Consider the following 115,343-nt stretch of genomic DNA (forward strand, 5'->3'; position numbering starts at 1 on the left):
TAATCTCTACTGCTAAAGTTGTATATCCTCCAACTCCTGTTGATCCAACTGGATTTGCAGCGGTTGCTAATCCAATTCTCATTTGCAATCTGTCAGCATAAACTGTTGTTCCAGGCGTTGTTGTTCTAGAATAAAAAGAAATAACATCACCATCCATCAAGCTTACAGCAGGAGTAAAAATCCAATTACTAATTGTATTGTTACCCGTTGTCGAATTAAAATTTGCACCCAAGTAAGAATTTGTTGGTCCAGCTTGAGCACTAAATGGTCCAGGTGTAGGAATAGCATCTGCAGGGTTTCCTTGAAACCACCCAACCGATCCAACTGTTGTACTCAAATTTAGGGTAGTCCAACTAGCAGGTGGTGCGACTGCAAAATTTTCTGTCAATAAATTTTGACTAAATGAAAAGCCAAAAGTTAAAATTAAAGAAATAGAAAGTAGAGTTTTTTTCATAATATTCAGTTTAATTAGTTATTAGTAATTCAAAATTAAATAGAATATTATTTTTATTAAGTTAAAATTACAATTTTAACAGTAAACAAAAGAATTCACTATTTTTTAAATGCAAAAGAATCGTTAATTGTTATCGCAATTTAAATTGGTTTTTATATATTTGCACTCGAAATACAGAGGAAAAATTTGAACTGATTGCAACCTCGTTAAAAAATGCTAAAGCAGAACTCCTTCTTTAGTCCATTTTCCTGCAATACTGTTTTTTTTCTTATTTCAAAATTTAATTTTAAATAAAAAATAAATTATATCATGGCTTATTTATTTACGTCAGAGTCTGTTAGTGAAGGACATCCAGACAAAATAGCAGATCAAATTTCTGATGCATTAATTGATAATTTTTTAGCATTTGATGCTGAATCGAAAGTAGCTTGCGAAACCTTGGTAACGACTGGCCAAGTTATTCTTGCAGGTGAGGTAAAATCAAACACTTATCTTGATGTTCAACACATTGCTAGAGAAGTAATTAGAAAAATTGGCTACACAAAAAGCGAATACATGTTTGAGGCCAATTCTTGCGGAATTCTATCTGCAATTCACGAGCAATCTGCAGATATTAACCAAGGTGTAGATAGAGCAAGTAAGGAAGAACAAGGTGCAGGAGATCAAGGAATGATGTTCGGTTATGCCACAAACGAGACCGAAAATTACATGCCATTGGCGTTGGATTTATCACATGCTTTATTGAGAGAATTAGCTACTTTAAGAAGAGAAAATAAGGAAATTACTTATTTACGTCCAGATGCTAAATCGCAAGTTACTTTAGAATATTCTGACGACAATAAACCACAACGAATCGATGCTATTGTAATTTCAACGCAACACGATGACTTTGATGAAGAAGCAGCGATGTTGGCTAAAATTAAATCGGATTTAGTTTCGATTTTGATTCCTAGAGTTAAGGCAAAATATCCTCAATATGCTCATTTGTTTAATGATAACATTACGTACCACATCAATCCAACTGGAAAATTTGTAATTGGTGGACCACACGGAGATACTGGATTAACAGGAAGAAAAATTATTGTTGATACTTACGGAGGAAAAGGTGCTCATGGTGGTGGAGCTTTCTCAGGAAAAGATCCAAGTAAAGTAGATCGTTCAGCGGCTTATGCTACTCGCCATATTGCTAAAAACTTAGTTGCTGCTGGAGTTGCTGACGAGATTTTAGTTCAAGTTTCTTACGCTATTGGAGTTGCAAAACCAACTTCTATCAACGTTGTTACTTATGGAACTTCGAAAGTAAATTTAACTGACGGCGAAATCAGTAAAAAAGTAGAAGCTATTTTTGATATGCGTCCGTATTTTATTGAGCAACGTTTGAAATTGAGAAATCCTATATACAGCGAAACTGCTGCTTATGGACACATGGGAAGAACTCCTGAAACAGTTACCAAAACTTTTTCTGCTCCAGGTGGATTGACAAAAACAATTGCAGTTGAATTGTTTACTTGGGAAAAATTAGACTTTGTTGATCAAGTTAAAGCTGCTTTTGGGATTTAATTTTTAGACAAAACAAACATAAAAAAACCTGACTATATTTCTAGTCAGGTTTTTTATTTTTACACATTAGATAATTATAAATTGTATTTTAAACTAAGAATAATATATCTTGGTTGCACTGTATATTGTGATGTTCTTGTTGAGAATTGCGAGAAACTATCGTCGTTTAAAGAAGTAGTATTTAGCAAATTGGTTGCTGCAACTTTGTATTCCCACTTACTGTCTTTTTTCTGATAAATCAAACTAGCTGAAAGGAAATCGTACTCATTATTAGTGGTTTTATCTTTACTGTAATAATGATAAAATTCATATTCAGAAACGAACGAAAAACTTTTCAAGAAATAGTAATCTAGTCTTGCAAAAGGTCTTTCTGTAAAGAACTTGGAAGTATTATTGGCATTATCATACTCGTTTACAACAAAATTGTAACCTACTTCTAAATTAGGCAAATTTTTATAGTTAGTTGAAGCTTTTACAGTATAATTTTGCGTAAAGCTTTCAGAAGAATTTAAAACTGAATTTTGAATATTATTGAATTTATTCCAACTTAGTCCGGCGCTCAAATTGGCTTTATAGTTTTTCAAAAATGAACGTCCGTAGTTACCATTTCCAGACAATGTTTCGTCTGCAAAATTAGAATTGTATGGAGATGATGACTGATTGATTCCGTCGAAATTAGCATTTGTTTTTATAGCATCAATACGTCTAGAATAACTTAAATTGGCAAATATATTTTCGAAATTAAACATGTTGTATTTAAAATATCGCAACGAATGAACTTCAGAAATAGAGTTTTCTAAGTTTCTGTTTCCTCTAAACAAATTGTTGTAGCTAGACAATACATATCCTTCGGCAAGCTGGTTGATGTCTGTAAAACTATTGGTGTACGAAAAATTATAAGTTAATGTTTCTGCTTTTTTCATCTGAAACAAGGCATAAAAATCTGGCAATACTCGGAAGAAATTTTGTTTGTTTTCTAAACCTACTTGTTGATTATTCATAGCATAATTATGGAAAGAAACCCCTGGTGTAAAGGTAAATTTCTTATATAAAAACTTGTAATGAAAGCCTAGAAAAACATCATTAAAGTCATAATTCACATCGTTTGCATTTTCAGGATTGTTTAAATTATTTTCGACTCCGTTATCTAGTATTTGAAATATTGAGGAGTTAAAATTTTGATGAGAATAGGTATTTCCTAATGTAATGTTGATGTTGCTTTTAGGCGTTACCATGTAATAATAATCAATTTTAGCATCTAATTTATTGGTTTTAACAAATCGGTTTTGTGATAAAATATTTCTGTCTTCACCAGACTGATATCCAATTAAGTTAAACGGTTGCGTTTGCAAATTAGCATTATAAAAAGGGTCTTCATCTTGATACAAATGTTGCATTTCTGCAGCAAATACATTTTTTTCGCTTTGAGTAAAATACAAACTTAAATTTTGATTAATCGATAACGGATTCTGCTTTTTATTTGTAAAAATAGTTTCAGAATTCGGAACAGAATTTACAATTGATTGACGGAGCAAATCGGTATTTTCATCTTGTTTTGAGATTTTTGTTAACACATCATAGTCAAATTGTACTTTGGCATTAGGTTTATAAGTTGAACTCAATTTAAACAATCCTAAATTACTTTTTTGCTTTGCAACTTCATCACTATTTTGTTGATCGCCTGTTGCTAAAATTGTTGATTTTGATTTTGTTTCCAAATCTGTTTGCGAAGCAGATAAAATTGCAAATCCGCTTAAAGACCAAGTTTTAGTTGGATTATAAGAGAAATTGGTTGCTCCAAACTGTGTTTCGATGTCTTTTGCACGGTTGTTTCTTAATAATGAAATTCCTAAATCATTAGAAGATACATTAAAACTAGAACCGCCTTTGCCCATCATGTTTCTAAATCCACCAGTGAATTTAAAATAATCTTGAACGGTAAGTGGTAATTCTCCAATATTATTGAAGTTAGTAATAATGTTAACACTGTATTTTGGACTGTAATAAAATAATTTTGGATTAACCAAATAGCGCTCTTCTTCATGAGCAACACCAATACCTGCAGTCATGTCACCAAACCAGAAGTTTTTCTTTCCTGATTTAAGTTTGATGTTCATAGCAATATTGTCTTGGTTATTTTCTACACCTTTTAAAATGGAGTTTTCGTTATAATTTCGAAGCACTTGTATTTTATCAATAGCATCGGCAGGAATATTTTTTACCCCTAATTTGGTATCGCCATCAAAAAAATCTTTTCCTTCAACCAACAGTTTGGAAACTTTTTTTCCTTCAACTTCTATTTCTCCATCTGCGTTAACCTCTACACCAGGAAGTTTTTTCAAAACATCTTCCAATTTGCGTTCAGTACCAGTTTTAAACGAGTCGGCGTTATAAACTATGGTGTCGCCTTTAATTGATACCGGCATTTCACGCACAATTTCTACTCCATCAAGTTCAATTCCACCAGCTTCCATGGTGATGTTTTGGGTAATATTTTCAGATTTTGTTACAACTGTAATTTCTTTGTTTTGCATTCCAATGTAACTTAATTTAATTGTGTAAGTGCTATTGGATTTTAAGTTTAAAACAAATTTCCCTTTGTCGTTAGTAATTGCATAAGCATCCATTCCTTTGGTAGCTTGATTTACAGCCATTACATTAGCCATTTCTAAAGGAGCTTTCCCAGATTCGAGAATTACGCCTTCAAAGCGGATATTTTGAGAAAATGAAATTGCTGATAACAATAAGGTAAATAGAAAAGTAATTTTTTTCATGATTTGAATTTTGGGAATCTAAAGTATAATTGTAATTTTTGTTTGAATATTAATTTCCACTAGTGTTAATATGTATAACTCCATTTTCATCTCTTAATGAATTTAATTTTTCTTCTTGCATTTTTTCAAAATCTTCTCGACTGATTTTTTTACCTTTCGATGGTTTTTTAATGACAATTTTATCTTTTGGATTTATGATTATTTTAGAACATAATACACTCGTAATCCCGTTGTTAGCCTCTAAAATAAGACCTGGCAATCCCCAATAACTTGATGGACCGTTTGCAACAGGAATTTCTGTAGTGTACCAAACGATTATTGTTTTTGACTTTGGTTCAGATAAAGTCAAAAATGTAGTTTGATTATTGGCTTGCGCTTTTTTAGCAGTTTCATAATCGGCTAACTCTTCTTCTGAAACCGGAATTACAACTGTTGCTTTTAGACAATTGTATTCTCCAATTTTTTTTCTTTCATTAGACAACTGCCAATCCATTTTTTTTAATGGTTCTGAAATTAGAAAATTTTTATTAAAAGCTTCCGTTTCACTAAGAAGAATTTGCTCTTTGGTATTTTTGTATATAATTCCATCATAACCTGATTGAATAATTTCACTTGATTGCATTGTAAGTTTTTGTTCCTCATCATATGTGCTTTCAAACGTATTAAACTTTAGTATGTATGTCTTTTCAAAAGCTGCGGACATTTTTGAAATAAGTTTAGCTTTGGTTTCTTGATCCATATCTGGAATATCAATCCCAATAGATTTCATGTCCGTTTTACTTTGATATATTGCTATACCTTGAAAAGTATTTTGAGAAAATGAAATTGCTGATAACAATAAGGTAATTAGAAAAGTAATTTTTTTCATTTTAATTGGGTATTGTAAATGATATTGTTGTTTATAAAAAAGAAGAATCTCATAATAAGGTTTGAGATTCTTCTTTTACTTGATGTTGCTTTGTTTTATCCTCCAAAACGCATTGATCGTCCACCACCTTGACCTTGATTCATTTCTTGCATCTCTTTCATTTTCTTCACAACAGTTTCGTCGTAATCTTTCTGAGATATTGATTTACCATTACTTGGCGCTTTAATTTCAACTTTATCTTTTGCATTCAAAACTACTTTTGAACACAAGATTATAGTTTTCCCGTCGTTAACTTCTAATATTAATCCAGGCAAACCCCAATAGCTTTCTGGACCTTGATTTACAGGTATTTCTGGAGTATACCATGCTGTAATTGTAATTTCTTTTGGAACTTCAATACCGTCCATAAAGTTGGTTTTTTTGTCTTCTTCTTTTACACCTTCTTTCTTCTTGTCGCCTTCATTTCTGGTTCTAAAATTTCTAAAATCCGATTTACTAGCTTCTTTAACAGCAGTCGCTTTGTAACAAGTATAACCACCTATTACACGAGTTTCCGATTCCATTTTCCATTTTAAATTGGGCAACGAATCTTTTACAAGAAACTCTTTTCCCATAAATTCTTTATCTACCGTGTATGATTTTTCTTTTACATTTTTATAGTATGTACCGCCACCACCAGACATAGAATTCATCATCATTCGCATTCCACCACCACTTTGTGGCGATGCATCTAATTTCTCTTCCTCTTTATAAATTGATGCCGATTTATCGAAATTTAAAATAAATGTCTTCTCAAACATTTTTTTCATTCGTTCCTCGATCATGGCTTTCATTTCGGGAGTTACGTCTTTGTTGCCTTCAAATCTTTTGGAAAATTCAGCAGTACTAGTTTTGGATTCGTAAACAGCCATACCTTGAAAATCTTTTTGGGCGTGTGCGGCAAAATATGCCAAGAAAAGTGAAAGGGTAAAAAGTATTTTGTTCATCAGAAATAAATTTAAATTTGAAACAAATATGACGATTGAAATCTGTTTTTGTTACCAAAGATTTGTTAAAATAATTAGTTTGACTAACATATATGTAAATGGTTTAATGTAATTTAGCATTGTCATGAGAAATATATTTTTTGCCCTAATACTTTTAAGCTCATTAATTTCAAATAGTCAAATCTTTAAAATTGATGCAGTACTTCAAAACACTTACACAATCGATGCCGATTTCTTTGTCGGCTTTGATGGCTTTGGAACCGCTTATTATTTAAAAAACAATGTTCTCATTAAGAAAATTGAATCTTCAGAACTTCAATATCAAAATGTTGCTTTGGGAAAATTAACCAAAGTTGACATTACCAATCCTTTAAAAATTATTTTATTTTATGAAGAATTCAATACAGTAATTGTATTGGATAATCAACTGAATGAAATTCAAAAAATTGAATTCTCAAAATTGGAAACACCTGTTGTTGCCGCTGCAATAGGAATTTCTATTCAAAATAAATTGTGGGTATTTAATACTTTAAACCAGCAAATTGGACTTTATGATTTGAACGCTGCTACTTATGCTAATCTTGGAGTGCCAATTGAAACACCTTTTCAATATTATCAAACCGATTTTAATTATTTCCATTGGATTGACAAGCAAAATCAATGGATGACTTCTACAATTTTTGGTCGCGTTTTTAGCCCCGGAAAAGTAGAAAAATTCTCGAAAATCACACTTTTGGATAACAACAAAATAATATTTTCCGACAACAATCAACTGTTATTGAAAGACTGCAAAGAAAATAAAATTTACAAAATTGAAATTGTTGAGAAAACCTTTGACAATTTTTATTACAAAGACCAAATTTTATCTATTTTTACCAACAAACAAATTACAAATTATAAAATCGTAACACCATAATGCACATAGCAGTAGCAGGAAATATAGGCGCAGGAAAAACAACTTTAACTCAATTTTTAGCGAAACACTTCAAATGGGAACCTCATTTTGAAGATGTTGTAGACAATCCGTACTTGGATGATTTTTACCATCAAATGGAACGTTGGTCGTTCAACTTACAAATATATTTTTTAAATAGTAGATTTCGTCAAGTATTGCAAATTCGCGAAAGTGGTAAAAAAATAATTCAAGATCGAACTATTTATGAAGATGCACATATTTTTGCACCCAACCTTCATGCCATGGGATTGATGACCAATCGCGATTTTGAAAACTATTCTTCTCTTTTTCAATTGATGGAAAGTTTGGTTGAAGCTCCTGATTTATTAATTTATTTACGAAGTTCTATTCCAAATTTGGTAGGACAAATTCACAAACGTGGTCGCGATTATGAAAATTCGATTTCCATTGACTACTTAAGTCGATTGAACGAGCGTTATGAAGCATGGATCACTACGTATACTAAAGGCAAACTTTTAATAATTGATGTTGATAATATCGATTTTGTTAATAATCCAGAGGATTTAGGTATGATCATCAACCGAATTGATGCTGAAATAAACGGATTATTTTAATTGCTATCAATTTTAATTCTATAAAAAAAACACAAAGTTTTCCTTTGTGTTTTTTTGTGCTTTAATTGATTGTTTATACTATTACATTCCGCTACGAATAGCTTCAACAGGATCTAGTTTCGCAGCAGAAATTGCTGGTAAGATTCCAGAAACCAAACCAATTACGATTGCTAATCCTGTTCCTAAGCAAATATTGAAAAAGCTTAGCACAAAATCAAATTCGAGTAATTTGGTTAATCCCATAGCAATGAGCCAGACTAAAATTATCCCTATAAATCCACCGATTACACAAAGTATAACGGCTTCGAAAAGAAACTGAAAAAGTATGAAACGATTTTTGGCGCCAAGTGATTTTTGAATTCCAATTAAATTAGTTCTTTCTTTTACTGATACAAACATGATATTGGCAACTCCAAAACCTCCAACTAAAAGTGAAAATCCTGCAATAATCCAACCACCAACATTCATACTACTAATGATTCCATCTAACAAATCGGTGAAACCAGAAAAAACATTGATGAAAAAATTATCTATTTCGCCAGTTTTTACACCGCGCATGCTTCGTAATTTCTGAGATAAATCGGCTTTGAACGCTTCCATATCGACACCTTTTTGAGGCTTTATAACAATAACTGGCGTCATGGAATCGTTATTATCGCCATACATTCTTCTAAGAAAATTAACCGGAATAAATGCCGAAGTATCATTACTATCACCAAATAATCCTGCGCCTTGTTTCTTTAAAACTCCTATTACAGTAAATCGTTGTCCGTACAATCGTACTTGTTTTCCAATTGGATCCACGTTTTCGAAAAGACTGGTTGCAATTTCGTCACCAATTACTACAACTGGCGCACCCGAATTGGATTCGGACTCGTTATAAAATCGTCCTTCTGAAAATTCTAATCCTTGAATGTCTATAAACTCTTGTGAAACCGGTACAATATTTACTGAACTAACCGATTTTGCATCGTATTTTATAATTTCAGACCTTACAAAAAGTTGGTATGCCAATTCTTGAGCTTCTGGTAAATTATTTTTTAAATATTGGTATTCTTCATAATTTACATCTGGAAATTGGTCGCGCTTCCATCTTGGAATTTCTGATGGTCCAAAAGAAAACTTGGCTAGATAAATGGTATTTTTATCTAAACTGCTTAAATCTTTTTTGATTTTTTGATCTAACGAATCTACTGCGGCAAGCACCGCAATGATTGAAAATATACCAATGGTAACTCCTAATAACGATAATAATGTACGCAGTTTATTGTTTCGCAACGCGTTCATGGCAAAACTGAAACTTTCTTTTAATAAACGAATATATACTAACATATTTGGATTTTCTTTCTTGTGTAAATTTAAGGTATTAGTAAATATAATTATGAAATTGTTACAAGTATTCAATACATAAATCTAATAACCCTGACTGAAGCGGAAATCCTTGCCTTGTTTTCTTGAAAAAAACAAGGTAAGATTGTATCGAAAGGCAGGAAAATGGTTGGTGAAAATGCCAAAACATTTGTTTCTAAAAAAAATACTGTTTTACATTAATTTTTTGATAAAATTGGAAATAGTTGACAAGAAAAAAAACTACTTTTGCACGCTTAACAACACTACAAAATGAGCACAACTAAAACAATTAAATCGGCATTGATTTCTGTCTTTTCTAAAGACGGTTTAGAACCTATTGTTCGCCAACTACACGAACAAAATGTAACTTTTTACTCAACTGGTGGCACAGAAGAATTTATAAAAAACCTTGGAATTCCTGTAGTTCCTGTTGAAGATATTACCTCGTTTCCCGAAATTCTTGGCGGACGAGTGAAGACGTTGCACCCAAAGATTTTTGGCGGAATTTTAAACCGTCAAGATAATGAAAGTGATGTGGCACAAATGAAAGAATTTGACATTCCGCAAATTGATGTTGTGATTGTTGATTTATATCCGTTTGAAAAAACGGTAGCTTCTGGTGCAAGCGAAACCGATATTATTGAAAAAATTGATATTGGTGGAATTTCACTAATTCGTGCTGCTGCTAAGAATTTTAAAGACACTGCAATTGTGGCTTCGGTAGATGAGTACAGTACTTTTCTTGATATGATTGTAGATGGAAATGGCGCTACGACCTTGGAACAAAGACGACTTTTGGCAACGAAAGCTTTTCATGTTTCGTCACATTACGATTCGGCTATTTTTAATTATTTCAATACCGATGAAACGATTTTGAAAACTAGTATTGCCAACGGACAGATTTTGAGATATGGTGAAAATCCACATCAGAAAGGATTTTTCTTTGGCGATTTTGATGCGATGTTTACCAAATTGCACGGAAAAGAATTATCCTATAACAATTTACTTGATGTTGATGCGGCTGTAAATTTGATTTTTGAATTTAAAAATGACGCGCCAACATTTGCAATCTTAAAACATAATAATGCTTGCGGATTGGCAACAAGAGCTACAATGCACGATGCTTATGTAACGGCTTTGGCTTGCGACCCTACATCAGCTTTTGGCGGCGTTTTAATTGCAAATGGCAAAATTGACACCGCAACTGCAACCGAAATAAATTCACTTTTTTGTGAAGTAGTAATTGCGCCAAGTTACGACGAAGAAGCAATTTCAATTTTATCAGAAAAGAAAAACAGAATTATTTTAGTAATAAATGATGTTGAATTGCCTCAACAACAACTTCGTACTTGTCTTAACGGAATATTAGTTCAAGATAAAAACAATATTACAGACAATAAACAGTCGTTAAAAACCGTTACTACTACATCTCCAACAAATCAAGAAGTTGACGATTTAATCTTCGCTTCTAAGATTTGTAAAAATACAAAATCCAACACCGTCGTATTTGCTAAAAACAATACTTTAATTTCTTCTGGAACAGGTCAGACTTCACGTGTTGATGCTTTAAAACAAGCAATTGAAAAAGCACATACATTTGGATTTGATTTAAATGGCGCAGTTATGGCAAGTGATGCATTTTTTCCGTTTCCGGATTGTGTAGAAATTGCTAAACATGCTGGAATAACAGCTGTAATTCAGCCAGGTGGATCAATTAAAGACGAATTGAGTATTAATTATTGTAACGAAAATAATGTTGCAATGGTATTTACAGGAACGCGTCATTTTAAACATTAATTTGTTTAACTTTGCGCTATTAAATTATTAACTTTTAACCCCTAAACAACTTATGGGATTTTTTGATTTCATGACCGAGGATATTGCGATAGATCTTGGTACCGCTAATACACTAATAATTCACAACGATAAAGTTGTAATTGATAGTCCGTCAATCGTTGCTAGAGACCGAGTTTCTGGTAGGATAATTGCCGTTGGAAAAGAGGCCAACATGATGCAAGGAAAGACACATGAAAACATAAAGACCATTCGTCCGTTAAAGGATGGAGTTATTGCAGATTTTGATGCATCAGAGCAAATGATAAAAATGTTTATCAAAAGTATTCCTGCATTGAAGAAAAAAATGTTTCAACCAGCATTGCGAATGGTAGTTTGTATTCCATCTGGAATTACCGAAGTAGAAATGCGTGCGGTAAAAGAAAGTTGCGAACGTGTAAACGGTAAAGAAGTGTACTTAATTCACGAACCAATGGCAGCAGCAATTGGAATTGGAATTGATATTATGCAACCAAAAGGAAACATGATTGTTGATATTGGTGGTGGAACTACCGAAATTGCAGTTATTGCTCTTGGTGGAATTGTATGCGACAAATCGGTGAAAATTGCAGGTGACGTTTTTACAAACGACATCATTTACTACATGAGAACGCAACACAACTTATTCGTTGGAGAAACAACAGCTGAAAAAATAAAAATTACAATTGGTGCCGCAACCGATCAGTTGGAAACTCCTCCAGACGACATGTCGGTTCAAGGTAGAGATTTACTTACTGGTAAACCAAAACAAGTAGAAGTTTCTTTTAGAGAAATTGCAAAAGCTTTGGACAAATCTATTCAAAGAATTGAAGATGCAGTTATGGAAACGTTATCTCAAACGCCACCTGAATTAGCCGCAGATATTTATAATACCGGAATATACTTAGCTGGTGGAGGTTCTATGCTTCGCGGATTGGACAAACGTATTTCATTAAAAACTGATTTACCTGTTTATATTGCCGAAGATCCTTTGAAAGCCGTAGTTCGTGGAACTGGAATGGCCTTGAAAAACATACCAAAATTTAGAAGTATTCTTATAAAATAAATTCCAAATTTACTAAATTCCAAATTCCAAAAATCGTTATTGCAATTACTTTTGGGATTTGGAATTTTAAGGTTAATAACTTTTAAAATTATGCAGCAAATATTTAATTTTATATTTAAAAACAGCCATCGCATGCTGTTTTTGCTGCTTATGGCAATCTCTATCGGATTGACAATTCAATCCCATTCTTATCACAAAAGTAAAATTATAAGTTCGGCAAATTTCTTGTCTGGCGGTGTTTATGCTGAAGTAAATTCGATCAATGAATACTTTGATTTAAAAACCAAAAACGAAGAGCTTGCAAAAGAAAATAGCCGATTGAAAGGATTATTGTTCAACTTAAAAGACACTACAAAGGTTCCGAATTTTGATTCCATTAAAGGTGTTAATAAGTACGACATTATAAATTCTAAAGTAATTAAAAACTCCTACAGTTCGCAGGAAAACTTCTTAACATTAGACACAGGAACAAATCAAGGTGTTGAACCAGACATGGGCGTCATAAATAGTTTAGGTATAGTCGGAATTATTGAAAACACATCTCCAAAGTATGCTACGGTTCTAAGTATTTTGAATGTGAAATCTCAGATCAATGCAAAAATTAAAAAATCCAATCATTTCGGATCATTAATTTGGAATGGAAAAAGCACTGGTTTCGTTCAGTTAATAGATGTACCAAGATTGGCATCTGTTAAAAAAGGTGATACCATCGTAACTGGCGGACAATCGACTATATTTCCTGAAAACGTAGGAATTGGAACTATTGATAAAATCTACACCGATGATGAAACCAATTTTTTCACAATCAATGTAAAACTCTTTAATGATATGACAAGTTTAGAACATGTTTACATCATCAAAAATAAAGACAAAAAAGAATTTGACGAAATACAAAAAAAGACGGTAAAGAATGAATAGCACATTGTTATATAACATCGTACGATTTGTATTGTTGCTTGCAGCACAAATTCTTATTTTCAATAACATCAACTTTTCTGAATATATTAATCCTTATCCTTACATTTTATTCATTATTTTATATCCTGTAAACGGAAATAAATACGGAATTTTATTAGCTAGTTTCTTGCTGGGTATTACAATGGACCTGTTTTGTGATTCGGGTGGTGTTCATGCTGCGTCTTGCGTTTTACTTGCCTTCATGCGTCCTTCAATTTTCAGATTTTCGTTCGGATTAAGCTATGAATATCAAACGGTTCGTTTAAATGATGTTTTAACACCTGAACGATTTTCGTTTATTTTTCTTGCAGTAGTAATTCATCATTTTTCGCTATTTTTACTTGAAGTTTTTTCCTACTTATCCATTTGGGATATATTGCTTCGTACTTTAGTAAGCACACTTTTTACGATAATAATTTGTATATTAATAATTTACTTAATTAAGCCAAGTAAGCGATGAGAAAAATTTTGCTCCCAACTTTGGTTATTATCTCAGCAGTATTGCTGTTGATACGCATTTTCTTTTTACAAATTATAGACGATTCTTTCAAATTAAAATCGGAAAACAACGCCATTAAAATCAAATACGATTATCCTGAAAGAGGTTATATTTATGACAGAAATGGTGTGCTTTTAGTTGCCAATCAGCCTTCTTATGACATCATGGTAATTCCAAGAGATATTAAAAACTTGGACACCATACAATTTTGCAATTTACTTGATGTAACGAAAGAAGAGTTTATTAAAAGAGTCAACAAAGCTAAGGTTTATAGTCCGATGCTTCCGTCTGTTTTTTTACCCCAATTAAACAAGTTGGAATATGCTGCGTTTCAAGAAAAAATACGAAAATTTGAAGGATTTTACATTCAAAAACGTTCTTTGCGTGATTACCAAGAAGATTTTGGTAGTAATATATTCGGATTCATTACGCAAGTAAACGAAAAAATTATTGAGAAAAATCCGTATTATATTGGTGGAGATTTAATAGGAAAGCAAGGAGTTGAAGAAAGCTACGAAACTCATTTACGCGGTCAAAAAGGTGTTAAATACATTTTAAAAGATAAATTTAATAGAGAGATTGGATCTTATAAAGATGGAAAATACGATACTATTTCTAAACAAGGAGAAGATTTAACGCTAACTATTGATGCCGAACTTCAGAAATATGGAGAAGAATTAATGGTTAACAAATGGGGTGGTATTGTTGCAATCGAACCTAAAACTGGTGAGATTTTGGCATTAGTAACTGCGCCTTCATACAATCCAGGAATTCTTGTAGGAAGACAACGATCTAAAAATTATACTTTTTTATACCGAGATTCTATTGCAAAACCACTTTACGACCGTGGACTTTTGGCAGAATATCCGCCGGGTTCTCCATTTAAAATCTTGACGGCTTTAGTTGGTTTGCAAGAAGGAGTTATTGATACAGAAACTTCGTTTGTATGCCACCACGGATTTAGTTATGCGCGTGGTAGATTTATGAAATGTCACGACTCGGGAATTTCCAAACTACACAACGGAATTTATAATTCGTGCAATACGTATTTTGCAAACGTATTTATGAAAACCATTAATAAATATAAAAAACCTGGAGATGGAGTTGATGTTTGGGCAAAACATATTAAAAGTTTTGGTCTTGGAGAATTCATGGGAACCGATTTGCCAACTGGAAAAGCTGGTGCAATTCCAACGTCAAAAACTTATAAAAAGTTATATCCAAATGGTGGTTGGCGAAGTACGGCAATAGTTTCTAACGCCATTGGTCAAGGTGAAATTTTAATGACTCCAATTCAACTTGCAAATATGATGGCTACGGTTGCCAATCGGGGTTATTATTATACTCCTCATATCATTAAGAAAATCGAAGGTGAAGTTATTGATAAAAAATTCACAACCAGACACATGACTACTATCGATCGTAAGCATTTTGAACCAGTTATAAATGGTTTATATGATGTTTATAATCTCGGAACTGCAAGAGGTTTGGGTGCTGTGGGTATTGATATTTGTGGAAAAACTGGTACTGCCGAAAATTATTTGAAAGTAAATGGGAAGCGAGTAAAACTTCAAGATCACTCAATATTTGTGGCATTTGCTCCAAAAGACAATCCCAAAATTGCAATTGCTGTATTCGTTGAAAATGGATATTGGGGTGCAAGATGGGCTGGACCAATTACTACTTTGATGATTGAAAAATACCTTAACAAGAAAATTTCCAGAATGGATTTGGAAAAAAGAATGTTAACAGGAAGTTTAAAAAATCAGTACGACAAATTATTACCTAGAAATAAGCAAGATAGTATTGCAAAAATTAACATGCGCTTGCAAGATAGTGTTGCAAAAATCAAGAGACAACGCGATTCGATCAATAATAAGAAAGAAGTAAAAATTGATACTTTAAAGTCAATTCAATAAAATGAAAAATCAAAGTGTAACTAGCAATATCGATTGGATTAGTATACTCATTTACATCGTTTTGGTGATAATGGGTTGGCTAAATATCTACTCATCATCGTTATCTAATGTTACCGAATCCAATACAATTTTCGATTTCTCACAAATTTATGGTAAGCAATTCCTTTTCATATTATTTACTATACCGCTTATCTTTATCGTGCTCACGGTCGAAGCCAAATTTTATGAAAAATTTTCTATTGTAATTTTTGCTGTTGCACTTGTATCGCTTCTGGGTTTGTTTGTTTTTGGAAAAACTATTGCTGGGCAACGTTGCTGGTATGCAATTGGTAGTTTTACTTTGCAGCCTTCTGAATTTGCTAAAGCAGCAACCGCGTTAGCGTTAGCAAAATACCTCAGCGATGTACAAGTAAATTTGAAAGAAGTAAACCGACAAATACAAGCATTAGTAATAATTTTTCTGCCTGTAATGCTAATTTTACCTCAACCCGATCCTGGAAGTGCGTTGATTTATAGTGTTTTCTTTATTGTTTTGTTTCGAGAAGGTTTGCCAGGTTGGTACCTACTTACTGGTTTTATTGCTATAGTTGTTTTTATCTTAACCTTAGCAATTGGAAACCCATTAATTGTTATCGGAATAGCAGCTGTTGGATTACTCATTAATCATTTCAGAAGCCGTTTTGTAGATCGCAATATCATTATGAGCGCTATACTTCTAGTTGCAATGTCAGGATTAAGTTATTCTGTTGATTACGTATTCACCAATGTTTTTAAGCAGCACCACCGTGATCGATTTAATATTTTACTAGGAAAAGAAGTCGACATGAAAGGTGTAGGCTACAATACCAATCAGTCGGAAATTGCAATAGGATCTGGAGGATTGTTTGGAAAAGGCTATCTAGAAGGTACGCAAACCAAAGGTGGATTTGTACCCGAACAACATACCGATTATATATTTACAACTGTAGGAGAAGAATGGGGATTTCTAGGTTCCATATTTGTAATTGGAATGTTTGCAACACTAATCCTTAGGATAATTTATCTCGCAGAACGACAAAAAACCAAGTTCAGCCGTGTTTATGGTTACTGCGTTGCCGGAATTTTATTCATTCACTTTTTTGTAAATATTGCCATGGTAATTGGCGTATTCCCTACAATCGGAGTTCCTCTACCGTTCTTTTCTTATGGTGGTTCGGGACTTTGGGGTTTCACAATTTTGTTGTTTATTTTCCTAAAAATGGATGCCAATAAAGTAAATGAATGGTAATTTTAGTTAGTCGAAAGTTATAAAGTTATAAAGTCAAAGGACTAATCGAAGTAATAGCTTTTTTTAAAATCAATAGTCAGCGTAATTTTTTCAGTTAAAAACTCCAATCTTTATAATCACTACTTTTTTCCAATTTACTTTCAATTTCATCCTCTAATTTTGGATAAAAATCAATACCTGTAACTTTTTCAATTTCATCAACCGAAACTACAAATTCGTATAAAGGCTTCTTGCTATCATTAGCTGGAACTAGAAAAGCAATCATTTTGTATTTGCCATTAGAATCGTCAAGTAAAACCTTGTAAAAATATTTTGGAACTGCGACATTTTCATTTCCAATAGTTTCTAAATCATCCGACAATATTCCACCAGTAACCACGAATATTCCATCATATTTAGTCGACCAATACCTGACTTTCTGCTCCAATGTATTCCAAATACCTTCATTAAAATCGTGCTTTTGTGGCGAAATATTACTAGTCAAAAAAGTTTCTTCGAATGCATCCTTAGAAAATTTCATGTCTCCGGCCGGACAAAGATGACCTTTATCATAACCCGAATTTTTATAATTTCTCCAACTTGCCGAACCACTCTTCACTTTACTATCTTCTATAAAAAAAGGTCTTTTAAAATTTTGACTGTTGCGAACTTGTGCTTTTAGTTCATAGGCAACCCATTCTGCTTGTTCGTATTTTTCATGATAAGAAAGAACATAATTGTCGTGCTTTACAACCACATTGGTTGTTGAAGTAGGAAGCATATTTTCAAAATTCAATGTTATAAAATTTTTATTTTGAGAATTTGGGACTTTAGTATTTTCCTCTATCACTTCCTTCTTGCAAGAATTTAAAACAAAAATCATGACTAAAAAAAACATAGTATTTTTCCGTATAATTTTATAAAAGATAAATTTTATTGTGTAAATCATTGCTGTATTTTTTTTGTTTCTTTGTATGATAATTTATAATACACTTTTGATATGAAAATTAAAATAGTAATTACCGCATTAGTCTTGGCAAGTTTTCAAAACTTTGTAGCACAAGAAAATTCCACTACAACAATAGTAGATTCTGTAAAAGTAAGTACAATAGACTTACAAAAACAACAAGCTGAAGAAAAAGCTAGAGTCGAAAATCAATTAAAAGAGGATAAAAAAGCTTTAAAACAACAAGAACGTCTTGAAAAAGATCGTAAAGATGCAGAAGACAAAATTAAAAAAGAACAACGACGAGTTGAAAAAGAGCAAGACAAGTTAAAGAAAGAACAAAAGAAGTTTGAAAAAGAACAAAAAAGATTAGCATCGGCAGAAAAAGCAGTTTCGAAAAACAAAGAAAAACTAGCTAAAGCCAACAGAGATTTAGAGAAAATGCAATCGAAGTTCGAAAAATCTAAATCACGTGGTAAATTATCGGCGGTAGATATCGAAAAAGGAAATGTAAAAATTTCTAAGCAACAATTAAAAATTACCGAAATTCAAGAGGATATTACTAAATCTGAAGAAAAATTAAGTAAGCTTAGATAAGTATAAAAACAAAAAGGTTTGAATGTAAAAATTCAAACCTTTTATTTTTGTAAAAAAATTACATATAAGTTAAAATTTCTTTTTTATAATTATCATACTCACCTTGCATGATCAATCCATTGTCTAATAATTTTTTATAATTCTGAAGTTTATCAAATAACTCATCTTGTGATAATTCGCTTAACTTCTTTTCGGATGAAGACGCTGGTGTTTCTGTTTTAACTTCTTCAAAATTAGAATACGATACAGCTGGAATAATTTCGGCAAAATTGGTCACTTCTTCAGCAACAATTTCTTCAATAACTTCCTCAGGCACAACTTCAGATTCAATGGATTTTACCTCTTCCGTAGTAACTGTTGGTGCTATAATAGGATTTTTTAACAAATCCAATTGTTCTTTAGCAAAGGTATATAATTTTCTTGCCTGATTTTTAGGCAAATAATCAACTGTTTGAGTAAGTTCGGACTTGGTAGTAAATGTAAACTCTGCTCCAAGAATACCTTCTTTTACAAAACTTGCTGCAATATCATCCCAATCATAATCTACAAACTCCATTGACAACCCAAGATTTTTAGGTTTGCAAAGGATAATTCTTTTATTTGTAACTACAATGCTATCTGGAAGAATTGTTACAGCTGGCTTTTTTTGTACTGCGATGTATCCAACTTCTTCATTTGACATTAGAAGATTTTCTAATTTGGCTGTAATTTTCTCGATAGCCTTTGGATCTTGATCTTCGTTTAATATTTTTTTTAGATTATCAATCATAATTTATTTCTTAGAAATTTATATTTATAATTCACACAAAAGTAATGCCTAATTTTCTAATTGATGAATTTCATTTTGTATCTTTTTGGTTAAACTGTTAAAAACCAAATCGTAAGAATCATTAATCAACGAACAAATCATTTTATCAGGAACATCGCTATTTAAATCGACTGTATTCCAATGTATTTTACTCATATGAAACCCTGGATTTATAGCATCATATTCGGCTCTTAGCTCTTCTGCTTTTTCTGGATCACATTTTAAGTTTAATGATGGATTGCCAAGCTCCCATTGCTTTAAAGAACTTAGCACAAACATTTTTCCTCCAACCTTAAATACAAGCGTGTCTTCATCAAAAGGAAAATGCTCGGTCACTCCTTTCTTGCTTAGGCAAAAATCATAAATCTGTTGAATATTCATTATTTATGGTAGTATTTTATATAAAATAGGTTTTGACGGTGAAGCATCATTTTCAAAAGATGCTATTTGCAAATTTAAAACATAGGAACCATCAACAACAGTGTCATCAACAAATATTAGCTCGGTGATTGTTGCATTACGTCGTGCGGAATCATTCAAATTATCAATATTAGTTACGTTCCAAAAGGCTTTATGAGCCACAAGTTTTCCTTCATCAACTTCTCTATCAACACTTGGTAAATCTATTAATAAATGTGAAATTCCCAACTCCCTAATAAATGCAGCCGCTTCTTCACATAAATAAGGTGGATTGCTGTTGGAGTAGTTTTTTGATTTTTTTGAATCTAAATTGGGTAAAGTTCTAATTATTATTGCTTCAGGAACTTTTCCATTCAAAGCATTCTCAATCTGATTTTTAGTAATTACCAAATCATTATTCAGCAATTTAGGTTCAACTGAAATCAATTCGGCTGTAAAGAAAAACTGCTTTAAACACTGATTAATCGAATAAAATTCTCTAGTAATATGACCCAAACATTCGGTATGCGTACCGTGACCGTGAGGATTGAAAATAATAGTATTAAAATTGGTTGAGCTACCTTCTGAAACCTTTCCTATCCAATTGTCGAACGCAACGGGCTCGATAACCGGTTTTTCAAGATACCATGCTATTGGATTTAAATCGGTATTTGATAATGAAATAGAAATATCTAATGGTTGGGATAAATCTATCTCAAAAGTAGTAGTTTCAGTTTTGATTGAGGCAATCATGGATTATTTTGTTTTAACAAACATAAAAAAATCCCATCAATTATTTACTGATGGGATTGTTTTTTTATCTAACTTCTTGATTCAAAATTAAATCTAAGTATAAGTTAATCTTGTCTTTTAGTTCTTTTCGAGGTGTTATAAAATCTAGAAAACCATGTTCTAGAACAAATTCTGCAGTTTGAAAACCTTCTGGTAAATCTTTACCAGTTGTATCTTTTACAACTCTTGGTCCAGCAAAGCCAATTAATGCACCTGGTTCAGAAATATTTACATCACCTAGCATTGCATAAGAAGCCGTTGTACCACCAGTAGTTGGATCGGTACACAATGAAATGTACGGAATTTTAGCATCTGCAAGTTGTGCTAACTTCGCCGATGTTTTGGCCAATTGCATCAATGAATAGGCAGCTTCCATCATTCTCGCGCCTCCAGATTTTGAAATCATCAAGAACGGAACGTTGTTTTTTATTGAATAGTCTATTCCTCGAGCTATTTTTTCACCAACAACAGCGCCCATAGAACCGCCGATAAAGGCAAAATCCATGCAACACACAACTAATTCTTTTCCTTTAGACTTTCCTACTCCTGTTCTAACAGCATCCTTTAAATGTGTTTTTTCTTGAGCATCTTTTAATCTATCTGAATATTTTTTAGTGTCAACAAAGTGCAAAGGATCTTTTGCAGTCATTTTAGCATCAAGTTCTTTAAACTCGTTGTTATCAAACAATATTTCAAAGTATTCTTTACTTCCTATTCTTACATGAAAATCATCTTCTGGACTTACCCAAAGATTTCGTGCAAGCTCGTCTTGGTCAATTATTTTTCCTGTTGGAGATTTATACCAAAGTCCTTTTGGAACATCTTTTTTATCTTCAGTCGCGGTTGTAATTCCTTTTGCTGTTCTTTTAAACCAGGCCATGTCCTTATTATTTTAAATTATAAATTTTGAATTATAAATTATTCCCTATTAGAATTTAAAATTTATAATTCAAAATTTAAAATAGTTTAAAGTGTATTTACGTTATTTAAGTCGGCAAATGCTTGTTCTAGTCTTGTATTGAAAGTTACTTCGCCTTCACGTGTCCATTTTCTTGGATCGTAGTATTTTTTGTTTGGCGATTCGGCTCCATCTGGATTACCGATTTGGGTTTTTAAATATTCGATATTGTTAACCATGTAATCACGAATTCCTTCGGTAAAAGCAAATTGTAAATCGGTATCAATATTCATTTTGATTACACCATAAGAAATACCTTCTCTAATTTCTTCTAACGTCGATCCTGAACCTCCGTGGAAAACGAAATCTACAGGATTGTGACCTGTATTGAATTTATTTTGAACGTAATCTTGAGAATTTTTTAAAATTTTAGGAGTTAATTTTACATTTCCTGGCTTGTAAACACCGTGAACGTTTCCGAAAGCAGCAGCTATTGTAAATCTTGGAGAAACTTTAGAAAGTTCTTCGTAAGCATAAGCTACTTCTTCTGGTTGTGTATATAATTTAGAACTATCTACATCTGAATTATCTACACCGTCTTCTTCACCACCTGTAATTCCTAATTCTATTTCTAATGTCATTCCCATTTTGCTCATTCTAGCCAAATAGGTTTTACAAATTTCGATATTTTCTTCAATTGGTTCTTCAGACAAATCAATCATGTGTGAAGAAAACAATGGTTTTCCTGTTTCTGCAAAATGTTTTTCTGATGCATCTAAAAGACCGTCAATCCAAGGCAATAACTTTTTAGCACAATGGTCTGTATGAAGTATAACAGTTGCGCCATAAGCTTCTGCTAAAGTATGTACGTGTTTTGCTCCAGCAATTCCACCAGCAATTGCCGCTTTTTCGCCAGCATTTGAAAGTCCTTTACCGGCATTAAATTGTGCTCCACCATTAGAGAATTGAATAATTACTGGTGCATTTAATTTTGCTGCAGTTTCTAAAACTCCGTTAATAGTGCTTGATCCTGTTACGTTTACCGCTGGAAGAGCAAAGCCTTTTTCTTTAGCATATTGAAATATTGCTTGCACGTCATCTCCAGTTGCAACTCCAGGTTTAATGTTATGAGCCATTGTTGTTATTTTTAAGTTAAGTTTACAAAAGTAATAATTTCTTAATTTAGAACGGATAATTTATACCAATATTTACAACCGACTTTGAAAAATTGAACTCTTTAAACCACTTTTCGTTCACTTCTTTAGCCGGATTGTAGGTTTTAAATCCTAAGTCGCCTCGAACTACAAATAGTCCAAAATCATACCGCAATCCAAATCCTGTTCCGACAGCAATATCATTTAATGACTGAAGAGAATCAAATGTTGAAGCATCGTTTTGAACGTTATCAAATATATTCCAAATATTACCAATATCACTAAACAAACCGCCATTAAGCTTGCCGAAAATATTAAATCGAAATTCTGCATTAAAACTTATTTTCATGTTGGCTTCATTGAAATCGTTAACGCCGCCACTACTTCCTGGACCTAAACTATATGGTTGCCATGCTCGATTATCGTTCGAACCTCCAGAAAAATAACTTCTAGAAAATGGTACACTATTCGAATTTCCATACGGAATAGCAATACCAAAAAAACTTCTAATTGCTACTACTTTTTTTCTGCTTAAATCCCAATGTTTAATGTATTCGAACTCTGTTTTAATGTATTGAGAAAACTCTACATCAAATATGGTATTGGCACCGTTTTGATTCTGCAACTGTTTTGACGCACGAGCTAAAATAGATAATAAATTTCCAGCAGATTCTATTTTGGTTCTAAACGTATTAAAATTATTATCGTTAACTCCTGTACTCGTTGTTCTAGAATAACTGAAACTTGTTGCAAAAATCAAATTGTTTTCTGTAAGTCGTTTACGTCGTTCTTCTATACTTCTCACCGTTCTTAAATCTTGAGACGAAACTTCAATACCAGCTGGATCAGACAACACATCTGATATAAAGCCGTTAGTACCGCTTTCAATGATTAAATTATTATTATTATCGAAATATTCTGTACTCGCATTATAATTATTTGCTAAAACATTTAGTGTATTGTAAGAGGATTTATAGATGTTAAAATAATTTCTGACATTCAAATTCTTAACAAACTGAATGTTTAATATGTCAAATCGTGCAGTTCTACCTCTTTTAGGAGTCCAATTGTAGGTCAATGCGCTGGTGAAATTTTGCTTATCAAGTCCAATATTACGTTGTTTGGCATATCCTACACTAAAAGTAGTAAAAGGAATCATGGTTTTTGGAATAATCTTATCGGTATTGAACGGAAGAAATATTCTCGGAAAATTCAACTTGGCATCGACACCAAATTCTGATATATTAAAGAAATTATTATTGGGATTATCCAACTGTCTTGATGAACCAATGTTGCCTCGAAAACCAATTTCAAAAGTTTCTGCACCATTGAATACATTATTTATTCCAACTGAAGTAGTTCCTGAAATACCAAAATCTTGAATGTTAGAATGTGTAAAATCGACCGAGGCATTGAACGTATATTTTTTTCTTGGTGTTAAAAAAATATTGGCAATTAATGAGTTTTCATCTTTTGGATCTACAACATATTGAATTGTGGGATAGTTAAAAACTTTTAGATTACTAAGAAATCGTGAAGTCAGCGTAGTACGAATATCAGAATATTTACTTCCAGGTGTTATGAATACAGCATCTGTAATGGCCCTTGGACGGTATTTCAGTTTATTTTCGCTATACAAGTTAAAACCATTATAAGTCACACTATCGCGCACATTAATCTGATTTTGAGTAGACGAATAATCGGTGAAAATATTAATTTTATTTACTTTATAAATTTTGAAAGGGACAGTAGTAGAAGTATCGTTAACACGAATATTTTGATCTTTGATTATTAGCTTTACATTGGGAGTTTTTCCTTTATCAATAGTATCCAAATTGAAGGTTATATAATTTGGCTGAAAAAAATAAACACCGTTATTTCTAAAATCGGTAGTAAGTCGCGCTCGTTCACTTTCAAAATCTTGCGTACTGTAACGTTGCTTTGGCTTTATAAACGAAAGCTCTTTTTTATTTTCGTATAACGAATCTAAAACTGGCGATTGAATGTCTCGAAACAGACTATCAATAATATACGGTTTACCTAGATTTATGGCATATTTTAAATCCAATTTCTTGGTCTTTGAAGTATCTACACTGTATGATGTTTTTACATCGAAATATCCTCGATTAAAATAATAGGCACGGAGTCGTTTAAGTGTTTTTTTAGTACTAATCGAATCAAATAGAACTGGCGGTTCACCAGTTTTCATCAGGAAATTATTAAATCCTGACACTGCAAATGATTTTCCTAATCGATCAACTTGCTTTTCTGATAAAACTGAGGTCAAAAACTTATGTCTATTGGGCTTTCTTTCTAACCAAGCTTGGTACGATGAATCTGATTTTTGCTTCGCTAAATTAAAAATATTCAAACGCAAACGATAGCCCAAAAAAGTAGTGTTGGGTTTTTGATACAATTGGTTTACTAAATCTTCTTCATTTTTTTTCTTCTCATCTACCTCAATAGCAACTTTTGTCAATAATCTTTTGGTAGAAGGAACTTTTTTAGTCGAATTACAAGCAACAATTATAAGTCCGATTAAAATAAATAATGATATTTTTGTAAAGCGTTTTTTCAATGGATGCAAAATTTAATTCAAAAGTACATTTTTTATGGTTAGTAAAAACCAAATTAAACTAATTACTAGTTTACAGCAAAAAAAATACCGTCAAAAAAACCAGTTATTTATTGCTGAAGGAGCAAAAGTAATTCAAGAATTATTAGAATCAAACTTCGTGCTAAACCATTTGTACGAAACCGAAAATTTGTTTTTTAACGTTTCTGAATCTAAAAAAACACGCATCACCGAAAACGAACTTAAAAAAATAACCTGTCTTGCAACTCCTAACAATTGTTTGGCACTTTTTGAAATTCCAAAATCTAAAGAACTACAAAACTCGGGCTTGATTGTTGCGTTAGACGATATTCGCGATCCTGGAAATTTTGGCACTATTATTCGCCTTTGCGATTGGTACGGCATCCAACAAATTGTGTGTTCTGAACAAACTGTCGATCTTTATAATCCCAAAGTAATTCAAGCTACGATGGGTTCTATATCCAGAGTATCTATTGCCTATGTATCATTAGAAGATTATTTTTCTAAAAACCAACTTCCGTTATTCGGAACCTTTATGGATGGCGAAAACGTATACAATAAGTTACTACCTCAATACGGAATTTTACTTTTAGGAAATGAAGCCAATGGAATTTCTGAAAAATTTGAAAAATATGTAAATCACAGAATAGCGATTCCGAGATTTGGCAATTTACAAAAAACCGAAAGTTTAAATGTAGCTACCGCAACTGCCATTTTTTTAAGCGAATTTAAAAGAAACTCTAATGAAATGTGAAGTTAATGAAGATTGCTCTAGTTTTCATTGCATCAACATTACCTGTCCAAGGACTATTAGGATCGTTATCGCGAATTAACTCGTCGCTGAGTCCAAAAACGCCTCTTATGGATGGAGAAAATTTGAAATATTCTGTGTACAAATCAATTCCGAATCCTATTTCATAATTGCTTGTCCATTGTTTTACTCTAAAACGTTGTTGCAAATTATCATCTTTAGATTTGGAATTACTTGACAAGTTTAATGCCGATGAAACTCCTCCAAGTAAATACGGACGAATGTTTCCAACTCGTTTAGACGAAAATTTCAATAGCAACGGAAAATGAATGTAAGTTGATTTTACTTCACGCAAAGCATCTAATTCGTTGGTAAAATTAGCATATGATAAATCTCTTTGAGTATAATACAATCCCGGCTCAAATCGTAGATTGATATTTTCATGCAAACGCAAATCACCAACCAAACCTACATTAAAACCGGTAACATTTTTTACTAAAATGTCTTGTCCTGGAACTTTGTAATCAAATTTAAAATCATATCTATTGAATCCTAAAAAATAACCCCAATAAACTCTTTGCTTATCCCAGTTTTCTAAATTAATGATTGGATCTTTACTGAAAATACCTTTGGTTTGTGCATGTAGCTGAAGACAAGAAACCAAAATAATAAGATAAACTATTTTTTTCATAGTGTAGTTCAAGGAGTGCAAAATTATTTTTTAGATGCTGTGTATATCGTGGCAACTCCAAAAGTTTGGGGCATTGCTACGACATCTATAAACCCAATTTTTCGTAAAATATTGTTTAAAACTTCTCCAAAAGGAAAAACCGAGGCTGATTCTGACAAATATCCATATGCTACATCGTCTTTAGAAAACAATTTACCAATTACGGGTAAAATGTTTTTAGTATAAAACTTGTACCCTTGTTTGTAAGGAGTTTTGGTTGGATTGGATGTTTCTAGAATTACAAATATTCCGTTAGGTTTTAAAACACGTAGAATTTCAGCCAAGCCTTTTTCTAAAGTTTCAAAATTTCGTATTCCAAATGATACGGTTATGGCATCGAAATGATTGTCTGGAAATGGCATACTTTCGCTATCGCCAATTACCATTTCAATCACGTTTTGCAGATTTTTTTCTAAAATTTTCTTTTTCCCTACCTCTAGCATTCCGGCAGAAATGTCTAATCCGATAATTTTTTTGGCATTAGTTTTGGTCATTAATATTGCCAAATCTCCAGTTCCTGTAGCAATGTCGAGTATATTTTCTGGATTTTTATCTGCTACTAACTTCAGTACTTTTTTTCTCCATTTGATATCGATTCCAAACGATATTACACGATTTAAACCGTCGTAATTTCCTGAAATAGTGTCGAACATTTGGGCAACTTGTTCTTTTTTACCTAAAGTAGAATCTTTATAGGGTGTAATATTTTTTGACATTGGGTTTTAGCTAATTTTTTTGAGTACAAAAGTACAAATTTTGTATCAATTTCAATTCTAATAGTTTGGTTGCTTTAAGACTATTTTTTCAAAGCTATAAATGATTTTTTGCACTAATTACATTCCCTACTTTTTATTTACACAAAAGTTCAGTAAACTTGGTTTGAAATTGGAATCTCCGATTTTTTAAAAGCAAATTGTATAAAAAAAAGGAATTACTATTGTTGAAAGACTCAAAAACTGACTTCAAATAATTACTTTATTTATTTTTTTATGAAGGTTTGAAATGTAAAATCGAATTGGTGTTTTTCGTCTTTTGGATGAAATTCTTCAGATTCCAACAGCCATTCTTGCGGATTTATTTCTGGGAAAAAAGCATCGGCATCGCAAGTTGTATGCACGCGTGTTAGCTCAATTTTATCAGATAAATGTATAGATTGTTTGTAAATTTCGGCGCCACCAATGATGAAAACATCTTGGTCTTGAGGCACAACTTTTAATGCTTCTTCAATAGAATTTACGATTATGCAACCTTCAGCTTTATAATTTTTATTTCTAGTTATAATTACATGTGTTCGATTAGGCAATGGTTTTGGGAAACTTTCAAAAGTTTTTCTACCTAAAATAATGTAATGTCCTGTGGTGAGTTGTTTGAATCTTTTAAAGTCGTCGGGCAAATGCCACACTAGTTGGTTGTCTTTTCCTAGTGCATTGTTTTCTGCAGCTGCAGCAATTTGGATTATCATCTTAAAGTTTGTTCTGGTTTTCGACTTCGTTTTTTAGTTTTTCAATTTTATTTTCTTGCATAGCAACCAGTCGGTTAATTTGTTCTCGCTCCCATTTTTTATTCATAAAACTGTCTGTAATAAAGACTTTTATAAAATGTAAAATGAATATAAAAACCCAAACTGTTATTGCCCAAATGTACCAATTGGTCGGTTCGCCAATATTCAACCATTTGTTGGTGACAAACATAAAAATGCTTCCTAGAAATAGTACTACAAAATGAAAATAGAGCTTCTTTTTTTGTTTAATTCTCTTTCTTGCATATTCGTACATTTCGTGTTGTTCGGTATTCATAGGTCAGGAATTTGATTTAAAGATACCAAAAAAAATTAAATTTCAAAATTTAACATTGGATATAATTTAGCGTGCAAACGTTTTCTGATTTTAATATTTTAAATTAAGTAGTTATATATTAAGAATATATGTTTTTTTTATGCTGGATTTTACTAAAACAATAATTCTGCATTACATTGCTAGTTCTTTTTGAAATATTACTTTACTTTGCGTCATTAATCTATAAATTAATTAGTTATGGCAGTTAAAAAACAATTTATAAAATCAAAGCCTGTTTGTAAAGTAACTTTCTCACTTGAAGCTAAAGAAGCAACATCAGTAGCAGTTATTGGAGATTTCAATAATTGGACACCAAGCGAAGGCGCATTATCTAAACAGAAAAATGGTACTTTTAAAGGCGCTTTTGATTTGGAAAAAGATAATTCTTATGAATTTAAATATATCGTAGACGGTGAATTTGTAAACGAAACAGAAGCCGATGGTTTCCGTTGGAATGACTTTGCTGGTGCTGAAAACAGTGTTTTGGAGGTTTAATAAAACATAAATTAAAAACCGATTTACAAAGTAGTAAATCGGTTTTCTTTTATAGTGTAAAGTCGAGTTGTATTGGAATTGAAAAGGAACAACGTACTCTACGTCCTTTTTGTAAAGCAGGTTTCCAAGGCTCATAGGTTGTTAAAACTCTTATGGCTTCTTTATCTAAATCATATCCTAAACCCGAAACTACTTTAGGTTCGGTTATTTGTCCGTCCTTATCTACAACAAACGTTAGTATAATTTTACCTTTCACTTTATTTTTATAAGCACTATTAGGCGCTTTAAAATTTTTGGAAATGTGTTTGTAAAAATGTTGCAATCCTTTAATTGGCTCTGGTCGAATCTCGAGTGTTGTATAGTGATTTTGCTCTCCATTTTCTTCAGTACTTACACCCGAAACTAAATCGCCGTTGGCATATATTTCTTCGTAACGATATTTATTTTTTTTAGATGCGCCATACCATTTACCCTCTTTGTAACCTTCTTTATAAGAACCACTTTCGGTGTAGTACTCATCTTCTGATGTAAATTGGCCAGTTCCGTTTACTACCAGTTTCTCTCCTTTTTCATTCCAGAAACTAATCATTTTATAATATCGTTGTGATTCGAAATCAGCATCAACATACTCTGATTCTTCTTGTTGTTTACCGTTTTCATACCACTTATAACTTTTACCAACAACTTTACCATTTAGGTAGTTAAAACTACTTTTTTTGTTTCCGTTTGGATAATAATTTAAAGTTTCTCCATGCAGTGTTTTCCCACTCGCATCCGAATAAGAACGTGCATACATCAATTTTTGTTGTTTGTCGAAGGCTTTTAAAATATATACATCAGGATTTGAATTGTCTTTTTCAAAAACTTCGTATTTATAATACGTTTCTTTTGAAGCTGGTTTACCCAACGAATCCAGATATTTTACATCAGAATTATTTTCTTGCGCAAAAACTGAAAATGATAAAAATAAAACTACAAAAAATAGATTTTTCATATGTGTAAATTTAAACTGCTACTGCACCTTTAATATGCGGATGCGGATCATACCCTTCTAAAGTAAAATCGTCAAAAGTAAAATCAAAAATATTTTTTATTTCTGGATTTAAAATCATTTTAGGAAGTGGTCTTGGTTCGCGAGATAATTGCAACTCAAGTTGTTCAAAATGGTTGTTGTAGATGTGTGCGTCGCCAAATGTGTGTATGAATTCGCCGACTTGCAAATTGCAAACTTGTGCAATCATCATTGTTAACAAGGCGTAAGATGCAATATTGAAGGGAACGCCAAGAAAAATATCTGCGCTTCGTTGGTACAGTTGACATGATAGTTTTCCATCGGCTACATAAAACTGAAAAAAGGCATGACATGGTGGTAAAGCTACTTTTCCGTTCTCTATATTTTCTGCAAATGATTTAGAAGTATCTGGTAAAACCGATGGATTCCAAGCAGAAACCAACATGCGTCTACTGTTTGGATTTTTCTTTAAAGTATCAATTAACTCGGTAATTTGATCAATTTCTTCGCTGTTCCAATTGCGCCATTGATGACCATAAACCGGACCTAAATCGCCGTTTTCATTAGCCCATTCATCCCAAATTTTTACGCCATTTTCTTTTAAATAGCCAATATTGGTATCGCCTTTTAAAAACCACAACAATTCGTAAATTATCGATTTTAGGTGTAACTTTTTGGTTGTAACCATTGGAAAACCTTCGGCTAAATCAAAACGCATTTGGTAACCAAAAACACTTTTAGTTCCGGTACCAGTTCGGTCTCCTTTTTGTGTTCCGTGTTCTAAAACATGTTTTACTAAATCGTGGTATTGTTTCACTTTGAAAAAGGTTTAAAAGATTATGAGTTTATAAGTTTAATTGGTTAGTAAATTACTGAATACTAAAAACTGACCACTAATTACTATTTTTAAGATTCTCTTTTAGAAATTTCGTCGCGAATTCGAGCTGCTTTCTCGTAATCTTCTTCTTGAACAGCCATTTCTAGAAATTCATGAAGTTCAGAGAGGCTGAATTTTTTATAATTGTTTTCTGAATTAGCCTCATCGTTTTCTGCCCCAAAAGTATCTGGTGTTGACAAAACTCCATCGTCATCTGCATTTTGATTTTCAGAATCTGTTTGGCTAGCATTAAGGTAAATTCCTGCTTTGTCAAGAATATTTTTGTAGGTAAAAATTGGTGCCGCAAATCGAAGTGCCAATGCTATTGCATCAGAAGTTCTTGCGTCTATAATTTCTTCTATTTTATCTCTTTCGCAGATTATACTTGAATAAAATACGCCATCGACAAGCTTATGAATGATTACTTGTTTTACCACGATATCAAAACGATCGGCAAAGCTCTTGAACAAATCGTGTGTCAAAGGACGCGGTGGCTTGATTTCTTTTTCTAAAGCAATTGCAATAGATTGCGCTTCGAAAGCTCCAATTACAATTGGTAATTTTCTTTCACCATCTACTTCGTTCAAAATTAATGCGTAAGCGCCATTTTGGGTTTGACTATAGGATATGCCTTTTATTGTTAGTTTTACTAAACTCATAGAGATTTTAGGTTGCTTATATTAGATTTTATGTGGGAGAATTAAAAAAGTTCTTACTAAAAAACTGATAGAAATTCAATACAAATTTTCGTTTAGCCCTGATTGCAACGGTAGCTCGCATTTTTTTCGCGACTACAAGTGGAAAGCAGGAATTGCCATTGCAAAGTAACAAAAAACTTTTGCTTCTTAAAATTGATTTACAAAAAAAAGCTACCTAAAATTTCTTTAGATAGCTTTCGAATTTGAGTTAGTTATATTTTTAGTTGTTGCTTGCCTTAAATTCTTCTAATTTTTGAGTTAATCTTGGCAAGATATCAAATGCATCACCAACAATTCCGTAATCGGCTACTTTAAAAAATGGCGCTTCAGGATCAGAATTGATGACCACTTTTACTTTAGATGAGTTGACACCAGCAATGTGTTGAATCGCTCCAGATATTCCTACAGCAACATATAAATTGGTTGCAACTGGCTTTCCTGTTTGTCCAACGTGCTCACTGTGAGGACGCCATCCTAAATCAGAAACTGGTTTAGAACAAGCGGTTGCAGCTCCAAGAACTGATGCCAAGTCTTCTATTAATCCCCAATTTTCTGGTCCTTTTAATCCGCGACCTCCAGAAACTACTACATCTGCATCGGCAATTGTAACTTTTCCTGTTGCTTTCTCTACCGATTCTACTTTTACTGAAAAATCTCCGTCATTTAATGTTGGCGCAAAATCTTCTTCAGATAATGATGAAGCGCTTTCTACCAATCCGTAAGAATTTTTAGCTAACGAAAGTACTTTTACATCAGTAGAAATTTCGGTAATATTGAATGCTTTGTTTGAAAAAGCCGTTCTTTTTACTTGAAATGGTGTTGTAGCAACTGGCAATCCAACAACATTAGAAGCAAATCCAGCTTCAAGCCCAACAGCTACAAGAGGTGCAAGGTATAAACTGTCGGTTGTTGATGAAAGCACAATTACTTTTGCTCCTTCTTTTTGTGCCGCTTGTTTTACTACATCGGCATAAGCCTTGGCAGTGAAATTGGCTAATTTATCGTTAGTAACTTTCAAAACCTTGTCTACTCCGTATTTTGACAATTCTGAAACATCCGAAGCGTTAACAGTTACTGCCGTTACAGTTGTGCCAAGAGATTCGGCTACTTTTTTTGCATATGAAGCTAATTCAAAAGCTACTTTTTTGAATTTACCTTCTGCTGATTCTGCATATATTAATAATGACATAATTTTTTTATTTTAAATTTTGAATTATAAATTTTGAATTAATTTAAAATTCAGAATTTATAATGTATAATAATTTTTAGATAACTTTCGCTTCGTTATGTAAAGCACTTACTAATCCGTCTAAATCATCGGCAGAAAATAATTTTACCGCTGATTTTGGAGCTGGTTTTTCAAATTTTACTGCTTTGGTCTCAATTGATGCTTCAACTGGCTCAAGAACCGTTAAAACTTTGGTTCTAGCAGTCATGATTCCTCTCATGTTTGGAATTCTAAGATCTTTTTCTTCAACTAATCCTTTTTGTCCACCAACAATTAATGGTAATGATGTTGAAACCAATTCTTTACCACCGTCGATTTCTCTTGCTGCTTTTGCAGAAGTTCCGTCAATTGTAAGTTCGGTGCAAGAGTTTACAAAGTTGTAACCCAATAATGCAGCTAACATTCCCGGTACCATTCCTCCATTGTAATCTAATGATTCTTTTCCACAGATAATTAAGTCATAATTTCCTGTTTTAATAACTTCTGCCAACTGTTTTGCCACATAAAATCCGTCAGTAGCTGGTGCATTAACACGAATTGCTTCGTTAGCTCCAATTGCTAGTGCTTTTCTTAAAGTTGGTTCAGTATCAGGTGTTCCAACATTTACAACGGTTACATTTGCTCCTTGTTGCTCCTGAAACCAAATTGCTCTTGTTAATCCAAACTCATCATTCGGATTGATAACATATTGAACACCATTTGTATCAAATTCAGAATCACCGTTTACAAAGTTAATTTTGGAAGTAGTATCTGGCACGTGGCTGATGCAAACTAATATTTTCATTTTATATATATTAAAAGATTTTTCAGATTGTAAAAGTATAAAATATATTTCTAATATTTGTATGCACGCATACTATTTTTTTAAAAAATTGCAGTATTATATCGATTTCGTAGCTATACTTAAAATCATCGCGTCATATTTAACTTTTGTTGAAATAAAAAAACAAGGCAGCAACATCGATTATTTACAGTTTAATATGTTTTTTTATCATTTTTAATTTTTATTTTTGCATTTCAAAAATCTGAAGTAATACATAGTTTATATGAGAACGATACAATTTAGAGAAGCAATCTGCGAGGCAATGAGTGAAGAAATGCGCCGCGATGAGTCAGTATATTTAATGGGTGAAGAAGTTGCCGAATATAATGGTGCTTACAAAGCTTCAAAAGGAATGCTTGACGAATTTGGTCCAAAAAGAGTTATTGATACTCCAATTGCTGAATTAGGTTTTGCTGGAATTGCCGTTGGATCTGCCATGAATGGTTGTCGTCCAATTGTTGAATACATGACATTCAATTTCTCGTTGGTTGGAATTGACCAAATTATAAATAATGCTGCCAAAATGCGTCAGATGAGTGCTGGACAATTTCCTATGCCTATGGTTTTTCGTGGACCAACAGCTTCTGCAGGACAATTAGGAGCTACACACTCGCAAGCATTTGAAAACTGGTTTGCCAATACTCCAGGTTTAAAAGTTGTAGTACCATCAACTGTTTATGATGCTAAAGGATTATTGAAAGCCGCAATTAGAGATAACGATCCAGTTATTTTCATGGAAAGCGAGCAAATGTATGGCGATAAAGGAGAAGTTCCTGAAGAAGAATACATCATACCATTAGGAGTTGCTGATATTAAAAGAGAAGGTACTGATGTTACCATAGTTTCTTTCGGTAAAATTATTAAAGAAGCTCATATTGCTGCAGAGGAATTGGCTAAAGAAGGTATTTCTTGCGAAATTATCGACTTAAGAACAGTCCGTCCGATGGATTATGATGCAATTATCAAATCCGTTAAAAAAACCAACCGTTTGGTAGTTTTAGAAGAAGCTTGGCCTTTTGCAAGTGTGGCTTCTGAAATTGCATTTATGGTTCAAGACAAAGCTTTTGATTTTCTTGATGCACCAGTACAAAGAATTACAACTGCCGATACACCAGCGCCCTATTCACCTACCTTGTTAAAAGAGTGGTTACCAAATGCTAACGATGTTGTTAAAGCTGTCAAAAAAGTAATGTACAAGTAATATAATCTATTATATTTGAAGCTTCATCAGAGAAATTTTGATGAAGCTTTTTTTTTCTAAAATTTCACGGACTTTACAACTATGACTAAAAATAATTTTTTTCTAATTTTTGTAGCATTACTGTTTTCAAATTTATTTTTTGCACAAACAAAAGTAAGTGGTATTGTTATTGACAAAACCAAACTTCCTGTTCCTTATGCTAACGTAATTTTTAAAGGAACTAATGTTGCTGTAAATACCGACGAAAATGGAAGATTTTATCTTGAATCAGATAGTACTTATACTGTTTTGGAAGTATCTTTTGTTGGCTATAATACCAAAGAAATACAACTAACAAAATCTGTAACTTACGACATGAAAATCATCTTGTCGGAAGGTGAAGTGCTTAATGAAGTATTGGTTTACAGCGGAAAAACTTCTAAAAAAAACAATCCAGCTCTAGATATTCTTAGAAAAATTTGGGAACGTAAACGTAAAAACGGTCTCAAAATGTTCAATCAGTACCAATATGAAAAATACGAAAAAGTAGAATTCGATTTAAATACAATCGACAGTGCTTTCATGAAACGAAAAGTTTTTAAAGGAATGGAATTTGTTTTTAATAAAGTTGATACCTCAAAAATTACTGGAAAAACCTACCTACCAATCTTCATAAACGAGTCCATATATGATGTATACGGTGATAATCAATTAAAGAAAGTCAAAGAAATCATTAAAGCCAATAAAAATTCTGGTCTTACAAATGGCGATGGTGTTAACACTTTCATTAAAGATTTATACAACGACTACAACATTTACGACAATTACCTCAACTTTTTTGACAAGAGCTTTACAAGTCCACTTTCTACAACAGGTATCGACGTGTACAATTATGTTTTGCGCGACACCGCGTTTATTGATAACAAATGGTGCTACAACATTGTATTTTATCCACGCAGAAAAAATGAACTTACCTTTAAAGGAAATTTTTGGGTAAATGATACCACATTTGCTATAAAAAACATTAACCTTACTGCTTCTAAAAGTGCCAATATTAACTGGGTAAAAGAAATCTATTTAGAGCAAGAATTTGAAGTTCAAAATGATTCTGTTTTTCTTTTAACTCGAGATTATATGATGTCTGATTTTGCTTTAAATAAAAAAGAAGCATCCAAAGGTGTTTACGGAAAACGAACCACATTAACCCGAAACCATAAATTCGACCAGAAGAAAGACGAGAAATTTTACAAACAAGAAGTAAATTATATCAACAACGAAGCCTATAAGAAAGACGATGAATATTGGGCTACCAACCGATTCGAGAAACTCAATAAAGACGAAGCAGGTGTTTACAAAATGCTTGATACGCTAAAAACAGTAAAAAAATTCAAGCAACTGTATAACTACGTTTCTATTTTAGGAAGCGGATATGTTGAAATCGGAAATTTTGACTATGGACCCATATTTTCAACCATAGGAAACAATGATGTTGAAGGTTTGAGACTTCGAGTTGGAGGTCGAACCTATTTTGGAACCAACGATTTATGGCGCATTCAAGGGTACACCGCATACGGCTTTAAAGACGACAAATTCAAATACGGAATATCAGGAAAATGGATGGTCGACAAAAAAAACCGAATCATTGTATCTGGAGGAAACCGTCGCGATGTTGAACAAATTGGAGCAAGTTTAACCACCACCAACGACGTTTTAGGTCGTAGTTTTGCCTCATCAGCATTATTTACATCAGGTAGTAACGGCAAGCTTACCAACATCAATTTAAGCACAATTGCAGTCGAAATTGAACCCATAAAAAATCTAATATTCCAAGTTGGCTTTTCCTATAGAACACTAGAATCAGCATCATCTGTATTTAGCTTAGATTATTACACCGATTCATCATTAACAACAACTAAAAGCGAGGTTAAACAAGCGGAATCCAACATTCAAATAGACTATACTCCAGGTAAAAAAAATATTGGTTACGGAGTTGAGCGTCGCGATGTAGACAGTCCGTACAGCCGCTTTTTCATCAATTACAGTTCAGGTTCTAAAGGACTTTTCAATAGCGATTTCGACTATCAAAAATTGCAATTATATTATAAGCAACCCATTATTATTGGTCCTTTAGGTCGAACCAATATCACCATGGAAGCAGGAAAAACATTCGGAACAGTACCTTTAGGACTATTAAGTGTTGTTCCTGGAAACCAAACTTATTTTGTAATAGGAAATACCTTTAGCAATTTAAATTTTTACGAATTCGTAGCCGATCAATACGCAACATTCGTTTGGGATCATAATTTTAACGGACGCATTTTCAGCAGAATCCCTTTCTTGAAAAAATTAAACCTACGCGAAATCATTGGTGTTCGTGGAGTTTACGGTACGGTTTCAGATCAAAACAAATTAATAAATGCATCAGGACTAGTTTACAAAGCTCCAGAAAAACCATACTGGGAATACAGTGCCGGAATCGGAAATATCTTCAAAGTATTTCGCATCGATTTTGGATGGCGAGGCAACTATCGTGATCTTCCTGGCGCCAACAATTTTACAATCAAAGGCGAATTTGGTTTCTACTTCTAGAAGCAACTTCCAGCTGTACATTGCAAGAATTTATGAAAAAATGGCAATTTTGTAAAAAAGTAAAAAGAGCTTCCAAGGTCGCTTTTTTACTTTAACAAAATTTGCCATTTTTTCATAAATTGCTTTCCATTTCCATCTGGGCTAAACCCTATACTATGAAAGACGCTATCGAATATTTATCACAATCCGATTCAATATTACACAACCTACTCATAAATTTTGGACATCCAATAATACAAAAAAGAGAAGAAGGATTTGCCTCCATGTGTCATATCATTTTAGAACAACAAGTATCAATTGCATCGGCACAAGCCTGTTACTCTAAATTACAAAATTATTTCGGCATAATTAATCCACAAGCACTACTTAATGCTACCGATTTAGAACTAAGAAACTGCGGTCTTTCACGCCAGAAAATTACGTATCTCAAAGACCTAGCTCATAAAACAAGTACCAAACAAATAGATTTTTCAAGCTTCACGACCAAAACCGAAGAGCAAATTCGCGCCGAGCTCATTACCATAAAAGGAGTTGGCAATTGGAGTATCGAAGTATACTTAATGTTTTGCCTTCAACTTCCCGATATTATTCCACTTGGCGACATAGCCATTAAGAATACCTTAAAAGAACTATATCAATGCCAAACTAATGACGAAATGACAACTATTTCCAACAACTGGAAACCTTTCAGAACCTTCGCATCCTTTACTATTTGGCATTATTACCTAAAAAAGAGAGGCAAAATTTAAGAATACATTAAAAGTTGCAATTAAATTACAATTTTATAACTTCAATACATTGTAAAACCTTACTATTTACGTACTTTTGCAGTCCGAAAATAAAGATTAAAAAAAGAAAAATGACAGCAGATAAAGTAAAAACATTTGATGTTTTAGTTGAAATTCCAAGAGGAAGCAGAAACAAATACGAATACGATTTTGAATTAAAAAGAATGCGCTTCGACAGAATGTTATTTTCTTCGATGATGTATCCAGCAGATTATGGATTTATTCCAGAAACTTTAGCCTTAGACGGCGATCCATTAGACGTTTTAATTCTTGTAACCAAACCTACATTTCCAGGTTGCGTAATAGAAGTTAAACCAATTGGAGTTTTTCACATGGCAGATGATAAAGGTCCAGACGAAAAAATTATCTGTGTACCCGTTTCTGATCCAAATTGGAATTCATTAGAAGATTTATCCGATATCAATGCACACCTTTTAAAAGAAATCGAACATTTTTTTGAAGTATACAAAGATTTAGAAAAGAAAAAAGTAGATGTACAAGGTTGGGGCGATGTAAAAGAAGCACAACGAATTATTAAAGAATGTGTCGACCGATTTGATGCAATTGAAAATAAACCACAAGGATTGTTTAGCATTAAATAATAAAAAGTATAATAAATTAGCAAAAAAGCAATATTCTAACAAGAGTATTGCTTTTTTATTTATATTCGTTTTGTTACATTTACAAAATATTAACAAAAACCAAATTTTATATTTATGGATTCATTTATGATTTATGTGCCAATAGTTATGGCAGTATTAGGTTTGCTTTTTATGGCTGCCAAAAGATCTTGGGTATTAAAACAAGACGCAGGCGATGGAAAAATGAAAGAAATTTCAGATTACATCTATGAAGGCGCCTTAGCTTTCCTAAAAGCCGAATACAGATTATTAGCAATATTTGTAGTTTTAGCAAGTATTGTTTTAGCTGGAATTTCATTTATAGTTCCAACAACACATATATTAATAGTGGTAGCTTTCGTTTTCGGCGCATTTTTCTCAGCATTAGCTGGAAATATGGGAATGAAAATCGCAACTAAAACCAATGTTAGAACAACACAAGCTGCGCGTACAAGCTTGCCACAAGCATTAAAAGTTTCTTTTGGTGGTGGAACTGTTATGGGATTAGGAGTTGCGGGACTTGCAGTTCTTGGTTTAACAGGTTTCTTCATCCTATTATTTCAATATTTCATGAAAGGTGTTTGGACTTCTACTGAAGACATGACTATCGTTCTTGAAACACTTGCAGGTTTTTCTCTTGGAGCAGAATCTATTGCGCTTTTCGCAAGAGTTGGTGGTGGAATTTATACCAAAGCAGCCGACGTTGGTGCTGACTTAGTGGGTAAAGTTGAAGCGGGTATTCCAGAAGACGATCCGAGAAATCCTGCTACAATTGCAGATAACGTTGGAGATAACGTAGGTGACGTTGCCGGTATGGGCGCCGACTTATTTGGTTCTTACGTAGCAACAGTTCTAGCAGCAATGGTACTTGGTAATTACGTTATAAAAGATATGGGCGGAAGTATTCAAGATGCTTTTGGCGGAATCGGACCAATTTTATTACCAATGTCAATAGCTGGTTTCGGAATTTTATTCTCTATTATCGGAACAATGTTAGTGAAAATTTCAAGTGATGATGCTAAAGAAGCTCAAGTTCAAAAAGCATTAAATATTGGAAACTGGGTTTCTATCGTTTTAACAGCAGTTGCTTGTTATTTCTTAATCGATATGATGTTACCAGAAACTATGAAAATGTCATTCTTTGGTGAAGGATTACAAGAAATTTCTTCAATGAGAGTTTTCTATGCTTCTTTAATCGGATTATTTGTTGGTGGTGCCATTTCATCAGTAACTGAATATTATACAGGTTTAGGTACAAAACCAGTTTTGGCAATTGTACAAAAATCATCAACTGGCGCAGGAACAAACGTAATCGCTGGTTTAGCAACGGGTATGATTTCTACTTTTCCAACAGTCATTTTATTTGCAGCTGCAATTTGGTCAACTTATGCATTGGCTGGTTTCTATGGAGTTGCTCTTGCTGCTTCAGCAATGATGGCTACAACAGCAATGCAATTAGCAATCGACGCGTTCGGACCAATTTCTGATAATGCAGGTGGTATTGCTGAAATGAGCGAATTACCTAAAGAAGTTCGTACAAGAACCGATATTTTGGATTCTGTTGGTAACACAACGGCTGCAACTGGAAAAGGTTTCGCAATCGCTTCTGCTGCCTTAACATCGTTAGCATTATTTGCTGCTTACGTAACATTTACAGGAATTGATGGTATTAATATTTTTAAAGCTCCAGTACTAGCAATGCTATTTGTTGGAGGTATGATTCCTGTAGTTTTCTCAGCATTAGCGATGAACTCGGTAGGAAAAGCTGCAATGGATATGGTATATGAAGTTCGTCGTCAATTCAAAGAAATTCCAGGAATTATGGAAGGAACTGGAAAACCTGAATACGGAAAATGCGTAGAAATTTCTACAAAAGCGGCATTACGCGAAATGATGCTACCTGGTATTTTAACCATTGGTTTCCCAATCGCAATTGTACTTTTAGGAAAATTAGTTTATGGTGATAACAACCAATTGATTGCTGAAATGTTAGGTGGTTATATGGCTGGAGTTACTGTTTCTGGTGTACTTTGGGCTGTGTTCCAAAACAATGCTGGTGGCGCTTGGGATAATGCTAAAAAATCGTTTGAAGCTGGAGTTATGATTAATGGTGAAATGACTTATAAAGGTTCAGATGCACACAAAGCTGCTGTAACCGGTGATACAGTTGGTGATCCATTCAAAGATACTTCCGGTCCATCTATGAATATTTTAATTAAACTTACGTGTCTAATTGGTTTAGTAATTGCACCAATTTTAGGAAATGGAGTTCATTCTGATACAGCAAAACCAATGGCATCTTGTTGTTCAGAAATGTCTGCAGAATGCAAATCAATGTCTAAAGAAGAATGTATTGCGAAAGGTTGCACTAGCAAAACTTGCGAGCACATGAACGAAACAACAACTGAAGTTAAAAAAGAAATTACGAGCGAAGTTGCTATAGAAAAAGTAAATGTTGATGGTAAAGTTACTGCAACAATCAAAACAACCGGAGCAAACGGTACTTCAAATACACAAACATTTGAAGGAACTGAAGCTGAAGTTTCGGCAAAAATTGAAGAATTCAAAAAGAAATAAGTTTTACTTTTTATAATTATAAATGCCTTACGAAAGTGAGGCATTTTTTTATGGTTTTTTATGTACATTTATCCAATCCTTTTTACTTTTATATATGTCTAAGAAACTTTTTTATTTATTGCTTTTTTGGGTCAGCCTCTCGTTTTCGCAGGATCAATTACCTATTATTCCCAAGCCTTCATCGGTTGATTTACTATCAACAACTTTCAAATTAAGTACGGAAACTGTGATTCAAACAAAAGACACCACATTATTTGAAGTTATCTTTTTAAAAGAGGCAATTAAAAAACAAACCGGTCTAGACTTAAAATTAACAACAAAAAGCCAAGATAAAAGCAAAATTGCGATATTCATAGAAAAAGATGAACTAGCGTATATCCAAAATAACGAATATCATTTAAATATAGGAGAAGACTTTATTTCAATGTCTTCTCAAGAAAGAGAAGGTATATTTTATGCAATTCAATCCTTAATCCAGCTTATTCCTGCAAGCTTTTCAAATGAAATAGAAATACAAGGTGCGATGATATATGACCAACCAAAATACGCTTGGCGCGGAATGCATCTCGATTGTGCTCGACATTTTTTTCCAAAAGAGTTCATCAAAAAATACATCAATTATCTCGCCATGTACAAAATGAATACCTTTCATTGGCATTTAACCGACGATCAAGGTTGGAGAATCGAAATTAAAAAATATCCAAAACTTACCGAAGTTGGTGCTTACCGAAATGGCTCTATGATTGGACATTACTCCGACCAAAAATTTGATAACAAACGCTACGGCGGATTTTACACTCAAGAAGATATTAAAGAAATTGTTGCTTACGCAAACCAACGGCACATCACCATAGTTCCAGAAATAGAAATGCCTGGTCATGCAGTTGCGGCATTGGCAGCTTATCCAGAATATTCGTGTACTGGCGGACCATTTCAAGTTGGAAAAATATGGGGAGTTTTAGACGATGTATTTTGTCCAAAAGACGAAACTTTTACTTTTTTAGAAAATATTTTATCTGAAGTTATCGCTTTATTTCCATCGAATTACATTCACATTGGCGGCGATGAATCTCCAAAAGTGCGTTGGAAAATGTGTCCGAATTGCCAAAAAAGAATCAAAGACGAAAACTTAAAAGACGAGCACGAATTACAAAGTTATTTCATTCAACGAATTGAGAAATTTGTAAACTCTAAAGGTCGAAAAATTATTGGTTGGGACGAAATTCTCGAAGGCGGATTGGCTCCAAACGCCGCGGTAATGAGTTGGCGCGGAACGGAAGGTGGCATTGCAGCTGCGAAGCAAAATCACTTTGTTGTAATGTCGCCAGGTTCGCATTGCTATTTCGATCATTATCAAGGCGAACCAAAAAATGAACCAATAGCTTTTGGCGGATATACAACAGTGGAAAAAGTCTATTCTTTTAATCCAACTCCAAAAGAGCTTTCAACTGAAGAAGCCAAATATATTTTAGGCGCTCAAGCCAATCTTTGGACGGAATATATAGAAACACCAAGTCATGTAGAATATATGATTTTTCCAAGAATGTTAGCTTTGTCTGAAGTGGTTTGGGGAACTTCAAATTCAGAGAAATTTGCAGATTTTCAAAATAGAATGCTACAGCATTTTGATATTTTTGACAAAAAAGGAATCAATTACAGTAAATCGATTTTTGAAATTACTACAAAAGTAAAACCTTCTACTACTGGAGACGGAGTTCTATTCGAATTAAAGTCGGCTACTAATTCGAACGGAATTCGATACACAACCGATGGTTCAACTCCAAATTCAAGTTCAATTCCATATTCCAATCCAATAGAAATCACGAAAGGTCAAACCATAAAAGCAGCTTTGTTTGAAAACGAAAAACAGAAAAGTGCAGCAATAGAGCAACGATTTTATTGGAGCGACGCTGTAGGAAAAACAATTACTTTGCTCAATCAACCACATGAAAATTATAGTATCGGTGGCGCATTAACTCTAGTTGACGGAATTATTGGAAACCGAAGTAAATTTGGTCGCGATTGGTTGGGTTTTTCAGGTAAAGATTTGAATGCAACTATTGATTTAGGCAAACCACAAACTATAAATAAAGTCCTGCTTTGCGTTTTAGAAAGTCAAGGAAGTTGGATATATTTTCCAAAAAAGATAGAAGTTTTAATTTCAAATGATGGGCAAAATTTTGAAAGTGTTTCCCAACTAAATTCATCAGAAATTAACGATGTAAAAGGTGAAGTTGTGTTGGAAATTAAAGGCAAGAAAGCTCAATTCGTAAAAGTAATTGCAACTAATTTAGGTAAGATATCAGATGGAAATCCTGGCGCAGGTTCGGATGCTTGGTTGTTTGTAGACGAAATTGGTGTCGAATAAAAAAATAAAAAGTATGTCAAATCGTAGAAAATTTATAAAAACTGCAGCTATAGGCTCGGTTGCAATTGCTTTAAATTCATTCAAATCTAAAGAAGATGCACTACCCTTTTCTGATGGGAGAATCAATAAACCAATTGTACTTTCAACATGGAATTTCGGAGTAAAAGCCAATGAAGCTGCTTGGGAAATTTTAAAACATAACGGTCGCGCTCTTGATGCTGTCGAAGCTGGTGTCAAAATTCCAGAAGGCGATCCAACCGAACGAAGCGTTGGATATGGCGGAAGACCAGACCGGGACGGGCGAGTAACGCTCGATGCTTGTATAATGGATGAGCATTCAAATATTGGCTCAGTAGCATGCTTAGAACATATTAAACATCCAATATCTGTGGCACGCGCTGTAATGGAAAAAACGCCGCACGTAATGTTGGTCGGTGATGGCGCTTTACAATTTGCATTATCACAAGGGTTTCAAAAAGAAAATCTACTAGTCGAAGAATCAGAAAAAGAATGGAAAGAATGGCTTAAAACCAGTCAATACAAGCCAATTGCCAACATTGAAAATCACGATACAATTGGAATGATTGCTCTCGATAGTGCAGGAAATTTATCCGGTGCGTGTACCACAAGCGGTATGGCTTTTAAAATGCACGGTCGCGTTGGTGATTCACCAATTATTGGCGCCGGATTGTATGTTGATAACGAAATCGGAGCAGCAACAGCCACAGGTCATGGCGAAGAAGTGGTCAGAATAACAGGTTGCCATTTGGTTGTAGAATTGATGCGTCAAGGAAAATCGCCTCAAAAAGCCTGCGAAGAAGCGGTTTCTAGAATTGTGAAACTGACAAAAAACAGAGGTAAAAATCTTAAGGATATTCAAGTTGGTTTCATCGCTTTAAATAAAAAAGGTGAATATGGTTCGTATTGCATTCAAGGCGGATTTAATTATGCAGTAAATCAAACTTCTGGAAATAAATTGGTTGATGCGGATTACTTTTTGAAATAATGAAAAAATTAGAAATCGCTTGTTTCAATGTCAATTCTGCTGTAATCGCTCAAGAAAATGGAGCCGATAGAATAGAACTTTGCGCCGGAATTGAAGTTGGCGGTACAACACCTAATTTTGAAATCACCAATAAAGTCAGAGAATTAATCGAAATCGATTTGAATGTAATGATTCGTCCAAGAGGTGGAAATTTTGTGTATTCTGAAGTCGAATTTGAACAAATGAAACGTGATATCAGCGAATTCAAAAAGTTAATGGTAAACGGATTCGTTTTTGGAATTTTAAATGATGATAATTCGATAAATACATTTCAAAATACGGAATTAGTGAATTTAGCCCAACCATTTCCGTGTACTTTTCATCGCGCTTTCGATGAAGTTTCCAATATTTTTGAAGCGCTAGAAGAAATTATTGCATGTGGTTTTCAAACGATTTTAACTTCAGGTCAAGCTGATAATGTTGTGGATGGTGTTGACAAATTATCAAAGTTAGTTAAAAAAGCGAACAACCGAATTACGATTATGCCAGGTGGCGGATTGCGATCGAATACTATTAACTTTATTAAAGAGTTGACCGGTGCGACTTATTTTCATTCATCCGCAATTACCGATGGAAGTGACGTTGCTGATGCAATGGAAGTAGAACAATTAAAATCTAAATTGATTTCTTAAAAAAAGCAACCACTTCATTCAACGTTTCTTCTATAGTTTGGAACGAATAATTTAGCGTTGTGGTTATCTTTTCATTCGAAATTACATCGGTATTTTGTAGTGATTGTGCGGCGTATTTAGAAATTTTTCTTTCGGTTCTAATTATTTTTGAAAGAAACCAATCCATGCGCCAAGCTATATTTAACAACCAAGGTTTGGCTTCAATAGTTGGTTTTTTGGCGTTTATTTTGTCGGCAATTGTAAAAATTATTTCTTTATAACTTTTGTTCTCGGAAACTAAAATAAAACGTTCACCGCAAATAGTACTTTCCATTAATTTTTTCATGATACTAACCACATCAGTTACCGATACGTACCCTGAAGTTCCGTTGGTGTAAAAAGGAAACCCTTTTTGTACAGATGTAAAAAATGCTCCACTACCTTGATTCCAAAATCCTGCGCCAAAAATTACACCCGGATTTACGATTACCACTTGCAATCCTTCTTGTTGACCACGCCACACTTCCATCTCGGCACCATATTTAGAAATCGCGTAATCACTGTGAAACTTCTCTGGATTCCACTCGGTGGATTCGGTAATTATTTTTTCATGCGGTGCTAGATCGCCAAGCGCTGCAATGGATGAAACGTGACATAATTTTTGAACTTTTTTATCAATGCAAAAATTTACAATATTAGCTGTGCCTTGAATATTTACATTTCGCAATTGATTTTCGTCTTTAGGATTGAACGAAATACATGCGGCACAATGGTACACGTAATCAATATTCTGAAAAGCAATTTCTAGCGATGGAATGTCGAGAATATCAGCTTGAATCCATTCGATAGTGTCGAACAAGTGGCTTTTATCGTAGAGCTTAAAAAGTGCTTTGGTTTTTTCGATATTTTTTGGATTTCGATAAATAGCACGAATTGCATTTTCATTTTGGGATAAATGAAGTACCAAATGTGCGCCAACCAATCCTGTTGCTCCTGTGACTAATACCATTTTGTAAAGATAGGGTTTAAGAAATAAGTTTAAAAGTTTAATGGTTTAAAAGTTTAAAAGGAACGACGTTAAAATCATTTTTTTTAGGTAAGACAAAACCTATTTAGCCCTGATTGAAGTGGAAATCCTTTATTAACTCCGACAGAGTTTTGAACTCTGTCGGAGTTAATAAAGATTGTAACGAAAAGCAGGAATTACCATTACTAAAAATGCCCAAGCGATTCGCTCCTTCCTTCGACAAGGTCAGGATTATAAAAAATGAAATTGGCATTGCAATGGAGTTTCATTATATTTGCGCAAATTATTGGTACAAATGAAGAATTTAGTTGAAGAATTACAGTGGCGTGGTTTGGTTCACGACATGATGCCTGGAACGGAAGAACAACTTTTAAAAGAAATGACAACGACATATATTGGGTTTGACCCGACTAGCGACTCGTTGCATATTGGTAGTTTGGTACCAATTATTTTACTTGTGCATTTAGAAAAATTTGGTCATAAACCTATCGCTTTGGTTGGTGGTGCAACAGGAATGATTGGCGATCCATCGGGCAAAAGTGACGAAAGAAACTTGCTTGATGAGGAAACTTTGGAGAAAAATGTTGCTGGAATTAAGGCGGTATTGTCTCGTTTTCTTGATTTTAACTCGAGTGCGGCAAATGCTCCGATATTGGTTAATAATTACGATTGGATGAAAGATTTTTCGTTCATCAATTTTGCTCGCGATGTGGGTAAGCGCATTACTGTGAACTACATGATGGCGAAGGATTCGGTAAAAAAACGTTTGAGCGCCGAAGGAGAAGGAATGAGTTTTACCGAGTTTACGTACCAGTTGATTCAAGGTTACGATTTTCATCATTTGTACAAAGAATACAATTGTCTTTTACAAATGGGCGGAAGCGACCAATGGGGTAATATTACAACTGGAACAGAACTAGTTCGCAGAATGAATGGCGAAGGTGCAAAAGCATACGCCATGACTTGTCCGTTGATTACGAAAGCAGATGGTTCTAAATTTGGAAAAAGTGAAGGCGGCAATGTTTGGTTGACTACCGATAAAACTTCGGTTTATAAATTCTACCAATTTTGGTTGAACACGACCGATGTTGATGCTGAAAAATACATTAAGATTTTTACCTTTTTGGATAAAAGTGTAATTGATATATTAATTGCTGAGCACAATGAAGTGCCTCATTTGCGTGTTTTGCAAAAACGTTTGGCTGAAGAAGTAACCAAATTTGTACACGGTGAAGAACAGTATGAAAAAGCAGTTGAAGCATCGAAAGTATTATTCGGAAATCCTACAATGGATGACTTGAAACAACTAGATGAAGCGACTTTTTTAGAAGTTTTTGAAGGTGTTCCACAAGCAGAAGTTGCCATTGCTGATGTAGAAATTGGAATAGGAATTGTGGATGTTTTGAACGAGAAATCGGGTTTTTTCAAATCGAATGGTGAAGCAAGACGCGCATTGACTGCAAACTCAATTTCTGTAAATAAAACTAAAGTTTCAGAGGAATTTGTATTGTCATTGAAAGATTTGATAAACAATGAATTTGTATTGCTGCAAAGCGGAAAGAAAAATTATTTTGTTTTGCGTGTGGTTTAATTTCATAACTTTACTTTAAATAATAATTTTAAATTATGGAAACTCAATTTTTAACTGACGAAAAGGGAAACAGAACTGCAGTTTTGCTACCAATAAAAAAATACATTAAACTTATTGAGCAACTGGAAGATTTAGAAGATGTAAAGTTGTATGATGAAGCGAAAAAAAATGATGATGGTTATAGAATTTCTATAGAAGATTACATGAAAACTAGAAATTTGAAAAGTGATTTATAAAGTAGAAATTAATAAAGTTGCTCGAAAAAAATTAGATAAAATGTCTGATTCTATTGTTGAGCCAATTTTGAAAGCAATCTACAACTTAGCTGAAAATCCTCGGCCACAAGGTTATAAAAAGTTGACAGGAAGATCTGGATTTAGAATTAGAGTTGGAAATTACAGAATAATCTATGAAATTATTGACGATATTCTATTAATTGAAATTATAGATTTAGGTCACAGAAAAGATATTTATGAATAAATCAAAATCCCATTTTTTAACAGATTGGGATTTTTTTTATTCCTTAAAGTTAAGTTCTACCTTATTCGAATAATAATTACCTTTCAAGAAGTTTGGATTTTTCATTATACTTTCAAGTTCATTTTTAGTTAATCGGTCGCCAAATTCTTTCTTCAACAACGATAATTCTAGTTGAAGATAATACTTTGAATCTTCGTTTAAATAGTATTCTAAATCGTGGCTTTTAACATAACGTTTCTTGTCCCAATTAATTTTTTGAACAAACCGTTTTGTTTCATTTGGCTTTAGAACGAATATAGAATTCATAATTTCTTTATTTTTCTTATTCCATGCATACAAAGTATCAAACCTCATCTTTTCAGACTCCAAAATGATTGAATCTCGCTTCTTTTTCATATATTCTTGCAAGGCATTTGGATTATTTTCATCCAATTTAAGAACAGTTCTATTAGTCGTAAATATTTGATTGACATCAAATGGAATTTCATTTTGAAATAATCTATATGTTGGAACATATTGCATCGCACTTGCAGCACTTGGAATGAATTTTTTCGGGTTTAAAAAGAATGAAACTTCATTATTAGACAAGTTCTCAATGTGATAAATTATTGTAAATTCACGGTCTCGAAATTCTTTAGAATCAATAGAAGTGATGGAATCTATTTTAATTTCAATAGCACGATTTTGGCTGAACGACCAAAAACTTACTAGTAGAAAAAGTAGTTTTAATTTCATGGTTATTCTTTAAAATTAAGTTCAACTTGATTGGAACGCACAATTCCTTCAAGAAAATTAGGATTGTCTTTCATCTTTTTATACTCTTCTTCAGAGAAAAAATATTGAAATTTCTCTTTTGGTAAGTTCATTGAAAGTTCAAGAAAAAAAGTCGCATTTTCATCGATGTAATATTCTAAATCATTTATTTTAAAGTAGCGCACTTTATTCCAATAGTAAAATTCGGTAAAATCTTTACTTTCATTAGGTTTTAAAATGGTAACCGCACTTTTTACATAGTCAAAATCGTTGATTTTAAGTCGCTCTTCACGTCGCGCTTTAAGTTCTTCCATTTTTTTTGCCAATGCTTTTTCATATTCGGCGTTATACGCTTTTTCGTCTTCGGCAAGGGTTTTAGCTTTTGAAATTTTATCTATTTGTAAAAATTCCACGTTTGATTTTAGACTAATTTCATTTCTGGCATTTCCGTTTTCGTAAATAACTGGTAAAACAATTGGCTTTTTTACATCGGGATAAGATGTATTTATTGGATAGTAACTATTGATAAAGGTAATGTCTTGATTTGTGGTGTTTTTAAGGTGATAATTTACTTTAAACGTCCTGTAAGTAGCAAGAGAATCGGTAAACGAAATAGCATCAATTTTTAGTTCAAGCGAATTGATTTGCGAGAAAACTAGTGATGAATAAAGTAGCAAGACGACACTATTTAGTTTCATACTTTTATTCTTTAAAATCAATTTTTACTCTGTTAGAAACAAATTCACCTTTAACAAAATTTGGATTTGCATTAATTTTTATCAAATCTTCTTCCGACAATTGGTCTTTGAAAAGATTAGTTTTTAAATCCAAAATCAATTCAATTTCTATCCTGTTTTTTTCGTCCAAGTAAAATTCTAAGTCGTCATTTTTTATAAATCGATTTTTGTCCCAAAGTGTTTTTATTGTGAATAATTTTGTTTCATTTGGTTGTATTACTATGATGTTGTCCAATAATTTTTGACGGTAATAAACCCATTGAAAGTCGTCACTCTTTCCACCTTCATTTTTGTATTTTTTGTAAACATCCATGGCTGCATTAGATTGCTTAGTTTGAAAGTTTTTTGCCAATTCTTTAGCTTTATCGGACGTTTTGTCTTCTATTTTAGCATAGGCTAATTCGTCATCGGTTTCATATTCAAAAAATGGTCCATCCATATCTTCAAATACACCGTTTTGATACATTTTATAAACCGGATAAAGTGTTAACGAACTTGCAGCATGTGCGATTAATGCATTGGGAAGTAGAAAAAAGGAAAGTTCTTCGTTGGTCTTATTTTCTATTTGATAATTAATATGGTATTCTGCTTTCCATGAATCGTTATCAATTGTAGTAATCGAATTTATTTTAACGTCCAGTTTTGGACTTTGAGCCAATAACGAAAAGGATATAAAAAACAGTAAGTAACTTATTCGCATAAAAAAAACATTTGTAATTTATAACGAAGGAAGTAAAAAAATATTACAAAACCATCAAATTGCAACCCCGAATATCAGAATTATCAAATCTCCCTAAAACTTCGAACGAATTGTTAGCATATTTTTTTCCTAAATCTTGCGTTGCAAGGAACGAACACGAGTTGATGTTAGCCAAATCAATAACATTTATACCGCCAGTTTTTCCGGTTTGTACGTACGTTAATGCATCTTCGGTGTCGCGAATTAAGATATTCATCCAATTGGGACATTGGAATATTCCAACGCCAAGAGAATAAGCTTGCGATAACAATTCGGTCATTCCGTATTCCGAATGAATGCTGGAAACACCAAAACCATTGCATAAAATTTCATGCAATTCTTCGCGAATGAGTTCTTTTCGTCTTCCTTTCATACCGCCGGTTTCCATGATTATGGTATTTTTTAATTGAAATTTTTGAAGTTCAATTAAATCCAATAAAGCATAGGTCACTCCAATTAGAAGTACGTTTTTCCCTGAAGAATCGAGTTCGATAAGTTTCGATATTAGCTCGTTATAATTATGCAAATAAAAGCCGCTTTCTTCGTTGTTTGAAAGTTGAATTAAATCTTGAACCATGTAAATTAAGGATGATCCTTGTCGTTCTAAATACGACGGTAACAAGGCCAAAACAACATAATCTTCGATGTTTCCATAAAATTCTGAGAACGCATTTCGGTAACTTTCTTCATACCAACTTACATCCGTAATTAAATGTTTACTAGTAATCATTCCGGTTGTTCCACTACTGGTGAAGGTTTGCTGAATTGCTTCTGAAGAAGATAAAACATCGTGACTTTTAAAAAACTGTATGGGTAAAAAGGGAATTTGTTGAGTCGATTTCACACTGCCTTTTTCAACGTTTAATAAATCACAAAACTCACGGTAAACAGTATTGTTATCGTATTGAAAACGAAATACTTTGAGTGCTATTTTTTCAAATTGCTTTTGTGTTGAAATGGTGAATATGTCGGTAGCGGATATCAAACTATTTTTTTGCAAATATAATCAACCCTTTCCGGGTTTAAAACTCTGAAAGGGTTTTATTAAAAATAAAAAAAGCCCTAACTTTCGTTAGAGCTTTCTGTATAATTTAAAATTAATTATCTGATAACTAATTTTCTTGTAGCAGTTTTACCTTCTTCTGTAACTTTAACGATGTAAACACCAGCGTTAAGGTTTGCAACATTAATTGCAGTGTTAGAAGTTGTAACGTTTAATACTTGTTTTCCTAAAACGTCGTATACAACTACATTTCTTTCAGCATTTGCATCTGTAGTAATGTTGAAAGTACCGTTAGTAACTGGATTTGGGAAAACGTTTAATCCTGAGATTGAGTTTTGGTTTACTGATAAATTAGGACTATAAGAACCAATATTAACAATAGTTTGAAGTTGTGCTCCTGCAGGTGTTAAGCAGGTTCCAGCAGTATCTAAAGTGTTAATTGGTGCAAACGTCCAATTTCCAATAACAAAAGTTCCATTCGGAGTTGTTCCATTGTTTCTTTTAGCATATGTATCTAACCATTCCCATGCAGTACCAGTACCATCAACATCACTAACACCAAATTGATCTATTACAGCAGATGTAGCAGTATTGATAATTCTTAAACGATCATCACCATTTAAATTAACGACACCATTTTCAACTGAGTTTGCAGCAGTTATGTTAGGGAATTCTGCAGTTGCTATTGCAATGTTTCCTCCGGTTTGTATAACATATATGAATGAGTTAGTTCTCGTTCCAAATGAACTTAAATCTAATGCAGGAACTGTCCAAGTTGTATTAGCATTAGTCTGATTTTGCAATGAAAATTGAGTAAAATCTACTGCACCATTTGCATAGATTTCACAAACTTTTGGATATCCTCCTGGGCATGGTCCATCTACAACAGCAGTTATAACTGGAACTTGTCCAAAACTAAAAGAAGTTAAAGCAATAAATAATAAAGAGTAAATTTTTTTCATGTTTTTTTTTATTAGATTAGACCGCAAAGATAAAGACAATTTTTAGAAGTAAAAATTATCAAAGTAAAATAAAGGTTAAATTTGGCAAAGTTTAACTATTTCACAATCAACTTTCTAGTTGCTGTTGCGTCGCCTTCTTTAATTTTAATGATGTAAACACCTGGAGAAAGATTACCAATATTTAACTCTTTAGTAGTTAAAGTGGCTTGCAATACTTTTTTTCCAAGTACATCAAAAATAATTACTTCTTTATCTTCAGCAGATTTAGAGGTAATGTAAATCTTACCATTACTTACTGGATTTGGGTAAAAGTTTAGACCATCAATAGACGTATCTTGCGATTTTGAAACTGGTTTTCCTTCTTGCGCTACTGCTGTAGAAGCTGACAGGCAAAGGAAAAATAATAAAGTATATAAGTAGTTTTTTGTCATGAGTTCTATTTGGTTATTACAAATATATAAAAAATGTAATTCAAATACTGTACCAAAACAAAAAAATCCCTCGGTTTGAGGGATTTTAGTATTTATTTAGTAACTTTTTTAGTTAAAAGTATAACCAGTCCAAGTTAAAACTGAAGTGTTAGCACCACCAGTTGTTCCAGCAGAAGCATTAACTGTTGCAGCATTCGAACCAAGGTTGTTATCTGCTAAGTTTAAGTTAGTTCCAGTTCCAACTAAAGTTATTGTTGTACCAGTAGCAGCAGAACCTAAAGAATCTGAACAGTCTACTAAATCACCAGGAGCTGGAGTTGTAGTACCTTGCTTAACTAAACAATTAGTTATTGTAGCTTTACTTCCTCTTCTGATTTTGATGATATCGTTTAAAGAAACTATAGAGTTGTTTACAAAAGTAACATTAGTTACAGTTACATCAGATTGACCAGCTTGAGTTGGAGATAATCCGTCTAAGTTTCCGTCTGCTTCAATTCCTCTTGGATCTGCAGTAATATCATTAAATCCTAATTCTCTAACATTATAAGCGTTATCAATTGTTCCTGTGTAACCTTGAGTCCAATCTAACATATCATCTTTAGCGTTAACTACAAGTACATTAGTTACATTTACTGATCCACCGAAAAACTCGATAGCATCATCATCACCGTTTAAAGAAGCAATGTTGTTTACAGTTGTTCCGTTTCCAACTCCGTAGAAAGTAATTCCGTTAAATTCTTTTTCTCCGTTAATTCTTGCACCAGTGTACTCAACGATAACATAAGAAATTGTTCCAGAGTTGTCATTATTTACAGTTCCACCGTAAGTAAAATCAACAACCTCAGTAGTTGCAGTTCCACCACCACTTAATGGAGCTTTACCCATAATTAATAAACCACCCCAATCTCCAGAACGCTTGTTAGATGCGTTAGAAGTAAAACGAATTGGAGCTGCAGCAGTTCCAACAGCGTTAATTTTAGCACCTTGCTCTACAGCAACATAAACAGCAGTTCCACCAGCTGTAGCTTTAAAAGTTGTTCCTGGTTGAATTGTTAACGTGTATGGACTTTTAACCACCAATGCTCCGTTTAGGATGTACTCACCAACTGGTAAAGTAATATCAGCACCGATATCTCCTTTTAAATCAGTTGCACTGTAATCTGCATCTGTTAATGAAGAGATAACACCGTCTAGTGTTGGTGTTGTTGAATTGTTGTTGTCGTCATCACTACTACAACCTACAAAAGTTGCAGCCAATACCGAAAGCAAAAGAAATTTTTTAATTGTTGTGTTCATGTTTAAATAGTTTAATTGTTGTTATTAAAGTTTGTTTTTATAAATTCCAATAAATTCCAAAGCTTGCAAAAACTCCTTTTTTGTAACTGCTTACAATAGTATCAGTAGTGGTGTTATTTTGCGTTGTTTCTTGTGTTAATCTGAAGTTCGGGTTTAATATATTTCTTAATGATAAATTAACTCCTAGTTTATTTTTGATGAATTCGAATTTGTTTACAAAATCCAATGTTGGAACTGATTTTTCTACGATATTCTGATTGGTAGCCGTTCCGATTGAATAAATTTTATCGTAGAAATAATTGAATACTAATGAAGTAGTCAAACTGTTTTTAGGATTTGTAAAGTTATAACTGATGTCAGAGTTGATTAACAATGGTGAAGCACCTTCAAGTTTATCTTCTGAATTCGTTGGCTGTACAGTAAGATTATCATTGTTGTTATCGATGATTTTTTGGTTTGTATATAAGTACGATAGGTTCAATCCAAAAGCTAAGTTTTTGGTTTTTGTATCACTTTTAACATCAATTATCGATTTTCTAGCTTCCAATTCAAATCCTGTTGCAAATGCATCACCAAAATTTACATACGACAACTCATTGGCAGCTGAAGCAACACGAATTCTGTTGATTGGATCTTGTATTTTTTTGTAAAAAGTTCCTAATGAAATAATTTCTTTGCTAGAAAGGTAAAATTCGTATTTAAGGTCGAAGTTCAAGTTGGTTGCAGGAACTAAATCTGGATTACCAAAACTTGAGAAATTCACATCTTCATACAAGAAAAGCGCTGTTTCTTTAAACTGTGGGAAGGTATAAGTTTGACTTGCAGCAAATCGAACAATATTCTTCTTATCAAACGAATACTTTGCAGTTAAACTAGGTAAGAAATAATCTTTTTTGATTAAGGAAGGATCAACAGTTAAATCATTTACACTGCTTGAAAGGTTGGTATCCCAATCCACTTTTTGATCCACATTTTCATATCTAAAACCAGCTTGAACCGTTAATTTTTCTGAAAACGGATACACTACCTGAGTGTAAGCTGCCATGATTTTCTTTTTACCAATGTAGAAAAATGGGTCAAAAGCATTAGCTCCAGTTCCTCTACCTGTAACAATTTCGAAATTTCCATTAGATAAACCTGCTTGATTAAATACAGCATCTGGATTATTAATATCGATTGCTGTAGTATTGTCAGCAAAATCAAAATTGAATTGGGTATAATTAAATGTTCTTTCAGTATTTCTATAATTGGCTCCAAAAGAAATTTTCTTAACCAAATCAGCCTCAGGATTAAAAGTATATGTCAAATCTAATTTTGCAGCTAAATCATTTTCGTCTAAGGTTGAGAAAAAACGATTGTTCAAAGCGACACTGTTCGATCCTACTACATAATTATTGGTTCCATCTGTACCATCATAGTCATAATCATAAGAATTGGTTCTTCTGTCTGGTTCTGAACCTCTAACTGTATTGTATGAAAAACCTGCTGATGTTTCTAATTTAGGAGAAAACTTATATTCAAATAATAACTGATTTGAAAGTAAATTATTATTGTTTACTTGCTGTCTTCTAATAAAAGAGTTGGTTGCAAAATCATTATCGTTAATACTTGTAGTAAATCCGCTGTAATCACCAACACTTTGATTGCTATCGTGAATGTACAACGCATTATAAGTTATGCTTTTTCCTGTTCCAAACTTATATTTAATATTTCCTAACGCAGCCTGAGAAGCTACATAATCGTATTTCTTAAAATCCAAATCTTGTTTAGAACCTCCTTGAGAATTTACTTGTCTTACAATTCCTTCTTTGTAAATAAAATCACTATTTGATAAAACAACACCAAAAATGCTTAAAGTTTTATCAGTTCCTATTTGAAATTTTCTACCTCCAACAACTGAAAAATTATAATTAACTAAATTATTTTTTTCTGATGGCTTGTAACTGTTATCAAAATCGTATGAATTTAGATTAGTAAGAGGAACTCCCGAACCATTTTTTAGCGTACCAAAGTAGTTGTATCCATCGGCAACCAAAAAGTCAGAATTTAATGTATTGGAATTAAATCCCGATCCAACTGCTAAGCTCAATAATTGTTTTTGCTCTAAATCTTTAGACGCAATATCAATGTTTGCTCCAGCCACATCTCCGTAAAGATTTGTACTGAACGTTTTGTTTACATTTATATTTTTAATGATATTCGTAGAGAAAAATTTCAACGAAATGTTCTTATATTCCGGATCTTCAGAAGGTAATGGAAGTCCATTTAATGAAGTAGAATTGTAACGATCTCCTAAACCTCTTACAAATACATTCTTTACTCCTTCTTGTTCAGCAACACCAGCAGTTTTAGCAACTGCACCAGCAGCATCACCCACTCCTTTTCTTGATAATTCTTGTGCGCCAATAGCTTGTTTCATATCAACAGCATTTTTCTGTTCTGACAACAAAGCTGTTTCTTTCTCTCTGTTAGTAACTGCTCTTTTAACAACTACATCTTCAAGTTTATATCCACCAGATCCAAGAGCTTTACTTACTTTTACATCTTGTCCTGCAACAACAGTTACTGCAACTTCTGCAGATTCGTATCCAACAAAACTAAATTGAATTGTGTAATTTCCTGGAGCAACTGATAAGCTGTATTTTCCATTTTCGTCAGTTGAAACTGAATTTGGAGTTCCTTTTAAAATAACGTTTGCAAATGGCAACGGTGAATTGTTAGAATCTTTATCGGTTATAACTCCAGAAATTGTACCTTTGGTTTGCGCGAAAGAAAAGATACTTATAAATAGAGCTAAAAATAATAATTTAAATTTCATTACGGTGTTTAGTTAAAAATTTGATGCAAAGAAACTACCATAATGTAAAGTCGATGTTACTTGCATTTTATCATTAGGTTTGGTAATTATTATCTTAATGTTAACACATTAAATTTGAGTTAACAAGGTCTGAATTTGATTAAATATGCTATATTGTACTATATTTACATTCGCAAAACAGCATAAATTTTTGCTTTATGAAAAAAAAAGAAATTAAGATTTTATTGGTTGACGATGAACAAGATATCCTAGAAATTGTTGGTTACAACCTTACTCAAGAAGGATACAAAATTGTAACAGCTAGCAATGGTAAAGAGGCAATTGCTGTGGCAAAAAAAGAACATCCGCACCTTATTATTATGGATGTAATGATGCCCGAAATGGATGGCATGGAAGCTTGTGAAAACATTAGAAAAATACCAGAACTTAGCAATACTATCATCACTTTCTTAACTGCAAGAAGCGAAGATTACTCTCAAGTAGCTGGTTTCGATGCTGGCGCTGATGATTACATTGCAAAACCAATAAAACCAAAATTATTAGTAAGCAAAGTAAAAGCGTTATTACGAAGATTGAAAGATGAAACTCCAATTTCTGAAACACTAAACGTAGGTGGAATTGTAATAAATCGCGAGGAATACAAAATTATCATGAATGATAATGAAATCGTGCTTCCAAGAAAAGAATTTGAATTGTTTTACTTACTAGCTTCTAAACCTGGAAAAGTTTTTAAGAGAGAAGAAATCCTAGATAAAGTTTGGGGTAACGAAGTTATTGTTGGAGGTAGAACTATCGATGTTCATATTCGAAAACTTAGAGAAAAAATTGGCGAAGACTTGTTTAAAACCATTAAAGGAGTTGGATACAAATTCGAAGTTTAATTTTATTAAATAGAGCACATTACAATTTTTAGAAATAGTGTTTACATTTGTATACGAACTATTTAATTGTTGTGCCAATATTATGAATTCACTCAATTTTAAAAAAACATACAAGTTTGCAGTAAAGTCTGCCTTGTACATTACACTATTCTCAACAGGATTGGTAGGTGGATTATTATATTTGTTTTTTACATTTTCACTACTTTTTTGTGTAATCTTCTTTTTTATAATTGGCATTTTTTCGTTTTTTGTAATTCAATATCGAGTGGAACACTTCATTTATCGTCGTGTTAAGAAAATTTATGACGATGTTTCTTTGTTAGATTCTACAACCTTAAGAAGCCAGCCCATTACTACCGATATGGCAACTTTAACAAGAGAAGTTAAGAAGTTCGCTACCGATAAAAAACTAGAAATCGAAACCCTAAAAGTTCGTGAGGAATACCGTAGAGAATTTCTTGGAAACGTGTCACACGAATTAAAAACACCACTTTTCACGGTTCAAGGATACATATCTACACTTATTGATGGTGCAATGAATGATAAATCATTGCGTAAAAAATATTTGGAACGTGCCGAAAAAGGTGTTGAACGATTGATTTATATTGTGAACGATTTAGATATGATTTCTAAATTTGAAATGGGCGATTTAAACCTTGAGTATTCTGAATTTAATATTGTAGAATTGGTTCAGAATGTATTTGATTTGCTAGAAATGCAAGCCGACAAAAAGAATATAATTCTAATGTTCGACCGCCGCTACAGCAAAGGTTTTAATGTGTTTGCCGATAAAGAAAAAATTGAACAAGTTGTTACAAACCTAGTGATGAACTCCATCAAATATGGAAAAGAAAATGGCACAACCGAAGTTACGATCGAAGATTTAGTAAAAAACAAGATCATTGTTCGCATTCGTGATAATGGCGAAGGAATTGAAAAACAAAATATTTCACGACTTTTTGAACGCTTTTTTAGAGTTGATAAAAGTGGTGCAAGAACCGAAGGTGGTTCAGGACTTGGACTTTCAATTGTAAAACACATTATTGAAGGTCATGACGAAAAAATTTATGTGGAAAGCGAATACGGTAAAGGTTCCGAATTTTCGTTTACCCTTGAAAAAGTAAAAATAGTTCGTCCCAATTATTAATAGAATTTATTTTAGGCAAGCCTTGGTATAATGGCACAGATAGTAAATCTTCCATTTTAAAATTATCTTGTTTCGCCATCGGTACTAAACCTTGTTTTTTTAACTTTTTAGCCAAATATTCTTGTTCAAATTGTCCCGGTGTTGGAATAAAAAATGCTTTCTTCTCTAGTTTTACCAAATCCATGATAGTTGTATAACCCGATCGGCACAATATTGTTTCACTTTCATTAAATGTTTTTTCCAACTCTTTGGTTTGCATGAAATTATAGTACGTGATGTTTTTTCGCTCGATTTTCGTTTGTTCTGATTCAACTTTGCCTTTCACAAATACCACTGTTCCTGAATAATTATGCAATTCGAAAATTAATTTTTCTTCGAGCAATGTCCGTTGTGGTTCTGGTCCAGAAAGTATAATCATTAAGTCGTACTTTATCGGAATTTCTTGTTTTTCTAATCGGCTTAAAACTCCGATGTATTTTAAATGTAGGTCTGATTTGGACAAATGCCCAAGTTTGCCTGTAAGATTCGGAATTTCTTTCACATCTGGAACCCAACATTCTTCAAATTTTCTTATAAAATGCTGATGTATTTTGCTAGAAATCCATGTAGTTTTTCCGGATAACACGTTCAATTGATGTGTTATGAATACTGAAGGAACTTTTTTAGAATGAACTCCGAGTCGGTTGTCAGAAATGATTCCACTAAGCTCATATTCTTTAATCCATTGTTTGACAATTTTTTTCTCAGTTAGAATTGCGTTAATGGTTTTGGGACTATTTTTAATAAGTTTCCATTTGAAATTAGACGCTTTCTTGGCATACTCTATATGGTACGATGGCAATTCTAATGTTACTAAATCAGGGAATTCCTTTTTTAAAAGCGCTAAAGCCACACCATCGGAAGCGAGAATCGGATTGAAACCGTTTTGAAGTAATGCGTTTATAATTGGTATGCATCGTGTGGTATGTCCTAAACCCCAATTGAGTGGTGCAACAAGAATGTTTTTCATAGTTGAAAAGTAGTAAAATGATTGGTCTTGTAACCCTGTTTGCAACTGCAGACACAAAAGAACCATTTGTTTCTAAAAAATAAAGTAAAGATAAGTTAATAGTTGGTAGTTTATATTTCCTTAATTTTGCCAAAACATTAAATTTAATCGTGGGAAGTAAGAATAAGTTAAAAAGATTTAAGGAAAACGATACGTTTGGTAACGTTTTTCAGCCAACTAGAGAAGACGTTGTAGGTGATTTATTTGCCTTAAAAGGAAAATGGAATGCCGATTTTTTCAAAAATGACAATCCAATAGTAATAGAATTGGGTTGTGGAAAAGGCGAATATTCGGTTGGATTGGCAGCTCAATTTCCTGATAAAAACTTTGTTGGTATTGATTTGAAAGGTGCTCGATTTTGGCGCGGTGCGAAAACTGCTGTTGAAGACGGACTTCATAATGTAGCCTTTGTGCGAACGCAAATTGAACTTATAGATCATATTTTTGACGCACAGGAAGTTGATGAAATATGGATTACTTTTCCCGATCCACAGATTAAATATAAAAGAACGAAACACCGTATGACGAATTCGGAATTTTTAAAATTATATAAGAAAATTCTTAAATCTGATGGGATTGTAAACCTAAAAACTGATTCTGAATTTATGCACGGTTACACACTTGGATTACTTCATGGAGAAGGTCACGAGGTGTTGTATGCCAACCACAATGTGTATGTTAACGAAGGCTCGCCTAAGGAAGTTACTGATTTTCAAACATTTTATGAAAAACAATATTTGGAAATTAACAAAGCAATTACGTATATTCGTTTTAAGATAAAATAGATTAATGTTGATGGTTATCAGTTTTTTATTAAGCGAATACTGATACTTAAAACTGCGAACTGATACCATGTGCCTACTTTTTCCCTTTATTTTTGGTTTTCTTGCTGCTTCAGTTGGGGTTTTTCCACCAGGATTAATAAATATGACAGCCACTAAAGTGAGTTTAACCGACGGAAAAAAACAAGCAATGATGTTTGTTCTCGGTGCATTAATCATCATTTTTTTTCAGACCTACATTTCGGTTTTGTTTGCTTTGTATATTGAGCAACATCAAGAAATTGTAGTTTTATTGCGAGAAATTGGGCTTGTAGTTTTTGGGTCTTTAACCGTTTATTTTTTAATTTTTGCCAAGAAACCAAAAGTTAAAACAGATGATAATCTTAAAGTTAAAAGCAAGCGCAGCCGTTTTTTTATGGGAATGGTAATCTCGGCCATTAACTTCTTTCCAATTCCATATTATGTACTTATAAGCATAACCTTGGCATCTTACAATTTTTTTTCTTTCACAACTTTACCCATTTGCAGTTTCGTTTTCGGAGTTGTCGTTGGGTCGTTTATGATATTTTATTTGTATGTAGTTTTCTTTAATAAAATGAAGACCAAAACCGATTTTTTTGTAAACAACATGAACAAAATCATAGGAAGTATTACGGGTTTAGTAGCCTTGATTACTTTGATAAATGTTGTGAAATATTATTGTAATTAATTAATACTGTGTCAGGAAAAACCAATAATAACGATAATTTCTTCGAACGTGTTTACGAAATTGTACGTCAGATTCCTGAAGGAAAAGTAACATCGTACGGCGCAATTGCAAAATGTCTTGGCACTGCTAAATCGGCACGAATGGTTGGTTGGGCAATGAATGCAAGTCATCATCTGGAAGACGTACCAGCGCATCGTGTTGTAAACAGACAAGGATTGCTGACTGGAAAAATGCATTTTGACGGCACTAATTTAATGCAGCAGCTTTTAGAAAACGAAGGAATCAAAGTTGTGGATAATCAGATTGTGGATTTTGAAAAGCACTTTTGGCAACCAACGATGGATTTGTAATTATTTACTAATTCTTTAAAAATTTACAAATAATTACAAAAATTACTCAACCAAACAAATCACAAAATTAGTTTTATAATCTTCGTTTTGAAATGCCAAATAACCGCCGTGCGCTTCAACAATGCTTTTAGATAATGTCAATCCAATGCCCGCGCCTTCTTTTCTAGTAGTAAAAAACGGAAGAAAAATCTTGTCTTCAATTTCAGTGTCAACTCCGTTTCCAATGTCGCTTATGGTTATAAAGACGCGTTTTTCTTTTACTTCGGCAGCAATTGTAATTTGCTTTTCTTTTCTTTCAGAAAGCGCATAAATACTATTGGTAAGCAAATTAATAAGCACTTGCTCCATTTGATTTTTGTCTATTTCAAGCCATCTTTTAAATGAAATCTCATTGCTAATTTGTATTTTTTCTTGTTTAAAAATTGGCGCCATTAGCTGTAAACTGTCGTCAATAAGTTGCGATAATTCTACCTTTTCTTTTTTAGGAGTAGGCAACATAGCCAGTTTTCTATAGCTTTCTACAAATTGTTGCAAATGATCACTACGGTTGAGCATCGTAGCAACACTTTGCTTCATATCTTCTAAGTCTTCTTGGGAAAACGATTCTTGCTGTACTAATTCGTGCAAATTTTGCGAAAGCGAACGAATCGGCGTAAGGGAATTTAACAACTCGTGTGAAATGACTTTCATCAAATTTATCCATGCTTCTTTTTCTTTCTTTTCGATTACTTTTTGAATAGAATCTAATAAAACAATGTAGTAATCTTGATTGTAGGTTTTGCTTCTAGAAGACTGCATCACAAACGTTTGCGTGTCTTGATTGTTCACTCTTATTTGTAATGATGTTTTAATTTCTTCAAAATTTTGCTCTTCAATAATGCCACAAAGTGAGGGCAATTGATTTCTTAGATAACTCCATTTAGATACTTTTGGAACCGTAAAATGCTTTGAAAAATAATCGTTCATCAAAAAAATAGACCAATCGTTTTCTTCTTTTTTCAGAATCAATATTCCGGTTTCAATGTTGTTTAAAATCGATTGATAAATGAGGTCTTTCGAAACTTGCTCGTTTTGTTTTTGCTTTAAATTATTGAAAAGCTTGAACAAACTCGCGTAATTTTTAAATGATTTATGTCTAGAAAAATCGGCAGAAAAATCATTTTGTAAAATGGCTTCGATGGTTTTATCGTAAAGAAGAAAGGCGTTTTTGATATACAAATACAACTCAATTAAAAGTAACAAAACAATAAAAAAGGAAAATACCGCGGTATAAATAAGATTTTTTTCTAGCAAATAAAAACTGACTCCAATGCCAAAAACGATGATTAGCAACCGAATGAAAAGTTGATTGTAAATTTTAAAGGATTGAAACATAGCTTTAGTTACTAATATTATATTTTTCCATACGTCGGTATAATGAAGCTCTAGATAAACCTAATTCTTCGGCAGATTTACTAATATTTTGATTGTTCTTCGCTAACACTTTTTCAATAGTATTTTTTTCGATTTCTGACAGCTGTAAATCGTCTTGAGTTTCATCATACGAAGTGATTTCTTCCAAATCCAAATCGGATGCTGAAATAGAATTATTTTCACACAAAATGATGGCGCGTTCAATCTTGTTTTCCATCTCACGGATATTTCCGTTCCAAGCGTGTTGCTCAATTTTTGTTAAAGCAGTTTCGTCAAAAACAATTTCGTTTCTATCATATTTATCAATCATTTTCTCCAATAAAAATTGCGCCAGCGGAATTTTATCTTCCTTGCGTTCTCGAAGCGGTGGCAAAATGATTTCCATAGTATTGATGCGATAATACAAATCTTCACGAAATGTTTTTTGGGTCACTTCTTGCTTCAAATTTAGATTGGTAGCAGTAATAATTCTAACATTTAATGGTCTCGGTTTCGATTCGCCCAATCTTGTAACAGTTTTCGTCTGAATTACTTGCAACAGTTTGGATTGTAAATGCAATGGAACATTTCCTATTTCATCAAGAAAAATAGTACCATTTTGTGCCATTTCAAATCGTCCAGCAGTATCATTTTTCGCATCGGTAAAGGCGCCTTTTGCATAGCCAAATAATTCACTTTCAAAAATAGAATCACTCAACGAACCCAAATCAACCGCCATAAAAGTGTTGTTTTTACGCTCCGATTGTTGATGAATATAATTTGCCATTACATATTTTCCGGTTCCGTTTTCGCCTAATATTAGAACGTTGGCATCTGTTTTAGCCACTTTATCAGCAAGCGAATACGCTTTTTTTATGTTTTCAGAATTTCCAATAAAAAACGAATCGACAACTTTTTTGTCATTTTTTTTCTGAAGCTTTCTAGATTCATCAACAGCTTGTTTTACAACGGCAACTAATTTATCGTTTTCCCAAGGTTTCAAAACATAATCGAAAGCGCCACTTTTTAAACCTTCAACAGCGGTTTCCACTTTACCAAAAGCGGTCATTAAAATCACAATAGTTTTGGGCGAAAGCGTTTTTATTTCTTTCAAAAGATACAAACCTTCGCGACCGTCTTCAAAGCCAATTCGGTAATTCATGTCCAATAAAACCACGTCAATTGGATTTTCGGCAAGTAATTTCACTACGTTTTTGGGATTGTTCAACGTGTGAATTGTTTCAAAATGTTTCTTCAAAAGCATCTTTGCTGCAAAAAGAATGTCTTCCTGATCGTCTATTACTAATAAGTTGGCTTGTGTTTTTTTCATTTGTTTTTTTCACACGAATTACACGAATCGTCACGAATTCTTTTCTTTAAATTTAAATACACAAATTTTACCAAAATCTATCAATTTGTGAAAATTTATGTAATTCGTGGTTAACTTTTTTAATTCAGGCTGACCTTAGTTTTTGTTCACTGTTCGTTTTCGTACAAAAGGTGTTCGATTATGAACATTTTGCAAAAATTAAAATTACATAAAGCTACTAATAATCAGTTAGTTGTGAATTTTAAGTTTTTGGCACAAAATTGCTTATTACTTATTCAAAATATCACCAATGGACACGGTCATCACTCGTAAAAATAACAAAAAAAAGTATTTAATTATCGCTTTATCAATCTTTTTGATTTTGGGTTACTTTATAGTATCATCACTAACTAAAAAGAGAAGTTTGAATGTAAAAAAAGAAGAGATTACAATAAAAACCGTTGAACAAGGTTTTTTTGAAGATTTTCTTGTTTTTCAAGCACGAGTAGAGCCAATGAATTCGATGTTGGTCAATATTATTGAAGGTGGTGCGGTTCAAGAGATTTATGTTGGAAACGGCGATATGGTTGTAAAAGGCCAGCCTTTGGCGCGATTGTACAATCCAAATTCGGAGTTGAATTACATGCAACAAGAAACCGCAATTATTGAACAAATTAACAATTTGAACAAAGCCAAACTCGATTTGAGAAATCAAGAGCTCAATTTGGCCAAAGATTTAATTTCGATAGAACATGATTATCTGGATGCCAAAAATTTATTTGATTTGAACAAAAAACTATTTGAACAAGAAATTTTGGCAAAGAACGAATGGCAAATTACACAAGAGAATTTCAGGTTTCAAAAAGAGCGCATGAACATCATTAAGCAAAGTGTTACGAAAGAAAAACAGGCGAATCAAATTCAAATTGGACAACTCAATCAATCGATTGCTATTATGGATAAAAGTTTGTCGATTTTGAGAAGCAACAAAAAGAATTTTCTAATCACGGCACCACAATCGGGAAGGCTTTCCTCTTTTGAACCAATATTGGGAAAAACCTACACACAAGGCTTAAGTATTGGAACTATTGATGTTATGAAAGGGTATAAATTGGTCGCCGACGTTGATGAATTCTATTTGGATAAAATAAAAATGAATCAAAAAGGAACTGTCGAATTCAACGGAAATCTATTGAACATTGAAATTGTAAAAATTATTAAAGAGATAAAAAATGGTCAATTTCAAGTGGAATTGAATTTTGCTTCAGCAGAAAACATTGATTTACAACAAGGATTAAGTTTTGGCGTTCGATTGAATTTATCCGAAAAAACGAAATCAACTTTACTTTCCAAAGGAAGTTTTAATCAAGAAACCGCAGGAAAATGGATATTTGTAGTAAACGGAAATTCTGCCGAACGAAGAACCGTAAAATTAGGAAGAGAAAATCCGTTGTATTATGAAGTTTTAGACGGATTGAAAGTTGGCGAAAAAGTAATAACATCATCGTATAAAGATTATACAGAAGTTGCCGTCTTGAATTTGGAATAGTTAAATTTCAAAAATCAATTTCAATTTCAAAAGTCAATTTCAATTTCAAAAATTAATTTTAAAAAAAATCTAGTAATTCTCATATCTAAAATCGTTAATCAAAAATCAAAAATCTTATGATAAAAATCAACAATCTTTCTAAAGTTTTTAGAACCGAAGAAGTAGAAACCAAAGCACTTAATGAAGTTTCAATCACAATCAATCAAGGCGAATTTGTTACCATTATGGGCGCATCAGGAAGCGGAAAATCAACACTTTTAAATATTGTTGGTCTTTTGGATGGTGCGTCTAGTGGAAATTATCAACTTTTAAATCAGGAAATGATTGGTTTAAAAGAACAAGAAAAGTCGAAAGTTAGAAAACAAAATATTGGATTCATCTTCCAAAATTTTAATCTAATTGATGAACTTTCAGTATATGATAACATCGAATTACCTCTTATTTACAACAACGTTTCTTCTTCTGAAAGAAAGAAAAAAGTAGAAGCGATTGCAGAACGATTGGGGATTTCGCATCGATTAAAGCATTATCCTCAACAACTTTCTGGCGGTCAACAACAACGAGTAGCTGTGGCAAGAGCGTTAATTAACGATCCGAAAATAATTCTTGCCGACGAACCAACAGGGAATTTGGACAGTAAAAACGGTAATGATGTAATGGAATTACTAACCGATTTGCATGCGCAAGGAAGTACGATTTTAATGGTTACACACTCCGATTATGATGCTTCTTTTTCGCAAAGAACTATTTTCATGAAAGACGGAATTGTGCTTTCTGAAAAAACAAACAGCCGGAATATTGATGTTTTAGTAAAACAATAAAGACTGGAACTAATGCTAAAAAATTGGATAAATATATTTTTATATCACATCAAAAACAATAAGTTTTTTACGGCTTTGAATGTTTTGGGATTGAGTATTGGCATCGCAGGATTGATTTTCGCAATCTTATACTGGAACGACGAACACAGTTATAACAATTGGAATCCCAATAAAGAAAGGGTTTTCCTAGTGGTCAATAATCTTGGTGATGATGTTGTTTGGGCAAATTCACCAGGACCAGTTGGTGCGAGTTTGCAAAACAAAACCAATGATGTTGACTCACATTGCTATTTGAATTTGGGTTATTATGATGAACTTGTTCAGTATAACAATAAAAAAGAAAAATTTGTAATTACAGATGCACAAAATAACTTCTTTGAATTTTTTCCATTTGAATTTATAAAAGGAAATCCGAAAAATTGTCTTTCTAAAACGAGTGTTGCAATTTCAGATGTGGTTGCCAAAAAATTATTCGGAAATGAAAACCCAATGAACAAAACCATTGACTATTCGGGAAGAAAATTAGCAGTTAAAGGCATTTATATATCAAACAGAAAATCAGCAATTGCACCCGAAATGGTAACTAACTTTATTGATGATAAGTTGAAACCAGAAAATAATCCTTGGGGGAATTTTAATTTTGGGCTTTTTGTAAAACTTAAAAACATCGATTCAAAACAAAAAGTTGAAGGAGTAATTGAAAAATTGCATTATGAAAACAATTTACTTCGATGGGCAAAAGATGAAGGATTAACACCAGAAGAATATTTAAAAAAATATGATGAAGAACCTATGAAGATAGTTTTAGAGTCACTACAAGATTCTAGACTTCATTCAATTACAAATGATTATCCCGAAGGTAAAGGAAATTATCAGTTTTTAATGATTATGATGGGATTATCAATTTTAATTTTAGTTCTTTCCATTGTAAATTACATCAATCTTGCTACTGCAAATGCTATAAAAAGAGCTAAAGAAGTAGGTGTTCGCAAGATTATTGGTGCATCAAAATCTAATATAATCAAGCAATTTATTTTCGAAACGATACTAATTACAACATTTTCAATTTTATTGGCCTTAGTGATTGTAGAATTATCATTACCCTATTACAATGAATTTCTCGGAAAAAAAATAGTCATTTTTGGAAGTCAATTTTACGCTCAATTGGTAGTAATTTTTATCATAACCATTGGTGTAGCCGGAATTTTCCCAGCCGTTTATGTCTCTAATTTTGAAACTTTAAAAGTTCTCAAAGGCAATTTCGGAAGAAGTAAAAGTGGTATTTGGTTGCGAAACGGTATGTTGGTTTTTCAATTTGCAATTGCTACTTTTTTTATTATTGGTTTTTATATTGTTTTTCAACAAATAAAATATATTTCTAATAAAGATTTAGGATTTAAAGGCGACCAAGTTCTTTCTATAAATTATAAAAATAAATATGACTGGAAAGAGGAAGGTTATAAAGAAAAAGTGTACAACCGATATAACATGGTTAAAGCAGAGATTTCTAAAATTAATGGAGTGCAACAAGTAGCAACTGGAGCTTTTTCTTTTGGAATTGGTTCAGGCAGTTCTTCAAGTTTCCAATATAAAAGTATAAATATCCAAGGACAAAATATGGGTATTGACTTTGGCATGTTAGAAATGATGCAAATCAAAATCAAAGAAGGAAGGAGTTTATCAGAAAAATTTGCTTCGGATACCATTAACTCAATGTTGATAAATGAAACAACAATGAAAATGATGGGTGAAAAAAATCCGATAGGAAAAGAAATAGATTGGAATGAAAAAAAATTAAAAATAGTAGGCGTTGTAAAAAATTTCAACTTATATGGTCCACAAGCTGAAATTCCGCCGATGGTTTTTTTCCATTTTAAAACTATAGACTGGATGTTGCAAAACAGCAATAAAATTCATGTGAAAGTAAAGGCAGAAAACATGGAACAAACCTTAGCAGACATCGAAAAATTCTGGGTAAAAAGTGTTGATGGTGAGGAACCTTTTACATATGATTTTGTGGATAAACAATATGCTCGAACTTATGAAACCTATGTAAAGCAAAAGAATTTATTTTCATTATTAAACGTAATTGTAATCTTAATAGCACTCTTCGGATTGTTTTCATTGGCATCATTTTCAATTCAAAGACGCATGAAAGAAATCGCTATCCGAAAAACACTCGGAGCAGAAACGAATGTGTTATTAAAAGAATTATCAAAACAATACATCGTTTTTTGTGTAATCGGATTTCTAATTGCTGTATTTCCAGTATATTATTTACTGAATTTATGGTTGGAGAATTTTGCTTTCAGAATTGATATTTCAATTATTCCATTCATCGTCGGATTTATTGTTTTACTGATTTTAACCTTAGTTGTGGTTTTATCAAGAGCTTATCAAGCAACAAGAATTGATATTCTAAACTATTTAAAATACGAGTAAAATGCTACAAAATTGGATAAATATATTTCTATACCAAATCAAAAACAACAAGCTTTTCACGGCTTTGAACGTTTTGGGTTTGAGTATTGGCATCGCAGGATTGATTTTCGCAATCTTATATTGGAACGATGAACAAAGTTACAACGCTTGGAATCCAGAGAAAGAAACCGTTTTTCAAGTTGTAAATGATCAGCCACGATCGGGTTTTTTGGCTTACAATGTTATTCCGTTGGGTGAAGCTTTAAAGCGAAATTCATCTGAAATAGAATCCTATTGTAATTTTCAACCATGGTACAACGGTTCACTAATTGAGTACAACGACAAGAAAGAAATGGTGCAAAAAATCCTAAAATCGGAAGGGAATTTCTTTTCTTTTTTTCCATTTCAATTTATAAACGGAAGTGCCAAAAATGCATTGAAAAATAAAAATAGTGTAGCAATTTCTGAACAAACAGCAGCATTAATTTTTGGAGATGAAGATCCCATAAATCAATCACTAAAAATTGGAGACAAAAATTGCGTAGTTGGTGGCGTTTATAAAGTTTCAGAAAAATCGTCAGTTGCGCCTGCTGTTGTTTTGCGTGAAGAATTTGAAGAAAATGTAAAACAAAATGCTGATAATTGGCAAAGTCATACTTGTTATTTAGTATTAAAATTAAAAAATCCCGATAGTAAAGAAGCAGTTGAAAAACAAATCTGGAACATTTATGTCGAAAAGCAAGCGAAAAAATTTGCCAGAGAAAAAGGAGTTTCAGTAGATGAATACATCAAGAATTTTGGTTTAGACAAACCTTATCTAGAATCTTTGGCAACCGCCAGATTACATTCAAAAGTTGTAAATGGTTATCCAGAAGGAAGCGGAAATTATCAATTCTTGCTGATTATGTTGGGTTTGTCAATCCTGATTTTAATTCTTTCTGTCGTGAATTATATCAATCTTGCTACAGCAAATGCTGTAAAACGTGCTAAAGAAGTTGGCGTTCGCAAAATTATTGGCGCAACAAAAACGCAAATTGTTTTTCAGTTTGTAATGGAAACGATGCTTATTACTGCGTTTGCAATACTTTTTGCCCTGGCTCTTGTAGAGCTTTTTCTTCCGTATTACAATCAGTTTTTATCGAAAGAATTGGTCATAAATAGCAGTCAGTTTTATATTCAGTTGCTTTTGGTTTTTATAATTACAATCCTTTTTGCCGGAATTTTTCCTGCGATTTACATTTCAAATTTTGAAGTTTTAAATGTTTTAAAAGGAAATTTCAGTCGAAGTAAAAAAGGAATATGGTTCAGAAATTCCATGCTTATTTTACAATTTGCTATAGCTTCTTTTTTCATAATTGGATCTTATATCGTTTTTCAGCAAGTCAATTTTATGATGAATAAAGATATAGGTTTCAACGGAAATCAAGTCTTGAACATCAATTTAAACGAACCCAAAAAACCCAAAGATTTTACAATGATTCAGAATGAATTACTCAAGATTAAAGGTGTTGAAAAAGTTTCTGCTGGTAATTTTTCTTTTGGATTTGGCGGTTATTTTTCTTCTGTTTTTACCTATAAAGGAAAAGATGTTGAAGTTGATAATATGTCAATGGAATTTGGATTGCTAGATTTGATGAAAATCAAAGTGGTGCAAGGACGAGATATTTCGCCAAAATTCGCATCAGATACAATAAGTTCGGTACTTGTAAATCAGGCAACGGTGAAAATGATGGGTGAAAAAAATCCTATAGGAAAAGAATTTGAAGTTAGAGATGATGGTGAAAATCCAGGAATTCGAAGATTGAAAATTGTTGGAATAGTAGAGAATTTCAATGTTTTAGGACCACAAAAAGATGTTCCGCCGATGCTGTTTTATCATTTGAAAACCATTTCAGAAAGTAGTTTTTTAAGCAGAATTTATATAAAAATAAATCCTGAAAATAGCCTTGAAACGGTTGCAGAAATAGAAAATTTTTGGACTACAAAAATCGATACTCGTTATCCATTTTCTTACGATTTTGTCGATAAAAATTTTACCCGAACTTACAGCGATTACATCAGTCAGAGGAATCTTTTCTCGGTTTTGAATATTGTGGTAATCTTAATCGCGCTATTTGGATTATTTGCTTTGGCATCATTTTCAATTCAAAATCGAATGAAGGAAATCGCGATCAGAAGAACACTCGGTGCAGAAACCACTATATTACTAAAAGAATTATCAAAACAGTACATCGTATTTTGCATCATCGGATTTCTAATTGCGCTGTTTCCGGTGTATTATCTGTTGAATTTATGGTTAGAAAATTTTGCGTTCAGAATTGATATTTCTGTCATTCCATTTTTGGTCGGATTTATAATTCTATTGATTTTGACTTTAATCGTGGTTTTGTCAAGAGCTTATCAAGCAACGCAAGTTGATGTTTTGAAGTATTTAAAATATGAATAATCAATTTCAAAATTCAATTCCAAAAATTTTTATATCAGTCTCGCAAAGACGCAAAGACACGAATAAAATAGGCGTTGAACTTTGTGTCTTTGTGTCTTTGCGAGAAATAAAATTACCGAAACTAAAAACAATTAGTTAAATCCGTGGCGAAAAATAAACTAAAAATGAATCACATAAAGAACATAATAGTATTGAGTTTAATAGTTATTTTAAGCAATTTTGCTAACGGTCAGGAAACCACTTGGCCGTTGCAGAAATGCATCGATAAAGCATTAGAAAACAATATCGAAATAAAAATCCGCCAATTGGAAGTAAAACGTATTGAAAAAAGTCGAAATAGTGTTTGGAATCAATTTTTGCCCAACGTCAGTTTCAATGGAAGTCAATCGTATAATTTTGGTTCTACCATCGATCCTTCAACCAATGGTCGTGTAAGTTCAAACATCCAATATGATAATTTCTTTATCAACGCCAATATGAATCTAATCGATTTTAGTGCTTTCGCAAATGCGCAGAAAAATAAAATCGATATTGAAAAAGCCAAAGCCGATAAAGAAATCATAGAAAACGAGTATAAACTTCAAATTCTTGACAGCTATTATCAAGCACTTTTTACGCAAGAATTACTGAAAATTCAACGCGAACAATTCAAAAATGCTGTTTTCAATTTGGACAGAATTTCTAAAGAAGTCGAAATTGGAAGCAAACCCAAAAGCGATTTATACGATGTACAATTAAGTTTTGCTCAAGAAGAAAAACGAATTTTAGAAACCGAACAATTATACAATATCCAGAAAATGCAATTATTTCAATTGTTAAATGCTACTGATGTTTCAATTTCTAAAGTGGTTTTAGTTTCAAATTCGACCGATGAAACAACTTCAGTTTCGAACGAAATTTCCAATCCGAAAGTTAAATCTGCTGAACTAAATTACCAAAGTAGTTTGAAAGAATTAAACGTTCAAAGGGCGTCTAACTTACCTACTCTATCTACATTTTACTCTATTTCAAGCTTTTATTTCAAACCCCTAAATCAATCAACAGCAGGATTGCCAAGTTTTAGTAATCAACTAGGAGACAATAAAAACCAGCAAGTCGGACTTCAATTAAGTGTACCCATTTTTAATGGATTTAGAAACAATAAAAAGAATGTTGCTACTAAAATCGAAACCGAAAAAAACAAACTCTTCATCAGTCAAGAGCAACAAAAAATTGATAATCAAATTGCTTTAGAAAAGCAAAATCAACTCAATTATTTGCAACTTCAAAGTAAATTTGAGGAAACACTTTCCTATGCAAAAGCTTCTTTTACAACATCGCAAGCCAAATTTCTATCAGGAAAAATCGAGTCAATTTCACTTTCATCGGTAAAAAATCAATTGCTTTCATCAGAATATGATGTTTTAAAAAACAACTTACAAATTCAATATACCAATTTCAAAATCAATTTGATAAAACTCAATAAGTTATAACTATCTCATTATAACAAAACTTTAAAGCTTGTTGCTGTCATACTTTTAAACTTCTTACTATCTTTGCAATTCATATTCAGTTTAAATAAAAAGTCAGACAACTTTTAAAATTTTAAACTCATAAACTTTTAAACAAGAAGATGAAGTTAGATAGAAAAGAAATCCTAAAAGCATTAGAAACTATTACTATTGCTGGTGAAGGAAAAAATATGGTTGAAAGTGGTGCAGTAAAAAATGTCCTTATTTTTGGTGATGAAGTAACTGTAGATTTGTTAATTTCAACTCCTGCAATGCACATAAAAAAACGTGCTGAAGACGATATTAAAAAACTAATTCACGAACAATTTTCTCCAAATGCAACGGTGAAAGTAAATATCAAAGTCGAAGCCAAAGAAAATCCGAATGAAATAAAAGGAAAAGCTATTCCTGGGATTAAAAATATAATCGCCGTAGCATCAGGAAAAGGCGGTGTTGGAAAATCAACTGTTACTGCAAATTTAGCTGTAACCTTGGCCAAAATGGGCTTCTCAGTTGGAGTTTTAGACGCTGATATTTATGGGCCAAGTATGCCAATAATGTTTGACGTAGAAACTGAAAAACCTATCTCGATTGAAGTCAACGGAAAATCCAAAATGAAACCAATTGAAAGCTATGAAGTAAAATTGCTTTCAATAGGATTTTTTACAGCTCCAAGTCAGGCCGTTATTTGGCGTGGTCCAATGGCTTCCAAGGCTTTAAATCAAATGATTTTTGATGCTGATTGGGGTGATTTGGATTTTATGTTAATCGATTTGCCACCAGGAACAGGCGATATTCATTTATCAATCATGCAATCTTTGCCAATAACTGGCGCAGTTGTAGTGAGTACGCCACAAGCTGTTGCACTTGCCGACGCTAAAAAAGGAGTTTCGATGTTTCTATCCGATGCTATAAATGTTCCAGTTCTTGGAATTATTGAAAATATGGCCTATTTTACACCAGAAGAATTACCTAATAACAAATATTATATCTTCGGAAAAGAAGGAGCAAAAAGTCTTGCAGAAGATTTACAAGTTCCCTTTCTTGGAGAAGTTCCATTGGTACAAAGCATTCGTGAAGCTGGAGATTACGGTCGTCCAGCAGCATTACAAACTGGCTCAATAATTGAAAGTGTTTTCGAAGAAATTACAAGAAATGTTGTACAAGAAACAGTAAACAGAAACGAAACATTGGCACCAACCGAAGCAATAAAAATCACAACAATGGCAGGTTGTTCTGCTGTAAAAAAATAGATTTCTAAAGAGTTGGATGGTTAGATTTTCAACTTTCCAACTTCAAGAAGTCTTTCAAACCAAAAATCAAAAAAATGACACACGAAGAATTAATACTAAACATCGAAAAAGCTTTAGAAGAAATTCGTCCGTTTTTGAACAATGACGGTGGCGATATAAAGTTAGTTTCTGTAGAAGATGAAAAGCACGTTAAAGTACAATTTGAAGGCGCTTGCACGACATGTAGTTTAAGTATTAGTACGCTAAAAGCTGGTGTTGAAACAACCATCAAAAGGTATGCTCCACAAATTGAAACTGTGGTGAGTGTTGCCTAATTTTTGAAAGTGATATTTATCATACATTAAAAATACTTTTTCTTGGATTTTTGCATCTTTGAAAAAAGAACCTCAGAATTTTAAAAAATGATTGAAACCGATATACTCATTATTGGCGCTGGTCCAACGGGACTTTTTGCTGTATTTGAAGCAGGATTACTAAAATTAAAATGTCATATTATCGATGCATTACCTCAGCCTGGTGGACAATTGGCAGAGTTGTATCCTAAAAAACCAATATTTGACATTCCAGGCTATCCCGAAGTTTTAGCAGGCGATTTAGTGACCAATTTGATGGAACAAATTAAACAATTTCAACCGGGATTTACCTTGGCTGAAACGGCTGAAACTATTGATAAATTAGAAGACGGAACTTTTATAGTTACTACAAATAAAGGAACAAAACACCATGCAAAAGCGGTTGCAATTGCAGGTGGATTGGGAACTTTTGAACCTAGAAAACCACAATTAGAAAACATTTCTTTTTACGAAGAAAAAGGAGTTGAATATTTTGTAAAAGATCCAGAATTGTTTCGTAATAAACGAATTGTAATTGCTGGCGGTGGAGATTCAGCTTTAGACTGGAGTATTTTCCTTTCAAATGTAGCATCAGAAGTGACTTTGGTACATAGAAGAAATGAGTTTCGTGGCGCTTTAGATTCAGTTGAGAAAGTACAAGAATTGAAAAAACTTGGAAAAATCAATTTAATTACACCTGCAGAAGTTGTTGGAATTAATGGAAAAGAGCACGTTGAAAGTATCATTTTAGAAAATGAAGGCATTCAACAAGTATTTGAAACGGATTACTTTATTCCGCTTTTCGGATTGACTCCAAAACTGGGAGCAATTGCCAATTGGGGATTAGAAATTGAGAAAAATGCCATCAAAGTAAACAACGCTTTAGATTATCAAACCAATATCGACGGAATTTACGCCATTGGTGACGTAAATATTTATCCAGGAAAATTGAAATTAATTTTGTGTGGTTTTCACGAAGCTACTTTAATGTGTCAAAGTGTTTACAACCGAATCAATCCGGGTAAAAAATATGTTTTAAAATACACAACCGTTTCTGGAGTTGACGGATTTGACGGAACTAGAAAAGAAGCTGAAAAAGCAGTTGTGAAATCGATCGACTAAGATGAGAAACATCCTTATTATCTTTATAATTTCAGTGTCATTTAATTGTTTTGCGCAATATCCTATTTTAAGTGATACTTTAAAAAAGGCAGGAATTTACAGAACTTTTGAAGAATTTAGAGATAATATACCTTCAATTACTTTAAACCACACTATCAAAGTTACTTCGGAAACCATTTTTGGAAATTGGGGAAAAGAAAAGATAAATTTTTATTCCTTAGATATTTCTAAAGAGAAGAGTAAAGAAATGGGCGAAATATTCGGTTTTAGTGATGGAGTAAGTTTTTATATAACGGCCAACAACAATCAACAACCAACATCGGAATTGCCAAACGAACCCGCTTTTTATAAATTATCGCTATTGGCAAAATATCCATATTTAGAGATTTTAATCGATAATGGAATGCGAACTTCTCAAAATGGAGGAATTTTTATAGCGGCACCTACTGCTCGAATCAACTTGGCCGTTTTATTTTTTGAAACTGGTGTGGTAAAGGAATTAACAAAATCAGTTTTAAAAGAAATTATTGCTGATAAACCTGATCTTTTAGAAAAATTTAAAAAGCAAGAAAACAAAAATGCTTATTTAAAACACTATTTAAAAGAATATTTAAAGTTAAAATAATGCCACAAGACGTAACAGTATTTATAACCGACAGAAACGGCAATCGACATGAAGTTCAAGCTCCTACAGACATGAACATGAACGTAATGGAGTTGATTCGTGCCTATGAATTGGCCGAAGAAGGAACAGTTGGTGTATGCGGCGGAATGGCCATGTGCGCTTCGTGTCAATGCTATGTTTTAAATGATGTTATTTCATTAGAACGAAATCCCGACGAAGAGGCTATGCTTTGGGAAGCATACCATGTAAAAGAAAACTCAAGATTGGGTTGTCAAATTCCAATAACAGAAGCTATCGATGGATTAGAAATCGAGATTGCACCAGAACAATAACTTCAAGCGAAAAGAAATTTTCGCTTTTTTTGTAACAAAATTTTAACACTTACGTATAATCAGAATATTCCTAAAATTAAATTGGAATTCTATTTTGATGAATCAAATTACTTACTCACCAGGATTACATAAATTAGTTACTTTACAAGTCAGCAAAATTGACAAACTTATTAATTCTGAAAACTTTTTAAATTTTTCTGAAGTAATTTTAGCAAAATACAATTTAGAAAAAGTTGGCGTTGTCACGCATAATTTTGATAATGACAGTTTTACTATTGCTATTTGTTTAAAAGAATCTCATATTTGCATTCACACTTGGCCAGAATTTGAACAGTTAACATTAGATGTTTACTTGTGCAATTACAACCGAGATAACACCGTAACCGTTAGACAAATTATAGACGAATTTGTTGCTTTTTTTGAAGGAAAAATTATTACAGCACACGAAATATTTAGATAAATGGATGTAAATTGTTTGAGTTGTAATCATAAAATTAGTTTGCCATATGAAATTTCATATCAATACTATATTTGTATAAACTGCTTTAAACTTCATAGGAAAGAGAATGGCATTTTAAAATTATTAGATTCTAATAGGTTGTCATTTAATTATAACATTCCAATTGGAACAACCATCGATTTTGAAAATCAAACATATGTTGTTGCAAATGTTATCTTGAAGAAAGACCTTTCCTTTGATTCTTGGCTGGAATATGAGTTACTATCTGAAAATAACACCAAAAAATATTTTACTGAAGAAAACGGAAATTGGACAGTTTCTGAAGAAATAGCAATAAAGAAATTTGATAAGACTAAGAAAGAAATCTATCATGAAGGAGTAGATTATAGACTTTTTGACAAAGGTAAATGCAATGATTATACAGGCGTTGGATTTTTTGAATATGAAATAAATAACAAAGAGAACATTGCCTATTATGATTTCATTTGTCCTCCAAATTTACTTTCAGTAGAAATTGAAGATGGAGAATATATTTCCTACCTCGGAAAGCACATTTCTGCAAAAGATGTGAAAAGTCTTTTCAATATTCAATCAGTTCCTAGCCGTTCACAAATAGGAATGGTTCAGCCCTTTTATTTTAATTTAAATAATACGATTATTGTCTTTTGTGGCGCTTGTATTTTTATTTTAATTTGTCATTTGTATTTCAGTAGTATTTCGAAAAATCAATTGGTTTATTCCAGCGAAATCAATTTGTTAGATCAAAATAATAAAGAAATTTCTACCGATATTTTTGAGTTAAAAGGTCCAATTGCACCGTTGAAAATATTTATAGATTCTGATGTAGACAATTCTTGGATTGCCACAGATTTTTCATTAGTAAATCAAACTACAGGAGAATCATCTTACTTTTCAAAAGATTTAGAATATTATCACGGTTATGAAGGTGGTGAAAATTGGTCAGAAGGCAATACCAATGAAGAATTTAATATTTGCGGAGTAAGCTCTGGCAAATATAAAATTTCATTCATTCCAAATAAAGACACGAATGATCAAATAAATTCTAGGCTTAAAATAGATGTTTATTGGGATAAAAGTGATAATTGGAATTTTGTTTCTGCCTTTGTCATTTTTTTAGTAATCATCATTATGTTGTATTTCATTAAAAATAGTTTTGAACAACGCAGATGGAATGACAGTGACTATTCACCCTATTCAAAAGAATAATGAAAAAAATAAAAGCGTTTATCATAGAAAATAAAATTGCGCTACTTATAAGTTTACTCGTTGTAAGTGGCTATTTTTACTACACACTTTCTGGAAACAGAATCTGTAATTGTGAAAAAACAGAACATGAAAAAAGATCACGAATAAACCGATTTTACAATTCAAATAACTATCAACACAAATAAAAAAAATGGAAGATATTTTACTAAAGCCAGTATTAAATTCAGTTTTGTATTCAATGTTAGGATTTTTTATCCTTTTAATTTGTTATTATATTCTTGAAAAATTAACTCCAGAAAACACTTGGAAAGAAATAGTACAAAATAAGAACACTGCGTTAGCTATTGTTTTAGCAGCATTTATTTTGGGAATTTCTCTTATAATTGGTTTTGCAATTCATGGATAATGAAAATTGAAAGACTAGTTTTATTTACTATTTTTATTATTTCTACTTGCGGATTAGTTTATGAATTAATTGCCGGCGCATTGGCAAGCTATTTACTTGGTGACTCCATAACTCAATTTTCACTTGTAATAGGTATTTATCTTTTTGCAATGGGAATTGGCTCCTATTTTTCAAAGTTTATTACTAATAATTTAGTAGATAAGTTTATTGAAATTGAATTAGTTATTGGTTTAATTGGCGGTTTGAGTGCGCCGCTACTATTTCTTATATTTAATTATGTAGAATATTTTGAGTTTTACTTATACCTTATAGTTTTCATTATTGGATGTTTGGTGGGTTTAGAAATTCCAATATTGATGATCATTCTAAAAGATAAATTTCAGTTTAACACGCTTGTTTCCAATGTTTTTACGTTCGATTATATAGGTGCATTATTAGCTTCTATTGCTTTTCCACTATTTTTTGTTCCACAATTCGGATTGATAAATACATCTTTAATTTTTGGATTATTTAATATTCTTGTTGGAATTGCTATGAGTTTTTTTTTGAAAGAACATGTGAAAAACGTACTTTATTTAAGAATTAAAGCACTAATTATGCTTTTGGTTTTGGTAGTAACACTATTTTTTTCGGATGCAATAGTTTCGTTTTCTGAAAAAAGTCTTTATAACGAAAACATCATTATTTCCAAGACTACCAAGTATCAAAGAGTAGTAGTAACACATGAACGAAATGATTATAAATTATATCTAAATAATAACCTTCAATTCAGTTCATTTGATGAATATCGTTATCATGAAGCTTTTGTACATCCTGCACTGTCTTTCGCAAATCATATTGAAAACATACTGATATTAGGTGGTGGCGATGGAATGGCTGCGAGAGAAATACTTAGGTACAATGAGGTTAAGAAAATTACACTTGTTGATCTCGATAAAGAAATGACCACTATTTTCAGAAAAAATCCTTTGCTAAAGAAACTTAATAATAATGCACTGCTAAACAAAAAAGTTGAAGTAATTAATAGTGATGCATTTGTATGGCTCGATTCGAATTCGGAAAAATATGATGTGATTTTTATTGATTTTCCTGATCCTTCCAATTTTAGTCTTGGGAAATTATACTCTACAACGTTTTATGATAAAGTAAAGCATCATCTTACTGCCAATGGGATCCTTACGGTACAATCTACCTCACCATTTTTTGCTCCAAAATCGTTTTGGTGTATAAATGAAACCTTAAAACAATCATTTCAAAACGTCAAACCGTATCATGTTTATTTACCTTCATTTGGCGAATGGGGTTTTAACATGGTTAATAATTCAACAAAAACATTAACCTTGAAACGGAAATTAAAAGGATTACGATTTTATGATTATGATTGGAATAGTTTAACCCATTTTTCTAAAGACATGTTGTCAAAAGAAATTTTGATTAATAGATTGAACAACCAAAATTTAGTTACAATCTTTAATAAAGAATGGAGTAGTTATTAACTAGAATTACAACCCTAAAATCACTTTCGCTTTAGGTAAGATACGTTCTATAAATTTAGAGTAAGCCAGTTCAGATGGATGCAAACCATCCGAAGCAACCAAGTTTGGTTGTTGCAATCCCAACTGAGTGATATCGGTAATGTTCACGAAAGCGATGTTGTTTTGTTCGCAGTAGTTCTTTGCAAAAGTATTGTACTGTAAAATTCCGTTGGAAATATTTTGCGCACCATAACCAAATGGTGTATAAGCATAATCTGGAATTGAAACCACAACAACATGCTCTTTAATTCCTCCAGCTTTTTGAATTGCAGTTGTAACCAATTCAGGAAATTCTTGTTCGTATAAACTAAATGGCTTGTTTTGATATTGATTATTAACACCAATTAAAAGTGTCACTAAATCATAATTATTTGGTGGATTTTGTGATGCAATTGCTGCTTTTAAATTAGTTGTTGTCCAACCAGTTGTGGCAATGATCTCTGTAGAAATTATTTTATTTGAAGGCAAAATTTCCTTCAAACTATCTTGTAATTGAATTGGAAATCGGCAGGTTTCGCAAACACTTTGACCAATTGTATAACTGTCTCCAAGCGCCAAATAATTGAGTGTAACAGGTGGATTTGAAGTATTGTTTACAACTTGATTGTCTGTTGAGCAACCAAAAATTGCGAATATAAAACTCAGAATTACTATTTTAAAATGCAGTTTCATTTTTATAACGATTTGTATTTTTCTAACTCAATTGGACCTTCAAGATACTCTTTCACAATTTGTAAAACACCATCTTCTTTAGTGTCGATAAACCATTTTATTAAAGCCATTTTCCCTTCTACTATTTCGATTCCAGTAATGCTTCTTGGATGTACACAACTTCCATCGTTGAAATAGTTGAGTAAGTTTTCTTGCGGTTTTGGAAATCGTGGTCGGTGTGTATGACCAGTTATAGTAATTTTATTTCCGTTGTCAGCAATCCATTTTTTTATGCGGCGTTCTACTTTTATTAATTCGATATAATTTTTAGCCGGACTTGTTGGGTCTTTAATTCCCCAAACTTGCAAAGGTTTCCAGAGAACTCGAACTAAAAACCGATTGAATTTCCAACCAACATAATTCATAAAATCGGCTTGATGACCGTGCGTTAAAAATAATTCTTGCTTGGTCTCGATATTTTCAAGAACTAATGCCTCGTGAAACTTTATACTTGGAAAAAGTGGCATATTCACTCCTTCTTTAGTGTCAAAATATTCTGAAAGCAATTTCTTGGTTACATTTTCATTTCGATAAACCATATCATGATTGCCATAAATCATGTGCAAGCGGTTGTGATTGAAATATTTTTGTATTAATAGATATACGTTTTTATTGGCTTCAAAGATGTCTTTAAACGACAGATTTTCCCAAAGTTCGTCACCATCACCAAGTTCGATGTATTGAAAATTATCCTTAAAATACTGATTTAAGGCATGGAAATAAATGTTTCGATTGTTGGCAAAATCATCGGCAAAACTAGAATCACCACGATGACAATCGCTGAACAATATAAATTTGTCAGTGTTGTTGAAAGGAATTCGTTTTGCTTCTTTATAGGCGCGCGATAAACGTGTTTGTGATGACATTTTATACAGTAATGGTTATCAAAAATACGATTGTTTTGGTACGATTGTGCTTTTTGATTGAAAATTTTATCGCGAATTTAGGGCTTAGCCCAGATAGTAGTGAAAAGCAAAACCGGGTAAAGGAACTAATTTTTCACAGAAAAAAAAGCGACCAAAGAAGCTCTTTTTTTATGTAGAAAAATGTTGCTTTACCCGGTTTTCTTGAAACGTATAGCTGGAAAATGCTTCTTAAACCAATTCTAATTTTTCGATAATCTGTTCTTCAATAGCGTTCCAAAGACCGATGCGTTTTTCTAGTGCTTCGATCGACACGTCTTGCATTTCTTGCCATTTTGTTTCGTTAGTTCCACACAGTTCTGAAATCATTTTCATTGCCATTGGTCCGTGCTCATCGGCATCCAGTTCGATGTGTCTTTCAAAATAATAAACTAATTTATCTAGGTTAGTTTCTGGAAAATTGGTTTGAAAATTACGTAGAATTTCGGTAAACATACTCGGAATTAAATCTTCACGACCAAAGGTAAAAGCTGCTGCAATTTTGTGAGGTTTTCCTTCGTCGATAATTCTGAAGGTAAAGTCTAAAAAGGCTTTTACATTAGGGTGTAAGTCGCTTTTTTTAATAGAAACAAATATGTTTTGGGTTTGATTTACATTTTCTAAAAAAGCCGAAATTGGAGCCGTATTGGCACCACAATCTTCCATTGCATCTATATACATTTCAAAGTGTGAAAGTCTTTTTCCGTCAAGTGTTAAATCGGTTTCTTCTGCTAAAACAATCTCATTTATCAAGTATCTTGTTGCAGGATTACCTGTTGGTAACCAAGGCGTTGTTGTACACGTAAGTTTTTCTTGAAGCGCTTTTAGGAGCGACATAAAATCCCAAACGGCAAAAACGTGGTTTTCTAAAAAAGTATGTAAATCTTCAATTGTTTTAACTTTTTCGTATAACGAATGCTGTAATAATTGATCTTTTTGAGGTTGAATACTAGTATTTATTTTTTCAATATTCATGGCGATTTTTTTTAATTATATACGAGATTTATGGAAGTATTGGATGTAATAATTTACACAAAAATAAAAAAGCTCCTCGAATGTGAGAAGCTTTTTATATCAATTTTATTTATTGTTTAATCTATTATTTGAAGGCTGGAATTCCAGTAATATCTGCACCTGTTATTAGCAAGTGAATGTCATGCGTTCCTTCGTAAGTAATTACAGATTCTAAGTTCATACTGTGACGCATGATAGAATATTCTCCTGTAATTCCCATTCCTCCAAGAATTTGGCGTGCTTCACGAGCGATATGAATTGCCATATCAACATTGTTTCTTTTTGCCATAGAAATTTGAGCAGTTGTAGCTTTACCTTCATTTCTTAAAACGCCTAATCTCCAAGTAAGCAATTGCGCTTTAGTGATTTCAGTAATCATTTCAGCCAATTTCTTCTGTTGCAATTGGGTTCCAGCGATTGGTTTGTCAAATTGAATTCTTTCTTTAGCATAACGCAAAGCAGTATCATAACAATCCATCGCAGCACCAATTGCACCCCAAGCGATACCATATCTTGCAGAATCCAAACACATCATTGGAGCACCAAGACCTGATTTTCCTGGTAATAAATTTTCTTTTGGAACTTTTACGTTGTCAAAAATCAATTCACCAGTAGCACTTGCACGAAGTGACCATTTGTTGTGCGTTTCAGGCGTTGTAAAACCTTCCATTCCGCGTTCTACAATCAATCCGTGAATTCTTCCTTCTTCATTTTTTGCCCAAACTACAGCAACATCAGCAAAAGGTGCATTCGAAATCCACATTTTGGCACCATTCAATAAATAATGGTCGCCCATGTCTTTAAAGTTGGTAGTCATTCCGCTAGGATTTGAACCGTGATCTGGTTCTGTCAATCCGAAACAACCCATGAATTCTCCAGTTGCTAATTTTGGCAAGTATTTCATTCGTTGCTCTTCAGTTCCGAATTTCCAAATAGGATACATAACTAAAGAAGATTGAACTGATGATGTAGAACGAACGCCCGAATCACCTCTTTCTATTTCTTGCATGATCAATCCGTATGAAATTTGGTCCAATCCTGCTCCACCATATTCTTCTGGAATATATGGTCCAAAACCGCCAATTTCTCCTAAACCTTTAATGATTTGTTTTGGAAATTCAGCACGTTGTGCATAATCCTCAATAATTGGAGATACTTCTCTTTTTACCCATGCACGAGCAGAATCTCTAACTAATTTATGTTCGTCTGTTAGTAAATCGTCTAACAAGTAGTAATCTGGTGATTGAAATAAATCTGGTTTCATAGTCTATTTTTTGGTTTACGAAAACGATTGCAAAATTACGTAAACTAATTTATTATTCCATTGAACGAATGTTATATTTTTTTAAGAATAATAAAAATAGAAGACCACTAAATCTATAAGAGAGTCTTTAGCAGCACTTTTTATTCATTGGAAGTAGTAATCGATTTACGAAATTCTGTTTTCTTATTGATTAAAAAATCAAGTATTGTAAATTCATCTTCCGATAGTGCAACTTCTTTAGATTTCGGATCTGCTTGACAAAAATCTAAGAAAAGTGAAGTTTCATCTGGCTTTAATTCCAAAGTAGTTGTAAAAAAGTCTTTCGAAAAATTATTGGTTGCATAGTCCTTAAAATTAAAATTCTCCGCTTTACTTTTATTTTTTTTATTTTTCTTTTTAAATAATTTTCCAATCATTTTTCCAATCTGAATAAAATCTACAGCGTTAATCAATTTGCCATCATAAACTGCTGCATTTCGTAATGGTGAATTTTCTTTTTCAATTCGAATCTTTGCTAACTCTTCGTAGGTAACAAGATTCTTAACTGATTCCTTTGCTCTTACTTCAACATCGTCTAGTTCAATAGGCTTTGCTTCCAACTGAATCGTTATTGACTTTTTAGCTAGGTCATATTTCGAAACTATAATGTTCTTGTCTAAAAAATCCTTAGAAATAAAGATTAATCTGTTGTCTTCTTTTACTTCTATAGAAAAATCACCATTATCATTTGTCACAGCACTTTTTTTGGTTGTGATATTAACTACATCAACATTTTTGACAGGATTTCCTTGATGCATAACCTTACCAGTCATCATCACAGGATTTTGAGAAAAAACTAAGGCAGAAAATAGAAGAAATGCTATTGAGTAGATTTTAAACATGTTGATTTAGTTTGGTTTTGTACCTCTAAATTAACTAATGCAAACTACTTTTTAACCAAATAAAAGTTAAATAAAAATTTAAATTTAGCCCATAAAAAAACCGCTCATTTCTGGACGGTTTTAAAAATCTAAAATATATTTAGATTATGCTTCAAAAGGAATAATAGAAACAAACGACTTATCGCCAGCTTTTTTCTGAAATTGCACAACTCCATCAACTCTTGCATGTAAAGTATGATCTTTACTAATGTAAACGTTTTCTCCTGGATTGTGTTTTGAACCTCTTTGTCTTACGATAATGTTTCCAGCAATTGCAGCTTGACCACCATAAATCTTAACGCCTAAACGTTTAGAATGTGATTCTCTACCATTCTTCGAACTACCGACACCTTTCTTGTGAGCCATGATGTTATAGGTTTTATAGGTTATTAATTAATTAAACTGCTTTTCCGCCGTTTAATTCATCTTGTAATTTTTTTAATTCGTCCATTTTACCATCAGCAGCAAGTTGTGCTTGTTGTGCCCATGTAGTAGGATCTAAATGCTGTACTTTATTAGCAGATGCATCAAGAATTTCTTTAACTGATTCTGCAGAAGCTTTCGCTAATTTTGCAAATGTATCAATTCCAGCAGCAACTAATGCTTCAGCAGCTTTTGGTCCAATTCCTTCAATAATTACTAAATCGTCAGCTTTTTTAGAAGCTTTAGCAGCCTTAGGCGCTTTTTCTTCTGTAGCTTCTACTGCTTTTGGAGTTGCCTCTTTTTTAGCCGCAGGAGTTGCTTTCTTTCCACCAGTAGCACTAATTCCTTCAATAAGAATTTGTGTTAAATACTGACGGTGACCGTTTCTTTTCTTGTAACCTTTTCTTCTTTTCTTTTTGAAGATAATTACTTTATCACCTTTTAAGTGTTGTAATACTTTTGCTTCTACTGAAGCACCTTCTATAGCTGGGGCGCCTAAAGTGATTGATCCATTGTCATCTAAAAGAAGAACTTTGTCAAAAGAAACTTTTGAACCTTCCTCATTTTTCAAACGGTGAACATAAACCTTTAAGTCTTTGCTTACTTTAAATTGTTGCCCTGCTATCTCTACGATTGCGTACATAACAAATTGTTTATAAATTTAAGTGTGCAAATATATAACATTTTTCTACACGCACAACCCTAAATCAAAAAAGTTTTACGTTAAAAATCAAGGCTTTATTAATACGCTATTAATTAAATATCAATATTAATCTTCACGTTAAAAAAACCTTTATTTTTGTGTAACAATATTAGTACTATATTTACTAATCATACTATCAACTAAAATTTATAGTTTTTTATGAAAAAATCACTAATTGCTTTAAGTACTTTGCTTATGCTAGGAGGAACCGCTTTTGCTCAAAAGGTAGCTTTTGAAGAATACGATTTAGACAACGGAATGCACGTTATTTTACACAATGATAATTCGGCTCCAGTTGTAATTACATCGGTAATGTATCATGTTGGTGCAAAAGACGAACAACCAGATCGTACAGGTTTCGCGCACTTTTTCGAACACTTGTTATTTGAAGGTACAGAAAACATTAAACGTGGCGAATGGTTTAAAATTGTAACTTCAAACGGTGGTACTAATAATGCCAACACAACAGAAGACAGAACTTATTATTACGAAGTATTTCCTTCAAACAATCTAGAATTGGGTTTGTGGATGGAATCAGAACGATTATTACATCCTGTAATCAACCAAATTGGTGTTGACACACAAAATGAAGTTGTTAAAGAAGAAAAAAGATTACGTTATGACAACTCTCCATACGGACAATTGATTCCTGAGGTTAAGAAAAACATGTTCAAAAACCACCCATACCGTTGGACAACTATTGGATCAATGGATCATTTGGACGCAGCTAAACTTGAGGAATTTCAGGCATTCAACAAGAAATTTTATGTTCCAAACAATGCTGTTTTAATTGTTGCTGGAGACATTAGTAATCCTGCTCAAACTAAAGAATGGATTCAAAAATACTTTGGATCAATCCCTAAAGGTGCGCCTGTTACTAGAAAAACGTTTGTAGAAGAACCAATTACTCAAACAATTAAGGCTCGCTATGAAGACTCTAACATTCAAAAACCTATGGTGGTTGCTGCTTACAGAACACCATCAATGAAAACTAGAGATGCAAGAGTTTTAGACATGATTTCTACCATTTTATCTGACGGAAAAAGTTCTCGTTTGTACAAAAAAATTGTAGATGACAAGAAAATGGCTTTGCAAATTGGAGCATTTAGCTACAACCAAGAAGATTATGGAACTTACATTTTATACGGAATTCCACAAGGCGACTTTACGGCTGAAAATATTTTAACAGAAGTAGATTCTGAAATAGTAAACTTACAAACCAATTTGATTTCTGAAAACGAACTTCAAAAATTAAAAAATAAATACGATAACACTTATGTTGATAGCAACTCGAGTGTAGAAGGTATTGCAGATAATTTGGCTACCTATTATATGTTGTACGGTGATGTAAATTTAATCAATACTGAAATTGAAATTTACCGCTCTATTACTCGTGAAGAAATTAGAGATATTGCTAAAAAATACCTAAATCCGAATCAAAGACTAATCTTAGACTATGTTCCAGCGAAAGATAAAGCTGAAAACAAATAAAAGAAAACATGAAACTATTGATTCAAATTCGAAAAAATAATAACACATTTAGTATGAGCAAGAAAATAGCACTATTAGTAACAAGTTTGTTCCTTACAGTAATTATGCAAGCACAAAACAGACCGCAGCCAAAACCAGGCGCTGCGCCAAAAGTAAATATTAACAAACCACAAACATTTACACTTCCAAATGGATTAAAGGTAATGGTGGTTGAAAACCATAAGCTACCAAGAGTATCGTTTAACTTAACTTTAGATAACGCACCATATGCAGAAGGTGATAAAAAAGGAGTTGATGAACTTACAAGTTCATTGATAGGAAATGGTTCTACTAAAATTTCTAAAGACGCTTTTAACGAAGAAATTGATTTTCTTGGAGCCAACATCAATTTTTATTCTTCTGGCGCATCGGCATCAGGATTGTCTAAATATTCTAAAAGAATTTTGGAATTAATGGCAGACGGTGCTTTAAATCCAAATTTTACACAAGAAGAATTTGATAAAGAAAAAGAAAAACTTATCGAAAACTTAAAAACTCAAGAAAAATCAGTTACAGCAGTAGCTGGACGAGTAGAACGCGTATTGGCTTATGGAAAAAATCATCCAGCAGGAGAATATTTGTCTGAAGCAACCATCAATAATGTTTCTTTATCCGATGTAAAAGCTAACTATACATCACATTTTGTACCAGAACATGCTTACTTAGTAATTATCGGAGATGTAAAATTCAAAGACACTAAAAAAGCTGTTGAAAAACTTTTTGGTTCTTGGGTTAAAGCAACTGCGCCAAGACTTACTTACTCTAATCCTTCGAATGTACAGTTTACACAAATCAACTTTGTAGACATGCCAAACGCAGTACAATCTGAAATTTCGTTGATAAACACGGTTGAATTGAAAATGTCTGATGCTGACTTTTTCCCAGTAATCATCGCGAATCAAGTTCTTGGTGGTGACTTTAACAGTTACTTGAACATGAACTTAAGAGAAGCACACGGTTGGACTTACGGAGCACGATCTAACGTTGGAGTTGACAAATATATGGCTAGCACATTTAAAGCCAATTCTCAGGTAAGAAACATGGTTACTGATAGTGCTGTGGTAGAGTTCATGAAAGAAATTAAAAAAATCCGTACTGAGAAAGTAGCAGACGATGTATTGAATAATGTTAAAGCAGGATATGTAGGACGTTTTGTGATGCAAGTTGAAAAGCCTGCAACCATTGCTCGTTATGCTTTGAATACTGAAGTACAAGGATTACCATCAGATTTTTACGAAAATTATATCAAAAACATCAATGCAGTTACAGCAGAAGACGTTATGCGTGTAGCAAACAAATATTTTTTACAAGATAATTTAAGAATATTAGTTGTTGGAAAAGGTGCTGACGTAATTCCTGGACTTGAAAAATTAAAAATACCAATGTATTATTTTGATAAATTTGGTAATCAAACAGACAAACCTGCTATGAAAAAACCTACTCCAGCTGGAGTTACGGTAAAAACTGTAGTTGATGCATACCTTACCGCTATTGGTGGAGAAAAAGCAGTAAAATCTGTAAAATCACTTGCATCGGTAGGAACAACCAAAATACCTCAAATTCCTTCACCTTTAAGTTATATTTCTAAAGTTGATACTAAAGGTAGAATGATGGTAGAATTATCAATGCCTGGAATGAGCTTGATGAAACAAGTGGTAAACGAAAAAGGAGCATATCAAACACAACAAGGACAGAAAAAAAATATCGAAGGTGAAGAGTTGGTAAAAGCAAAACAAGAAGCGGTTCCGTTTTCTGAACTTACCTTGGCTGCAAAACCTGGCGTAACAGTTTCTGGAATAGAAACTATAAACGGAAGCGAAGCTTATGCTGTTGTAGATGGTGATAAAGTTTCTTATTTTGACGTAAAAAGTGGTTTAAAAACTGCCGAATCTCAAACTGAAGAACAAGGTGGAAAAAAGAATACTTCTACAACTTATTTCAATGATTACCGCGATGTAAAAGGTGTGAAAGTGCCATTTAATACAGTAATGAATATTGGAATAGAATTAGATATTAAACTAACTGAAGTGAAAGTTAACGAAGGTATTACCGATGCCGATTTTCAATAGTTCAATCATCAATTAAATTGACAAAACCGTTTCATTAATTTGAAACGGTTTTTTTGTTTATTCTATTTTTTTATATCGATACGCTTCACATGGACAAGTACCTATGTTGTTCTGATTGGTACACGTAAAATCTAAAATACTATCATTCAACGTCACAATTTTTACCCTAAAAGGTTCAATTGAATTATTCCCATTGTAAAAACGCGTCAACACTGAGTCGGAAAAAATTGTAAAAGTGCCGTTATTATTAATCCCATTAGTATCGTTAAAAGTATTGTTGGCGTTAAACGACAAAATAGTGCCATTTTCATAATATTCAATATTCGGATGATCAACTTGATCGATATCCAAATAATTATAAATACCAACAAATTTCCAAGAACCTGTTAAATTTTCGGGAATTGGAATTTCAATAGCACTTGCTTCATTGGTGTTTTCATCGTTTGATGTACAACCAATTAGGGTAATGCAGCTAAGTAGTGCTGTAATTATTTTTTTCATAAATGGTTTTTGGCGAATTAGTTACACTAATGTATGAAAAAAAATAACATGTATGAATTTTGTAATTCATTTCGTTATGAAAAACTACCTTTTATTTGCCAAATAAACTCCAACCAAAACTACAAAAGCTCCAAACAACTGCATTAATGTTAACGATTCGTTGTCTAATAATCCCCAAGCGAAAGCTACAATTGGTATTAAATAGGTAACCGAAGTAGCAAAAATTGGCGTTGACATTTGTATTAATTTAAAGAAAATAATATTGGCAATTGCTGTTCCCACAACGCCTAGTAGCACAATGTATAACATGGCCGTTTGTGTTTCTTGAAAATACATTCTCGAAGAAAAATCGGTGCTAAAAAGAACAACTAAAGCCGGAACCAACATCACCAAAAAGTTACCTGTTGTAATGGCAAGTGGCTTCACATCTGATAAATACTTTTTTATCAAATTTACATTTATAGCGTAGCAAACCGATGCAATAATGACAAATAGGGTAAAATAATAATTTTCGCTTGTTCCTACTTCATTCCCATTAAATATTAAAATTAAAGTTCCAACTAGTCCTATTAAAACTCCAATAATTTGGATTCGCTTAAAACCTAGACCAAAAGCAAGAATACCTATAAGCAAGGTATTTAATGGTGTTAACGAATTGAGAATGGAACATATAGAACTACTCACTTTAGTTTCGGCTAACGGAAAAAGAAATGCAGGAATAAAAGTGCCAAATACCGCAGTTATAGCAATGTATTTCCATTGAAATCGTTTTATTTCAGGCAACGTTTTAAAGCCAATTAGTATCACAAAAATAGATGTAAACACAATTCGTAAAGCGCCAACTTGAAATGGAGTTAAACCCAGCAACCCTTTTTTCATTAAGATAAAAGAACTACCCCAAATTAAGGCCAGGACAAATAATAAAATCCATTTGAGTTGTTTTGTTAACATAATTTGCTTTATAATTTGTGAAAATTTTATTAATTGTCCGAATAAAAAAAATGTAATTTTGTGTCTTAATTGAATTGATTAATAATAAACAATATATATTATGAATTTTTCTAAAACAATTTGTACAATTTTAATTGCATCCTCAACTTTATTCGCTTGCAAAGATAAAGGAACTGAGGCGTCATCTCAAAAAGAAACTACAACAACTAATAAAGAAGTTGCTGTTGCTACCAAACCTGAAACTGCAAGTTTTAAAATTGACGGAATGTCTTGCGCTATTGGATGTGCCAAAACAATTGAAAAAGAATTGGCAGACATGGATGGAGTTCAAAATGCAAAAGTAGATTTTGACACCAAACAAGCTACTGTAAATTTTGATGCAGATAAATTGACTTCTACCGATTTAGTTAAAAAAGTAGAAGCTACAGCTGATGGTAAAACGTATAAAGTTTCAGAAATTAAGACTGGTAATAAAGTCTAAATTTTTTTTGATTTATTGAAAAATAAAAAACCGCTACAAACTAAAAATTTGTAGCGGTTTTTTCATGCAGAATTAATAATTATTTAGGCATTACTACCGAGTCAATTGCGTGAATTACACCGTTTGAAGCAGCAACGTCAGCTATAGCAACTGTAGCCGTTTTTCCGTTTGCATCAGTTAAAACAACTTTACCGTCTTTCAAACTCAAATCGATTTTTCCACCTTGAACTGTAGTAACTGTATATTTTCCGTTACCTTTTGTAATAGCATCTGTAACTGCAGCCGCATCAAATTTTCCAGAAACAACGTGATACGTTAACAATCCTTTTAATTTTTCTACATTTTCTGGTTTCAATAAACCGTCAACTGTTCCAGCAGGCAATTTTTCAAATGCTGCATTTGTTGGAGCAAAAACTGTAAATGGTCCTTCACCACTAAGTGTTTCAACTAAACCTGCAGCTTTTACCGCTGCTACTAATGTTGAAAAGTCTGGATTACCAGCTGCTACATCTACAATTGTTGTTGCTGCAACTGCTTGAGTTGTATCGGCAGCAACTTGTGTTGTGTCTGTTGCAACTTCTGTTTCAGCTTCTTTTTTCTTACCATCGCATGATACTGATATTGCAGCAATCATTGCAATAACGCTAATTTTTTTTCCTAAATTCATAATGTTTTTTATTAAGTTATACACAAATGTAAAGTAAACTTTTTGTTGTTTAACTTTTTTAACATATAATTAAACAAAATATAACTTTAGGAACGATTTCTGTAAGTATCAGGCTTCTTTATTTCCAATTGACACTTTCCATGATGCGTTGCATGTCATTTTTGATATAATCTGCCGCTGGCATTATTGAGTCATAATTGGGTTTTGCATAAAAATAAACCGAACCTGTTAGAAAGTGTTTCGTACTATCGGTTACATAAAATTGTGCGTTAGTAGCTGCGTTACCATTTACTCTATAAAACATACCGTACACTTTTTTATCAGGATTAAGATAGGGTTGCTCTAAAATATCATCGGCTTTAATAACATGCTCATAAGTAAGTCTTTGCGCGTCGCTTAACAATTTGTTGATATCACCATTTACGGGCTTGTATGTTAAATATACCGTTGCTTTCATTTTAGGATATGTAATCGAAAAACCGCAATTTCCATTCTCTTTTATAGTTGCATCAGCATTCATGTCAAAAGTTATGGGACAATGATTTTCAAATCTTGCATACTCAGCTACAGCATAATCTAATCTAAGCTGACTTGGAGGTTTGGGTAAAACATCGTCTTTACAACTCGACAAAAAAACAAGCATACAACTGCATAGAAGAACGGATATGTAGTATTTTTTTTTAGGCATTAAGAGTAACTTTTATTTGTTTAATTCTTTTTTTATCAACAACTTCAATGGTAAAAAGGCAATTTTCAAACTGAATTTTTTGTCCTTTTTTAGGAAAATTTCCTAATATTTCGAGTATGAATCCAGCTAATGTTTCGGCTTCACCTTTTCTTATTTCAAATAATTCTTGATCTACATCAATGATTCTGTAAAAATCTTTTAAATTTATTTTTCCTTCAAACAAGAAATTATTTTCATCTATTTTGGAATAATTAATGTTTTCATCGTCAAATTCGTCACTAATATCACCCACAATTTCTTCGATTATATCTTCTAAAGAAACCAAACCAGACGTACCACCATATTCATCAACTACAATTGCCAAATGGCTTTTCATACTTTGAAAATCTTTAAGCAAATTATCCAATTTTTTATTTTCTGGTACAAAAAATGGTTCTCGCAACAATTCTTGCCAATTGAATTCTTTTTTATTTATGTGCGGAATCAAATCTTTGATAAACAAAACGCCTTTTATATTGTCTATATTGTCTTGGTAAACCGGAATTCTAGAAAATTCTTTCTCCAAAATTTTCGGGTAGATTTCTGCAAATGTTTCTTCAATATCCAAACCAAAAATATCGATTCTAGGACTCATAACTTGCTTGGTGTCCGTATTTCCAAAAGTCACAATGCCTTCTAGAATTTTTTGCTCTTCGGTAGAAGTATCATCGGTTGAAGTTAGTTCTAGTGCTTGCGATAATTGATCAACCGAAAAGTTACTTTTTTGTTTGCCCAATTTGTCTTGCAAAAAAAGCGTGAGACTTCGCATTGGAATACTAATTGGCGATAAAAGTTTATTTAAAATTGATAATGGCTGCGCGATAAAGCACGCAAATTTTATATTATTTCTACTCGCATATATTTTAGGTAGTACCTCACCAAAAAGTAATATTAAAAATGTTACTAAAATTACTTCTACTGCAAATTTTAGTATGGAGGATGAAATGGTAGAAAAAACTTCGTCTAACGAGAACGAAAATAAAATTACAATTGCTATGTGAAGAAAATTGTTGGCAACCAATATCGTAGCTAACAATTTCTTGGGTTTTTCTAATAATCTGTTGATAATTTTAGACTTTTCTGGCGATAATGAAGCCAAATCTAAAAGGTTTTTTTGTGACAACGAAAATAATGCTACTTCAGACGCCGCTATCATAGCGCAACACAACAGCAACACTACAATACCAATTATTCCAAAAACTAAATTGGTGTCAAGTGAAGAAAATAATGTTAAACTGGGTTCAGGATCCAAGTTGAAAGTTTTAGTTAAACATTAGTTATTAAGCCCTTCTGGTAAGTCGTTTATCGGAGGATTTGAAACATCAAAATTATTACTTTTAGGTTCCGTTAAAGGCAATGACTTGTTTCCCTCTGTATCTTTTTTCACCGTAAGAAAAGTAAATTCTGTTACTTGAATTTCGGTCGTATACTTTGTCGAACCGTCTTCAGCTTGCCATTGGCGTGATTTTATTCTACCTTCTACATAAATTTTATCACCTTTGGTTAAATACTTCTCACATATTTCGGCGGCTTTGTTGCGCACCACAAGATTATGCCATTCGGTTGAAGTAATTTTTTCGTTGGTTTGTTTATTTATATAAACTTCATTTGTTGCCAAAGGAAATCTACCAATGCAGTTTCCGCCTTCAAAATAGTGCATTTTTACGTCGTCACCAAGATGACCAATAAGCATAACTTTATTTAATGTACCAGCCATAATTATAGCAATTTGTTTATTTTCAAAATTACAAATAAAAAATCAAATCAAATACTTTTCAATAAAATTATGAATAACTATTGGAAAAGGATAATTAACAAGTGCATCAACATCTATTGAATCTGAGAGTTTTTCATCAATTTCGACCTTATAAAAAAAGATATGAAGCTTTTGATGCGAAAGCTTATGAATTGTTTGGACATCGTTATACTGGCTAATAGACACAATCCTTTTATCTACAAAAGTAGCTCGTATGGTTTCAGAAATTGTAGTAAAATCTAATTCATAATCAGATTCTATTACAGGGAATTCATATAAATTTTGCCAAATTCCTTTCTCGCTGCGTTTGGTAAGTAGTGTTTTAGTATCTGAATCCGAAAACACAACATAATTAAAATAGCGATTGGTAACTTTGATTTTCTTAAGCTTTACAGGAAGGTTGGCAACTTTTTTCTTTTGCAATGCAGCGCAACTTTCGTTAAAAATACAACCGGCACAATTGGGATTTTTTGGCACGCATTGCAAAGCACCAAATTCCATTATCGCTTGATTGAACAAGGCCGGATTATCTTTCGGGATGAGCTCGTTTGCCAAAGCGGTAAACTCTTTTTTGGCACCGGCAGATGCAATGTCGGTTTCTACATCAAAATAGCGTGACAAAACCCTAAAAACATTTCCGTCTACCACAGGAACTACTTCATTGAAAGCAAAAGATGCTATTGCCGATGCCGTATATTGACCAACACCAGTTAATTTAAGTAAATCAGTATAATTATCAGGAAACTTTCCTTCAAGATTGGTTGCTATATATTGTGCGGTTTTATGCATATTTCTAGCTCGAGAATAATAACCCAGTCCTTGCCAAAGTTTTAAAACAGTTTGCTCGTCGGCATTTGCCAGATCAAAAACTGTTGGAAAATGCTTCATAAAAGACAAAAAATAAGGCAATCCTTGAGCAACTCTTGTTTGTTGCAGCATAATTTCAGAAAGCCAAATTGGGTACGGATTGGTGGTATTTCGCCAAGGTAAATCGCGTTTATTTTGTAAATACCATTGCAATAATGAGTTAGAAAATTCCATAAAATATATTGTGCAACAAAAGTAAAAGTTTATCTGATTAAATTTTAATCAATTATCCTTGAAATATTGTTTTTTTAATTCATATATTTGCACACTCAAAAAAATACACATAATATTTAAATACGAAAGAAAATGACGAAAGCAGATATCGTAGCTAAAATTTCAGAAAAATTAGGTCTTGAAAAAGGAGATGTTCAATCTACAGTTGAAACATTTATGGAAGAGGTTAAAAATTCATTAGAAACTGGTGATAACGTTTACTTAAGAGGTTTTGGAAGTTTTATAATCAAGACAAGAGCTGAAAAAACTGGAAGAAACATTTCAAAAAATACTACAATAAAAATTCCTGCTCACAACATTCCAGCATTTAAACCAGCTAAAGTATTCGTTGAAGGAGTAAAAACTAAAACTGAAATCGCAGTTTAAAACATATTTATTAATCACACAAAACAGAACATTATGCCAAGTGGTAAAAAAAGAAAAAGACATAAGGTAGCTACTCACAAACGTAAGAAAAGAGCGAGAGCTAACCGTCACAAGAAGAAAAAGTAGTTTTAAACTACTTTTTTCTTTTTTAAACGTTCATTGAAAATGAAAAAAGATTGCAGATTTCAGATTTAAGATTGCAGATTTTTCTGCTTCTTGCCAACTGAATTCTACCATCTGATTTCCTCGGGTAAATCCTGTAAAAAATTATTGTTTAATCCATCTGTAAAAAGATTGTAGACTTTAGATATTAGATTTTAGATATCCTATCTTTCTTCTTTTCTCTTTTTTTCTACCTTCTCAAAAAACAGATAAAAATTTACAACGTGAATAAAGAACTGATTATCAGATCTAGCGACAATGCTGTAGATTTTGCCTTATTAAAAGATGGAAAACTAATTGAATTACACAAAGAAGAAGAAAAAAAGAGCAGCTTTCTTGTTGGTGATATTTTTATTGCCAAGATAAGAAAACCAGTTGCTGGCTTAAATGCAGCTTTTGTAAATGTAGGTTTTGAAAAAGACGCTTTTTTACATTATCATGATTTGGGTCCCAATTTATCTTCCTATTTGAAATTCATTAAACTTGTAAGCGCAGGTAAAATAAAAGATTTCTCCCTAAAAAACTTTCAGTTTGAAAAAGAAATTGATAAAGATGGTGCTATATCAGATATTCTGAGTGCCAACCAGTCAATTTTAGTGCAAGTAGTAAAGGAACCAATTTCTACCAAAGGACCAAGAATAAGCTCTGAGCTTTCATTTGCCGGTAGATTTTTAGTTTTAGTACCCTTTTCCGACCGAGTTTCTGTTTCTCAAAAAATAGAAGAAAAGTCAGAAAAAGACCGATTGAAAAAATTGGTACAAGCAATCAAACCCAAAGGTTTTGGTGTTATTGTAAGAACAGTAGCCGAAGGCAAAAACGTAGCCGAACTAGAAAAAGACTTGCAAAACCTCAATAACAGATGGTTAGCAATGTGTAAAAAATTAGTAACTGCTCATCATCCTTCTAAAGTATTGGGCGAACTTAGTAAAGTATCGTCAATATTAAGAGACGTTTTTAACGATACCTTTACTGGTATTCAAGTGGATGAAGAAGAGTTATTCAACGAAACGAAGGATTATTTAAAAGAAATAGCACCTTCAAAACAAAACATCGTTAAGTTTTATCAGTCGAGAGACACGCCAATTTTTGAAAAATACAACATCGAAAGACAAATAAAAACATCGTTTGGGAAAACAGTATCAATGAGCAAAGGCGCTTATTTGATCATCGAACACACAGAAGCTCTTCACGTTATCGACGTAAATAGTGGAAACCGTTCTAACAAAGCCAACAATCAGGAAGATACTGCCCTTGAAGTGAACATGATTGCCGCTGCAGAAATTGCACGCCAATTAAGACTTCGCGACATGGGTGGAATTATTGTAGTCGATTTTATCGATATGCAAAATCCAGATAACCGACAAGTATTGTTCAATTTTCTTCGTGAAGAAATGAGCGATGATAAAGCAAAACACAAAATATTACCGCCAAGTAAGTTTGGATTAGTTCAAATTACTAGGCAACGTGTTCGACCAGAAGTCAACATAAAAACAAGAGAAGAAGATCCTAATAATGTAAATGGTGAAATTGAAGCACCAATTCTTATTATTGATAAAATTGCTTCTGATCTTGAAAGATTATCCAAAGACCACAAGAAAATTGTACTTAATGTACATCCATTTGTGGCCGCATACCTTAAAAAAGGTTTTCCATCATTACGTTCAAAATGGTTTTTTGAACATAAAAAATGGGTGAAAATTATACCTCGTGACGCTTACACGTATTTAGATTATCGCTTTTTTGACAATCAAGGAGACGAAATCAAAAAATAAAATAAAACCGCCTTTCGAAAGATTGGCGGTTTTTTTATAAACTTTTTATAACATAATTAAGATTTCACGCACCGAAAACTCATTTTCTTATTTTTTGTTTAAAGGTTGAAATACCTTACTTTCTGGGGTTAAACAAAGACCGTAATCTTCGTCTAAAAGCATATTTAAAATTAGAAAACATAAGACTGTTGCAATGTTTGCCGTTGCCCAATTTCTCTCTATAAAAAAATATTTTACCATCAGTACTAGTGTTTGTACTTGAAAAGCAATTTACAATGACATAAAATAGAGCAAAATGATTTTTGATCAATGAACCTTGAAGTATATACTGTTTCTAGAAAGCCAAAAGATCGAGTTTAAACGCAATAGAAGAATCATTATTACTTACTAATAATTTATGACATTATTGCTAACTACTTTCGACTTTGCCGGAGTTGGAAAATACTTTCAAAAAATTAGTTGAAAACCTAAGGCGTACTAGTACATGATTTATATAAAAATACTATAAAATGTTTTACAAGATTAGTTTGCAAAAGTCCACATTGAGAATTATTAATAAATAAAAAAACCATCAAAACTTGCTTGATGGTTTAACTATTATTTTAAAGAAGTAAATTTTATTTTAATAAATTGGTAACTAAAGATGGGTAAATACCAATAGCAAGATTCAGAACGATTGCTAGCACAGCAACTACATAATACACAAAAGGTGTTGCTTGTTTTTCATTTTCTGGTTCTTTAGTATACATTGCTAATATTAACTTGAAATAGTATCCAACGCTGATAATTGAATTGATAACACCTGCAATCACCACTATTAAATATCCTGACTGAATAGTTTGTGTAAACAACATGAACTTAGCAAAAAATCCTGAAAAAATCGGAATTCCTGCCATTGATAGTAATGATGCTGTTAAGACAGCTGCCAAAATTGGATTGTTTTTTCCTAGTCCATTAAAGTTTACAATATCTTCATTTTCTTTATCTTTTGTCACAAAAATAATAACTGCAAACGAAGCGATACCGGCAAGAGCATAAGCGGCAGTATAATATAACAATGTATTAGCAGCAGTTGACAAACTTAGTAATGCCATCAACATAAATCCTGCATGAGAAATACCTGAGAAAGCTAACATTCGTTTTACATTGTTCTGACGTAAAGCCATGATATTTCCAATAGTCATTGACAATATTGAAACAATCACTATTATAATCTCAAATTTATAGGACAATCCTGTGTTTAAAGAACTCAACAGTTTGTATAATGTAGCCATTGCAACAACTTTTGCCAAGGTACTCATGGTGGCTGTAGTTATAGCAGGAGAACCTTCGTACACATCTGGTGCCCAAAAATGAAAAGGCGCAGCAGCAATTTTGAAAAGCATTCCGATAAGCAACATTGCAATACCAATCCAATACCAAATTGGCAAACCTAGCCCTTGCGATAATTCTTTAATTTCTACAATATCAAAACTACCAATTGCTCCATAAACTAAACAAATTCCGAATAATAATATTCCTGAAGCAAAAGAACCCATTAAAAAGTATTTCATTCCGGCTTCGTTACTTTTTATGCTCAAACGATTGCTTGCCGCTAAAACATATAACGAAATTGATAAGACTTCAATACCCAAAAAGAACATTGATAAATTACCAAAAGAAACCATTGCCACAGCACCAGCTAAAAGAAAAACTTTAATTGCAATAAAGTCAGAAATTTTAGTTTCATGGTTTTTATAAACATCATGACTTAAAACAACTAAAAAAAGAGTTAATATGATAAAAAGGCTAGAAAATGCAACAGAAAATTTATCCACAACAATCATGTTATTGTAATAATTTCCTGGTGTATTGAATTCTGATATTGTAAGGCCTAGTATTGCCAAAAGACCTATAACGGTTATAGGAACAATGGCTTTTCTAAAATTAAATATCTCCGCTATAAGTGAAAATATACCTAAACCTACAATTGCTATTAATGTGTTCATTTTTTATTTTTTTAAGGAACTAAAACTATCCTCTATTGATAACTAATAAAATATCTTTCAAACTTGGTGTAACTAGGTCAACGATTGGCTTAGGATACAATCCAAAAAACAATAAAAAGCCAATTATTAAAACCAGAACTATTCCTTCACTAAACGTAATTTCAGAAAATACTTTAACATTAGTTTCCCCTAACATTACATTTTGAAACATTTTTAACATATAATATGCTCCTAGAATAATTGTTGTACCACCTAAAACGACAAACCAAATACTTGTTTTAGCCAAGCTGTATAAAACAGTAAACTCTCCAACAAAGTTAAAGGTTCCTGGTAAAGCAACCGATGCTAATACTAAAATCATGAACATCGATGTAAATTTTGGTGCTTGTGATCGAATGCCACCCAATTCAGATATTTTTCTAGTTTCAAATCTTCTAAAGATAATTTCAGCTGCGAAAAACAAACCGACAATTACAAAACCGTGCGCAATCATTTGAGATACTGCTCCACTCAAACCATCAATTGTTAGTGTATAACATCCTGCAGCAATCAATCCTACGTGTGCTAACGAAGAATAGGCCAACAGCTTTTTTAAATCTTTTTGGCGTAGTGCTAGAATTGAACCATAAATTACACCAGCAACTCCAAGACCAATAAACACAAACATATACTGCTTTGCAGCCAATGGTGCTATTGGCAATTGCCATCTAATAACACTATATAAACCCATTTTTAGCATGATTCCAGAAAGCAACATTGTTCCGGCTGTTGGTGCTTTTTGGTAGACCTTTGCTTGCCAAGTATGGAAAGGAATTAACGGAATCTTAATAGCATAAGCAGCAAAGAATGCTAAAAATATCCAAAACTGTTCCGTACTTGATAATCGTAAATTATACAAATCTCCAATTAAGAATGATCCTGCTTTTTGATATAAATAGGCAAATGCAATTAGCATAAATAAAGAGCCAGCCAAGGTATAAATGAAGAATTTCACAACGGCTTTACGTCGCTCATCAGCATCACCATTACCCCAAACCAACGCAATAAAATAAATTGGAATTAATGCTAGTTCCCAAAAAATATAATATAATAAACCATCTGCCGCAAGAAAAGTACCTACCATTGCAAATGACATAAATAAAATTAGAGCATAAAAACTTTTACTATTCGAAAAGCTATTTCCAAAAGAAGAAAAGATGATAAGCGGTGTCAAAGCCGTAGTTAATACTACCATAGCCATTGAAAGTCCATCACCTTGAAAAGCCAAACATACTTTAGGAATATCAATCCAATTTTTAAGAATACTAATACTTTCTCCGTTCTTTAAAGCCGATAAAAGATACATTGATATCCCAAACGAGGCAGTACTGAACAACAAAGCTACTTTTGAAGCCAATTTATCTCCAGAAAAATAGGTAGCAATTGAGCCAACTAAAAGCAATATTAATATAGTAGTTACATCCATTACGTAAAATTATTGAGCTATAAATAAATAAATTAATAAGGCACAAACGCCAAGTACAAATGCGAAAAGGTAAGAACCAATACTTCCGTTTTGTAATTTTTTTCCTTGCACTCCCAAACCATTGGCGACTTTTCCAAAACCAAAAACTAAATTAGATGCAGCTGGCTCCAAAGTAGTTCTAAAGAAATTAGATAATGCATTCAATGGCTTAACAATAATAAATGTATAAAATTCATCTACATAAAATTTATTGTATAAAACTTTGGCAAAGCCATTAATTTGCGAATCTTCGGCAGGAACAAAACCTTGTTTTATATATTTTACATAAGCTAAAATAATCCCGATAAAACCACCAACAACTGCAACAGCCATTAATGAATATTCTGTTATTCCAAAAACGTGCTCTTCATGAGAAACTTTGGTAAAAACAGGCGCTAAATAATGATTCAACCAACTGCTTCCTGGCAAACTAATTACACCACCAACTAATGCTAAAACACCTAAAACTATTAAAGGAAAAGTCATTAACGCTGGACTTTCATGAAGGTGATGTTTTTGTTCTTCTGTACCTCTAAAATTTTTAAAAAATGTTAAGTACATCAATCTAAACATATAAAAAGCGGTCATTATAGATGCTAACGAAGCAATAATCCACAGTGGTATGTTTTCGTGATATGCCGTCATCAAGATTTCATCTTTAGAGAAAAACCCCGAAAAAGGTGGAATTCCAGATATTGCTAAAGTTGAAATTAGCATGGTTGCAAAAGTAATTGGCATAAATTTTTTCAAACTTCCCATCTTTCTCATATCTTGCTCTCCATGCATTGCATGAATAACCGATCCTGAACCTAAGAAAAGGCAAGCTTTGAAAAAAGCATGTGTAATTACATGAAATACTGCAATATTATATGCTCCAAGACCAATTGCCAAAAACATCAATCCCAATTGTGAAACTGTTGAGTATGCTAAAACTTTCTTTATATCGTTCTGAACTAATCCGATTGCTGCGGCAACTAAAGCAGTAACAGCTCCAATTATAGCAATAATATTAAGTATTTGCGGAGTTAAATCGAACAAAAAGTTCATTCGTGTAATCATAAAGATTCCTGCTGTTACCATTGTTGCAGCGTGAATTAATGCCGAAACAGGAGTTGGACCAGCCATTGCATCAGGAAGCCAAGTATATAATGGTATTTGTGCCGACTTACCAGAAGCACCAATAAACAAGCATAAAGTTGCTGCACCAAGCCAGTACGTGTTACCATTTTGTGAACCAGAAAGTATTGCCTCCTTTATTTCAACAAAATCTAATGTTGAAAAAAGACCTCCAATAATAAAGATTCCAATTAGGTAACCCAAATCTCCTATTCTATTCATGATAAAAGCCTTTTTCGCCGCATCATTATACGATTGATTTTTGTGCCAAAATCCAATAAGTAAATAAGAACAAAGACCAACGCCTTCCCAACCGATAAACATTATTAAGAGATTGCTTCCAATTACAAGCGTAATCATGAAGAAAATAAACAAATTCAAATAAGCAAAAAATTTATGCATATTTTCATCATCATGCATGTAGCTGATAGAATATAAGTGTATCAATGAACCAATACCAGTTACGAACAATAACCACAAAATAGATAATTGATCTAGTAAAAATCCAAAGTCTAATTTAAAATTACTTACTCTTATCCAATCAAAGAGTGAAACCACGATAGGTTGTTTAGTTTGATTTATTTGCAAGAAAAAGAAAATACTTGCAACAAATGAAACGAGTACAACACCAGTTCCAATTGCGCCAGAAATTGTCTTTCCAACTTTTTTACCAAAGAAAACATTAAATAAAAACCCAACGAATGGGGTTAACAACAATAATAAAACTAAATTCTTCTCCATTCGGGATTATCCTTTTAAGTTTTTTAAATTAGCAATATCAATCGAACCAAGATTTCTAAAAATAGAAACCAAAATAGCCAATCCTACTGCAACTTCTGCTGCAGCAACAGCCATTGAGAAAAACACAAATACTTGACCTTGTGCATCGTTATGATAAGAAGAAAAGGCAACAAACAATAAGTTTACCGCATTCAACATAATTTCAATAGACATAAATACAATGATAGCATTACGTCGGTACAAAACCCCAAATACCCCAATACTAAATAATATTGCAGATAAAAAAAGGTAATTTTCTATTCCTATTTCGGTTAAAATATTGTTCATATTATTTTTGTACTTTTTCTTTTTTAGACAATAAAACGGCACCAATCATAGCCACCAATAACAATACAGATGCAAATTCAAACGGCACCATAAACTCATTCAGTAATACTTTACCCAATGTTTTTATCGATTGAAAATCTTTCACATCAGGATCATAAGCTACAATTGTTTTAGAATTGGTAAATATGGCAATAAATATGATACACATTAAACATATTACTACCACAGCGCCAAGCCTCGTAATTCTTGGTTTATGAACTTCATTTTCTTTATTCAAATTCATAAGCATAATGGTAAATAAAAACAAAACCATAATGGCACCAGAATATACTATAATATGAACCACAGCTAGAAATTGAGCGTTAAATAACAAATAATGTCCAGCAATAGAGAAAAAACAAATAACCAGGTAAATGGCAGAATGAATAGGATTTCTACTAAAAATAGTTAAAAAAGCCGTAGCTAAAGTTATTGCTGATAAAATGTAAAATAAAATAAGTAGTGGTGACATTTAGTTAGCGTTTTTAAGTTGAGCGTTTTGCATCGCCACATCTAATGGCATTACCAATTTATCTTTTCCAAAAATAAAATCTTCTCTTTCATAATTAGAAGGAACCAATTTTTTAGAAGTAGTTAAATAAATAGCATCTTTCGGGCAAGCCTCTTCACACAAACCACAAAAAATACAACGCAACATATTTATTTCATATATCTCAGCATATTTTTCTTCACGATACAAGTGTTTTTCATTCGGTTTTCTTTCAGCAGCCTTCATAGTAATAGCTTCAGCTGGGCAAGAAAGCGCGCACAATCCACAAGCAGTACAGTTTTCTCTACCTTGCTCATCACGCTTCAACATGTGTTGACCACGATACACTGGACTAAATTCTCTAACCTGTTCAGGATATTGAATTGTAGCCTTTTTTCTAAAAAAGTGTTTTATGGTAATCAATAATCCTTTCACGATAGCAACAAGGTATAATCTTTCCCAAAAAGTCATTTCTTTATTGGAAACCTGTTTTTTTCTACCCGATAATGATAATGTTTCTATGTTCATTTTCGATGTTTTTTTGAAGCCAATCCTGCTATCCGTTCCAATCTTTTTATTTTTAAAGAAAAAATAAAAAGGATTTCACTTCTATCAGGGCTAAACCTACTTGTATTCTTTATTTTTAAATTTTAAATTCTAGCTTATTAATTTTCTCCTATGATTTATAATCCTAGAAACACTGCAATTTCACTTCTCAACAATACGATTCCGGTAATGATAATATTAACGATTGAAAGCGGAATTAAAATTTTCCATCCCAAATGCATCAATTGATCGTATCTAAATCTCGGAATCGTCCAACGAACCCACATATAGAAAAATATGAAACCGCAAATTTTAATAAATAATGCCAAGAATCCTAAACTATTTGCAATATTTAATCCCCAGTTTTCAACAGCCCAACTCATTCCTGGATAATTGTAACCACCAAAAAATAAAACTGCTAAAATTGCTGACGAGATAAACATATTAGCATATTCTGCAAATAAATAGAAGCCCATTTTCATTGATGAATATTCAGTATGATAACCACCAATAAGTTCACTTTCGCATTCTGCTAAGTCAAACGGAGTTCTGTTGGTTTCAGCGAATGCACAAATTAAAAATATCAAAAACGATAATGGCTGATAAAAAACATTCCAATTCATTCCGGCTTGTTGCACCGAAATTTCTTTTAAACTTAGCGTTTCAGTCATCATCAACAAAGCAATCATTGACAATCCCATGGCAACTTCATACGAAACCATTTGTGAAGCAGCACGAACTGCACCCATTAATGAAAACTTATTATTAGAAGCCCAACCACCAATCATAATTCCGTAAACTCCAACAGAAACTACTCCAAAGATGTACAATAAAGAAACATCAATATCGGTAGCCTGCAGAATAACATCTCGTCCAAAAACATGAATTTTATCACCCCAAGGCAAAACGGCACTGGTCATTAAAGCAGTACTCATTGCAATTGCTGGACCTAACTTAAATAAAAATTTATTTGGCGTATTTGGTTCAAACTCTTCTTTTGAGAAAAGTTTCATACCGTCAGCAAGTGGTTGTAATAATCCACCCCAACCAGCACGATTTGGACCAACTCTATCTTGTAGAAATGCAGCTACTTTACGTTCTGCCCAAGTAGAATACATTGCCATTAACATTGTCAAAGCAAATACTGCAACAATTACAACGCTTTTTTCTATGATAAATGCACTATCCATTATTTGCTTTCTATATTAGTCCCGTCAATTTTTTCGTTGTAATCAATTTCGGCCATACTGATTTTTTTTCTATCTCGATCTCTACCTTGAAGAATTCCTTTTTCAGTATCAATTTCAACTTTCTCTAATTTTCTAGTATAGTTATTCTGATTGATAACCGAATCTTTTTCAAACCTTCTTGGTCCTTCAATAATCCAGTCAGCAACATCTTTCTTGTCAAAACGACACGTATTACAGATAAATTCTTCTACTTCGTGGTATTCGTCTTTTCTTGCAGTAACTCTTTGAATTTCGTTTCCAAACATCCATACAGTTGTTTTTCCACAACATCCTGGTGTGGTACATTCTCTGTGGGCGTTGAATGGTTTATTAAACCAAACTCTAGATTTGAATCTAAAGGTTTTATCAGTTAATGCTCCAACTGGACAAACATCAATCATGTTTCCAGAAAATTCATTATCAATTGCAGCCGAAACACATGTAGAAATTTGTGAATGATCACCACGATTTAAAACTCCGTGCACACGACCATCTGTAAGTTGATCTGCAACTTCTACACAACGTTGGCAAACAATGCAACGGTTCATGTGCAATTGAATGTGCGGACCAATATCTTCTGGTTCAAACGTTCTTTTTTCTTCAATGAAACGCGTTTCGGATTTTCCGTGTTCGAATGATAAATTTTGCAAATCACATTCTCCAGCTTGATCACAAACCGGACAATCTAATGGGTGATTTATCAAAAGGAATTCGGTTACTGCCTTTCTAGCTTCTGTTACTCTTTCAGAAGATTTGCTTGCTATTTCCATTCCATCTTGACAACCAGTAACACATGATGCTACTAATTTTGGCATTGGTCTTGGATCGGCTTCGCTACCTTTTGTAACGTCAACTAAACAGCAACGGCATTTTCCGCCTGTTCCTTGTAGTTTGGAATAATAACACATGGCTGGCGGAACTGATTCTCCACCAATCATACGAGCAGCTTGCAGGATTGTTGTTCCAGCTTCTACTTCTATTTCTTGACCGTCTATGGTTACTTTCATTATTTTGGTCTTAATGTCGAAAGTCAAAAGTCGAAAGAATTTACATTCGTTGACTTTATGACTTTATGACTTTTATACTTTATGACTTATACTTCTTGTTTTGCTACTAAATGTTTCACTTTTTCAAATGGTTCAGCAACAAAGTGATCTCTATTTCTTACTTTTTCTGGGAAACGAATGTGGTATTCAAATTCATCTTTAAAGTGACGAATCGCTGCAGCAACTGGCCATGAAGCCGCGTCACCTAGTGGACAAATTGTATTTCCTTCAATTTTAGATTGAATACTCCATAATAACTCGATGTCTTCTTCGCGTCCGTGACCGTTTTCAATTCGGTGTAATACTTTTTCTAACCAACCTGTTCCTTCGCGGCATGGTGTGCATTGTCCGCACGATTCATGGTGGTAAAATCTTGAAAAATTCCAAGTATTTCTTACGATACAAGCTCTGTCATCATAAACAATAAATCCGCCTGAACCTAACATCGAACCAGTTGCGAATCCACCATCTGATAAACTTTCGTAGGTCATCAATCTATCTTCACCAGCGGCAGTTTTGTAAATTAAATTGGCTGGTAAAATTGGCACCGAACTTCCTCCAGGAACTAATGCTTTTAATGGTCTATCGGTTTGCATTCCGCCACAATATTCATCAGAATTCATGAATTCGTAAACCGAAACTCCCAATTCAATTTCGTAAACACCTTGATTTTTGATGTTTCCAGATGCCGAAATTAGTTTGGTTCCAGTAGAACGACCAATTCCGATTCCTGCATAATCTGCACCAGAATTGTTTACAATCCAAGGCACGGCAGCAATTGTTTCTACGTTATTTACCACGGTTGGATTTTGCCAAAGACCTTTCACAGCAGGAAATGGTGGTTTCAATCTAGGATTTCCACGTTTTCCCTCTAATGATTCAATCAATGCAGTTTCTTCTCCGCAGATATAAGCTCCGCCACCAATTTGAACAAAAAGTTCTAAATCGTAGCCTGAACCTAATATATTTTTACCCAAAAATCCGGCACCTTTTGCTTCGGCGATGGCTCTTTCTAAAATTTTGTAAACCCACATGTATTCTCCCCGAATGTAGATGTACGAAAGGTTTGCGCCCAAAGCGTAACTTGATGTAATCATTCCTTCAATCAAAAGATGAGGAATATATTCCATTAGATAACGGTCTTTGAAAGTTCCAGGTTCAGATTCGTCAGCATTACAAACTAAATGTCTTGGATTTCCCGATTTTTTATCGATAAAACTCCATTTCATTCCAGCTGGAAATCCTGCACCACCACGACCACGAAGTCCAGAAGTTTTTACTTCTTCAACTACTTCATCAGGTGTCATTTTCTTCAGGGCTTTTTCTACCGATGCATATCCGCCTTCACGACGATACACTTCATAAGTTTTAATTCCCGGAACGTTAATTTTGTCTAATAATATTTTTCTTCCCATGATACTATTTATCGTGTAAAGTGATTTTTCCTTCTTTGCAATCAGACACCAACTGATCGATTTTTTCTTTTGTCAAATGCTCTTGATAGAAATCACCCAATTGCATCATTGGAGCATATCCACAAGCACCAAGGCATTCTACGCCACGAACTTCGAATAGCATGTCTGTTGTTGGTTCGCCAACTTTTACACCCAATTTAGAGCAAGTGTAATCCATCAAATCTTCTACTCCATTTTGACAACAAGGAGAAGTTTGACAGAATTCGAACATATACTTTCCGATTGGTCGTTGGTTGAACATGGTGTAAAAAGTTACTACTTCGTACACTTCAATATTTTGAATTTGTAAAATTTCAGCAACTTTATTTTGCAATTCGATACTCAACCAATTGTCGTGAGCATCTTGAACTTCGTGTAAAACTGGTAATAAGGCCGATTTTTGTTTGCCTTCAGGATAATGACTAATCAATTCATTGATGCGGTTCATCAACGATTCAGTTATGTTTATCTCTTGTTTTATATGTGATCTTTCCATTTCTAATTCAATTAAAAATTAAAAATTGATAATTAAGAATTTTTTAATTCGTAATTATTAATTCGTAATTAATTATGCGTCTAATTCTCCAGCAATTACATTCAAACTTGATAATATTACAATGGCATCTGATAATAATGCACCTTTAATCATTTCTGGATAGGCTTGATAATAGATGAAACATGGTCTTCTAAAATGCAATCTATAGGGCGTTCTGCTTCCATCGGTTACAAGGTAAAATCCTAATTCTCCGTTTCCTCCTTCTACTGCATGGTAAATTTCGGCAACTGGAACAGGAACTTCTCCCATTACGATTTTGAAATGGTAAATTAAAGATTCCATATTATTGTACACGTCTTCTTTTGGAGGCAGATAATAATCTGGAACTTCGGCATGGTATTCATTTCCTGCTGGCATTTTATCTAATGCCTGACGGATAATGCTTAAACTTTCCCAAACTTCGGCATTACGAACGCAGAATCTATCGTAAGTATCTCCAGATTTTCCAACTGGAACTTGAAAATCAAAATCTTCATAAGAAGAATAAGGTTGCGCTACACGAACATCATAATCTACACCTGCAGCACGAAGATTTGGACCTGTAAATCCGTAAGCCATTGCTTTTTCGGCAGTGATTGCGCCAACATTTACAGTTCTATCAATAAAAATTCTGTTTCTTTCGAAAAGGTTTTCAAATTCTTTCCAAGCTACTGGAAATTCTTCTAAGAAAACGTCCAATTTTCTGAAGGCTTCTGGTGACCAATCTCTTTCGAAACCACCAATTCTTCCCATATTGGTTGTTAAACGGGCTCCACAAATTTCTTCGTAAATCTCGTAAATTTTTTCTCTAAATTGAAATACATAAAGGAAACCTGTATACGCTCCAGTATCAACTCCAAGAATCGAATTACAAATAATATGATCGGTAATTCTTGACAATTCCATTACGATAACACGTAAATATTGAGCACGTTTAGGAACTTCAATATTGAGTAACTTTTCCAATGTCATCCACCAACCCATATTATTGATAGGTGATGAACAATAATTCATTCTATCAGTTAAAGGTGTGATTTGGTAAAACGGACGATTTTCTGCAATTTTTTCGAAAGCGCGGTGAATGTAGCCAATTGTTGGTTCGGCTTCAATAATTCGTTCTCCATCCATCAATAGAATATTCTGAAATATTCCGTGTGTTGCTGGATGCGTTGGTCCTAAATTCAAGATCGAAAGTTCACTTCCGTCTTCATTTAGTTGCTGTTCGATTATTTTTGCGTATCGATCTTCTGGTGCTAATAATAGTTCTGACATTTATTGAATGTGAAAAATTATATTTATTTTTTTCTTTGTCTGAATTTCAGAAAAAGGGATTTATTCATTAATTGTTGTTCGTCCGAAGAATCTATCATCTTTGTCGGTTCTTCCACTATCTTCCATAGGAAACTCTTTTCTCATTGGAAACGAAATCATTTCATCCATGTTTAAAATTCGTTTCAATTGTGGATGACCTATAAAATTGATTCCATAAAAATCCCATGTTTCTCTTTCCATCCAGTTGGAAGAAGGAAAAATATCAGAAATTGTTCTAATTTCAGGATTTTCAGGCAAATATGATTTAATTCTAATTCTCACATTTTCTATCCAATTGTGTAAATGATACACCACAGCGAACTGATGATTATCATCGTTATCAGGATAATGAATTCCGCATAAATCGGTTAGGAAATGAAAATTTAAATCTGAATTGTTTTTAAGAAATAGAATCACTTCACGAGCTGAATCTGGCGTTGTTTCGAATGTAAAAACATCTCTTTGCATTCCAAAATCAAGTACTTTGCTACCAAACTCTTGTGTTAATCTCTCTTGTATATTTACAGTTTCTAATGCCATATTATAGGTTGTAAGAAGCTAATAATTCTTTATATTCTGGTGAACTTCTTCTTCGTACAGATTCGGTTCTTACCAATTCTTGAAGTTGCATGACACCATCAACAATTTGCTCTGGTCTTGGCGGACATCCTGGAACGTAAACATCTACAGGAATTACTTTATCAATTCCTTGCAAAACAGAATACGTATCAAAAATTCCACCCGAAGAAGCGCAAGCTCCAACTGCAATTACCCAACGTGGTTCTGACATTTGCTCATAAACCTGACGTAAAATTGGGGCCATTTTTTTTGATATTGTTCCCATTACCATCAACATATCGGCTTGTCTTGGAGAAAAACTTACTCTTTCTGATCCAAAACGAGCTAAATCATAATGTGATGCCATTGTTGCCATAAATTCTATTCCACAGCAAGAAGTTGCAAATGGTAAAGGCCAAAGCGAATTGGCTCTTGCCATACCTACAACATCGTTAAGTTTGGTTGCGAAAAACCCTTCGCCTGTAACGCCTTCCGGCGGATCAACCATATTTATTTTTGAATCGCTCATTTTTTTTTAATTAAAAATTATTAATTAAGAATTACGAATATTTTTAAATCGCAATTTTTAATTTTTAATTATTTATTCCCACTCCAATGCTTTCTTCTTAATGATATAAAAGAAACCAACAAGAAGTAACATCATGAAAATAACCATTTTTATCATTCCATCTATTCCCAATTCTTTGAAATTGATTGCCCAAGGATATAAAAAAATCACCTCAACATCGAACAATACAAAAAGTATGGCTACAAGAAAATATTTAACCGAAAATGGTATACGCGCATTTCCTTGCGACTCGATACCGCACTCAAAGTTCTTGTCTTTGTTTAGAGATTTTCTTTTAGGCCCTAATTTTCCTGATATAAAGATGGTTCCAACTACAAACCCGACAGCAAGTAATGCTTGCATTAATATCGGGAAATAATCCATTTGAGTAGATTGCATTTGATGAAATTTTAATTTAAACTAAAATAATTACAAATATACATTGCATTATTTAATTCACAATAAACAAGCGTTAAACGTTTGGCATTTCTTAGAAAAAAAGACTTATTTAAACCTGTTCTAAATAATTAATTTAAAGATATAAAAAAAACGTCTCGATAAATCGAGACGTTTACACCATTGAGGTAATCAAAAAATAATATATATTAGTCTTCGATAACTACTACCTGAGCAGCTACTTTACCTTTTCTTCCTTCTTCTTCTTCGTAAGAAACTTTATCACCTTCGTTAAGTGATTCAGCTCTTAAACCTGTAGCGTGAACGAAAATGTCTTTTCCATTTTCATCGTCTGTAATGAATCCGTAACCTTTTGATTCATTGAAAAATTTAACTGTTCCTGTGCGCATTGTGTGTAATATAAAAATTATTAATAATGGCAAATGTAAACTTTAATACGATACGAAAATTATTTTTGTTAATAAATTATTGAAAATTATTGATTTTCAGTATTTTCGACATTAATTTGCACTCAAAATTATTTCAAATCCAATTTTATAAACAATTCATTTAATTGCGCATCATCAATTGTAGATGGCGCATCAATCATGACATCGCGACCCGAATTGTTTTTTGGAAACGCGATAAAGTCACGAATCGTTTCTTGACCTCCAAGAATTGCAACCAAGCGATCTAATCCGAAAGCTAAACCTCCGTGTGGTGGCGCTCCAAATTGAAACGCATTCATTAAAAATCCAAACTGATCCTGAGCTTGTTCTGGAGAAAATCCTAATAATGAGAACATTCTGCTTTGCAAATCTTTATCGTGAATTCTGATCGATCCACCACCAATTTCATTTCCATTCAACACCATATCATAAGCATTGGCGCGAACTTTTCCTGGTTCGGTTTCAATCAAAGCCATGTCTTCTGGTTTTGGCGAAGTAAATGGATGGTGCATTGCGTGGTAACGACCGCTTTCTTCATCCCATTCCAATAAAGGAAAATCTACAACCCATAATGGCGCGAATTCTTCTGGCTTTCTTAATCCTAATCGTGTTGCCACTTCCATACGTAAAGCCGAAAGTTGTGTTCTAGTCTTATCTGCATTTCCAGACAAAACCAAAATCAAATCACCCGGTTTGGCATTAGTAATTTCAGCCCACTTTTTTAAATCTTCCTGATCGTAGAATTTATCTACCGATGATTTTAGACTTCCGTCCAATTCGTATTTCACATAAACCATTCCACTGGCACCAACCTGAGGACGTTTTACCCAATCAATTAAAGCATCTATTTCTTTTCTTGTATAATTGGCACAACCCGAAGCGGCAATTCCTACAACCAATTCTGCAGCGTTAAAAACTGGAAAATCCTTGTGTTGAGCTACCGCATTCAACTCACCAAATTTCATATCAAAACGAATGTCTGGTTTGTCGTTTCCATACGTTTTCATCGCATAATCATAAGTGATTCTTGGGAATTCAGACACATCAATTCCTTTAATTTCTTTCAGTAAATGACGAGTTAAACCCTCAAATACATTCAAAATATCTTCCTGTTCTACAAATGCCATTTCGCAATCTATCTGTGTAAATTCGGGCTGTCTGTCGGCACGTAAATCTTCATCACGGAAACATTTTACAATTTGAAAATACTTATCCATTCCACCAACCATAAGCAACTGCTTAAAAGTTTGAGGTGATTGTGGCAAAGCATAAAATTGTCCCGCATTCATTCGACTTGGAACCACAAAATCTCTTGCTCCTTCTGGAGTTGACTTGATTAAATAAGGTGTTTCCACTTCGCAAAAATCTAAATCAGATAAATATTTACGCACTTCCATCGCCACTTTATGACGAAAAAGCAATGAGTTTTTAACCGGATTTCTTCTGATATCTAAATAGCGGTATTTCATTCGGATATCTTCACCGCCATCGGTATCGTCTTCAATCGTAAAAGGTGGCGTTATTGAAGAATTTAAAATAGTCATTTGAGAAACCAAAATTTCAATTTCACCTGTTGGGATATTTTTGTTTTTCGATTCTCGTTCAATTACAGTACCCGTTATTTGAATCACATATTCTCTACCAAGAGTTTTAGCCAATTCAAAAACCGTTTTATCTGTACGACTTTCGTCAAATATTAATTGTGTAATTCCATAACGATCGCGTAAATCTACCCAATTCATAAATCCTTTATCACGACTTTTCTGAACCCAACCGGCAAGAGTTACCTCAGTATTAATATGTGTAGCGTTTAATTCGCCACAAGAATGACTTCTGTACATTGTAAAATAGTTTATTTATTACATAACAATTCGACCGACGGTCTTGAGTGCAAAAGTAAAAAACTTAATGCGAAATTTATCATCAAATTTTTTGTTAATAATGAAATAGCATAAAATAAAACAAGTATATTTGAATTAACTAAAACTCAAATTTAGATTTTATGAAAAAATTGTTCTTCTTTTTGGCTTTGACATTAACTTCAACCGTAGTTTTTGCTCAAGGTAAAGTAAGTTTTCAAGCGGAAATTACTAATAAAAATGGTGATGTCATAT

At 32.9% G+C, this 115,343-nt stretch carries 111 protein-coding genes (2 of these 111 running past the window's edge); 48 read left to right on the top strand and 63 right to left on the bottom strand.

Annotation, left to right across the window (positions count from 1 at the left end; translation table 11 throughout):
* Window positions 1-454, bottom strand: the 5' portion of a protein-coding gene (locus ACZ098_RS04955; protein WP_487310632.1) for a T9SS type A sorting domain-containing protein. 431 nt of this gene lie to the left of the window's left edge; only the first 454 of its 885 coding nucleotides appear in the window; its start codon is at window positions 452-454; the stop codon falls past the left edge of the window.
* 309 nt (window positions 455-763) lie between these two features.
* Between ACZ098_RS04955 and metK the strand changes: the two genes are divergently transcribed.
* The gene (metK, locus tag ACZ098_RS04960; RefSeq protein ID WP_487310633.1) at window positions 764-2,014 is read left to right on the top strand and encodes a methionine adenosyltransferase; all 1,251 of its coding nucleotides are present in this window, start codon (window positions 764-766) and stop codon (window positions 2,012-2,014) included.
* A gap of 74 nt (window positions 2,015-2,088) precedes the next feature.
* On the opposite strand, the gene ACZ098_RS04965 is transcribed toward metK, so the two are convergent.
* The 3 genes from ACZ098_RS04965 to ACZ098_RS04975 all read right to left on the bottom strand — a co-directional run bounded on the left by ACZ098_RS04965 (window position 2,089) and on the right by ACZ098_RS04975 (window position 6,642).
* Window positions 2,089-4,788 (bottom strand): carboxypeptidase-like regulatory domain-containing protein, encoded by a 2,700-nt coding sequence (locus ACZ098_RS04965; protein WP_487310634.1) that lies wholly within the window; start codon window positions 4,786-4,788, stop codon window positions 2,089-2,091.
* 49 nt (window positions 4,789-4,837) lie between these two features.
* The gene (locus tag ACZ098_RS04970) at window positions 4,838-5,656 is read right to left on the bottom strand and encodes a GLPGLI family protein (RefSeq protein ID WP_487310635.1); all 819 of its coding nucleotides are present in this window, start codon (window positions 5,654-5,656) and stop codon (window positions 4,838-4,840) included.
* A 95-nt stretch (window positions 5,657-5,751) separates the two neighbouring features.
* The gene (locus ACZ098_RS04975) at window positions 5,752-6,642 is read right to left on the bottom strand and encodes a GLPGLI family protein (RefSeq protein ID WP_487310636.1); all 891 of its coding nucleotides are present in this window, start codon (window positions 6,640-6,642) and stop codon (window positions 5,752-5,754) included.
* Window positions 6,643-6,766: 124 nt separating this feature from the next.
* Between ACZ098_RS04975 and ACZ098_RS04980 the strand changes: the two genes are divergently transcribed.
* On the top strand, window positions 6,767-7,558 hold the full coding sequence (locus tag ACZ098_RS04980) for a hypothetical protein (protein WP_487310637.1): 792 nt from the start codon (window positions 6,767-6,769) through the stop codon (window positions 7,556-7,558).
* Window positions 7,558-8,172 (top strand): deoxynucleoside kinase, encoded by a 615-nt coding sequence (locus ACZ098_RS04985; RefSeq protein ID WP_487310638.1) that lies wholly within the window; start codon window positions 7,558-7,560, stop codon window positions 8,170-8,172. The genes ACZ098_RS04980 and ACZ098_RS04985 overlap by 1 nt, the downstream gene beginning before the upstream one ends.
* An 81-nt stretch (window positions 8,173-8,253) precedes the next feature.
* Here ACZ098_RS04985 and ACZ098_RS04990 read toward each other — a convergent pair whose 3' ends face one another.
* The gene (locus ACZ098_RS04990; protein WP_487310639.1) at window positions 8,254-9,504 is read right to left on the bottom strand and encodes an ABC transporter permease; all 1,251 of its coding nucleotides are present in this window, start codon (window positions 9,502-9,504) and stop codon (window positions 8,254-8,256) included.
* Window positions 9,505-9,792: 288 nt separating this feature from the next.
* On the opposite strand from ACZ098_RS04990, the gene purH reads away from it, so the two are divergent.
* From purH to rodA, 6 genes are all read left to right on the top strand, one after another.
* The gene (purH, locus tag ACZ098_RS04995; RefSeq protein WP_487310640.1) at window positions 9,793-11,319 is read left to right on the top strand and encodes a bifunctional phosphoribosylaminoimidazolecarboxamide formyltransferase/IMP cyclohydrolase; all 1,527 of its coding nucleotides are present in this window, start codon (window positions 9,793-9,795) and stop codon (window positions 11,317-11,319) included.
* Window positions 11,320-11,371: 52 nt separating this feature from the next.
* The gene (locus ACZ098_RS05000) at window positions 11,372-12,400 is read left to right on the top strand and encodes a rod shape-determining protein (protein WP_487310641.1); all 1,029 of its coding nucleotides are present in this window, start codon (window positions 11,372-11,374) and stop codon (window positions 12,398-12,400) included.
* 90 nt (window positions 12,401-12,490) lie between these two features.
* Window positions 12,491-13,318 carry a rod shape-determining protein MreC gene (mreC, locus tag ACZ098_RS05005; protein ID WP_487310642.1) on the top strand — a complete coding sequence of 276 codons (828 nt, stop codon included), beginning with the start codon at window positions 12,491-12,493 and terminating at the stop codon, window positions 13,316-13,318.
* Window positions 13,311-13,817, top strand: a complete 507-nt coding sequence (locus ACZ098_RS05010; RefSeq protein WP_487310643.1) for a rod shape-determining protein MreD — start codon at window positions 13,311-13,313, stop codon at window positions 13,815-13,817. Before mreC ends, ACZ098_RS05010 begins: the two co-directional genes overlap by 8 nt.
* Complete coding sequence (gene mrdA / locus ACZ098_RS05015) at window positions 13,814-15,775, top strand: penicillin-binding protein 2 (RefSeq protein WP_487310644.1); 1,962 nt, start codon at window positions 13,814-13,816, stop codon at window positions 15,773-15,775. The genes ACZ098_RS05010 and mrdA overlap by 4 nt, the downstream gene beginning before the upstream one ends.
* A 1-nt stretch (window position 15,776) precedes the next feature.
* Window positions 15,777-17,042 (top strand): rod shape-determining protein RodA, encoded by a 1,266-nt coding sequence (gene rodA / locus ACZ098_RS05020; protein ID WP_487310645.1) that lies wholly within the window; start codon window positions 15,777-15,779, stop codon window positions 17,040-17,042.
* 94 nt (window positions 17,043-17,136) lie between these two features.
* On the opposite strand, the gene ACZ098_RS05025 is transcribed toward rodA, so the two are convergent.
* The gene (locus tag ACZ098_RS05025; protein ID WP_487310646.1) at window positions 17,137-17,919 is read right to left on the bottom strand and encodes a DNA/RNA non-specific endonuclease; all 783 of its coding nucleotides are present in this window, start codon (window positions 17,917-17,919) and stop codon (window positions 17,137-17,139) included.
* Window positions 17,920-18,021: 102 nt separating this feature from the next.
* On the opposite strand from ACZ098_RS05025, the gene ACZ098_RS05030 reads away from it, so the two are divergent.
* Window positions 18,022-18,564 (top strand): hypothetical protein, encoded by a 543-nt coding sequence (locus ACZ098_RS05030; RefSeq protein WP_487310647.1) that lies wholly within the window; start codon window positions 18,022-18,024, stop codon window positions 18,562-18,564.
* A 58-nt stretch (window positions 18,565-18,622) separates the two neighbouring features.
* Here the strand turns inward: ACZ098_RS05030 and ACZ098_RS05035 are convergent, their stop codons facing one another.
* The 6 genes from ACZ098_RS05035 to tamL form a co-directional block, all read right to left on the bottom strand.
* Window positions 18,623-19,333 carry a PH domain-containing protein gene (locus ACZ098_RS05035; protein WP_487310648.1) on the bottom strand — a complete coding sequence of 237 codons (711 nt, stop codon included), beginning with the start codon at window positions 19,331-19,333 and terminating at the stop codon, window positions 18,623-18,625.
* A gap of 48 nt (window positions 19,334-19,381) precedes the next feature.
* Window positions 19,382-19,753 carry an MmcQ/YjbR family DNA-binding protein gene (locus tag ACZ098_RS05040; RefSeq protein ID WP_487310649.1) on the bottom strand — a complete coding sequence of 124 codons (372 nt, stop codon included), beginning with the start codon at window positions 19,751-19,753 and terminating at the stop codon, window positions 19,382-19,384.
* Window positions 19,754-19,756: 3 nt separating this feature from the next.
* Window positions 19,757-20,524 carry a cyclase family protein gene (locus tag ACZ098_RS05045; protein ID WP_487310650.1) on the bottom strand — a complete coding sequence of 256 codons (768 nt, stop codon included), beginning with the start codon at window positions 20,522-20,524 and terminating at the stop codon, window positions 19,757-19,759.
* A gap of 64 nt (window positions 20,525-20,588) precedes the next feature.
* On the bottom strand, window positions 20,589-21,443 hold the full coding sequence (gene accD, locus ACZ098_RS05050; RefSeq protein ID WP_487310651.1) for an acetyl-CoA carboxylase, carboxyltransferase subunit beta: 855 nt from the start codon (window positions 21,441-21,443) through the stop codon (window positions 20,589-20,591).
* Window positions 21,444-21,529: 86 nt separating this feature from the next.
* Complete coding sequence (gene fbaA / locus ACZ098_RS05055) at window positions 21,530-22,597, bottom strand: class II fructose-bisphosphate aldolase (protein WP_487310652.1); 1,068 nt, start codon at window positions 22,595-22,597, stop codon at window positions 21,530-21,532.
* Between the two features lie 46 nt (window positions 22,598-22,643).
* The gene (gene tamL, locus ACZ098_RS05060; RefSeq protein ID WP_487310653.1) at window positions 22,644-25,193 is read right to left on the bottom strand and encodes a translocation and assembly module lipoprotein TamL; all 2,550 of its coding nucleotides are present in this window, start codon (window positions 25,191-25,193) and stop codon (window positions 22,644-22,646) included.
* A gap of 34 nt (window positions 25,194-25,227) precedes the next feature.
* Between tamL and ACZ098_RS05065 the strand changes: the two genes are divergently transcribed.
* Window positions 25,228-25,965, top strand: coding sequence for a TrmH family RNA methyltransferase (locus tag ACZ098_RS05065; protein ID WP_487310654.1), 738 nt, complete (start codon window positions 25,228-25,230; stop codon window positions 25,963-25,965).
* Here ACZ098_RS05065 and porT read toward each other — a convergent pair.
* The 4 genes from porT to ACZ098_RS05085 form a co-directional block, all read right to left on the bottom strand.
* Window positions 25,952-26,653, bottom strand: a complete 702-nt coding sequence (gene porT / locus ACZ098_RS05070) for a type IX secretion/gliding motility protein PorT/SprT (protein WP_487310655.1) — start codon at window positions 26,651-26,653, stop codon at window positions 25,952-25,954. The genes ACZ098_RS05065 and porT overlap by 14 nt on opposite strands.
* Before the next feature lie 23 nt (window positions 26,654-26,676).
* Complete coding sequence (gene ubiE / locus ACZ098_RS05075) at window positions 26,677-27,408, bottom strand: bifunctional demethylmenaquinone methyltransferase/2-methoxy-6-polyprenyl-1,4-benzoquinol methylase UbiE (protein ID WP_487310656.1); 732 nt, start codon at window positions 27,406-27,408, stop codon at window positions 26,677-26,679.
* 263 nt (window positions 27,409-27,671) lie between these two features.
* Complete coding sequence (locus ACZ098_RS05080) at window positions 27,672-28,154, bottom strand: dihydrofolate reductase (RefSeq protein WP_487310657.1); 483 nt, start codon at window positions 28,152-28,154, stop codon at window positions 27,672-27,674.
* Between the two features lies 1 nt (window position 28,155).
* Complete coding sequence (locus tag ACZ098_RS05085; protein ID WP_487310658.1) at window positions 28,156-28,488, bottom strand: 2TM domain-containing protein; 333 nt, start codon at window positions 28,486-28,488, stop codon at window positions 28,156-28,158.
* Window positions 28,489-28,725: 237 nt separating this feature from the next.
* On the opposite strand from ACZ098_RS05085, the gene ACZ098_RS05090 reads away from it, so the two are divergent.
* The gene (locus tag ACZ098_RS05090; protein WP_487310659.1) at window positions 28,726-29,022 is read left to right on the top strand and encodes an isoamylase early set domain-containing protein; all 297 of its coding nucleotides are present in this window, start codon (window positions 28,726-28,728) and stop codon (window positions 29,020-29,022) included.
* A 49-nt stretch (window positions 29,023-29,071) separates the two neighbouring features.
* On the opposite strand, the gene ACZ098_RS05095 is transcribed toward ACZ098_RS05090, so the two are convergent.
* The 5 genes from ACZ098_RS05095 to ACZ098_RS05115 all read right to left on the bottom strand — a co-directional run bounded on the left by ACZ098_RS05095 (window position 29,072) and on the right by ACZ098_RS05115 (window position 33,621).
* Window positions 29,072-30,016 (bottom strand): TonB family protein, encoded by a 945-nt coding sequence (locus tag ACZ098_RS05095; RefSeq protein ID WP_487310660.1) that lies wholly within the window; start codon window positions 30,014-30,016, stop codon window positions 29,072-29,074.
* Window positions 30,017-30,026: 10 nt separating this feature from the next.
* Complete coding sequence (locus tag ACZ098_RS05100) at window positions 30,027-30,851, bottom strand: thymidylate synthase (protein ID WP_487310661.1); 825 nt, start codon at window positions 30,849-30,851, stop codon at window positions 30,027-30,029.
* An 89-nt stretch (window positions 30,852-30,940) separates the two neighbouring features.
* On the bottom strand, window positions 30,941-31,570 hold the full coding sequence (locus tag ACZ098_RS05105; protein WP_487310662.1) for a bifunctional nuclease family protein: 630 nt from the start codon (window positions 31,568-31,570) through the stop codon (window positions 30,941-30,943).
* Between the two features lie 259 nt (window positions 31,571-31,829).
* Window positions 31,830-32,798 (bottom strand): electron transfer flavoprotein subunit alpha/FixB family protein, encoded by a 969-nt coding sequence (locus ACZ098_RS05110; protein ID WP_487310663.1) that lies wholly within the window; start codon window positions 32,796-32,798, stop codon window positions 31,830-31,832.
* A gap of 76 nt (window positions 32,799-32,874) precedes the next feature.
* Window positions 32,875-33,621: an electron transfer flavoprotein subunit beta/FixA family protein gene (locus ACZ098_RS05115; protein ID WP_487310664.1), complete on the bottom strand. Its 747-nt coding sequence runs from the start codon at window positions 33,619-33,621 to the stop codon at window positions 32,875-32,877.
* 262 nt (window positions 33,622-33,883) lie between these two features.
* On the opposite strand from ACZ098_RS05115, the gene ACZ098_RS05120 reads away from it, so the two are divergent.
* The 8 genes from ACZ098_RS05120 to ACZ098_RS05155 all read left to right on the top strand — a co-directional run bounded on the left by ACZ098_RS05120 (window position 33,884) and on the right by ACZ098_RS05155 (window position 45,459).
* The gene (locus tag ACZ098_RS05120) at window positions 33,884-34,861 is read left to right on the top strand and encodes a pyruvate dehydrogenase complex E1 component subunit beta (protein WP_487310665.1); all 978 of its coding nucleotides are present in this window, start codon (window positions 33,884-33,886) and stop codon (window positions 34,859-34,861) included.
* Window positions 34,862-34,942: 81 nt separating this feature from the next.
* Window positions 34,943-37,429 (top strand): DUF5686 and carboxypeptidase-like regulatory domain-containing protein, encoded by a 2,487-nt coding sequence (locus tag ACZ098_RS05125; protein ID WP_487310666.1) that lies wholly within the window; start codon window positions 34,943-34,945, stop codon window positions 37,427-37,429.
* 155 nt (window positions 37,430-37,584) lie between these two features.
* Window positions 37,585-38,178: a DNA-3-methyladenine glycosylase family protein gene (locus ACZ098_RS05130; protein ID WP_487310667.1), complete on the top strand. Its 594-nt coding sequence runs from the start codon at window positions 37,585-37,587 to the stop codon at window positions 38,176-38,178.
* Window positions 38,179-38,288: 110 nt separating this feature from the next.
* Window positions 38,289-38,819 (top strand): inorganic diphosphatase, encoded by a 531-nt coding sequence (locus tag ACZ098_RS05135; RefSeq protein ID WP_487310668.1) that lies wholly within the window; start codon window positions 38,289-38,291, stop codon window positions 38,817-38,819.
* A gap of 114 nt (window positions 38,820-38,933) precedes the next feature.
* Window positions 38,934-41,414, top strand: coding sequence for a sodium-translocating pyrophosphatase (locus ACZ098_RS05140; protein ID WP_487310669.1), 2,481 nt, complete (start codon window positions 38,934-38,936; stop codon window positions 41,412-41,414).
* 94 nt (window positions 41,415-41,508) lie between these two features.
* Window positions 41,509-43,782, top strand: a complete 2,274-nt coding sequence (locus ACZ098_RS05145) for a glycoside hydrolase family 20 protein (protein ID WP_487310670.1) — start codon at window positions 41,509-41,511, stop codon at window positions 43,780-43,782.
* Window positions 43,783-43,795: 13 nt separating this feature from the next.
* Window positions 43,796-44,788, top strand: coding sequence for an isoaspartyl peptidase/L-asparaginase family protein (locus ACZ098_RS05150; protein ID WP_487310671.1), 993 nt, complete (start codon window positions 43,796-43,798; stop codon window positions 44,786-44,788).
* Entirely contained in the window at window positions 44,788-45,459 is a 672-nt protein-coding gene (locus ACZ098_RS05155) for a copper homeostasis protein CutC (RefSeq protein WP_487310672.1), read from the top strand. Before ACZ098_RS05150 ends, ACZ098_RS05155 begins: the two co-directional genes overlap by 1 nt.
* On the opposite strand, the gene ACZ098_RS05160 is transcribed toward ACZ098_RS05155, so the two are convergent.
* Entirely contained in the window at window positions 45,443-46,447 is a 1,005-nt protein-coding gene (locus tag ACZ098_RS05160) for an NAD-dependent epimerase/dehydratase family protein (RefSeq protein WP_487310673.1), read from the bottom strand. The two genes, ACZ098_RS05155 and ACZ098_RS05160, sit on opposite strands and share 17 nt — an antisense overlap.
* A gap of 313 nt (window positions 46,448-46,760) precedes the next feature.
* Between ACZ098_RS05160 and tyrS the strand changes: the two genes are divergently transcribed.
* From tyrS to ACZ098_RS05175, 3 genes are read left to right on the top strand one after another with little or no spacing between them, the layout of a single operon-like run.
* Window positions 46,761-48,056, top strand: a complete 1,296-nt coding sequence (tyrS, locus tag ACZ098_RS05165) for a tyrosine--tRNA ligase (RefSeq protein ID WP_487310674.1) — start codon at window positions 46,761-46,763, stop codon at window positions 48,054-48,056.
* A gap of 35 nt (window positions 48,057-48,091) precedes the next feature.
* Window positions 48,092-48,292: a hypothetical protein gene (locus ACZ098_RS05170; RefSeq protein WP_487310675.1), complete on the top strand. Its 201-nt coding sequence runs from the start codon at window positions 48,092-48,094 to the stop codon at window positions 48,290-48,292.
* Complete coding sequence (locus ACZ098_RS05175; protein ID WP_487310676.1) at window positions 48,282-48,536, top strand: type II toxin-antitoxin system RelE family toxin; 255 nt, start codon at window positions 48,282-48,284, stop codon at window positions 48,534-48,536. Before ACZ098_RS05170 ends, ACZ098_RS05175 begins: the two co-directional genes overlap by 11 nt.
* Window positions 48,537-48,572: 36 nt before the next feature.
* Here the strand turns inward: ACZ098_RS05175 and ACZ098_RS05180 are convergent, their stop codons facing one another.
* From ACZ098_RS05180 to ACZ098_RS05215, 8 genes are all read right to left on the bottom strand, one after another.
* Window positions 48,573-49,271, bottom strand: a complete 699-nt coding sequence (locus tag ACZ098_RS05180) for a hypothetical protein (RefSeq protein ID WP_487310677.1) — start codon at window positions 49,269-49,271, stop codon at window positions 48,573-48,575.
* Window positions 49,272-49,273: 2 nt separating this feature from the next.
* On the bottom strand, window positions 49,274-49,987 hold the full coding sequence (locus tag ACZ098_RS05185; RefSeq protein ID WP_487310678.1) for a hypothetical protein: 714 nt from the start codon (window positions 49,985-49,987) through the stop codon (window positions 49,274-49,276).
* Window positions 49,988-49,991: 4 nt separating this feature from the next.
* Complete coding sequence (locus ACZ098_RS05190; RefSeq protein WP_487310679.1) at window positions 49,992-50,726, bottom strand: hypothetical protein; 735 nt, start codon at window positions 50,724-50,726, stop codon at window positions 49,992-49,994.
* Between the two features lie 43 nt (window positions 50,727-50,769).
* A complete protein-coding gene (locus tag ACZ098_RS05195) occupies window positions 50,770-51,750 on the bottom strand; it encodes a LuxE/PaaK family acyltransferase (RefSeq protein WP_487310680.1) in 981 nt (326 codons plus the stop codon).
* 116 nt (window positions 51,751-51,866) lie between these two features.
* Window positions 51,867-52,730, bottom strand: a complete 864-nt coding sequence (locus ACZ098_RS05200) for a T9SS type A sorting domain-containing protein (RefSeq protein ID WP_487310681.1) — start codon at window positions 52,728-52,730, stop codon at window positions 51,867-51,869.
* A 95-nt stretch (window positions 52,731-52,825) separates the two neighbouring features.
* Entirely contained in the window at window positions 52,826-53,161 is a 336-nt protein-coding gene (locus tag ACZ098_RS05205) for a T9SS type A sorting domain-containing protein (protein WP_487310682.1), read from the bottom strand.
* A gap of 108 nt (window positions 53,162-53,269) precedes the next feature.
* Window positions 53,270-54,457, bottom strand: a complete 1,188-nt coding sequence (locus ACZ098_RS05210) for a hypothetical protein (protein ID WP_487310683.1) — start codon at window positions 54,455-54,457, stop codon at window positions 53,270-53,272.
* A 37-nt stretch (window positions 54,458-54,494) separates the two neighbouring features.
* Window positions 54,495-57,275, bottom strand: a complete 2,781-nt coding sequence (locus tag ACZ098_RS05215) for a TonB-dependent receptor (RefSeq protein ID WP_487310684.1) — start codon at window positions 57,273-57,275, stop codon at window positions 54,495-54,497.
* A gap of 197 nt (window positions 57,276-57,472) precedes the next feature.
* Here ACZ098_RS05215 and ACZ098_RS05220 point away from each other — a divergent pair, with 197 nt between their 5' ends.
* Together ACZ098_RS05220 and ACZ098_RS05225 are read left to right on the top strand one after the other, a co-directional pair.
* On the top strand, window positions 57,473-58,156 hold the full coding sequence (locus tag ACZ098_RS05220; RefSeq protein WP_487310685.1) for a response regulator transcription factor: 684 nt from the start codon (window positions 57,473-57,475) through the stop codon (window positions 58,154-58,156).
* 82 nt (window positions 58,157-58,238) lie between these two features.
* The gene (locus tag ACZ098_RS05225) at window positions 58,239-59,303 is read left to right on the top strand and encodes a sensor histidine kinase (protein WP_487310686.1); all 1,065 of its coding nucleotides are present in this window, start codon (window positions 58,239-58,241) and stop codon (window positions 59,301-59,303) included.
* Here ACZ098_RS05225 and ACZ098_RS05230 read toward each other — a convergent pair.
* A complete protein-coding gene (locus ACZ098_RS05230) occupies window positions 59,263-60,312 on the bottom strand; it encodes a glycosyltransferase (RefSeq protein WP_487310687.1) in 1,050 nt (349 codons plus the stop codon). The two genes, ACZ098_RS05225 and ACZ098_RS05230, sit on opposite strands and share 41 nt — an antisense overlap.
* A 149-nt stretch (window positions 60,313-60,461) precedes the next feature.
* Here ACZ098_RS05230 and trmB point away from each other — a divergent pair, with 149 nt between their 5' ends.
* The 3 genes from trmB to ACZ098_RS05245 all read left to right on the top strand — a co-directional run bounded on the left by trmB (window position 60,462) and on the right by ACZ098_RS05245 (window position 62,192).
* Window positions 60,462-61,136 carry a tRNA (guanosine(46)-N7)-methyltransferase TrmB gene (trmB, locus tag ACZ098_RS05235; protein WP_487310688.1) on the top strand — a complete coding sequence of 225 codons (675 nt, stop codon included), beginning with the start codon at window positions 60,462-60,464 and terminating at the stop codon, window positions 61,134-61,136.
* Between the two features lie 67 nt (window positions 61,137-61,203).
* On the top strand, window positions 61,204-61,842 hold the full coding sequence (locus ACZ098_RS05240) for a LysE family transporter (RefSeq protein WP_487310689.1): 639 nt from the start codon (window positions 61,204-61,206) through the stop codon (window positions 61,840-61,842).
* Window positions 61,843-61,850: 8 nt separating this feature from the next.
* Complete coding sequence (locus tag ACZ098_RS05245) at window positions 61,851-62,192, top strand: MGMT family protein (RefSeq protein WP_487310690.1); 342 nt, start codon at window positions 61,851-61,853, stop codon at window positions 62,190-62,192.
* 42 nt (window positions 62,193-62,234) lie between these two features.
* Here the strand turns inward: ACZ098_RS05245 and ACZ098_RS05250 are convergent, their stop codons facing one another.
* Window positions 62,235-63,410, bottom strand: a complete 1,176-nt coding sequence (locus tag ACZ098_RS05250; protein WP_487310691.1) for a sensor histidine kinase — start codon at window positions 63,408-63,410, stop codon at window positions 62,235-62,237.
* 160 nt (window positions 63,411-63,570) lie between these two features.
* Window positions 63,571-64,914, bottom strand: a complete 1,344-nt coding sequence (locus tag ACZ098_RS05255; RefSeq protein WP_487310692.1) for a sigma-54-dependent transcriptional regulator — start codon at window positions 64,912-64,914, stop codon at window positions 63,571-63,573.
* Between the two features lie 289 nt (window positions 64,915-65,203).
* On the opposite strand from ACZ098_RS05255, the gene ACZ098_RS05260 reads away from it, so the two are divergent.
* The 14 genes from ACZ098_RS05260 to ACZ098_RS05325 all read left to right on the top strand — a co-directional run bounded on the left by ACZ098_RS05260 (window position 65,204) and on the right by ACZ098_RS05325 (window position 80,873).
* Window positions 65,204-66,442: an efflux RND transporter periplasmic adaptor subunit gene (locus ACZ098_RS05260; RefSeq protein ID WP_487310693.1), complete on the top strand. Its 1,239-nt coding sequence runs from the start codon at window positions 65,204-65,206 to the stop codon at window positions 66,440-66,442.
* Window positions 66,443-66,558: 116 nt separating this feature from the next.
* A complete protein-coding gene (locus ACZ098_RS05265) occupies window positions 66,559-67,263 on the top strand; it encodes an ABC transporter ATP-binding protein (protein ID WP_487310694.1) in 705 nt (234 codons plus the stop codon).
* Window positions 67,264-67,275: 12 nt separating this feature from the next.
* Window positions 67,276-69,705: an ABC transporter permease gene (locus tag ACZ098_RS05270; RefSeq protein WP_487310695.1), complete on the top strand. Its 2,430-nt coding sequence runs from the start codon at window positions 67,276-67,278 to the stop codon at window positions 69,703-69,705.
* Between the two features lies 1 nt (window position 69,706).
* Entirely contained in the window at window positions 69,707-72,130 is a 2,424-nt protein-coding gene (locus ACZ098_RS05275) for an ABC transporter permease (protein ID WP_487310696.1), read from the top strand.
* A 164-nt stretch (window positions 72,131-72,294) separates the two neighbouring features.
* Window positions 72,295-73,602 carry a TolC family protein gene (locus ACZ098_RS05280; RefSeq protein ID WP_487310697.1) on the top strand — a complete coding sequence of 436 codons (1,308 nt, stop codon included), beginning with the start codon at window positions 72,295-72,297 and terminating at the stop codon, window positions 73,600-73,602.
* Window positions 73,603-73,742: 140 nt separating this feature from the next.
* On the top strand, window positions 73,743-74,873 hold the full coding sequence (locus ACZ098_RS05285; protein ID WP_487310698.1) for an Mrp/NBP35 family ATP-binding protein: 1,131 nt from the start codon (window positions 73,743-73,745) through the stop codon (window positions 74,871-74,873).
* Between the two features lie 74 nt (window positions 74,874-74,947).
* Window positions 74,948-75,187 carry a NifU family protein gene (locus ACZ098_RS05290; RefSeq protein WP_487310699.1) on the top strand — a complete coding sequence of 80 codons (240 nt, stop codon included), beginning with the start codon at window positions 74,948-74,950 and terminating at the stop codon, window positions 75,185-75,187.
* An 87-nt stretch (window positions 75,188-75,274) separates the two neighbouring features.
* The gene (locus ACZ098_RS05295; protein WP_487310700.1) at window positions 75,275-76,327 is read left to right on the top strand and encodes an NAD(P)/FAD-dependent oxidoreductase; all 1,053 of its coding nucleotides are present in this window, start codon (window positions 75,275-75,277) and stop codon (window positions 76,325-76,327) included.
* A gap of 1 nt (window position 76,328) precedes the next feature.
* Complete coding sequence (locus ACZ098_RS05300; RefSeq protein WP_487310701.1) at window positions 76,329-76,952, top strand: DUF6563 family protein; 624 nt, start codon at window positions 76,329-76,331, stop codon at window positions 76,950-76,952.
* On the top strand, window positions 76,952-77,284 hold the full coding sequence (locus ACZ098_RS05305; RefSeq protein WP_487310702.1) for a 2Fe-2S iron-sulfur cluster-binding family protein: 333 nt from the start codon (window positions 76,952-76,954) through the stop codon (window positions 77,282-77,284). Before ACZ098_RS05300 ends, ACZ098_RS05305 begins: the two co-directional genes overlap by 1 nt.
* 97 nt (window positions 77,285-77,381) lie before the next feature.
* Window positions 77,382-77,744, top strand: coding sequence for an S-adenosylmethionine decarboxylase family protein (locus ACZ098_RS05310; RefSeq protein WP_487310703.1), 363 nt, complete (start codon window positions 77,382-77,384; stop codon window positions 77,742-77,744).
* A 138-nt stretch (window positions 77,745-77,882) separates the two neighbouring features.
* Window positions 77,883-78,971 (top strand): DUF4178 domain-containing protein, encoded by a 1,089-nt coding sequence (locus ACZ098_RS05315; RefSeq protein ID WP_487310704.1) that lies wholly within the window; start codon window positions 77,883-77,885, stop codon window positions 78,969-78,971.
* Between the two features lie 190 nt (window positions 78,972-79,161).
* Complete coding sequence (locus ACZ098_RS05320) at window positions 79,162-79,377, top strand: DUF350 domain-containing protein (RefSeq protein WP_487310705.1); 216 nt, start codon at window positions 79,162-79,164, stop codon at window positions 79,375-79,377.
* Entirely contained in the window at window positions 79,377-80,873 is a 1,497-nt protein-coding gene (locus ACZ098_RS05325; RefSeq protein ID WP_487310706.1) for a polyamine aminopropyltransferase, read from the top strand. The genes ACZ098_RS05320 and ACZ098_RS05325 overlap by 1 nt, the downstream gene beginning before the upstream one ends.
* A 6-nt stretch (window positions 80,874-80,879) precedes the next feature.
* Here the strand turns inward: ACZ098_RS05325 and ACZ098_RS05330 are convergent, their stop codons facing one another.
* The 7 genes from ACZ098_RS05330 to rplU all read right to left on the bottom strand — a co-directional run bounded on the left by ACZ098_RS05330 (window position 80,880) and on the right by rplU (window position 86,789).
* Window positions 80,880-81,584 (bottom strand): SGNH/GDSL hydrolase family protein, encoded by a 705-nt coding sequence (locus tag ACZ098_RS05330; RefSeq protein ID WP_487310707.1) that lies wholly within the window; start codon window positions 81,582-81,584, stop codon window positions 80,880-80,882.
* Between the two features lie 2 nt (window positions 81,585-81,586).
* Window positions 81,587-82,489, bottom strand: a complete 903-nt coding sequence (locus tag ACZ098_RS05335; RefSeq protein WP_487310708.1) for a metallophosphoesterase — start codon at window positions 82,487-82,489, stop codon at window positions 81,587-81,589.
* A 228-nt stretch (window positions 82,490-82,717) separates the two neighbouring features.
* A complete protein-coding gene (locus tag ACZ098_RS05340) occupies window positions 82,718-83,500 on the bottom strand; it encodes a DUF3050 domain-containing protein (RefSeq protein WP_487310709.1) in 783 nt (260 codons plus the stop codon).
* Between the two features lie 124 nt (window positions 83,501-83,624).
* Complete coding sequence (locus tag ACZ098_RS05345; RefSeq protein ID WP_487310710.1) at window positions 83,625-84,803, bottom strand: acyl-CoA dehydrogenase family protein; 1,179 nt, start codon at window positions 84,801-84,803, stop codon at window positions 83,625-83,627.
* A gap of 140 nt (window positions 84,804-84,943) precedes the next feature.
* On the bottom strand, window positions 84,944-85,684 hold the full coding sequence (locus ACZ098_RS05350) for a hypothetical protein (RefSeq protein ID WP_487310711.1): 741 nt from the start codon (window positions 85,682-85,684) through the stop codon (window positions 84,944-84,946).
* A 144-nt stretch (window positions 85,685-85,828) separates the two neighbouring features.
* Entirely contained in the window at window positions 85,829-86,089 is a 261-nt protein-coding gene (gene rpmA / locus ACZ098_RS05355) for a 50S ribosomal protein L27 (RefSeq protein WP_487310712.1), read from the bottom strand.
* Between the two features lie 31 nt (window positions 86,090-86,120).
* The gene (rplU, locus tag ACZ098_RS05360; RefSeq protein ID WP_487310713.1) at window positions 86,121-86,789 is read right to left on the bottom strand and encodes a 50S ribosomal protein L21; all 669 of its coding nucleotides are present in this window, start codon (window positions 86,787-86,789) and stop codon (window positions 86,121-86,123) included.
* Window positions 86,790-87,008: 219 nt separating this feature from the next.
* Here rplU and ACZ098_RS05365 point away from each other — a divergent pair, with 219 nt between their 5' ends.
* A complete protein-coding gene (locus ACZ098_RS05365; protein WP_487310714.1) occupies window positions 87,009-88,340 on the top strand; it encodes a M16 family metallopeptidase in 1,332 nt (443 codons plus the stop codon).
* A gap of 53 nt (window positions 88,341-88,393) precedes the next feature.
* Window positions 88,394-90,448: a M16 family metallopeptidase gene (locus tag ACZ098_RS05370; RefSeq protein WP_487310715.1), complete on the top strand. Its 2,055-nt coding sequence runs from the start codon at window positions 88,394-88,396 to the stop codon at window positions 90,446-90,448.
* Window positions 90,449-90,505: 57 nt separating this feature from the next.
* Here ACZ098_RS05370 and ACZ098_RS05375 read toward each other — a convergent pair whose 3' ends face one another.
* On the bottom strand, window positions 90,506-90,949 hold the full coding sequence (locus ACZ098_RS05375; protein WP_487310716.1) for a hypothetical protein: 444 nt from the start codon (window positions 90,947-90,949) through the stop codon (window positions 90,506-90,508).
* An 84-nt stretch (window positions 90,950-91,033) separates the two neighbouring features.
* Complete coding sequence (locus ACZ098_RS05380; protein ID WP_487310717.1) at window positions 91,034-91,900, bottom strand: DMT family transporter; 867 nt, start codon at window positions 91,898-91,900, stop codon at window positions 91,034-91,036.
* Window positions 91,901-92,000: 100 nt separating this feature from the next.
* Between ACZ098_RS05380 and ACZ098_RS05385 the strand changes: the two genes are divergently transcribed.
* Window positions 92,001-92,381: a heavy-metal-associated domain-containing protein gene (locus tag ACZ098_RS05385; RefSeq protein ID WP_487310718.1), complete on the top strand. Its 381-nt coding sequence runs from the start codon at window positions 92,001-92,003 to the stop codon at window positions 92,379-92,381.
* Window positions 92,382-92,460: 79 nt separating this feature from the next.
* Here ACZ098_RS05385 and ACZ098_RS05390 read toward each other — a convergent pair whose 3' ends face one another.
* From ACZ098_RS05390 to mutY, 5 genes are all read right to left on the bottom strand, one after another.
* Window positions 92,461-93,048: a fasciclin domain-containing protein gene (locus ACZ098_RS05390; protein WP_487310719.1), complete on the bottom strand. Its 588-nt coding sequence runs from the start codon at window positions 93,046-93,048 to the stop codon at window positions 92,461-92,463.
* Between the two features lie 118 nt (window positions 93,049-93,166).
* A complete protein-coding gene (gene gldD, locus ACZ098_RS05395; RefSeq protein WP_487311207.1) occupies window positions 93,167-93,691 on the bottom strand; it encodes a gliding motility lipoprotein GldD in 525 nt (174 codons plus the stop codon).
* A gap of 37 nt (window positions 93,692-93,728) precedes the next feature.
* Entirely contained in the window at window positions 93,729-95,027 is a 1,299-nt protein-coding gene (locus tag ACZ098_RS05400; RefSeq protein ID WP_487310720.1) for a gliding motility-associated protein GldE, read from the bottom strand.
* A 21-nt stretch (window positions 95,028-95,048) separates the two neighbouring features.
* Entirely contained in the window at window positions 95,049-95,492 is a 444-nt protein-coding gene (locus tag ACZ098_RS05405) for a single-stranded DNA-binding protein (protein ID WP_487310721.1), read from the bottom strand.
* A 42-nt stretch (window positions 95,493-95,534) separates the two neighbouring features.
* Complete coding sequence (gene mutY / locus ACZ098_RS05410; RefSeq protein ID WP_487310722.1) at window positions 95,535-96,572, bottom strand: A/G-specific adenine glycosylase; 1,038 nt, start codon at window positions 96,570-96,572, stop codon at window positions 95,535-95,537.
* Between the two features lie 132 nt (window positions 96,573-96,704).
* Here mutY and ACZ098_RS05415 point away from each other — a divergent pair, with 132 nt between their 5' ends.
* Both ACZ098_RS05415 and ACZ098_RS05420 read left to right on the top strand, forming a co-directional pair.
* Window positions 96,705-96,998 (top strand): HU family DNA-binding protein, encoded by a 294-nt coding sequence (locus ACZ098_RS05415; RefSeq protein WP_487310723.1) that lies wholly within the window; start codon window positions 96,705-96,707, stop codon window positions 96,996-96,998.
* Between the two features lie 386 nt (window positions 96,999-97,384).
* Complete coding sequence (locus tag ACZ098_RS05420; RefSeq protein WP_487310724.1) at window positions 97,385-98,932, top strand: Rne/Rng family ribonuclease; 1,548 nt, start codon at window positions 97,385-97,387, stop codon at window positions 98,930-98,932.
* A gap of 617 nt (window positions 98,933-99,549) precedes the next feature.
* Here ACZ098_RS05420 and ACZ098_RS05425 read toward each other — a convergent pair.
* The 16 genes from ACZ098_RS05425 to aspS all read right to left on the bottom strand — a co-directional run bounded on the left by ACZ098_RS05425 (window position 99,550) and on the right by aspS (window position 115,070).
* Complete coding sequence (locus ACZ098_RS05425) at window positions 99,550-100,920, bottom strand: NADH-quinone oxidoreductase subunit N (RefSeq protein ID WP_487310725.1); 1,371 nt, start codon at window positions 100,918-100,920, stop codon at window positions 99,550-99,552.
* Window positions 100,921-100,945: 25 nt separating this feature from the next.
* Complete coding sequence (locus ACZ098_RS05430; protein ID WP_487310726.1) at window positions 100,946-102,385, bottom strand: complex I subunit 4 family protein; 1,440 nt, start codon at window positions 102,383-102,385, stop codon at window positions 100,946-100,948.
* A 9-nt stretch (window positions 102,386-102,394) separates the two neighbouring features.
* On the bottom strand, window positions 102,395-104,281 hold the full coding sequence (gene nuoL / locus ACZ098_RS05435; RefSeq protein ID WP_487310727.1) for an NADH-quinone oxidoreductase subunit L: 1,887 nt from the start codon (window positions 104,279-104,281) through the stop codon (window positions 102,395-102,397).
* Between the two features lie 6 nt (window positions 104,282-104,287).
* Complete coding sequence (gene nuoK, locus ACZ098_RS05440) at window positions 104,288-104,608, bottom strand: NADH-quinone oxidoreductase subunit NuoK (protein ID WP_487310728.1); 321 nt, start codon at window positions 104,606-104,608, stop codon at window positions 104,288-104,290.
* Window position 104,609: 1 nt separating this feature from the next.
* A complete protein-coding gene (locus tag ACZ098_RS05445; RefSeq protein ID WP_487310729.1) occupies window positions 104,610-105,119 on the bottom strand; it encodes an NADH-quinone oxidoreductase subunit J family protein in 510 nt (169 codons plus the stop codon).
* Window positions 105,120-105,665 carry a NuoI/complex I 23 kDa subunit family protein gene (locus ACZ098_RS05450; RefSeq protein WP_487310730.1) on the bottom strand — a complete coding sequence of 182 codons (546 nt, stop codon included), beginning with the start codon at window positions 105,663-105,665 and terminating at the stop codon, window positions 105,120-105,122.
* Between the two features lie 155 nt (window positions 105,666-105,820).
* Entirely contained in the window at window positions 105,821-106,873 is a 1,053-nt protein-coding gene (nuoH, locus tag ACZ098_RS05455) for an NADH-quinone oxidoreductase subunit NuoH (RefSeq protein ID WP_487310731.1), read from the bottom strand.
* Window positions 106,873-107,919, bottom strand: a complete 1,047-nt coding sequence (locus tag ACZ098_RS05460) for an NADH-quinone oxidoreductase subunit G (RefSeq protein WP_487310732.1) — start codon at window positions 107,917-107,919, stop codon at window positions 106,873-106,875. The genes nuoH and ACZ098_RS05460 overlap by 1 nt, the downstream gene beginning before the upstream one ends.
* Window positions 107,920-108,005: 86 nt before the next feature.
* Complete coding sequence (nuoF, locus tag ACZ098_RS05465; protein WP_487310733.1) at window positions 108,006-109,373, bottom strand: NADH-quinone oxidoreductase subunit NuoF; 1,368 nt, start codon at window positions 109,371-109,373, stop codon at window positions 108,006-108,008.
* A gap of 4 nt (window positions 109,374-109,377) precedes the next feature.
* A complete protein-coding gene (locus ACZ098_RS05470; protein ID WP_487310734.1) occupies window positions 109,378-109,908 on the bottom strand; it encodes a complex I 24 kDa subunit family protein in 531 nt (176 codons plus the stop codon).
* 72 nt (window positions 109,909-109,980) lie between these two features.
* Entirely contained in the window at window positions 109,981-111,219 is a 1,239-nt protein-coding gene (locus ACZ098_RS05475) for an NADH-quinone oxidoreductase subunit D (protein ID WP_487310735.1), read from the bottom strand.
* 60 nt (window positions 111,220-111,279) lie between these two features.
* Entirely contained in the window at window positions 111,280-111,798 is a 519-nt protein-coding gene (locus ACZ098_RS05480) for an NADH-quinone oxidoreductase subunit C (RefSeq protein WP_487310736.1), read from the bottom strand.
* A gap of 1 nt (window position 111,799) precedes the next feature.
* On the bottom strand, window positions 111,800-112,345 hold the full coding sequence (locus tag ACZ098_RS05485; protein ID WP_487310737.1) for an NADH-quinone oxidoreductase subunit B: 546 nt from the start codon (window positions 112,343-112,345) through the stop codon (window positions 111,800-111,802).
* Between the two features lie 72 nt (window positions 112,346-112,417).
* Window positions 112,418-112,783 (bottom strand): NADH-quinone oxidoreductase subunit A, encoded by a 366-nt coding sequence (locus ACZ098_RS05490; RefSeq protein ID WP_487310738.1) that lies wholly within the window; start codon window positions 112,781-112,783, stop codon window positions 112,418-112,420.
* Between the two features lie 206 nt (window positions 112,784-112,989).
* Window positions 112,990-113,190, bottom strand: coding sequence for a cold-shock protein (locus ACZ098_RS05495; RefSeq protein ID WP_487310739.1), 201 nt, complete (start codon window positions 113,188-113,190; stop codon window positions 112,990-112,992).
* Between the two features lie 128 nt (window positions 113,191-113,318).
* Complete coding sequence (aspS, locus tag ACZ098_RS05500; RefSeq protein WP_487310740.1) at window positions 113,319-115,070, bottom strand: aspartate--tRNA ligase; 1,752 nt, start codon at window positions 115,068-115,070, stop codon at window positions 113,319-113,321.
* A 161-nt stretch (window positions 115,071-115,231) separates the two neighbouring features.
* Here aspS and ACZ098_RS05505 point away from each other — a divergent pair, with 161 nt between their 5' ends.
* On the top strand, window positions 115,232-115,343 hold the 5' end (the start) of the coding sequence (locus ACZ098_RS05505) for a TlpA family protein disulfide reductase (RefSeq protein WP_487310741.1). The gene runs 881 nt beyond the window's last position; only the first 112 of its 993 coding nucleotides appear in the window; the start codon lies at window positions 115,232-115,234; its stop codon lies off the right edge, out of view.

Source organism: Flavobacterium sp. SP2 (genome assembly GCF_057626655.1).

Excerpts from the sequence above, each read along its gene's own strand:
- ACZ098_RS05390 (WP_487310719.1), bottom strand. The coding sequence starts at position 93,048 with ATGAATTTAGGAAAAAAAATTAGCGTTATTGCAATGATTGCTGCAATA.
- nuoK (WP_487310728.1), bottom strand. The coding sequence starts at position 104,608 with ATGAACAATATTTTAACCGAAATAGGAATAGAAAATTACCTTTTTTTA.
- ACZ098_RS05385 (WP_487310718.1), top strand. The coding sequence starts at position 92,001 with ATGAATTTTTCTAAAACAATTTGTACAATTTTAATTGCATCCTCAACT.
- ACZ098_RS05285 (WP_487310698.1), top strand. The coding sequence starts at position 73,743 with ATGAAGTTAGATAGAAAAGAAATCCTAAAAGCATTAGAAACTATTACT.
- ACZ098_RS05215 (WP_487310684.1), bottom strand. The coding sequence starts at position 57,275 with ATGAAATTTAAATTATTATTTTTAGCTCTATTTATAAGTATCTTTTCT.
- rodA (WP_487310645.1), top strand. The coding sequence starts at position 15,777 with ATGAAAAATCAAAGTGTAACTAGCAATATCGATTGGATTAGTATACTC.
- ACZ098_RS05265 (WP_487310694.1), top strand. The coding sequence starts at position 66,559 with ATGATAAAAATCAACAATCTTTCTAAAGTTTTTAGAACCGAAGAAGTA.
- rpmA (WP_487310712.1), bottom strand. The coding sequence starts at position 86,089 with ATGGCTCACAAGAAAGGTGTCGGTAGTTCGAAGAATGGTAGAGAATCA.
- ACZ098_RS05000 (WP_487310641.1), top strand. The coding sequence starts at position 11,372 with ATGGGATTTTTTGATTTCATGACCGAGGATATTGCGATAGATCTTGGT.
- ACZ098_RS05445 (WP_487310729.1), bottom strand. The coding sequence starts at position 105,119 with ATGTCACCACTACTTATTTTATTTTACATTTTATCAGCAATAACTTTA.
- ACZ098_RS05365 (WP_487310714.1), top strand. The coding sequence starts at position 87,009 with ATGAAAAAATCACTAATTGCTTTAAGTACTTTGCTTATGCTAGGAGGA.
- ACZ098_RS05150 (WP_487310671.1), top strand. The coding sequence starts at position 43,796 with ATGTCAAATCGTAGAAAATTTATAAAAACTGCAGCTATAGGCTCGGTT.
- ACZ098_RS05210 (WP_487310683.1), bottom strand. The coding sequence starts at position 54,457 with ATGAACACAACAATTAAAAAATTTCTTTTGCTTTCGGTATTGGCTGCA.
- ACZ098_RS05260 (WP_487310693.1), top strand. The coding sequence starts at position 65,204 with ATGGACACGGTCATCACTCGTAAAAATAACAAAAAAAAGTATTTAATT.
- ACZ098_RS05130 (WP_487310667.1), top strand. The coding sequence starts at position 37,585 with ATGAAAGACGCTATCGAATATTTATCACAATCCGATTCAATATTACAC.
- mreC (WP_487310642.1), top strand. The coding sequence starts at position 12,491 with ATGCAGCAAATATTTAATTTTATATTTAAAAACAGCCATCGCATGCTG.
- ACZ098_RS05300 (WP_487310701.1), top strand. The coding sequence starts at position 76,329 with ATGAGAAACATCCTTATTATCTTTATAATTTCAGTGTCATTTAATTGT.
- ACZ098_RS05135 (WP_487310668.1), top strand. The coding sequence starts at position 38,289 with ATGACAGCAGATAAAGTAAAAACATTTGATGTTTTAGTTGAAATTCCA.
- ACZ098_RS05345 (WP_487310710.1), bottom strand. The coding sequence starts at position 84,803 with ATGAAACCAGATTTATTTCAATCACCAGATTACTACTTGTTAGACGAT.
- ACZ098_RS05120 (WP_487310665.1), top strand. The coding sequence starts at position 33,884 with ATGAGAACGATACAATTTAGAGAAGCAATCTGCGAGGCAATGAGTGAA.
- mrdA (WP_487310644.1), top strand. The coding sequence starts at position 13,814 with ATGAGAAAAATTTTGCTCCCAACTTTGGTTATTATCTCAGCAGTATTG.
- ACZ098_RS05375 (WP_487310716.1), bottom strand. The coding sequence starts at position 90,949 with ATGAAAAAAATAATTACAGCACTACTTAGCTGCATTACCCTAATTGGT.
- purH (WP_487310640.1), top strand. The coding sequence starts at position 9,793 with ATGAGCACAACTAAAACAATTAAATCGGCATTGATTTCTGTCTTTTCT.
- ACZ098_RS05425 (WP_487310725.1), bottom strand. The coding sequence starts at position 100,920 with ATGAACACATTAATAGCAATTGTAGGTTTAGGTATATTTTCACTTATA.
- ACZ098_RS05200 (WP_487310681.1), bottom strand. The coding sequence starts at position 52,730 with ATGAAAAAAATTTACTCTTTATTATTTATTGCTTTAACTTCTTTTAGT.
- ACZ098_RS05485 (WP_487310737.1), bottom strand. The coding sequence starts at position 112,345 with ATGAGCGATTCAAAAATAAATATGGTTGATCCGCCGGAAGGCGTTACA.
- ACZ098_RS05490 (WP_487310738.1), bottom strand. The coding sequence starts at position 112,783 with ATGCAATCTACTCAAATGGATTATTTCCCGATATTAATGCAAGCATTA.
- ACZ098_RS05290 (WP_487310699.1), top strand. The coding sequence starts at position 74,948 with ATGACACACGAAGAATTAATACTAAACATCGAAAAAGCTTTAGAAGAA.
- ACZ098_RS05030 (WP_487310647.1), top strand. The coding sequence starts at position 18,022 with ATGAAAATTAAAATAGTAATTACCGCATTAGTCTTGGCAAGTTTTCAA.
- ACZ098_RS05470 (WP_487310734.1), bottom strand. The coding sequence starts at position 109,908 with ATGGAAAGATCACATATAAAACAAGAGATAAACATAACTGAATCGTTG.
- ACZ098_RS05370 (WP_487310715.1), top strand. The coding sequence starts at position 88,394 with ATGAGCAAGAAAATAGCACTATTAGTAACAAGTTTGTTCCTTACAGTA.
- ACZ098_RS05065 (WP_487310654.1), top strand. The coding sequence starts at position 25,228 with ATGGTTAGTAAAAACCAAATTAAACTAATTACTAGTTTACAGCAAAAA.
- ACZ098_RS04990 (WP_487310639.1), bottom strand. The coding sequence starts at position 9,504 with ATGTTAGTATATATTCGTTTATTAAAAGAAAGTTTCAGTTTTGCCATG.
- porT (WP_487310655.1), bottom strand. The coding sequence starts at position 26,653 with ATGAAAAAAATAGTTTATCTTATTATTTTGGTTTCTTGTCTTCAGCTA.
- ACZ098_RS04985 (WP_487310638.1), top strand. The coding sequence starts at position 7,558 with ATGCACATAGCAGTAGCAGGAAATATAGGCGCAGGAAAAACAACTTTA.
- ACZ098_RS05080 (WP_487310657.1), bottom strand. The coding sequence starts at position 28,154 with ATGATAATCCAAATTGCTGCAGCTGCAGAAAACAATGCACTAGGAAAA.
- rplU (WP_487310713.1), bottom strand. The coding sequence starts at position 86,789 with ATGTACGCAATCGTAGAGATAGCAGGGCAACAATTTAAAGTAAGCAAA.
- ACZ098_RS05035 (WP_487310648.1), bottom strand. The coding sequence starts at position 19,333 with ATGATTGATAATCTAAAAAAAATATTAAACGAAGATCAAGATCCAAAG.
- fbaA (WP_487310652.1), bottom strand. The coding sequence starts at position 22,597 with ATGGCTCATAACATTAAACCTGGAGTTGCAACTGGAGATGACGTGCAA.
- ACZ098_RS04970 (WP_487310635.1), bottom strand. The coding sequence starts at position 5,656 with ATGAAAAAAATTACTTTTCTAATTACCTTATTGTTATCAGCAATTTCA.
- aspS (WP_487310740.1), bottom strand. The coding sequence starts at position 115,070 with ATGTACAGAAGTCATTCTTGTGGCGAATTAAACGCTACACATATTAAT.
- ACZ098_RS05320 (WP_487310705.1), top strand. The coding sequence starts at position 79,162 with ATGGAAGATATTTTACTAAAGCCAGTATTAAATTCAGTTTTGTATTCA.
- nuoL (WP_487310727.1), bottom strand. The coding sequence starts at position 104,281 with ATGGAGAAGAATTTAGTTTTATTATTGTTGTTAACCCCATTCGTTGGG.
- gldD (WP_487311207.1), bottom strand. The coding sequence starts at position 93,691 with ATGCTTGTTTTTTTGTCGAGTTGTAAAGACGATGTTTTACCCAAACCT.
- nuoH (WP_487310731.1), bottom strand. The coding sequence starts at position 106,873 with ATGGATAGTGCATTTATCATAGAAAAAAGCGTTGTAATTGTTGCAGTA.
- ACZ098_RS05350 (WP_487310711.1), bottom strand. The coding sequence starts at position 85,684 with ATGTTTAAAATCTACTCAATAGCATTTCTTCTATTTTCTGCCTTAGTT.
- ACZ098_RS05480 (WP_487310736.1), bottom strand. The coding sequence starts at position 111,798 with ATGGCATTAGAAACTGTAAATATACAAGAGAGATTAACACAAGAGTTT.
- ACZ098_RS05340 (WP_487310709.1), bottom strand. The coding sequence starts at position 83,500 with ATGAATATTGAAAAAATAAATACTAGTATTCAACCTCAAAAAGATCAA.
- ACZ098_RS05225 (WP_487310686.1), top strand. The coding sequence starts at position 58,239 with ATGAATTCACTCAATTTTAAAAAAACATACAAGTTTGCAGTAAAGTCT.
- ACZ098_RS05230 (WP_487310687.1), bottom strand. The coding sequence starts at position 60,312 with ATGAAAAACATTCTTGTTGCACCACTCAATTGGGGTTTAGGACATACC.
- ACZ098_RS05140 (WP_487310669.1), top strand. The coding sequence starts at position 38,934 with ATGGATTCATTTATGATTTATGTGCCAATAGTTATGGCAGTATTAGGT.
- ACZ098_RS05450 (WP_487310730.1), bottom strand. The coding sequence starts at position 105,665 with ATGAACATAGAAACATTATCATTATCGGGTAGAAAAAAACAGGTTTCC.
- ACZ098_RS05380 (WP_487310717.1), bottom strand. The coding sequence starts at position 91,900 with ATGTTAACAAAACAACTCAAATGGATTTTATTATTTGTCCTGGCCTTA.
- ubiE (WP_487310656.1), bottom strand. The coding sequence starts at position 27,408 with ATGTCAAAAAATATTACACCCTATAAAGATTCTACTTTAGGTAAAAAA.
- ACZ098_RS04975 (WP_487310636.1), bottom strand. The coding sequence starts at position 6,642 with ATGAACAAAATACTTTTTACCCTTTCACTTTTCTTGGCATATTTTGCC.
- ACZ098_RS05475 (WP_487310735.1), bottom strand. The coding sequence starts at position 111,219 with ATGTCAGAACTATTATTAGCACCAGAAGATCGATACGCAAAAATAATC.
- ACZ098_RS05220 (WP_487310685.1), top strand. The coding sequence starts at position 57,473 with ATGAAAAAAAAAGAAATTAAGATTTTATTGGTTGACGATGAACAAGAT.
- ACZ098_RS05125 (WP_487310666.1), top strand. The coding sequence starts at position 34,943 with ATGACTAAAAATAATTTTTTTCTAATTTTTGTAGCATTACTGTTTTCA.
- ACZ098_RS05295 (WP_487310700.1), top strand. The coding sequence starts at position 75,275 with ATGATTGAAACCGATATACTCATTATTGGCGCTGGTCCAACGGGACTT.
- ACZ098_RS05155 (WP_487310672.1), top strand. The coding sequence starts at position 44,788 with ATGAAAAAATTAGAAATCGCTTGTTTCAATGTCAATTCTGCTGTAATC.
- ACZ098_RS05275 (WP_487310696.1), top strand. The coding sequence starts at position 69,707 with ATGCTACAAAATTGGATAAATATATTTCTATACCAAATCAAAAACAAC.
- ACZ098_RS05460 (WP_487310732.1), bottom strand. The coding sequence starts at position 107,919 with ATGAAAGTAACCATAGACGGTCAAGAAATAGAAGTAGAAGCTGGAACA.
- ACZ098_RS05010 (WP_487310643.1), top strand. The coding sequence starts at position 13,311 with ATGAATAGCACATTGTTATATAACATCGTACGATTTGTATTGTTGCTT.
- ACZ098_RS05185 (WP_487310678.1), bottom strand. The coding sequence starts at position 49,987 with ATGAAACTAAATAGTGTCGTCTTGCTACTTTATTCATCACTAGTTTTC.
- ACZ098_RS05270 (WP_487310695.1), top strand. The coding sequence starts at position 67,276 with ATGCTAAAAAATTGGATAAATATATTTTTATATCACATCAAAAACAAT.
- ACZ098_RS05405 (WP_487310721.1), bottom strand. The coding sequence starts at position 95,492 with ATGGCTGGTACATTAAATAAAGTTATGCTTATTGGTCATCTTGGTGAC.
- ACZ098_RS04965 (WP_487310634.1), bottom strand. The coding sequence starts at position 4,788 with ATGAAAAAAATTACTTTTCTATTTACCTTATTGTTATCAGCAATTTCA.
- ACZ098_RS05190 (WP_487310679.1), bottom strand. The coding sequence starts at position 50,726 with ATGCGAATAAGTTACTTACTGTTTTTTATATCCTTTTCGTTATTGGCT.
- nuoF (WP_487310733.1), bottom strand. The coding sequence starts at position 109,373 with ATGGGAAGAAAAATATTATTAGACAAAATTAACGTTCCGGGAATTAAA.
- ACZ098_RS05205 (WP_487310682.1), bottom strand. The coding sequence starts at position 53,161 with ATGACAAAAAACTACTTATATACTTTATTATTTTTCCTTTGCCTGTCA.
- ACZ098_RS05095 (WP_487310660.1), bottom strand. The coding sequence starts at position 30,016 with ATGAAAAATCTATTTTTTGTAGTTTTATTTTTATCATTTTCAGTTTTT.
- ACZ098_RS05310 (WP_487310703.1), top strand. The coding sequence starts at position 77,382 with ATGAATCAAATTACTTACTCACCAGGATTACATAAATTAGTTACTTTA.
- ACZ098_RS05105 (WP_487310662.1), bottom strand. The coding sequence starts at position 31,570 with ATGAGTTTAGTAAAACTAACAATAAAAGGCATATCCTATAGTCAAACC.
- ACZ098_RS05330 (WP_487310707.1), bottom strand. The coding sequence starts at position 81,584 with ATGAAACTGCATTTTAAAATAGTAATTCTGAGTTTTATATTCGCAATT.
- ACZ098_RS05045 (WP_487310650.1), bottom strand. The coding sequence starts at position 20,524 with ATGATTGCCTCAATCAAAACTGAAACTACTACTTTTGAGATAGATTTA.
- ACZ098_RS05335 (WP_487310708.1), bottom strand. The coding sequence starts at position 82,489 with ATGTCATCACAAACACGTTTATCGCGCGCCTATAAAGAAGCAAAACGA.
- mutY (WP_487310722.1), bottom strand. The coding sequence starts at position 96,572 with ATGGAATTTTCTAACTCATTATTGCAATGGTATTTACAAAATAAACGC.
- ACZ098_RS05495 (WP_487310739.1), bottom strand. The coding sequence starts at position 113,190 with ATGCGCACAGGAACAGTTAAATTTTTCAATGAATCAAAAGGTTACGGA.
- ACZ098_RS05305 (WP_487310702.1), top strand. The coding sequence starts at position 76,952 with ATGCCACAAGACGTAACAGTATTTATAACCGACAGAAACGGCAATCGA.
- ACZ098_RS05430 (WP_487310726.1), bottom strand. The coding sequence starts at position 102,385 with ATGGATGTAACTACTATATTAATATTGCTTTTAGTTGGCTCAATTGCT.
- ACZ098_RS05160 (WP_487310673.1), bottom strand. The coding sequence starts at position 46,447 with ATGGTATTAGTCACAGGAGCAACAGGATTGGTTGGCGCACATTTGGTA.
- ACZ098_RS05145 (WP_487310670.1), top strand. The coding sequence starts at position 41,509 with ATGTCTAAGAAACTTTTTTATTTATTGCTTTTTTGGGTCAGCCTCTCG.
- ACZ098_RS05170 (WP_487310675.1), top strand. The coding sequence starts at position 48,092 with ATGGAAACTCAATTTTTAACTGACGAAAAGGGAAACAGAACTGCAGTT.
- metK (WP_487310633.1), top strand. The coding sequence starts at position 764 with ATGGCTTATTTATTTACGTCAGAGTCTGTTAGTGAAGGACATCCAGAC.
- ACZ098_RS05240 (WP_487310689.1), top strand. The coding sequence starts at position 61,204 with ATGTGCCTACTTTTTCCCTTTATTTTTGGTTTTCTTGCTGCTTCAGTT.
- ACZ098_RS05180 (WP_487310677.1), bottom strand. The coding sequence starts at position 49,271 with ATGAAATTAAAACTACTTTTTCTACTAGTAAGTTTTTGGTCGTTCAGC.
- ACZ098_RS05110 (WP_487310663.1), bottom strand. The coding sequence starts at position 32,798 with ATGTCATTATTAATATATGCAGAATCAGCAGAAGGTAAATTCAAAAAA.
- ACZ098_RS05115 (WP_487310664.1), bottom strand. The coding sequence starts at position 33,621 with ATGAAAATATTAGTTTGCATCAGCCACGTGCCAGATACTACTTCCAAA.
- ACZ098_RS05255 (WP_487310692.1), bottom strand. The coding sequence starts at position 64,914 with ATGAAAAAAACACAAGCCAACTTATTAGTAATAGACGATCAGGAAGAC.
- ACZ098_RS05040 (WP_487310649.1), bottom strand. The coding sequence starts at position 19,753 with ATGAATATTCAACAGATTTATGATTTTTGCCTAAGCAAGAAAGGAGTG.
- ACZ098_RS05325 (WP_487310706.1), top strand. The coding sequence starts at position 79,377 with ATGAAAATTGAAAGACTAGTTTTATTTACTATTTTTATTATTTCTACT.
- ACZ098_RS05085 (WP_487310658.1), bottom strand. The coding sequence starts at position 28,488 with ATGAATACCGAACAACACGAAATGTACGAATATGCAAGAAAGAGAATT.
- ACZ098_RS05025 (WP_487310646.1), bottom strand. The coding sequence starts at position 17,919 with ATGTTTTTTTTAGTCATGATTTTTGTTTTAAATTCTTGCAAGAAGGAA.
- ACZ098_RS05280 (WP_487310697.1), top strand. The coding sequence starts at position 72,295 with ATGAATCACATAAAGAACATAATAGTATTGAGTTTAATAGTTATTTTA.
- accD (WP_487310651.1), bottom strand. The coding sequence starts at position 21,443 with ATGGCCTGGTTTAAAAGAACAGCAAAAGGAATTACAACCGCGACTGAA.
- ACZ098_RS05090 (WP_487310659.1), top strand. The coding sequence starts at position 28,726 with ATGGCAGTTAAAAAACAATTTATAAAATCAAAGCCTGTTTGTAAAGTA.
- tyrS (WP_487310674.1), top strand. The coding sequence starts at position 46,761 with ATGAAGAATTTAGTTGAAGAATTACAGTGGCGTGGTTTGGTTCACGAC.
- ACZ098_RS05415 (WP_487310723.1), top strand. The coding sequence starts at position 96,705 with ATGACGAAAGCAGATATCGTAGCTAAAATTTCAGAAAAATTAGGTCTT.
- ACZ098_RS04980 (WP_487310637.1), top strand. The coding sequence starts at position 6,767 with ATGAGAAATATATTTTTTGCCCTAATACTTTTAAGCTCATTAATTTCA.